This window comes from Erwinia rhapontici (assembly GCF_012271765.1).
Lineage (GTDB): Bacteria > Pseudomonadota > Gammaproteobacteria > Enterobacterales > Enterobacteriaceae > Erwinia > Erwinia rhapontici.
In genome coordinates, this window is record NZ_VRKO01000004.1 from 113,676 (window position 1) to 229,018 (window position 115,343).

The window sequence follows — 115,343 nt, forward strand, 5'->3', positions numbered from 1 at the left end:
CAGGTAACGGTGCGGGCTGACGCATACAGGAAAAATCAAAAAAAAGCCCGCACCTCAACAGTGCGGGCTTTTTTTTCGGCAAAAATTCAGGAGAGCTTGAACATGCGAGTGCTGAAATTCGGTGGAACCTCGGTAGCCAATGCGGAACGTTTTCTGCGTGTGGCTGACATTCTGGAAAGTAATGCAAAGCAGGGACAGGTTGCTACCGTATTGTCCGCGCCAGCGAAGATTACCAATCACCTGGTGGCGATGATTGAAAAAACCATCAGCGGGCAGGATGCATTGCCTAACATCAGTGACGCTGAGCGAATCTTCGCCGAGCTGTTGCAGGGGCTGGCTGAAGCACAGCCTGGCTTTGCTTTTGACAAGCTTAAAGGCGTCGTTGATGAGGAGTTCGCTCAACTGAAGCAGGTATTGCACGGTATTGCACTACTGGGGCAGTGCCCGGATAGCGTCAATGCCGCCATCATTTGCCGGGGGGAAAAGCTCTCTATCGCCATTATGGAAGGGCTGCTCCAGGCACGCGGCTATGGCGTCAGCGTGATCAACCCGGTGGAACAGCTACTGGCCGTAGGTCATTATCTCGAATCCACTGTCGATATTCCTGAGTCTACTCGCCGCATTGCCGCCAGCCAGATTCCCGCAGACAACATGGTGCTGATGGCAGGCTTCACCGCCGGCAACGAACGGGGTGAGCTGGTGGTGTTGGGCCGTAATGGTTCCGACTACTCAGCGGCCGTGCTGGCTGCCTGCCTGCGCGCTGATTGTTGTGAAATCTGGACTGACGTCGATGGCGTATATACCTGCGACCCGCGCCAGGTGCCGGACGCGCGACTGCTGAAGTCGATGTCCTATCAGGAAGCGATGGAGCTTTCTTACTTCGGCGCCAAAGTGCTTCATCCGCGTACCATTGCCCCGATTGCCCAGTTCCAAATCCCTTGCCTGATTAAAAATACCGCCAACCCGCAAGCACCCGGCACCCTGATTGGTGGCGATGGCAGCGATGAGGACAACCCGGTGAAAGGCATCACCAACCTGAATAATATGGCGATGTTTAACGTCTCTGGCCCGGGAATGAAAGGCATGGTGGGCATGGCCGCCCGCGTGTTTGCGGCCATGTCACGCAGCGGTATCTCTGTCGTGCTGATCACCCAGTCCTCTTCGGAATACAGCATCAGCTTCTGTGTGTCACAGAACGATCTGGCCCGTGCGCGCCGCGTGCTGGAAGATGAATTCCATCTGGAATTGAAAGACGGCCTGCTGGAGCCGCTGGACGTGATGGAGCATCTGGCTGTGATCTCCGTCGTGGGTGACGGCATGCGCACATTGCGTGGTATCTCTGCGAAATTCTTCTCTGCACTGGCGCGCGCTAACATCAATATTGTGGCGATTGCCCAAGGGTCGTCCGAACGTTCGATCTCTGTGGTGGTGGATAACGATGAAGCGACCACCGGCGTGCGCGTGGTACATCAGATGCTGTTTGCCACTGACCAGGTGATCGAAGTTTTTGTCATCGGTGTTGGTGGCGTGGGGGCGGCATTGATCGAGCAGTTGCATCGTCAGCAAACCTGGCTGAAGAACAAACATATTGATCTGCGGGTATGCGGCATTGCCAACTCGCGCGCATTGCTGACCAACGTCCACGGCATTCCGCTGGGCAACTGGCAGGATCAGCTAAAAGCTGCGAAAGAGCCGTTTGATCTGGGTCGTCTGAATCGTCTGGTGAAAGAGTATCATCTGCTGAACCCGGTGATCGTTGACTGTACGTCAAGCCAGCAGGTCGCCGATCAATATGCCGATTTCCTGGCTGACGGTTTCCACGTTGTGACGCCGAACAAAAAGGCCAATACCTCGTCGTACAACTATTACCAGCAAATGCGTGCCGCCGCGGCGAAATCGCGTCGTAAGTTCCTCTACGATACCAACGTTGGGGCCGGTTTACCGGTGATCGAGAACTTGCAAAATCTGCTTAACGCCGGCGATGAGCTGATTAGCTTCTCCGGTATTCTGTCCGGTTCACTGTCGTTTATCTTCGGCAAACTGGATGAGGGGGTGTCACTGTCCGATGCCACCCACATGGCGCGTGAGATGGGCTTTACCGAGCCGGATCCGCGTGAAGACCTTTCCGGGCTGGACGTGGCACGTAAGCTGCTGATCCTGGCGCGTGAAGCGGGCTATCAGCTGGAGCTGAGCGATATTGACATCGAAGCCGTATTGCCACCAGAGCTGACGGCGATTGCGGATGTGGAAACGTTTATGGCACGCCTGCCGGAACTGGATGCGGAGTTTGCCGCGCGTGTTGCCAGCGCCCGTGAGGCGGGTAAAGTATTACGCTTCGTGGGAGCGATTGAAGAGGGCGGGGCGTGTAAAGTGAAAATCGATGCCGTTGACGGTAACGATCCGCTGTATAAAGTGAAAAATGGTGAGAATGCGCTGGCGTTCTACAGCCGCTATTACCAGCCGATTCCGCTGGTGTTGCGCGGTTACGGTGCCGGTAATGATGTGACCGCGGCGGGCGTGTTTGCCGATCTGTTACGTACTCTGTCGTGGAAGTTGGGAGTTTAATCATGGTTAAAATTCATGCCCCTGCCTCAATTGGCAACGTCAGCGTTGGCTTTGACGTCCTGGGGGCTGCGGTGTCGCCGGTTGATGGCACCCTGCTGGGCGACTGCGTGACCGTGGAAGCCGCCGACGAATTTAGTCTGCACAATGAAGGCAGTTTTGTTAGCAAGTTGCCGGCAAACCCACAGGATAATATCGTTTATCAGTGCTGGGACCGTTTCTGCGAAGCGATTGGCAAGCGCGTGCCGGTGAAGATGACACTGGAAAAAAATATGCCGATTGGCTCCGGCCTCGGTTCCAGCGCTTGCTCGGTGGTGGCTGGTTTGATGGCGATGAACGAACACTGCGGTAAACCGCTGAATGATACGCAGCTGCTGGCGTTGATGGGCGAGTTGGAAGGGCGGATTTCCGGCAGCGTACATTATGACAATGTGGCCCCTTGCTTCCTGGGCGGCATGCAGTTGATGCTGGAAGAGAACGGCATTATCAGCCAGGAAGTGCCAGGCTTTGATGACTGGTTATGGGTGATGGCTTACCCGGGAATTAAAGTGTCCACCGCCGAAGCCCGTGCGATCCTGCCTGCGCAGTATCGTAAAGAGGACATTATCCGGCACGGTCGCTATCTCGGCGGCTTTATTCACGCCTGCCACACGCAGCAGCCCTTGCTGGCCGCCAAACTGATGCAGGATGTGATTGCGGAACCGTACCGCACCAAATTGTTACCGGGCTTCAGTGAAGCCCGTCAGGCCGCTGCGGATATCGGCGCACTGGCCTGCGGTATTTCTGGCTCTGGCCCAACGCTGTTTGCAGTGTGCAATCAGCTGGATACCGCACAACGTATGGCAGACTGGCTCCGCCAGCACTATCTGCAAAATGATGAAGGCTTCGTCCATATTTGCCGTTTAGACACGGCAGGCGCACGCAAACTGGGATAACGCATGAAACTCTATAATCTTAAGGATCACAATGAGCAGGTCAGCTTCGCCCAGGCGGTGAAGCAGGGGCTGGGTAAACAGCAAGGCCTGTTCTTTCCACTGGAATTACCTGAATTCGAACTGACTGACATCGATGCGATGTTGGAAATGGATTTCGTGACCCGCAGCAGCAAAATCCTGTCGGCTTTTATCGGCGATGAGATCGACGCTCATCAGCTGCATGAGCGCCTGAAAACGGCATTCACCTTCCCGGCACCGGTCGTAGACGTCACTGACGATATTGCCGCGCTGGAGCTGTTCCACGGCCCGACGCTGGCGTTCAAAGACTTCGGCGGTCGTTTTATGGCGCAGATGCTCTCTTATGTCAGCGGTGCGGATGAGAAAATCACCATTCTGACGGCAACCTCGGGTGATACCGGCGCTGCTGTGGCTCATGCCTTCTACGGTATGGAAAACGTGCGTGTGGTGATCCTCTATCCTCAAGGCAAAATCAGCCCGTTACAGGAAAAGCTGTTCTGCACCCTGGGCGGCAATATTCAGACCATCGCGATTGACGGCGATTTCGATGCCTGTCAGTCACTGGTTAAGCAGGCATTTGACGATGAAGAGCTGAAGAAGGCCATTGGCCTCAACTCCGCAAACTCCATCAACATTAGCCGTCTGCTGGCGCAGATTTGTTACTACTTTGAAGCCGTGGCGCAACTGCCTCAGGAAAAACGTAATCAGCTGGTGATCTCTGTGCCAAGCGGTAACTTTGGCGACCTGACAGCTGGTCTGCTGGCGAAGTCACTTGGCCTGCCAGTGAAACGTTTTATTGCTGCCACTAATGCCAATGACACCGTGCCGCGCTTCCTCGTCAATGGTGAATGGGCGCCGAACGTGACCGTTGCCACCTTGTCGAATGCGATGGATGTCAGCCAGCCCAATAACTGGCCGCGAGTGGAAGAGATCTTCCGTCGCAAAATCTGGCGCTTGCAGGATCTGGGTTACGGTGCCGTTGATGACGAAACCACCAAAGCCACTATGCGCGAGCTGGCCGACCTTGGCTATCTGTCTGAGCCTCATGCGGCGATTGCTTATCGCCTGCTGCGCGATCAGCTTCAGGACGGCGAGTTTGGTCTGTTCCTGGGGACGGCGCATCCAGCGAAATTTAAAGAGAGCGTGGAAGCGATCCTTGATCAGAAGCTGCCTTTACCGGAAGCGCTGGCCGAGCGCGCGGATCTGCCGCTGTTGTCGCACAACATGAAAGGTGAGTTTGCGGATCTGCGTGAGTTCTTACTGAAGAAATAATTCGATACGCAGGGGCGAGGCATGCCTCGCCCTGGGTCAGGCGTGCCTGACCCTACTCGTGACGTTTAAACACCAGCTCATTCCCTTTGCTCGCATCCGCGTCAAAGGCATATCCGTCCACATCAAACTTCTTCAGCTGTTCAGGCTGGGTCAGCTCATTTTCAATGATGTAACGGCTCATCAGTCCTCGTGCCTTTTTGGCATAGAAGCTGATCACTTTAAACTTGCCGTTCTTCTCATCGAGGAACACGGGTTTGACGATCTCAGCGTTCAGCAGCTTCGGCTTCACGGCTTTGAAGTATTCATCGGATGCGAGGTTAATCAGCACCGAATCCCCTTGCTCTGCCAGTGCGGCATTCAGCGCATGAGTCAGCTTATCGCCCCAGAAGCTGTAGAGGTCTTTGCCTAGCGGGTTGGCCAGTTTAATCCCCATTTCCAGACGATAAGCCTGCATCAGGTCCAGCGGGCGCAACAGGCCATACAGGCCGGAGAGCATACGCAGATGCTGCTGGGCAAAATCAAATGCGGCTTCGCTAAAGGTTTCTGCCTGTAATCCGGTATACACGTCACCTTTGAAGGCAAGGATCGCCTGGCGGGCATTGTCCGGGGTGAAGTCAGGCTGCCAGTCATTAAAGCGTTCAGCGTTCAGTACGGCCAGTTTGTCACTGATATGCATCAGCGAGCTGATCTCAGCCGGAGAGAGTTGACGCGCCACGGCGATCAGCTTCTGCGACTCGTCCAACAGCATGGGCTGGGTATAACGTTTTGTCGCCAGCGGGCTTTCAAAGTCCAGCGTCTTCGCCGGAGAAATTACCATTAACATGCTCGCGTCCTTGTATTTCATTATCGGAAAAAGAATCTGCGCCTACTGTAGCAAAAAAGTGAGGTCGGGTGACGAATCGCTGCCATTGGTGACTGATGACGACCGGACAATCCCTAGAGAAAAAAGGGCTTTATGACGGCAGTTTTATCCGGTTGTGGCGTGATGATTTACGCCCCTTGCATGGTGAGGTACGCGTGCTATCATCCGGGGCAGACATTTTCAACACCCTGACAAATCAACTTTGATGAGAATGACAACTATGACGGACAAATTATCCTCCCTGCGTCAAGTCACTACCGTTGTTGCTGATACTGGCGACATCGCAGCGATGAAACTCTACAAACCGCAAGATGCAACCACCAACCCTTCTCTGATCCTTAGCGCTGCACAGATTCCTGAATACCGTAAGCTGATCGACGAAGCGGTGGTATGGGCGCGTGAGCAGACCAGCAACAAAGAAGAGCAGGTGTCTTACGCTGCCGATAAGTTGGCTGTGAACATCGGCCTGGAAATTCTGAAACTGGTCCCTGGCCGTATCTCTACCGAAGTGGATGCCCGCCTGTCTTACGACACCGAAGGCAGCATCGCGAAAGCACGTAGCCTGATCAAACTGTATAACGATGCCGGTATCAGCAACGACCGCATCCTGATCAAACTGGCCTCCACCTGGCAGGGTATCCGTGCTGCAGAACAGCTGGAAAAAGAAGGCATCAACTGTAACCTGACGCTGCTGTTCTCCTTCGCGCAGGCGCGTTCTTGTGCAGAAGCGGGTGTGTTCCTGATTTCTCCGTTTGTAGGCCGTATCCTCGACTGGTACAAAGCCAACACCGATAAGAAAGAATATGCGCCTAACGAAGATCCAGGCGTGGTGTCGGTGACCGAGATTTACGAATACTACAAACAGCACGGTTATGAGACTGTGGTGATGGGTGCGAGCTTCCGTAACGTTGGCGAGATCATTGAGCTGGCGGGTTGCGATCGTCTGACCATCTCTCCAGGCCTGCTGAAAGAGCTGGCTGAGACTGAAGGCAGCGTTGAGCGTAAGCTGGCCTACAGCGGTGAAGTTAAAGCCCGTCCGGCTAAAATGACCGAATCTGAGTTCCTGTGGCAGCACAACCAGGATCCAATGGCAGTACAGAAACTGGCTGAAGGCATCCGTAACTTTGCCATCGACCAGGGCAAACTCGATAAGATGATTGCCGATCTGCTGTAATTGATCGCGTGGCCGGGAAACCGGCCACTGTTTTTGTTTTTGCTATACAGGGTTCTTTATTCAGCTAATGGTTCCAGCTTGAGAAGATGATTTTTTGCTTTTTCAACAAGATGTAAAAACTCACCATAGTTGAACTCAAGAATATCATTATTATTGGGGTAGATAATAATATTTACGGATTTCTTGTCCTCAGATAATGAGATTTCTCCCCACTGAATGCTATTGAATGATAATTCAGCATACAGATCATCCCTATCCATAGAACTACCTACACTGTACTCTAAGATTGTCTTTTCCTCGTTTTCAGATTGTTATCTCTCTAACTCACTTAGAAGTTCCGCCATTTTATCACTTAACGTCTTCATTTCTTTTGATAGATGATAACGTTATCCGATGCGGAGCCTGACGCCGTAAACCATTTTTCCCTGTGCTTTCAATTAGTCACAGCTCATTTTTCCTGATGCCCTTCCGGGGCGACAACTTTTTTCCCGGACGCGCCTTTTTCTCCCGTACACGCTACCGCCCTGGTTAATATCACCGCGAACAGCAACCTGCACAGCGCTTTTCTTAACATTATCTTCGCGCTTTCCCTGCGCCAGCTCTGCCCGAAGCTCTCGGCGCGTAAGCAGCGCGAACTGCTGGGGGGATTCAGGTGATGGCGAAGCCGCAGAAGCGAACTGCGGGTTGACCGTTAAAGTAAAAATCCCAGCCACTGAGGGCTGGGACTTTCTTTTAATTATTAATATAGTTAGTTATTATTTTATTTATTTCATGTCGAAGTTGATCTTCATTAAATTCGTACTCTTCACGATCATTATCTGGGTTATACATATCAGTGATGCAAAATACGCTGGATAATAATTCGCTTAAGTTATCATCATCTTGCACAAGTAAATTAGTATCACGTTCTATCTTCCACTTAGTCATATAAGAGTCTGCAAAGACATCAGCAGTTATATCCATAGAGATAAAACTATCAATGTAGTTCTTAAGTAATTGGCTCATCTTAACGTCCCGTTATTCATGAAGTTTTCATACTGTTTTGTTTGGGGAGCAAGTTTCCACCCGCTTACAAAATTACCTGTTTTATCAACCACGACTACGTTATTAGTTTTCGGATTAAAGAACACTTTCGATCCTGGAACTAACAAGTATGTTCCGTGTTCATAAGTTTTTGTATTATCTAAGTGTAACTTGATAGCTGTTTGATATTCAATGATGGTATCACCGTTTTTCTTCGTAGTTACCACGCCGAAATCAGAGGCATGTTTAAACTTCTTATCTAACTGTTTGGCACTAAAAGCGACACTATCAGAGACAATAACGGTTTCAATATTTGGAATTTTCTTACCCGGAATAAGGATGCCAGCCTTGCGGGCTTTGTCACCACTCAGGGAGTTATTCTCAACTAAAGAGCTGCTTAATTCCCCTCGTGTTAGTGGGTTACGGGCCGTTTTAGCGAAAAGGACCGCCGCAGCTGCAATCATTGAACCTGACGTTTTTTCGTTCAGTATCTGGTCATATCCCTTAACCGCATCGCCCCCCAGCTGCTCTGCGGTTTTCCTGAATCCTGCGACATTTCCATTATACACACCACCGGCGGCCAGCAGTCGCCCGGCTGCTTTGCTGTTGAGCATTTTCCCCGGTGGGGATTGCTGGCCGGAGTCACCGATATAATGCTTTTTCAGGGTGGGGGCGGGTTTTGTGCCGTGATGACGTTTCAGACATTCTTCATAGGCTCTCCTGACTGCCTGCTCGAACGGTGAGTCGCGGAGATCCCTGGAACCGCCATAAACCAGATTGCTGTCTGCATCGAAATAAAATGGATGGTGAAAAGGATCCCAGCGTTCTGAAGTATCAATGCCGATAATCCGACCCCTTTCGAGGCTCTGCTCAGTGGCATCATAAATGGGATATACCCGTCATACTTCAAGTTGCAGGTGCGTTGGCTGCACTCAGTCACCCGAATCACTTACTCGAGTAAGCTCATCGGGATTCCTTCCCTTGCCGCCTTCCTGCAACTCGAATTATTTTGGGTATAGTAGCGACTATTGCCTGAGTACTTATTGGATGGGTTAAAGCGATCGTTATTGGCGGATTTTCGTTGCGGGAGATCGCCTGATACGTCTTGCCTCGCATAGCGCCGATAATCCATTTCATAATAAATCCGGGCATTGTCGAATGCTACACGGGGCGTCTGAACGAACTGAAAATCCCGTGGAGAAAGTCGCCTTCCGGCATCCTGTGCCTGATATAAACAGAACATGCATCCTCGCTTGTTTATCCATAAACAATGCAGGAATGTTCATCTATTTTGTGTACGAAAAGCAATCGCCTTTTATCCATAACGTTGCTATCTAATCATAAACAAAATTCACTACCGCACTTGTCCTGACGATCCCACAGGAGAGTGCGCTTCGGTTATAGATGTAGTACCAGGCATTCATCGGAATCGACAGTTTCTGATCTAATGGCTGATAGACTGGTAAGAAAACAGCGGGGTGGCAGTGCCCTGAGCGGTGGGTCAAAGGCTAAAAGCGTGAAGTTAGTTCCTGTGTCGGCAAACAATTTACTGTAGGCCAGACGGTAGCTCTGGCCACTATTTAAGGATTTTGCAATGTAATTTTACGATGTGGAATCGGATTTATTATACTCATCGCCGACAAGTTTTTGTTCAGCCTTTGATATTGCATCTCGAACCCATTCGACGTCCAGGACCTTTATCGTTGGAGAGAACTCAATTTTGAGCTTATCCTTCCCCTCTTCTTGTTGGACAAGAGCAATATATTCATCATCGCAATATATCTCAGCAATCAGATGCTCGTAGTCAACATCACTGGCAATAATGATTTTCAATCTACTGTTGTTTTCCATGATCATGGCTCCAAAAAACCTCTAAAACTTCCGTTTGAATCGAAGCGGCTTCCCTTCCCATCGGCTGATATAATATCAAAGCCACCAAAGCGATTACCTTCTTTTACAGTTGTACTAGGTGATTTTATGATTGAGTCTAGTATTTTCTTTCCCTGCTCATTCATTTTAGCGGGAGCGCCCCGGGCTACAGGAAATGCGCTATCTGGACGACTTCCGTGCTTCTGAAGTGCTCTACCTGCTACCGTCAGGTTACCCGACTTAACTGATGGATCAATTCGGCTTCCTGATTGAGATAATGCTTCAATAGCGAACTCTTTCCCATTGACCAAATATGCGAGTTTAGACGAGTAATTTTCTGTTTTAACAGCTTTTTCAGTTTTTACTGTTCCTTTTAAAGAATTTAATCTCGCTTTACCCAAGCCCCCTGCAATCGAAGCAACAGCAATCGCAGCGCCTTTGGTCGTCTCGTTCAGTACCTGGTCATATCCCTTAACCGCATCGCCCCCCAGCTGCTCTGCCGTTTTCCTGAATCCTGCGACATTTCCATTATACACACCACCGGCGGCCAGCAGTCGCCCGGCTGCTTTGCTGTTGAGCATTTTCCCCGGTGGGGATTGCTGGCCGGAGTCACCGATATAATGCTTTTTCAGGGTGGGAGCGGGTTTTTTGCCGTGATGACGTTTCAGACACTGTTCATAGGCTCTCCTGACTGCCTGCTCGAACGGTGAGTCGCGGAGATCCCTGGAACCGCCATAAACCAGATTGCTCTCTGCATCGAAATAGAATGGATGGTAAAAAGCATCCCAGCGTTCTGAAGTATCAATGCCGATAATACGACCCCTATTGAGGTCGCACTCTGTGGCATTATAAATAGGATCGTAGCCACTTATGCCTGAGTATTTGTCGGAAGGGTTAAAGCGATCGTTATTGGCGGATTTTCGTTGCGGGAGATCGCCTGATACGTCTTGCCTCGCATAGCGCCGATAATCCATTTCATAATAAATCCGGGCATTGTCGAATGCTACACGGGGCGTCTGAACGAACTGAAAATCCCGTGGAGAAAGCCGCCTTCCGGCATCCTGCGTCTGATATAAACAGAACATACATCCTCGCGTGTTTATCCATAAACAACACAGGGATATTTATCTATTTAGTGTACGAAAAGCAATCGCCTTTTATCCATTAGTCATAGACAAAATTCACCACGGCCGTGGTTCTGACGGAACCGCTGGAGAGCATCTGCTTGTTGTAGACGTAGTACCACGCATTCATCGGTAGCGATAGTTGCGAAGGTAATGCCTGGCTGGCGGTGTATGAGAACAGCGTGGTGGCATTTCCCTGCGTGGTTTCCGACGAACTAAAGGTGAGCGGGATATTATCGCTGGCTTTTGCCACCCGGATACCCACCCCTTTTGCACCGCCGGTGACGGGGGAGGTCAGCGTGGTACTATCGGATGCAAGAAGGTTATTGCTGCTCATAAATGCCCGAAGATTACGCCCGGCGATACCATTTTTCATGCCGTCACAGCTGAAATTAAGGGTAAACGCCTTTTTCCCATTCATTGCCCCGCTGGCGAGTGAGGCGATATCGATATTGTTTAGCACCACGGTTTTATTATCATCATCGAAGCTGCAGGTGGTCACGCGCTTCACGAACCTTATCTGCAGGGCTTTGTAGTAAATATCGTAATTATGTTTTGGCCAACTCCAGTGGAAAATAAAATAGGCGAAGTCGCTGAGCATCCGGGCAATATTCTGCAGGAAAGTCAGCCCGGTACTGTCCTGAGCAAGTACAATCGGATTGATAGTGGCGATGTCACCATTAATGACCATCACGTTTTTGGTGGGAATATTGGCCAACAGCTTCAGGTTAACGGTAAAGGTGGAATCAATAGCTGAACCGTTGTTGGTACCCACTTTGGGATGAAACTCTTGCGGTGTGGGCTGCGTGACATTGACGCTGACATAAGCATCGCCGGGAAATTTTAAGTAGAGCGTGTTCTGGGAGTATGGCGTTGAGTTATCAACCGTGTTCTTGCCACCAATAATCCCCCATGCCGGCATGCTACAGCTAAAAGTACCCGGATAAGCCGTTGTGGATGAAAACGATGCCCTGCCCGAGAGGTTTAACGCGCTGGTAGCATCGTAATACAAAAAGGGAGCATCCACGGGGGCATTCTGTATACAGTTAGCTCCTGCCCAGGAGGATAAGAACAGTATCAAACTCAGGGTAACCACCTTGCCCGCTCTCTTGATACATCGGATGTGCGGTAGCATTTTCATTATTCTCTTCCCTGATTAGTGACAGTGATTCACATCACTGCCCAGATTGGTTTTCGGCTGGGTAATGCTGCATGTACTATTGTCTTCCCCGGAAAAATGAACGATTACCCTGTCGGGTAGTTTTTCACTGTGGACAAACACCACGCTGCCCTGGCCGACATAACCAATTTCATTATTTTTGCTATCAGTGACCAGAGCCCCAAAGGGTAGGGGGGCGCTGTTACGATCTACCGCATGGAAAATGAAGCTTTTGCGCTGATCTGTTTCAAATTTCAAATAGCTGATGGACCCGGCGTAAGGCACAACATCTTTACGGTTGCCCAGCAGCTGCACGTTATCACCGAGATTGGTGGTATCCAGCGTCATCGCATTCTTACGATAAGGTGACATGTAGGGAACCAGTGCTTTCCCCTGACGGTTAGTGATGATGGTCGCATCGCTATTAACCGCTGCATTGGCCACACCAGGAGCATCAATAATGGCAAAGGTGCTACCAACTTGATTGGCAAACAGCACGCCGCCCTGGTATGCCACCAGACTTCCCGTCATCCCCAGCCCTTCCTGGCTAAAGTTCGACGACTGGCTCCATGAAGCATTCATGGTAGTGGCCGAGGCACGATAGCCGACATTGGCATTGGTTGTGGTATTGCCGCCCCGACTGTTAGCCACGTCAACGTTATAGTTCCACTGGTTGGCCTTACCTGCGGTTCCACTCAACCCGATATCACTGTTGCTATAGTGATTCTGTGTGAAGGATGAGTTAGTCGACAGATAGATAGGGGAGTCGAATACGCTGAAGGGGACGGAGAAACCAAGGTAGTAACGCATCTCTTCACGGTTATCATTATTTCGGGTACGGCTGGCGGAAACGTTGAAGGTGACGTTAGAGAGGGTATTCGAATAGCCTACTTGATACTCCTTGTTGCTGTTTGCCTCTCCCCAATAGTTCCTTAATGTACCAGATAGGAACAGCGATCCTGCCGAGCCACCGAGGTTCTGATTCACATTGAAGTTAAAGCTGTTTTTCTGATTAATGGTACCGCTATTGGTAATCGTGTTTTTCCCGCCGTTACTTTCCCTCTGCGCCGAATCTTCCATAGTCAAAAAGCCGCTGGTTGAGTAACGGTAAGCTGCCAGCGCAAAGTTGGTTCCGGTATCGGTGAAAAATTTGCTATAAGCAAGCCGATAACTCTGCCCGCTACTGCTATCCACGTGTCTGTATGAAGCCTGACGTGCCTGAGTAACATCAAAGGACAGTGCCCCTACAGGCAGGTTCAGCCCGGTCCCTACCAGTACTGAACCGTAGTGGCTGCTCCAGATCCCTCCTGCATAGGCAGTAAAGAGATTTGTCATCCCCCTGCGCCAGGTCCCCTGTATAAAGTCGGGGTGAACGCTGATCTGAGGTATCCGCACCTGGCCCATCGCCAGGTTATAGACGTTAACGCCAGGTTTTAGCATGCCGGGAACGGAGGAATAAGGTACGGTAAAGCGTTGAATGCGCCCATCGGCCTCGTCAACTTCAACGTTAAGATCGCCCCCGGAGCCGGTTGGTAAAATATCATTAATCGCAAAGGGTCCCGGGGAGACGTTTTGCTGATAAATCGTCACGCCATTCTGAATGATTTTAACCAGGGCGTTGGTCTGCGCCACGCCGTGTACGATGGGGGCGAATCCCTGCATCGCGTCAGGAAACATCCGGATATCTGTCCCCATGCTCACGCCACGAAAGCGATAAGAGTCAAAGAGGTCAGAAGGGGTATAGCTGTCGCCGATACGTAACTGGGAGTTGATGGTGCTGATATTTCGTTGCAAATAGCGGGTGTTATTTTGCCAGTCAGACTTACCCGTTCGTGAATAGTTATAGGAGCTGTTATCACGCAGCTGCCAGTTGAGCAGATTCAGTCCGGTATTTAATGAAATATAACCATTATCTTCATTCTGATGATTGTTAGAGGCCGAATGATAGTAGTTTGCCTGATAGGAGAGTGTCAGGCCTGGGATGCCTTCACTCCAGAATTTAGGATCGATATACCCCTGCCATTTTGTGTCCATCTCCTGCTGTGGAACACTCAAATCCAGTCTCATCTGACTGGCATCAAAACTGCTTTTTATTCCCGTTGAAAGAGCATAAACGTTAAGGAATTCATTCTTTACATTTTTCGGGTTATCAATAACTTTTCTTAATCCCATTCGAGTGAATTCCTTAACGTTTATACGGATGTCTGTTAGGCTGCTAACTACTTTTGCATCATACTTCCCCTTCCAGTCGCCATTGACGTAAATGTCAATGTCATAGTTGCCTGACGGTAAATCACTGTTTGTATAAAATCGTGACAAATCAGCATGGCTGGATTTCCCTGCCAAAAAATCAGTGTTAAACGTGAGTGCATAAGAGATGTGTTGCTTTAACAGGAGGGAGCACATTAACATCAAGTGTAATGTGACCCGGTTTATTTTAAATTTAGGCATTTTTACTGAATTTTTTCCGCGATTCAATGCTGGCGCCATAATCATTGATATAGACGATGGAGACGGAGTTTTCGCTGGAAATAGGTGCGTTTGCTTTCAGTGATTTCTGAGAAAAGGGTTCCATCATCAGACCTTTTTTTAATATATTTCCTCCCTGGTTAACTCGTACGCCTGATAATGTTAAGTAATAGGGGCTGGCATTATGAAGCGTGATGCTATCCTTCTCATGAGTAAATGTCAGTTTATCTATTATGTTTTTAGGCTTTACTTTCAGTCCGGTGGGCCGGAAAAAAAGCTTAATACGGGACCGTATTGCCAGTTGCATTACGCTTTTTCCCTTAAGGTTCTCAGGGACGGGGGGAATATCCAGTATATTAAGATAAAAAACCGACTCGCGATCGACTGGCAAATTCCCACCCATATAGCGCACCTTTAGCTGTTGCCCGCTATGCGCGGACACCTTTACCACCGGTGGCATTAACAGAAACGGTACTTTTGCTGTCTCAGGGGTTGAGTCAGGATCGCCATTATCAATCCATGCCTGTACCAGTGAGGGGTCAGAACCGTTATTGAGCAATTGAACTGAGATCTCTTTCCTGTCGGAAGGGTAGATCTCACGCGTCGCACTGATAATGACATTCGCGTGACACAAAAAAGGTAATAATGCAGTTAACAGTAAAATTATTCTCATGAAACAATCGCTCAATAATAGGACTTATTGAAAATTAAAGATAAGTGACGCTATACGTTACCATCGTTCTGACCGTGCCGGCCTCCGCAGGCTGAGTTCCTACTTTGTAATATTTAGCATAGAAGTTCAGCGTTTCTGGTGATGATGATGTGCCTCCCAGTTTGGTATCCAGTATCTGATTAAGTGGGATAGGCTGCGTTTCCGTATTTTGTAAAACAATAGCGACACCCACATTTCGAGGATTACCCTGAGGATCATTTTCCTGGTTGATCAGGTATTTCCCATCATTAGATATGGTGTTAGGTGATGAGAACTGCATTTGAAGATTGGGCGTCGTTGGTGTTTCCCCATTGCCCGTATTCACTATATTTGCTGATGAACAGTTGGAGAAGTCCAGTGAAAATGCTTTCTTACCAACATCAATTAACCCTTCTGACGTTCCTGCCTGTTCGGTACTTATCGGATTGAGCACGACGGAAAGGTCGGCAGAATTATTACCATTGATAGTACAGGTTGCATCTGTCACTGCACCTGTAAAATTAATGGTTCCGCCTGAAACGCTGGTTTCGGAATAGCACATTGAACTGAATATTAACGTGGGTAGTACAGTGCCAATAATGACCTTTTTCATTTTTTCCTCTGTAAGTTTTCTATTGATAAATAATCGGGTTTTTTAATTGCACAGGCCGTCCATCCTCGATTTTTCTCGTGGCTGTCGGTTGGCGATAGTTAATGTAGGGGGCGTTTATAGCAGGTGTTTAACGATAATTACTTCCTTGTGCCTGATGAGATTTCGCGAATTCTAGTGGTTTTTACTAGTTATAAATTCACAAAAAAAGCGAAATAAAATGAGTCCTGTTTTTTCTTAAATATGATGAGCCTGTGATTTTTAATCTATAGTGTGTGATTGTTCTGTTTTATTTTTCATTCTATTTCCGTTGTCATCATTAGCAAAATGTCTGTTTGCCTCTTTGCCAATATTCCTGAATTCAGTGTATTCTTGTGAAAACACGCTTACCCCCACCGGCCGTACTGATGTTGCCGGGTATGAATGGCGAGAACATGATGAATACATTACGCATAGGTTTGATTTCCGTTTCGGATCGCGCCGCAAATGGCATCTATCAGGATCAGGGATTACCGGCCCTTGAGGCGTGGCTGTCTGAGGCGTTAACTACGCCATTTGAAATTGAAAAACGTCTGGTGCCTGATGAGCAGCCGATGATTGAGCAGGCGATCTGTGAACTGGTCGATGAGTTGTTCTGCCATTTGGTGCTTACCACCGGGGGAACCGGCCCGGCCCGGCGCGATGTCACACCGGATGCGACGCTGGCGATTGCTGACCGGGAAATGCCGGGGTTTGGTGAACAGATGCGACAGATTAGCCTTAACTTTGTACCCACCGCGATCCTTTCACGCCAGACGGCAGTAATCCGTAAACAGTCGCTGGTGATCAACCTGCCGGGACAACCTAAGTCGATTCAGGAGACGCTGGAAGGTCTGAAAGACAGCGAGGGTAATACGCAGGTACATGGCATCTTTGCCAGTGTCCCGTACTGTATTCAGCTGCTGGAGGGGCCCTACATGGAGACTGATCCGAAGGTCGTAGCAGCATTTCGTCCTAAAAGCGCACGGCGCGAAACAAACAACTAAAAAATCGTTTTTTCAGGCATAAGATCCAGCGTCCACTGCTGTGGCAGAAAATTGACGGTATAGTCATCTCAGCTTTACAAACGTTAACTATACGGCTTTCTTCTGACTCTGGATTTTCGTGAATAATTATGTCCCATGATCATGCGCGTCACCTCAACCGGCACGACTACAAGACGTTAACTCTGGCTGCGCTGGGTGGCGCACTCGAATTTTACGACTTTATTATCTTCATTTTTTTCGCCAGCGTGATCGGCGACCTGTTTTTCCCTTTAGGTCTCCCTGACTGGTTGCGTCAGTTTCAGGCCTATGCGATTTTTGCTGCCGGTTATCTTGCCCGCCCGCTGGGCGGCCTGATTATGGCGCACTTCGGGGATAGCCAGGGACGCAAGAAAATGTTCAGCCTGAGCATCTTGATGATGGCATTGCCCACGCTGGCGATGGGGCTGCTGCCCACCTACGCCTCCATCGGTATTGCTGCGCCGATACTCCTGCTACTGCTGCGTGTGTTGCAGGGGGCTGCCATTGGCGGTGAAGTACCGGGTGCCTGGGTGTTTGTCGCCGAACACGTGCCGGAGAAACGGATTGGTTTTGCCTGCGGAACGCTGACCGCCGGCCTGACCTTCGGTATTCTGTTGGGGTCGCTGGTGGCAACATTGATTACCACCACCATGAGTGCGCAGGCTGTCGCTGAAACCGGCTGGCGTATTCCCTTCCTGCTGGGCGGCGGCTTTGGCCTGCTGGCGATGTACCTGCGCCGCTGGCTGCATGAAACGCCGGTCTTTCTCCAGATGAAGCAGCGTAAAACGCTTTCAGCCGAGCTGCCGTTGATCACGGTGTTATTCCGTCATAGCCATGGCGTGGTGGTGTCGATGCTGCTGACCTGGCTATTGTCGGCCTGTATTGTCGTGGTCTTGCTGATGGCACCCGCATTACTGCAAAAGTTACATGGCCTGCCCGCCGCGTTGACGCTTCAGGCGAACAGCCTGGCAACGGTGATGCTGATTTTTGGCTGTATTATTGCCGGGGCCTTGGTGGACCGTATCGGTGCTGCCACTACCCTGATAGTGGGAAGCCTGTTAATGGCCGCTTCCAGTTGGGCGTTTTTCCATGTGGCTGCGCAGTCGCCGGAATATCTCTTTATTGCCTATGCGGTCGCCGGGTTGTGTGTCGGTGTGGTGGGCGTGGTGCCGTTCGTGATGGTGAGTGCGTTCCCGGCAAAAGTGCGTTTTACCGGTATCTCCTTTTCTTATAATTTCGCCTACGCCTTTTTCGGCGGCCTGACGCCGATGGCGCTGACGCTGATGCTGAAGCTGTCACCAATGTCACCCGCTTACTATGTGCTGGCACTGGCGGGGATAGGCGTTCTGGTCGGCTGCTGGCTGCGAGGTGAAGCCGGGCAACAGGCGCTATTAAAGCAGATCAGCGCACAATAACGCGCAATCATAGCGTTTTACGGGTCAGCTCAGGCTGGCCCGTTGTCTTTTTAGGGCAAAGTGAAAATTTTTTTCTCTCTCCCCCTTGATGCCGCGTTGCCCGGCCCCATCTTAGTTGGCATCCGAAGCTACGGACCTGGAAAAAAAAGCGTAGGGCGAGCAGTTGAAACTGTAAAAAATGCCCGCATTAATGGTTCATAAGCTGATTTGAATTGAATTTAAGTGGGAGATGTTTAAATGGGTAAGATTATTGGTATTGACCTGGGCACAACGAACTCTTGTGTAGCTATCATGGATGGCGGCAAAGCGCGTGTACTGGAGAATGCAGAAGGCGATCGTACAACACCTTCGATTATTGCTTACACCCAGGATGGTGAAACGCTGGTAGGTCAGCCTGCTAAACGTCAGGCCGTGACTAACCCGCAGAATACTCTGTTTGCGATTAAGCGCCTGATTGGCCGTCGCTTCCAGGATGAAGAAGTGCAGCGTGACCTGAAAATCATGCCATTCAAAATCGTGGGTTCTGAAAACGGTGATGCATGGCTGGACGTGAAAGGCCAGCGCGTGGCTCCGCCACAGATCTCAGCAGAAGTGCTGAAAAAAATGAAGAAAACGGCTGAAGACTATCTGGGTGAACCAGTGACTGAAGCGGTTATCACTGTACCGGCATACTTCAACGATGCACAGCGTCAGGCAACTAAAGATGCCGGTCGTATCGCTGGTCTGGAAGTAAAACGTATCATCAACGAACCAACCGCAGCGGCTCTGGCCTACGGTCTGGATAAAGGTCAGGGTAACCGCACTATCGCGGTATATGACCTGGGTGGTGGTACTTTCGATATCTCTATCATCGAAATCGATGAAGTTGATGGCGAAAAAACCTTCGAAGTTCTGGCAACCAACGGTGATACCCACCTGGGTGGTGAAGACTTCGACAGCCGTATGATCAACTACCTGGTGGCTGAGTTTAAGAAAGATCAGGGCATCGATCTGCACAACGATCCACTGGCGATGCAGCGTCTGAAAGAAGCGGCAGAAAAAGCGAAGATCGAGCTGTCTTCTGCCCAGCAAACTGACGTAAACCTGCCGTACATCACTGCTGATGCGACAGGTCCTAAACACCTGAACATCAAAGTGACCCGTGCGAAGCTGGAATCACTGGTAGAAGATCTGGTTGCTCGTTCTATCGAGCCGTTGAAAGTGGCTCTGCAAGATGCAGGTCTGTCCGTCTCTGAGATCAACGATGTGATCCTCGTTGGTGGCCAGACACGTATGCCAATGGTTCAGGCGAAAGTGACCGAGTTCTTCGGTAAAGAGCCGCGTAAAGACGTGAACCCGGACGAAGCTGTTGCTGTTGGTGCAGCGGTTCAGGGTGGCGTATTGGCGGGTGAAGTAAAAGACGTTCTGCTGCTGGATGTTACCCCGCTGTCGCTGGGTATCGAAACCATGGGCGGTGTGATGACGTCGCTGATCACTAAGAACACCACTATCCCAACCAAGCACAGCCAGGTGTTCTCAACCGCTGAAGACAACCAGTCTGCCGTGACCATCCATGTTGTGCAGGGTGAGCGTAAACGTGCAGCGGATAACAAATCTTTGGGTCAGTTCAACCTGGACGGTATCCAGAGCGCACCACGTGGTATGCCTCAGATCGAAGTGACTTTCGACATCGATGCCGATGGTATCCTGCATGTGTCAGCGAAAGACAAGAACAGCGGTAAAGAGCAGAAAATCACCATCAAGGCCTCTTCCGGTCTGAACGACGAAGAGATCGAAAAAATGGTGCGTGATGCGGAAGCAAATGCTGAATCTGACCGTAAGTTCGAAGAACTGGTTCAGGTACGCAACCAGGGCGATCAGCTGTCACACAGCACACGTAAGCAGCTGGACGAAGCGGGCGACAAACTGCCAGCGGATGACAAAGCGCCTATCGAAGCCGCATTGACCGAACTGAACGCGGCGCTGAAAGGCGAAGATAAAGCGGATATCGAAGCCAAGATCCAGGCTCTGATGGAAGTGTCCAGCAAGCTGATGGAGTTTGCTCAACAGCAGCAGGCCGCTGGCGGCGCAGCAGATGCGACCGATGGTGCGAAGAAAGACGATGATGTTGTCGACGCTGAATTTGAAGAAGTGAAAGACAACAAAAAATAATCGCCCTTGAGCGGGCAAGGTGGCGCGTCATGCGCCATTGATTACCAGCACGGGCGTCGGAGAAATCCTACGCCCGTGCATGCATGTTAAGGGCAGGATCAATAACAATGGCGAAGAGAGACTATTACGAGGTTTTAGGCGTTTCCAAATCAGCGGAAGAGCGTGAAATCAAAAAGGCTTATAAACGCCTGGCAATGAAGTTTCACCCCGATCGTAACCAGGGTGAAGGTGCCGAAGAACAATTTAAAGAGGTCAAAGAAGCCTACGAAATTCTGACCGATGCGCAGAAACGTGCGGCTTACGATCAGTACGGCCATGCAGCCTTTGAACAGGGCGGTATGGGCGGTGGCGGTCATGGCGGCTTCGGCGGCGGTGGCGGTGCTGACTTCAGTGATATCTTTGGCGACGTATTCGGCGATATCTTTGGCGGAGGCCGCCGTCAACAGCGTGCTGCACGCGGCGCAGATTTACGCTACAACATGGAGCTGTCGCTGGAAGAAGCGGTACGCGGCGTGACCAAAGAGATCCGCATTCCAACGCTGGAAGAGTGTGATGTTTGCCACGGTAGTGGCGCGAAAGTCGGTACCAAACCGCAAACCTGTTCAACCTGTCACGGTGCTGGCCAGGTACAGATGCGTCAGGGCTTCTTCACCGTACAGCAAGCTTGTCCGACCTGTCATGGTCGTGGCTCGGTGATTAAAGATCCGTGTAACGCCTGCCGCGGTCATGGCCGGGTTGAGCGTTCGAAAACCCTGTCGGTGAAAATTCCGGCGGGTGTGGATACCGGTGACCGCATTCGTCTGACCGGCGAAGGGGAGGCGGGTGAGCACGGCGCGCCATCAGGCGATTTGTATGTTCAGGTTCAGGTGCGTAAGCACAATATCTTTGAGCGTGAAGAGAACAATCTGTACTGCGAAGTCCCGATCAACTTTGTGATGGCTGCGCTGGGTGGAGAGATTGAAGTACCGACGCTGGACGGCCGCGTGAAGTTGAAAGTCCCTGCGGAAACGCAGACGGGCAAACTGTTCCGTATGCGCGGTAAGGGTGTGAAATCAGTACGTGGTGGTGCGCAGGGTGACCTGTTATGCCGCGTGGTGGTGGAAACGCCAGTCAGCCTGAGTGAGAAGCAGAAATCGCTGTTACGCGAACTGGAAGAGAGCTTCGGCGGCCCATCCGGTGAGAAGAACAGCCCGCGTTCTAAAAGCTTCTTCGATGGCGTGAAGAAGTTCTTTGACGATCTGACCCGTTAATCGCAACGGCTCCCTGGTCATTCAGGGAGCCGAAACATCAATAAATCCCCTGTATTTTTCCACTTTTCAGCTCTTTTATCTCTCTTTCAGGAAAATTTTTGGTGGAATCTCTTTGAAAGTATCAATGTTGTTTCTTAATATTGCATTGAGTATCTGATTGTTATTAGATGTCGCTTCAATTTATCTAATGGAATTGGGTTCATGAAAAAGATTCTGGCAATTGCCGCCTTCGCTGTTCTGCTTTCTGGTTGTGCTCAACAAACTTTCCAACTGAAACATAATCAGGTTGCTGCGCCTAAGCAGGTGACCACTCACCACTTCTTCGTGTCGGGTATCGGTCAGAAAAAAACGCTGGATGCTGCGGCAATTTGTGGCGGTGAGGATAAAGTCGATCGCGTTGAAGTTCAGCAGACTTTCGTCAACGGCCTGCTGGCTGTAGTGACTTTCGGTATTTATACCCCACGTGAAGCACGCGTTTACTGCGCACTGTAAGTTGTTATCAATGTGCCAAGAAAGCCGCTTCGTGCGGCTTTTTTTACGTCCTTAGCCTGCCTGATATTCGCATTTTCCTGCTCCTTATTTTTCATTTCATCTCAATAATTCTTCAATATCGAGGTGTCGGGAGGGCATAAACTGTTTTTTTCCAGCGGTTTAAACACGTATGCTATCGGTCATCTGAAGCTTATTCACTGAGATTAACAGCGGAGTCTGTCATGAACCTCTTTTTCAAAAAACTCTTAAAAAACGATGCCACGGGCGGTGTGGTGCTGATTATCGCCGCTGCCGTCGCTATGTTCCTCGCCAATAATGCCAGTACTCAGCAGGCTTATCAGGCCGTTCTGGCAATGCCGGTGCAGTTCCGTTTCGGTGCCCTGGATATCAATAAAGATCTGCTGTTATGGATCAATGATGCATTAATGGCACTGTTTTTCCTGATGATTGGCCTGGAAGTGAAACGCGAACTGATGATGGGGTCGCTGAAGGGCCGGGAGCGCGCGATGTTCCCGTTGATTGCCGCCTTAGGCGGTATGTTGGCCCCGGGACTGATCTATGCGGCTCTGAATCATAATGACGCGCTGGCGATCCACGGCTGGGCGATACCTGCTGCCACCGATATTGCTTTTGCGCTGGGTATTCTGGCGCTACTGGGTAGCCGCGTGCCACCGGCGTTGAAAATGTTCCTGATGGCATTGGCCGTCATCGATGATTTGGGTGCCATTGTCATTATCGCTTTCTTCTACACCAGCGATCTGTCATTGGTCTCACTGGGGGTTGCTGCAGCGTCTATCGTTGCTCTGGCCCTGTTGAACCTGTGTGGTGTGCGTAAAACCTCAGTCTATCTGCTGGTCGGAATGGTGCTGTGGGTGGCAGTGCTGAAGTCGGGCGTGCATGCCACGTTGGCGGGGGTGATTGTCGGTCTGTTTATTCCGCTGAAAAAACAGGATGGACACTCGCCGTCGATTGAACTGGCGCATGGTCTGCACCCCTGGGTGAGCTGGCTTATCCTGCCGCTGTTTGCCTTTGCCAATGCCGGTGTTTCCCTGACGGGTGTCTCAGTTGAAGGATTGTTCTCGATGGTACCGCTGGGGATTATTCTGGGTCTGCTGGTGGGTAAACCGTTGGGGATCACGCTGATTTGCTGGCTGTCGGTGAAGCTGAAGATTGCCGTGTTGCCGGAAAACACCAAGATGGTGGATATTGCCGCTGTGGGTGTGCTGTGTGGCATCGGCTTTACCATGTCTATCTTTATCGCTTCACTGGCATTTGACGCCGCGCATGAGGAGATGGTCACGCTGGCCAAGCTGGGGATTCTCACCGGATCTGTACTGTCTGCTGTGGTGGGATATAGTCTTCTGCGGGTTAAATTGCCTGCACAATCATCGCATTAATGACGTAGTGATTGATGGAAAGGTAGGGGCGGCCTTTTTCAGGTCGCACCTGCTTGCGGGGTGTACCCTCAAAAAAAAGACATAAAAAAACCGCCGGAGCGGTTTCTTTATCAAAGCTCGATTAACACGCTGACATTAAGCCAGTTTGCTGATCTGTGCAGCCAGATTTGCTTTATGACGTGCAGCTTTGTTTTTGTGGATCAGGCCTTTAGCTGCCTGACGGTCCACAATTGGTTGCATGTCATTAAATGCATTCTGCGCAGCTGCTTTATCGCCAGTAGCGATAGCCGCGTAAACTTTCTTGATGAAAGTACGCAACATTGAGCGACGGCTAGCGTTGTGCTTGCGACGGTTCTCAGATGTTACGGCGCGTTTCTTAGCTGATTTGATATTAGCCAAGGTCCAACTCCCAAATAGTTCTATGAGGACAATTCAAAGGCCGAGGAATATGCCCTTTTCGCCTTCGGTTGTCAATGGATTTGTGCAAATAAGCGCCGGTCAAACAGTGGCACTTGATTACGTTTCGATGGCGCAAGATTCTACCAGCTTCATCCAGGCGAATACAGCTTATTCACAAGAAAAATATCATACCACGCTGGATCAGCACCCTACAGAGCGAAATGGGGAGAAGAAAGCATGAAAGCCCGAATTCGTGGGTTAACCTTCACGGCTGTACAAGGTATAATCCGCCGATTTCCACAAATTTGAGCCAGCCATGAAGTTTATCCGCGGCATACATAACCTTAGAGAGCAGCATCGCGGCTGCGTACTGACTATCGGGAATTTCGATGGCGTACATCGCGGTCATCAGGCGCTGCTGGCGCAACTGTGCAAAGAAGGGCGTCAGCGCAATTTGCCAGTGATGGTCATGCTGTTTGAACCTCAGCCGCTGGAACTGTTTGCGGCGGAAAAAGCCCCTGCGCGGCTGACACGCCTGCGGGAGAAAGTGCGTTACCTCGAACAGGCCGGCGTCGATGCCGTGCTGTGCGTGCGTTTTGATCGCCGTTTTGCGGCCAGGACGGCACAGAGTTTTGTCGCCGATCTTCTGGTTGATAAGCTGGGCGTTGAGTTCCTGGCTGTTGGGGATGATTTCCGCTTTGGCGCTGGTCGCCAGGGCGATTTCCTGTTATTACAGAATGCGGGTGTCGAATATGGCTTTGATGTCATCAGTACCCAGACATTCTGCGATGACGGAAAACGCATCAGCAGCACGGCGATTCGCCAGGCGCTGGCAGAAGATAACCTGTCGATGGCCAATGCCCTGCTGGGGCGTCCTTTCAGCATTTCTGGCCGTGTAGTGCATGGCGATGCGCTGGGCCGCACCATTGGTTTCCCTACGGCTAACCTGCCGCTGCGGCGCACCGTCTCCCCGGTCAAAGGGGTGTATGCCGTGGAGGTTTTGGGGCTGGGTTCACATCCGTTAGCCGGTGTGGCAAATATCGGCACCCGACCTACCGTTGCAGGGCTGCGTCAGCAGCTGGAAGTACATCTGCTGGATGTCTCTATCGACCTTTACGGGCGCCATATTGAAGTGGTACTGCGTGATAAAATACGTAACGAGCAGCGCTTTGCCTCGCTCGACGCACTGAAAGAACAAATTGCAAACGATGTGGTGACTGCCCGAACTTTTTTTGGGCTGAAGACATCGGTTTAAGTTTACATAGAACCGACATACGGAACCGAGAATCTGATGAGTGACTATAAATCTACCCTGAATTTGCCGGAAACGGGGTTCCCGATGCGTGGCGATCTGGCCAAACGCGAACCGGGCATGCTGCAACGTTGGTATGATGACAAGCTGTACGGCATCATTCGCGAAGCCAAGAAAGGGAAAAAAACCTTTATTCTGCATGATGGCCCTCCCTACGCGAACGGCAGCATTCATATTGGTCACTCCGTTAACAAGATTCTGAAAGACATTATCGTTAAGTCGAAAGGCATGGCGGGCTATGATTCGCCGTACGTTCCAGGCTGGGACTGTCACGGTCTGCCTATCGAGCATAAAGTTGAGCAGATGATCGGTAAGCCGGGCGAGAAAGTCAGCGCATCCGAATTCCGTGCTGCCTGCCGTAAATATGCCGCCGAGCAGGTGGAAGGGCAGAAAGCCGACTTTATCCGCCTCGGAGTGCTGGGTGACTGGGATCGTCCGTATCTGACGATGAACTTCCAAACCGAAGCCAACATCATCCGTGCCCTGGGTAAGATCATCGGCAACGGTCACCTGCACAAGGGCGCAAAGCCGGTGCACTGGTGCCTGGACTGCCGCTCTGCGCTGGCTGAAGCGGAAGTGGAGTATTACGACAAAACCTCCCCGTCTATCGATGTGATGTTCAATGCCGTCGATAAAGACGCGGTGCAGGCGAAATTTGGCGCAGGCCACGTTGATGGCCCGATTGCCCTGGTGATCTGGACTACCACGCCGTGGACGATGCCGGCTAACCGCGCCATCTCTCTGCATCCTGAATTTGACTACCAGCTAGTGCAGATTGAGGGCCGTGCCCTGATCCTCGCTAAAGACATGGTCGAGAGTGTGATGAAGCGTGTTGGCATGGCTGCATGGACCGTGCTGGGTGAAGCGAAAGGCGCTGACCTCGAACTGATGGGCTTCCAGCATCCTTTCCTCAGCCACACCTCTCCGGTGGTGCTGGGTGAGCACGTGACGCTGGAAGCCGGTACCGGTGCCGTTCACACTGCGCCTGGCCACGGCCCGGACGACTATGTGATTGGCCAGAAGTACGGTATTGAAGTCGCTAACCCGGTCGGCCCGGACGGCAGCTTCCTGCCAGGCACATACCCGACGCTGGACGGCGTTAACGTATTTAAAGCCAACGATATGATCGTTGAGTTGCTGCGCGAGAAGGGCGCTCTGCTGCATGTTGAGAAACTGCATCACAGCTACCCACACTGCTGGCGTCACAAAACGCCGATCATCTTCCGTGCAACTCCGCAGTGGTTTATCAGCATGGATCAGAAAGGCCTTCGTGCGCAGTCGCTAAAAGAGATCAAAGGCGTGCAGTGGATCCCGGACTGGGGCCAGGCGCGTATTGAGTCGATGGTGGCTAACCGCCCTGACTGGTGTATCTCCCGTCAGCGTACCTGGGGCGTGCCGATGGCGCTGTTCGTCCACAAAGACACTGAGCAGCTGCACCCGGATTCTCTGGAACTGATGGAGAAGGTAGCGAAGCGGGTTGAGCAGGACGGTATCCAGGCATGGTGGGATCTCGATGCCCACGATCTGATGGGTGCTGATGCTGACAACTACGTTAAAGTGCCGGATACCCTGGACGTATGGTTCGATTCAGGATCGACCAGTTACTCGGTGGTTGATGCGCGCCCTGAGTTTGGCGGTAACGAACCTGATTTATATCTGGAAGGTTCGGATCAGCACCGTGGCTGGTTTATGTCCTCGCTGATGATCTCCACTGCGATGAAAGGCAAAGCGCCATACCGCCAGGTACTGACGCACGGCTTCACCGTCGATGGTCAGGGCCGCAAGATGTCCAAATCCTTGGGCAACACCGTCAGCCCACAGGACGTGATGAACAAGTTGGGTGCCGATATCCTGCGTCTGTGGGTGGCATCGACCGATTACTCCGGTGAAATTGCTGTCTCTGACGAAATCCTTAAGCGTTCTGCCGACAGCTATCGTCGCATCCGTAACACCGCGCGTTTCCTGCTGGCGAACCTCGCCGGTTTCAACCCGGAAACCGATCTGGTGAAACCGGAAGAGATGGTCATCGTTGACCGTTGGGCTGTGGGCCGCGCACTGGCCGCACAGAATGATATCGTCGCTTCTTACGAAGCCTACGATTTCCATGAAGTGGTACAGCGTCTGATGCAGTTCTGCTCGGTTGAGATGGGTTCATTCTATCTGGATATCATCAAAGATCGTCAGTACACCGCGAAGTCAGATGGCCTGGCGCGTCGTAGCTGCCAGACCGCGCTGTGGTACATCGTGGAAGCGCTGGTGCGTTGGATGGCACCAATCATGTCCTTTACCGCCGATGAAATCTGGGGCTATCTGCCGGGCAAACGCAGCCAGTACGTGTTTACCGAGGAGTGGTTCGACGGGTTGTTCAGCCTGGAAGACAACCAGCCAATGAATGACAGCTACTGGGCTGAACTGCTGAAAGTACGCGGTGAAGTCAATAAGGTGATCGAGCAGGCGCGTGCTGATAAGCGTATCGGTGGTTCTCTGGAAGCCAGCGTAACGCTGTACGCTGATGCTGACCTGGCAACCAAGCTGACCAGCCTGGGTGAGGAACTGCGCTTTGTGCTGCTGACCTCTGGGGCTAAGGTCGCTGACTATGCACAGGCAACCGACGATGCGCAGCAGAGTGATGTGGTGAAAGGTCTGAAAATTGCTCTGCAGAAAGCAGAAGGTGAGAAATGCCCACGCTGCTGGCATTACACTAGCGATATCGGCCAGAACGCCGAACACGCTGATGTCTGCGGTCGTTGTGTCTCTAACGTCGCGGGCAGCGGCGAACAGCGTAAGTTTGCATGATGAGCAGACCTGTTCTCTCAACCGGATTGCGCTGGCTGTGGCTGGTGCTGGTGGTGATTGTCATTGATTTCGGCAGCAAGCAGTGGATTATGAATAATCTGATGCTGCACGAATCGATGCCAGTGATGCCGTACTTTAACTTCTTTTATGCTCACAACTACGGCGCGGCGTTCAGCTTCCTCGCCGATAAAGGTGGCTGGCAGCGCTGGTTCTTTGCCGGTATTGCCATTGCCATTGTCGTGGTGCTGCTGGTGATGATGTACCGCACCAGCGCGAGCAATAAACTGAATAACATCGCCTATGCGCTGATTGTGGGTGGCGCAGTGGGCAACCTGTTTGACCGGTCATATCATGGCTTTGTGGTGGACTTCATCGATTTCTATGTCGGTGACTGGCACTTTGCCACGTTTAATATTGCCGACTGCGGTATCTGTATTGGTGCCGCGCTGATCGTGCTGGAAGGGTTCCTGAGCCCGAACGGCAAACAGGCTAAGAATAAAGGGTAAGGCATGACCGATTCTGTACAGCGTGACAGCGAAGTGCTGGTGCATTTCACCTTAAAACTGGCGGATGGTTCCACAGCGGAATCCACGCGCAGTCACGGTAAACCGGCGTTGTTTTGCCTCGGCGATGGTAGCCTGTCAGAAGGGCTGGAAAGTCATCTTCTCGGACTAAAAACGGGTGAAGCGTGTGCTTTTTCGCTGGACGCAGACGATGCGTTCGGCGGTATCAGCCCGGACCTGATCCAGTATTTTTCGCGCCGTGACTTTGTGCAGGCAGGAGAACCGGAAATTGGTGCCATCATGCTGTTCAGCGGCATGGATGGTAACGAGATGCCTGGTGTGATCCGTGAAATCTCTGGTGATTCGATCACCGTTGATTTCAATCACCCACTGGCCGGGCAGACCATTCACTTTGACGTAGAAGTGCTGGAGATTGATCCGGTACGGGAGACGAGCAATGCAGATCCTGTTGGCTAACCCGCGCGGTTTCTGCGCAGGCGTTGATCGCGCTATCAGCATTGTGGAGCGTGCGCTGGAGATGTATGGCGCACCTATCTACGTGCGGCATGAAGTGGTGCATAACCGTTATGTGGTCAACAGCCTGCGCGAGCGCGGGGCGATCTTTATTGAAGAGATTGCTGAAGTGCCGGATGGTTCTATCCTGATCTTCTCTGCACATGGCGTGTCTCAGGCCGTTCGTGCTGAAGCCAAAGCGCGCGAGCTGACCATGCTGTTTGATGCCACCTGTCCGCTGGTCACCAAGGTGCATATGGAAGTGGCGCGTGCCAGTCGAAAAGGAACGGAAGCGATCCTGATTGGTCATGCGGGCCACCCGGAAGTGGAAGGGACAATGGGCCAGTACAACAACCCGAAAGGGGGGATGTATCTGGTGGAAGCGCCAGCAGATGTGTGGAAACTTCAGGTTAAAGATGAAGACAATCTGTGCTTTATGACGCAAACCACGCTGTCCGTCGATGACACCTATGAAGTGATCGATGCGCTGCGTGCCCGTTTCCCCAAAATTGTTGGTCCGCGTAAAGACGACATCTGTTACGCCACCACTAACCGGCAGGAAGCGGTGCGTACGCTGGCCCGTGACGCTGATGTAGTGCTGGTGGTCGGTTCGAAAAACTCTTCGAACTCAAACCGTCTGGCAGAGCTTGCACAGCGTGCCGGCAAGCTGGCACGTCTGATCGACTCCGCTGATGATATTCAGGAAGAGTGGGTCAGAGGTGTGGGATGTGTTGGCGTCACCGCAGGTGCTTCGGCACCGGATATCCTGGTGCAACAGGTGATCGAACGGCTGAACTCACTGGGTGGCGTCGATGCCATCGAGCTGATTGGTCGCGAAGAGAACATTGTGTTTGAAGTACCGAAAGAGCTGCGCGTGGAAGTTCGTCAGGTCGAGTAGGGCGCATTTTCTCCTGTCTTGGGCGACCTTTTTTCCGGTCGCCTTATTCCCTTAAGTTGTGCAATTTCAGTTATTTCAATTACTTATCATCATATCCGCCCTCATTCGGATCGTACCATGTGTTGTGTTCATAAAAGAGGTTAACTGAGTTTTCATCGTTCAGAACCAAAGTCGCAATCCCACTTGAATATAACATCCATTTTCCAGGTAGCTGGTCGCCATATTTGATGTCGCCTTGTGCGTAGCAGGATGAGTAGCGGGTATCTATAGCGAAATGATTATCAACCGGATAGGCGTGATTAAAGAAGTTGATCACCTGCTCTGTGGTTGGTGTGAACTTTTTACAGGCCTTAATTTCACTGGGATTGGTGACTGCTTTCAGCGTCTGCCCACTACTGACGATGCTGACGGATGTGACCGGATTGGCGTAGCTGGAGCCGATAAGAAACAATGAGACCAGCAAGATGCCAGTATTTAAGCAAAAGGGTTTGATTACCATTTGGCTGAACTCGCTTCAGTGATATTTTTTCTGGCAATTTCAGGATGCCTGAAGATTTCACTCGTACTAATCTTCAACGTGCTTTTTAATTCTCTGACTAGCCACTCAAGTGATTCTGACTGGTGCTGATTTACGGCCTCAAAAATTCTACCATCAGGATATTCCTTTAAATCCTCTGTCTTGAAAGCCTCTCCAACAATCTCAATACCAATTGCATCCGTGTTTGCCGGAAAGCGGTCGGGCCAGGGTTTTTGCCTCTCCCTGTCTGATATTTCTTTGGTGCGCCAGGCGTTTTCCAGTTGAGTGGCTTTTTTGAGTTCAGCGGGTTCACATTTTTGCGTGATCAGGCAGCGCGATTTCATCCTGCCAACATGGTAAGTCATTTTGAACAGCGAGGCCGTCTGATAAATGGTGCCATCTTTATCAATGATAAAATGGGCCCCGTTGGCATTGGCGTGCTGGTAGCTGTTAAAGGTACTTTGTAACGTTGCGGCCCCGGTCTGATGAACGACAATGCCGTTAACATGGCCCATGTTACCGTGATGAAGGGAGTGAAAAATCTTTTTGGTAATCCTGACCGCATCGATATAGCCATTGGCATCGATATACAGCATGGTTCATCCTTGGTTTGATTAACAATCAGCTTTTGTAGGTTATATAGCCAGTTCTGCTTGAGCAAGGATGCCTGCCAATTTTCGTAGTTTATCCACTCAACGGCCATCCCATTTCCCTTCCCCAATCCTTACAAAATCTGTTTTACTGATAATCCTCACGCGCTGGCGTAAAATTCTTATTATCTGGTTTTAATTGTGGCGCAGACGTTAACCGCTGGTTAATCTGTATGCGGCTTGAATGAATAGAAATCTGTCAGGAATGAATAAATATGAGTAATACAGAAATCCGTATCGCCATTGTGGGAGCCGCAGGGCGTATGGGGCGTCAGCTAATTCAGGCAACGGTTCAGTCTGAAGGTGCGCGTTTGGGCGCCGCGCTGGTGCGTTCAGGTTCGTCGCTGACGGGCGCAGATGCCGGAGAGCTGGCTGGTTGTGGCGCACTGGGCATTAAAGTGACGGATAACCTTGATGCGGTGGTGAATGATTTCGATGTGTTGATCGATTTCACCCGCCCGGAAGGCACGCTGCATTATCTGGAATTTTGTCGTCAGCATAAAAAAGCGATGGTTATTGGTACCACCGGATTCGATGAGGACGGTAAAGCCGCCATCAAAGCCGCTTCTGCTGATATCGGCATCGTGTTTGCCGCCAACTTTAGTGTGGGCGTTAACCTGGTGCTGAAACTGCTGGAGAAAGCCGCCAAAGTGATGGGTGACTACGCGGATATCGAGATCATCGAAGCGCATCACCGTCATAAAGTTGATGCACCATCGGGTACCGCGCTGGCGATGGGGGAAGCGATTGCTGATGCGATGAACTGGAACCTGAATGAGCATGCGGTCTATAGCCGTGAAGGTTACACCGGTGAGCGTGAAGCACAGACCATCGGTTTTGCCACTGTACGTGCCGGAGATATCGTCGGTGAGCATACAGCGATGTTTGCAGATGTTGGCGAGCGGGTAGAGATAACCCACAAGGCTTCAAGCCGTATGACCTTCGCTAATGGCGCAGTTCGTGCAGCAATATGGTTGAAAGCGCATAAAACAGGGCTTCATGATATGCGCAGTGTCCTGAATCTTGATGATTTATAAGTGTTGTGTACCATCGTGATGTGGTTATTTCAATCATAACTTTTTGATTGGATGGGCAATAATTTTATTGCCCTTTTTATTTTGTATAAATAGCCATTTAAGTTATTTTTTTATAGGTTCCACTTATAAGTTGATCTTATCTCTGTTTTTCACCCTCCGTAAGCGCTATTTTTGACCATTTGGTCCACTTTTTTACTCCCCACCCCCTGAAATTATGCACAAGCGCTCAGGCAACCGATTTTATGACCAGGATGTGTCATGCTTTCAGGGTAAATCTTCCGGATTTACGCTCAGTTAGTTAAAAAACGCAGAAAAACATCCTCGCAGGGTAGACAATAGAGAGGGCGATCATTAGAATGCGCCCAATTTGCCAAAAACTGAGCAGTCAGGCAGTTTTTGCATTGATTTTGGGGTCATTCCTGAATTAATATGCATATATTGTGACTGTTTATTCCCTGGAGGATGTTTTGATTAAGTCAGCGCTATTGGTTCTGGAAGACGGAACCCAATTCCACGGTCGGGCCATCGGGGCAACCGGGTCGGCAGTGGGAGAAGTTGTTTTCAACACGTCAATGACCGGTTATCAAGAAATCCTCACTGATCCTTCCTATTCCCGCCAGATCGTCACTCTTACTTATCCCCATATCGGCAATGTCGGCACCAACTCCGCTGACGCAGAATCTTCTCAGGTACATGCATCGGGCCTGGTTATCCGTGATTTACCGCTGATTGCCAGCAACTACCGTAATGAAGAAGGCCTGTCTGATTACCTGACTCGCCACAACATTGTCGCTATTGCCGATATCGATACGCGTAAGCTGACCCGTCTGCTTCGCGAAAAAGGGGCACAGAATGGCTGTATCATCGCGGGCGATGCGCTGGATGCCGCTGTAGCACTGGAAAAAGCCAAAGCGTTCCCGGGCCTGAAAGGCATGGACCTGGCGAAAGAAGTGACCACTAAGGATGCGTATCAGTGGCTGCAGGGGAGCTGGACGCTGGAAGGTGAGCTGCCTGCGCCGAAGACTGATGCAGACCTGCCGTTCCATGTTGTCGCGTATGATTACGGCGTGAAGCGTAACATCTTGCGTATGCTGGTGGATCGCGGCTGCCGTCTGACCGTTGTTCCGGCGCAGACTTCCGCGGAAGACGTGCTGAAGCTGAATCCGGACGGGGTGTTCCTCTCTAACGGTCCTGGCGACCCGGAGCCGTGTGACTACGCGATTACGGCGATCAAACGCCTACTGGAAACCGACATTCCGGTGTTCGGTATCTGCCTCGGCCACCAGTTACTGGCGCTGGCCAGCGGTGCCAAGACCGTGAAGATGAAACTGGGCCACCACGGTGGTAACCACCCGGTGAAAGATCACGATAACAATACCGTGATGATTACCGCCCAGAACCACGGTTTTGCCGTTGACGACAGCCAGCTGCCTTCTAATCTGCGTGTGACCCATACTTCACTGTTTGACCATACGGTACAGGGTATTCACCGCACCGATAAAGCCGCTTTCAGCTTCCAGGGGCACCCGGAAGCCAGCCCAGGCCCGCACGATGCTGCGCCCTTGTTCGATCATTTTATCGAACTGATTAAAAAAGCTATTTAAGGTCGGGAGAGAAAGACAATGCCAAAACGTACAGACATAAAAAGTATCCTGATCCTCGGTGCTGGCCCGATTGTTATCGGCCAGGCCTGCGAATTTGACTACTCGGGTGCGCAGGCGTGTAAAGCGCTGCGTGAAGAGGGTTACCGCGTTATCCTGGTGAACTCCAACCCGGCCACCATCATGACCGACCCGGATATGGCCGATGCGACCTATATCGAACCTATCCACTGGGAAGTGGTGCGCAAAATCATTGAGAAAGAGCGCCCGGATGCCGTGCTGCCAACCATGGGCGGCCAGACTGCGCTGAACTGTGCGCTGGAGCTGGAACGTCAGGGCGTGCTGGCTGAATTTGGTGTCACGATGATCGGCGCCACCGCTGATGCGATCGATAAAGCGGAAGACCGTCGTCGTTTCGACGTTGCGATGAAGAAAATCGGCCTCGATACCGCACGTTCCGGTATCGCACACACGATGGAAGAAGCGCTGGCGGTTGCCGCTGACGTGGGCTTCCCGTGCATTATCCGTCCGTCATTCACCATGGGTGGCACAGGTGGCGGTATCGCTTACAACCGCGAAGAGTTTGAAGAGATTTGCGAGCGCGGCCTCGACCTGTCGCCGACCAATGAGCTGCTGATTGATGAGTCACTGATTGGCTGGAAAGAGTACGAGATGGAAGTGGTGCGTGATAAAAACGACAACTGCATCATCGTCTGTTCGATTGAAAACTTCGATGCCATGGGTATTCACACCGGTGACTCCATCACCGTTGCGCCAGCACAGACGCTAACCGACAAAGAGTACCAGATTATGCGTAACGCCTCGCTGGCGGTACTGCGTGAGATCGGTGTGGAAACCGGCGGTTCAAACGTACAATTCTCGGTAAATCCGGAAAATGGTCGCCTGATTGTCATTGAGATGAACCCGCGCGTATCACGTTCTTCAGCGCTGGCATCCAAAGCGACCGGTTTCCCGATTGCGAAAATCGCCGCCAAGCTGGCCGTCGGTTTTACGCTGGATGAGCTGACCAACGACATCACCGGTGGCCTGACTCCGGCCTCCTTCGAGCCGTCCATCGACTACGTTGTGACGAAGATCCCTCGCTTTAACTTCGAGAAATTTGCCGGTGCCAATGATCGTCTGACCACACAGATGAAATCTGTGGGTGAAGTGATGGCAATTGGTCGCACCTTCCAGGAATCGATGCAGAAAGCCCTGCGCGGTCTGGAAGTGGGCGCCCATGGTTTTGACCCGAAAGTGGGCCTTGACGACCCGGAAGCGCTGACGACCATTCGTCGCGAGTTGAAAGATGCTGGCTGCGACCGCATCTGGTACATCGCTGATGCCTTCCGTGCTGCGATGAGCGTGGAAGATGTCTTCGCGCTCACCAACGTTGACCGCTGGTTCCTGGTGCAGATTGAAGAGCTGGTGAAGCTGGAACAGCAGGTAGCAGACCAGGGCATTAACGGCCTGAACTATGACTTCCTGCGTGCCCTGAAGCGTAAAGGTTTTGCCGATGCACGCCTGGCCGATGTGGCCGGTGTCTCTGAAGCCGAAATCCGTGCGCTGCGTGAGCAGCATAACCTGCACCCGGTCTACAAACGTGTTGATACCTGTGCGGCAGAGTTCTCCACCAATACCGCCTACATGTACTCCACTTATGAAGAGGAGTGCGAAGCGAACCCTAACCAGGACCGTGACAAAATCATGGTGCTGGGCGGTGGTCCAAACCGTATCGGCCAGGGCATTGAGTTCGACTACTGCTGCGTACACGCCTCACTGGCGCTGCGCGAAGACGGGTTCGAAACCATTATGGTCAACTGTAACCCGGAAACCGTCTCTACCGATTACGACACCTCCGACCGTCTGTACTTCGAACCGGTGACCCTGGAAGATGTGCTGGAAATCGTGCGCATCGAGAAGCCTAAGGGTGTGATCGTACAGTACGGTGGCCAGACGCCACTGAAACTGGCGCGTGCGCTGGAAGCCGCAGGCGTGCCGGTTATCGGTACCAGCCCGGATGCCATTGACCGTGCAGAAGATCGTGAGCGTTTCCAGCAGGCAGTTGATCGCCTCGGCCTGAAACAGCCGGCTAACGCCACCGTGACCGCCATTGAAATGGCCGTCGAAAAAGCAGCACTGATTGGCTACCCACTGGTGGTGCGTCCGTCTTACGTGCTGGGCGGCCGTGCGATGGAAATCGTATACGACGAAATCGACCTGAAGCGTTACTTCAACACGGCGGTTTCCGTCTCTAATGATGCGCCGGTTCTGCTGGACCGTTTCCTGGATGACGCCGTCGAAGTTGACGTAGATGCCATCTGTGACGGTGAGCAGGTGCTGATTGGCGGCATTATGGAACACATTGAGCAGGCGGGCGTTCACTCCGGTGACTCAGCCTGTTCACTGCCAGCGTATACGCTGAGCCAGGAAATCCAGGATGTGATGCGCGACCAGGTGAAAAAGTTGGCCTTTGAACTGGGCGTACGCGGTCTGATGAACGTGCAGTTTGCAGTGAAAGACAACGAGGTTTACCTGATTGAGGTGAACCCACGTGCTGCACGTACCGTACCGTTTGTTTCTAAAGCGACCGGGATGCCGCTGGCGAAGGTTGCCGCACGCGTGATGGCGGGCAAAACGCTGGCTGCTCAGGGTGTGACGAAAGAGATCATCCCACCGTATTACTCCGTGAAAGAAGTCGTGCTGCCGTTTAACAAGTTCCAGGGCGTTGACCCTATCCTTGGCCCGGAAATGCGCTCCACCGGGGAAGTGATGGGTGTGGGCCGTACCTTCGCAGAAGCTTTCTGCAAAGCGATGCTGGGCGCACAGAGCAACATGAAGAAGAGCGGTCGTGCGCTGCTGTCAGTGCGCGAAGGCGATAAGAAACGCATCGTTGAGCTGGCTCGTCGCCTGCAGGATTCTGGTTTTGAACTGGATGCTACTGCGGGTACTGCTGAGGTGTTGAAAACTGCCGGGATTGAGGTGCGCCAGGTGAATAAGGTGCATGAAGGTCGTCCGCATATTCAGGATCGGGTGAAAAACGGCGAGTACGCCTATATCGTTAACACCACCGCAGGCCGCCAGGCGATTGAGGATTCCAAACTCATCCGCCGCAGTGCGTTGCAGTACAAGGTGCACTACGACACCACACTGAATGGTGCTTTCGCCACCACCACGTCACTGAATGCCAGCGCCACTGAGCAGGTGATCTCCGTGCAGGAAATGCACGCGCAGATCAACGCTTAACGCCGGTCATCGTGACAGCAACAAACCCCGCCTCGGCGGGGTTTTTTTTGGGGCGCGATTCGGCAAAAGTCGTTTCTGATTATCGGTTTTGTGATCGCACAGGTTGCAGCATTGTCAGGGTTCGTTAGGATGACTGGCGCTGGGTTTTACATTATGTATTGAAAAACAGCCACTTTTTACACCAATGATTATAGGGAAATTAACCATGAAAAGAATTGTTCTGGCGATGCTGGTTGGAGCGGTAATGGCTCAATCTGCGTATGCGGCCAAAGATGTCACCACGCAACCTGACGTTTACTTTCTGAAAGAATCACAGTCCATCGACAGCCTGGCGTTGCTGCCACCCCCTCCGGCGATGGACAGCATCGAGTTTTTGAATGATAAAACCCAGTATGACGTGGGTAAAATGCTGCGTGACACGCCAAGAGGCAAGCAGGCCTGGAAAGATGCTAACGTTGAGGGCGATGGCGTAGCAGAGGCATTCTCCGAGGCTTACGGCATGGAAATTACGCTGGAGAAAACGCCGGAACAGTATCGACTGGTGAAGAAAATGCGCGAAGATGCGGGCGACCTGGCCACACGCAGCGCCAAGCAACACTACATGCGCATCCGTCCTTTTGCTTTCTATCATGAAGCCACCTGCCGTTCCGATGACGAAGGCAAGCTCTCAACCAATGGCTCCTATCCTTCAGGCCACACCACCATTGGCTGGGCCACTGCGCTGGTGCTGGCTGAGATCAATACCGACCGCCAGGGGCAAATTCTGCAACGTGGCTATGAGATGGGCCAGAGCCGGGTGATTTGCGGTTATCACTGGCAGAGTGACGTCACCGCGGCTCGCGTGGTGGCCTCGGCGATTGTGGCACGTCTGCACGCTGAACCGACCTTTGTCAGCCAGCTGCAAAAAGCCAAAGATGAATTCAAGCGTCTGAAAGGCAGCGCGCTTTAAACGAATAGCCCCCCGTAGTGGGCGACCTTTTTTACGGTCGCCCTTTGAGAGATTCTTTTCCGGTTACACTTTTCTTAAGCCAGTTTTGCCAGTATTTCCAGCGTAGTAGACTCATTTTCAATTAAGCGGATCAGCAAAATGGCCTGTTTATTCGGCTTTGCCCGCCCCTGCTCCCAGTTCTGATAGGTGGTTAATCCGGTCTGTAAGTACTGTGCGAAGACCGCCTGAGAAAGCTGTAAGTTTTCACGGATAGTGCGCAATTCCTCCGGGGCAAGTACCACCTCAGCTTTTGCCGCCAGGCGATGCGTCTTCAGCGTTTTCTTGCCCTGGTGATGTTCAGCCAGCGCGGTAAACCCCTCGACCAGTTCATGGTAAAGATCGCGTTTTTCCATAAAATCACCCTCCTTTAGTCAGGTTTGCCAGCAGCGAACGTAAGCTGTCGCGCTGTGCCGGGGAGAGATCGCTTGCCTCTCCTTTGCTGTAAACAGTGAACAGCAGAAAGTGTGCCTGTTCCTGCCACCAGTAATAAATCACCCGTGAACCTCCGCGTTTTCCCTTATGGCGATGGGCATCGCCTACTCTGAGTTTACGCAGCCCTCCGGTGTGCTGGATAACATCACCGCAGGTGGGACAGAGCATTAACAGATTCTGCAAACTGCGAAATGCATCGTCAGAAAAATAATCGACACGGTGACGTGCGAAAGGCGGAAGTTCAATAAAGATAGCATCCACTGCTGTATCTCCTGATGGGCTTAAACTATCCCCAATAATGAGTTAGTTCAAGTGAATTTTGTTTGTTTTTTGAACCTGATGATTTTGCCTCCTTCCTGCTGATATGTCCCATGACTTGCTCATTCCCTGCGCAACGCCTCGCAAATCTGCACTGTTAACGCTCAGAAGATTTGCTTATTTCTCAGTTAAAATCATTTGAATCAATAGCTTGATTTTTTGGCATCAAAATTGCGTTACCTGAAAGAGGTTGAGTTGTTGGGCCAATTTATCAGGGGGCAGGATGTCATCATTAAACGCCAGTTTGTCGCCGATTGCGGTACAGCACAGCGATGTGTTGGTGCTGGACGCGTTGACGCGCTATGTGGCGCAGTCCGGGACTCAGATTGGTGAACGTTTGCCGCCAGAGCGTGTACTGGCAGAGCAACTGGGGGTGAGCCGTAACACGGTACGTGAAGCGCTGAAACGCTGGGAGGCACTGGGCATTATTGTGCGCCGCAAAGGCAGCGGCACCTTCCTGCATGCCGAAGTCACCAGCAATGACAGTTTCCTCTCCCTGCGCTTTAAGAACGACTCACAGAACATGCTGCATGCGCTGGAGGTGCGACGCATCATCGAGGCCGAATCCTGTGGCCTGGCGGCGATCCGCGCCAGCCGTGAAGACCTGCTGCTGATAGAACAGCGGCTGGTGGAGATGGAGCGGGTACATCTGTCCATAGGTTCTGCCGGGGCCGAAGACTGGGCGTTTCACGCCAGCATCTATCAGGCCGCCCATAACCCGTTACTGCTACATATGGTGGTCGGTTTATACGACACCCTGCACGCGTTCTTCGAATCTCCCCCCGAACAGGCACTGTTCAGCGACTCCTTTCCGCTGCACCGCACGCTGTTCGAAGCCATTGCACGCCGTGATGCCATTGAGGCGAGGCGCGTCAGCCATTTAATTCTCGATATCACCGAACGTGACATGAAGGACGTGATCCATGCAGCCAGAAAAATATAAAGACCAGACCCAGCTAACGCACGATGTCCGCCATGATAAAGGCGCGGTATCGCCACCGATTTACCAGTCGTCGTTGTTCAGCTTCAGCGACTACGACAGCATGATCGCCCGTTTTCGCGGTGACAGTGACCAGCCGCTCTATTCACGCGTGGACAACCCAACGGTCAAAGCGTTGCAGGACAAAGTGGCCTTGCTGGAACAGGGGGAAGCCTGTCTGGCCTTCAGTAGCGGGATGGCGGCCATCAGCAACGCCATTCTCAGCGTGGTGTCACCGGGCGATAAAGTGGTGTGTATCAACCACGTTTATCCGGATACCTACCGCTTTCTACGTGGCTTCTGCCAGCGTTTTAACATCAACAGCGAGTTTGTAGACGGTGATTCTCTCGCGGCGGTAGAAGCCGCGCTGCCGGGGGCAACGCTGCTCTATCTTGAAAGCCCGAGCAGCTGGGTGATGGGTGAGCAGGATCTGCGTGCGCTGGTCGCTCTGGCCAAACGTTATGGCGTGACCACGATGATTGATAACAGTTGGGCATCGCCGCTGTTCCAAAAACCGCTGACCCTGGGCGTGGATATTGTGGTGCATTCTGCCTCGAAATATATCAGTGGCCACAGCGATGTGGTGGCCGGGCTGGTGATTGCCAGCCGTGAGCACATCATGGCCATTACCCGCGGCGTCAGCCCTTTCCTCGGCGGTAAGCTCTCTGCCAACGAAGCCTGGCTGCTGATCCGCGGCCTGCGCACGTTGCCACTGCGTATGCGCCAGCACCATCACAGCGCCCTGACGATTGCGCAGCAACTGCGGGATCATCCACAGGTCATCCGGGTTTATCACCCAGGGCTGGACCCGCAGCCCTTCTCAACACTGAGTGGTTACAGCGGCCTGTTCTCCTTCGAACTCGATGACTCGGTGGATATCCCGCGTTTCTGTAATGCCCTGAATCTTTTCCATATGGGCGTCAGTTGGGGCGGCTTCGAGAGCCTGGTGATGCCGGCTATTTCGGTGCTGAATCAGGCCGGAGAGTTTAACTCAGCGCGCGATTTTGGCGTGTCTCCGCGCGTTGTCCGTATTTCTATCGGCCTGGAAGAGACCGATGACCTGTGGCTCGACTTGCAGCAGGCGATCGCTGCTGCCCGCTAACTTCACCCGACAAGAGGACAGTATGATGCAACATCCTTTGCGCTCTGCATTATTCAAAAGCGTGGTATTGACCCTGGGAATGACCACCGCCTTCGGCAGTATCGCCGCCACTAAGCTGACGCTGGTGGAAGTGATCACCAGCCCGGCGCGGACAGCCGTGCTGCAAACCATGCTGACGGAGTATAAAAAACAGCATCCGGATACGGAAATTGAAGTGATCTCGCTGCCGTGGGGCCAGGCGTTTGAAAAACTGGGCACCATGCTGCAAAGCGGGCAGGTGCCGGATGTGGTGGAGATGCCGGATACCTGGCAGGGATTGTATGCCAGTAACAATATGCTGGAGGATCTTGAGCCACGCCTGAAAAGCTGGCAAAGCACGCCAGAGCTGACGGATAAAGCGCTGACGATGGCGCGTGCCGCCAACGGTAAAGCCACGATGGTGCCGTACGGTTTCTATCTGCGCGCCATGTTCTGGAACAAGAAGCTGTTCCAGCAGGCCGGGCTGAGCGAAGCACCGAAAACCATGGATGAGTTCGTCGCGGACGCGAAGAAAATTACCGCACTGGGTAATGGCATCAGCGGCTACTGCATGCGTGGTGGCGTTGGAGGCACCAATGCCTGGATGATGTTTATGGCAGCGATGAACGGCTCTCCAGACTTCTTCGATAAGCAGGGTAACAGTACGCTCACCCAGCCTGGTGCACTGAAGGGCGCACAGCCGCTGGTGGATTTGTACAAAAGCGGCGGCGCACCGAAAGACAGTGTGAACTGGGGCTTTAACGAGATCGTATCCGGGTTCTACTCGGGTAAATGCGCGATGCTTGACCAGGATCCGGATGCGCTGATCGCAATTAAAAACAGCATGCCAGCGGACGATTTCGCGGTAGCACCGATGCCGGTAGGGCCATCGGGTAAAGCCTTCCCGACGATAGGTTATACCGGCTGGTCGGTGTTTAAGCAGGCGAAACAGAAGGATCAATCCTGGCAGTTGATCCAGTTCCTCAGTAACAAAGAGAACAACCTCACCTGGTCGAAGTTCGTCGGTACGCTGCCCATCTATAAAGGCGCAGAAAGCGACCCTTACTACCATTCACCGCAGTTCGCAGGCTGGTTCGCCGAACTGAATGACCCGAAATATGTGCCGCTGACCATGCCGACCCATCTGAAAGGCTGGGGCTACTTTAACTCGGTGATCGTCAAAGAGAGCAGCCAGGAAACATTACTCGACCAGAACGATACCGAATCGATGGTTCAGGACTGGGCGAAGTATCTGACAAAAGAGCAGAAAGCCTGGCTGGCTGCGCAATAACCTGGTGATCGGGCCGATCGGAACAGACGATCGGCCCCCCGCCAACCTCATACCGGAGACGCCCTATGATGCTTGACGCCACCACCGAACCCGCCGATCGAGCGCCACGCTTTTTGCGCCTGCGTATGCTGGCGGAACCCTGGCTTTACCTCACCCCAACGCTGGTGTTGATAGGGCTGTTTATTTTTGTACCGATGATGATTGGCATCTCGTATGCCTTCCAGAATATCCAACTGCTGAACCCGATGGACAGTGGCTGGGTCGGTCTGGATAATTTCCGCACTATGTTCGATGACCGACGTTTCTTTAAGGCGCTGGGCCATACGGTGAACTGGACGCTGACCTCGCTGACGTTGCAATTCTTCCTTGGTCTGGGGTTGGCGCTGCTGCTAAACCGCGAATTCCCGTTACGGCGCTGGGCACAGGCACTGGTATTCCTGCCGTGGGCGGTGCCTGCGTTTCTCTCCGGTCTGACGTGGTCATGGTTGCTGAATCCGGTGATCGGTATTCTGCCGCACTGGATGGTGGATCTGCATCTGATCAGCGAACCGTACAACATCCTGTCCGATCCCACCCTCGCGTTATACGGCCCCGTGATTGCTAACGTCTGGTTTGGTATTCCGTTTTTTGCCATCACCCTGCTGGCAGCGTTGCAATCCATTCCAAAAGATCTCTACGAGGCGGCATCCATGGACGGTGCCAGCGGCTGGCAGCAGTTTAAGCGCGTCACGCTGCCATTTCTTGCGCCGATGATTGCGATTACCGTCATGCTGCGCACCATCTGGATTGCCAACTTTGCCGACCTGATCGTGGTGATGACCGACGGTGGCCCTGCGGGATCCACCTCAATTCTCTCCAGCTACATCTTTACCACTGCCTACCGCAAGCTCGACTTTGGTTACGCCTCAGCGATGGCGGTGTTCCTGCTGGTACTGATGACCTGTTATGCATTGGTGTTACTGCGTATTCGCCATCAGTTGTTGAAATAAGGAGAGGTCGATGAACGCACTGTTACGTTTGATTGGGCACCGCGCCGGTATCCTGTTCTACCTGCTGTTTGCGCTGTTCCCGCTCTACTGGGTGATTAAAATTGCCTTTACGCCCGACGCGTTGTTGTTCAGCGAAGGGGTGACAATGTGGCCGGCTGCGCTGACTCTTGACCATTTTAAACGCGTGCTGGTGGAGAGCGATTTCCCGACCTTTTTTACCAACAGTCTGATTGTGTCGTTTGGCACCGCCGGTTTGTCGACGGTGGTGGCAGCGGCTGCGGGCTACGCGTTTTCACGCTTTGGTTTCCGTGGAAAAACGGTGATGGCGGCGCTGCTGCTGTTTACGCAGATGTTCCCGCTGGTGATGATCCTGGCCCCAATCTACAAAGTGATGGCACCGCTCGGGCTGACCAACAGCCTGCTGGGCCTGATCCTGGTCTACAGCGCATTTAACGTGCCGTTTGCCACTTTTTTGATGCAGTCATTTTTCGATGCAATCCCGAAAGATCTGGAAGAGTCCGCCATGCTGGAAGGCTGCACACGTTTTCAGGCGCTGTACCGCGTACTGGTGCCACTGACACTGCCGGGCATGGCCGCCACGCTGGGATTTGTGTTCACTGCCGCGTGGAGTGAGCTGCTGTTCTCACTGATGCTGATCAACCAAAACGATGTGATGACCTTCCCGGTAGGATTGCTGAGCTTCGTGTCGAAATTCGCCGTTTCCTGGGGAGATATGATGGCTGCCGCCGTGCTGGCACTGATCCCCGCGTGTCTGTTTTTCGCCTTCATTCAGCGCTACCTGATCCAGGGGCTGACGGCTGGCGCAGTAAAAGGATAATCCTGATGGCTCAAATTTCTCTGCGACAAATCCAGAAGCAGTACGGCAATGTTGAAGTGCTGCGTGATATTAACCTGACCATCGCCGATGGTGAGTTTGTGGTGCTGGTGGGGCCTTCGGGCTGCGGGAAGTCGACGCTGCTGCGTACCATCGCCGGACTGGAACTGGCGAGCAGCGGTGACATCCGTATTGGCACGCGGCTGATGAATGAGGTGGCACCGAAAGATCGTGATATTTCCATGGTGTTTCAGAGCTATGCGCTCTATCCGCACCTGACCGTGGCGCGCAATATGGGCTTCAGCCTGGAAGTGCAAAAGCGGCCCAAAGCAGAAATTGAGGCCGCGGTGCAGCGTGCGGCGGAGATCCTCAGCCTGACGCATTTACTCGACCGGCGGCCAAAAGAGTTATCCGGTGGCCAGCGCCAGCGCGTGGCGATGGGGCGGGCGATTGTGCGGCAGCCGCAGGTCTTTTTGTTCGATGAGCCGCTGTCGAACCTTGATGCCCAGCTGCGCGGTCAGATGCGCGTGGAGATCAAAAAGCTGCATCAGCAGATGAATAATACCATTGTTTATGTGACCCACGATCAGGTCGAGGCCATGACGCTGGCGGATCGCATTGTGGTGCTCAATCACGGTGTGATCCAGCAGGTAGGCAGTCCGCTGGAGCTGTATGACACACCGGCGAATAAATTCGTCGCCAGCTTTATCGGTTCACCGCCGATGAACTTTATCAGCGGTACCGTGCGTGCCGGGGATCGTGGTCCTTGCGTCGAGGTTAGCGCACCGCTGGTGCTGCCCTTGAGCGATCGCGGCTTGCTGCCACAGGGGAAGGCGGTGACGTACGGCATCCGCCCGGAAAATATCACGTTATGCGATCTGGCGGATGAAGGGGCGTTGCCGTTGCAGGTGTCGCTGATCGAACCGACAGGGCTATCCGAGCTGATCCACGGAACCCTGTACGGTGAGCCGGTGATGATCTACAGCACGTTGCGTTCGGATTGCCGGGCGGGGGAGACGGTGGGCATGAAGATCGATGTGGATCGCGTGCTGCTGTTTGATGCGGACAGTCAGGTGCGGCTTTAGGTGCGGGCTATATATAGCCCGCACCGGGTCAGGCGTGCCTGACCCCTACGACAGCGCGACTTTAATCCCCAGTGCAATCAGTACGCCACCCAGCAGTTTGTCAACGATGCGCTGGGCTTTGGCCAGGCCACGACGCACCGGGGCGCTCTGGATCAGCACCACTAATAGCGGCCACCATAGCGTCGACAGGCCGAGGATAATGCCCGCATACAACAGCTTTTCATGCACGCTGGAATTAACGCTCAGTACCTGGGTAAAGATCGACAGGAAAAACAGCGTGGCTTTGGGGTTCAGCAGGTTGCACAGATAACCCTGCATAAAGGCTTTCTTCAGCGAGGTGTGCTCAGGGGCCACGTTACTGAGATCCATTTTACTGCTGCCACGGGAACGCAGTGCCTGGATACCGATATAAATCAGGTAACCGGCACCGGCATATTTCAGCAGCATAAACAGCCACGGTGTGGTGGTGATCACCACGGCCAGCCCGGCAACGCAGTAAGCCATATGCGTGGCAACGGCGCAGTTCACGCCCATCGCGGTCATCATGGCCGCGCTGCGGCGGTAGCGGGCAGCATTTTTGATAATCAGGAAAAAATCAGGGCCGGGAGAAAGCATCCCGAGCGCCGCAATGGTGGCGACAAATAAACTGGTTTCTAACATAACGAAGGTCTGTAGCTGAACGAGCCGAGAATTCTATCATGCCTCTGGGGTTAATGTGGGGGAAAAACAGGCAGAAGGTGACGCAACCGATACCCTGTAAACCTTTACTGAATATCCTCCGGTTAGCTATCGACGAAAGTTTCGCCTTTCCGTATGATGGCGCCAATTTTACCCCCCTGCTGAGTTTTATATGATGATTAGCCTGATTGCGGCCCTTGCGGCCGACCGTGTGATTGGGATGGAAAATGCCATGCCATGGCATCTGCCGGCCGACCTTGCATGGTTTAAGAAGCATACTCTGAATAAACCCGTGATCATGGGCCGCCGTACCTGGGAGTCCATTGGACGCCCGTTGCCAGGTCGCCTGAATATTGTGATCAGCAGCCGTAAAGGGGATGCCGACGGTGTGACCTGGGTGACTTCTATTGATGAGGCGTTAAAAACCGCAGGTGATGTGGAAGAGCTGATGGTGATTGGCGGCGGGCGCATTTATGAGCAGATGCTGGCACGTGCTGACCGTTTGTATCTGACGCATATTGATGCCGAAGTGGAAGGGGATACGCATTTCCCGGACTACGAGCCGGATGAGTGGCAGTCAACCTTCAGCGAGTTCCATGATGCTGATGAGAAAAACTCGCACAGTTTCTGCTTTGAGATTTTAGACCGTCGTTAAAATAATACGGGTCGGGCATGCCCGACCCGAACAACGGTGTCTTTTACAATATTTCGCTTTTCCGGTTCGATACCTGCACAAACACCCGCTTGTCTTCCCAGCGTAGCATTGTCAATGTTCCTCCCCAGCAACAACCGGTATCCAGGGCGAGAATCCCTTCCGGCGTTCCTTTTCCTTCCAGCGATGCCCAGTGACCAAACGCAATGGTGTAATCATTCGATACCGGTCCGGGAATGGTGAACCAGGGTTTTAGCGGTGGGGGAGCGCTGTCCGGGGCTTCTTTCGCGATCATATCCAGCTGACCATTTGGAAAGCAGTAACGCATTCGCGTCAGGGCATTGGTACTGAAGCGTAAACGCGCCAGACCGCTGAGCTCCGGTGTCCAGTTATTGGGCATATCGCCATACATCGCATCCAGAAACAGCGGATACGTATCGCTGCTGAGGACCGATTCCACTTCACGCGCGCAGCTTTTCGCTGTCTCGATATCCCACTGCGGAGTGATCCCGGCGTGGGCCATCACCAGCTTTTTTTCTTCATCAACCTGTAACAGCGGCTGGCGGCGTAGCCAGTTGATCAGCAGGTCAGCATCAGGGGCTTCCAGCAGCGGTGTAATGCGATCTTTAGGTTTATTGCGACTGATACCGGCGTAGACCGCCAGCAGATGCAGGTCATGATTGCCCAGCACCATTTTTACGCAGTCCCCGAGGTAACGAACATAACGCAGAACTTCAAGCGAAGCTGGCCCACGCGCGACCAGATCGCCGGTCAGCCAGAGCTGATCAACCTGAGGATCGAAGGCGACCTGGTTAAGAAGCGATCGCAATTCTTCGTAGCAACCGTGGACATCACCGATTAAATAAGTGCTCATGCAAAAAGGCCGGATTAGTGAATATGGGTGGCAATCGCCAGGCGGAAGACCGGGATATCAACGGTGAACGGTTCGCCGTTGGCATCGATCATCTGATAGTGACCCTGCATGGTGCCCATCGGGGTTTCAAGAACGGCCCCGCTGGTGTACTGAAACTCGCCGCCAGGCTCGATGTGCGGCTGTTCGCCAACCACACCTTCGCCCTGAACTTCGGTTTCACGGCCGTTACCGTTAGTGATGAGCCAGTAACGGCCAATGAGCTGAGCCGGGATACGCCCCAGATTACGTATCGTGATGGTGTAAGCAAACACATAACGTTCTTCTTCAGGTGCAGACTGTGACGCAATATAGGCACTTTGTACCTGAACACAGACTTTGGGCGTATCGTTCATACTCAGTTCTCCTGCGGCTGAGGATGCGCAGTCAACCAGTTCGCCATACGGCAATATTGTGCAACGCTGATATTCTCTGCACGCAACGTCGGGTCAATCTCCATTTCTGCCAGTGCTTCCGCAGAGAAAAGATGGCCGAGGCTGTTGCGCAGGGTTTTACGGCGTTTACCGAAGGCTTCCGTGGTGATGCGGCTCAGGGCACGAATGTCGTCAACCGGGTGTGGGATCTGTGCATAAGGCATCAGACGCACCACGGCAGAGTCGACTTTCGGTGCCGGGGTAAAGGATTCGGGTGGCACTTCCAGCACCGGGATCACCTGGCAGTAATACTGTGCCATGACGGTCAGACGACCGTAGGCTTTGCTGCCAGGCCCGGCAACCAGGCGGTTAACCACTTCTTTTTGCAACATAAAGTGCATGTCCTGAATGGCACCGGTATAGCTAAACAGATGGAACATCAGGGGAGTGGAGATGTTATACGGCAGATTACCGAACACACGCAGCTTTTGACCTTTTTCCTGCGCATAGGCGGCGAAGTCAAAGGCCATCGCATCCTGCTGGAAAATGGTCAGTTTTGGGCCAAGGAACGGATGAGTTTGCAGACGCGCGGCAAGATCGCGGTCAATCTCAATCACTGTCATGGCGTCCAGACGCTCGCCTACCGGCTCGGTAAGTGCAGCAAGGCCTGGGCCGATTTCGACAACCGCCTCGCCCTTTTGTGGGTGGATGGCATTGACGATGCTTTCGATAATGTACGGATCGTTAAGGAAGTTCTGTCCAAAACGTTTGCGGGCGAAGTGGCCCTGGTGAACGCGACTATTCATTACTGCTCTTAATCATGGTAATGGCGAGGTTAAGCGCCGTCTTAAAGCTGCCCGCATCAGCCTGGCCGCTTCCAGCCAGCTCGAGAGCTGTGCCGTGGTCAACAGACGTACGGATAAATGGCAGACCGAGGGTGATATTCACCGCCCGACCAAACCCCTGATATTTTAGCACTGGAAGCCCCTGATCGTGATACATCGCCAGCACCGCATCAGCATGTTGCAGATATTTGGGCTGGAACAGGGTATCCGCTGGCAGAGGTCCAGTCAGTTGTATACCGCGCTGGCGGAGTTCATCCAGCGCCGGGATAATCACATCGATCTCTTCACGGCCCATATGGCCGCCTTCGCCTGCGTGGGGGTTCAGACCGCAAACAAAGATATGCGGTGAAGCCAGACCAAACTTGCTTTGCAGGTCGGCGTGGAGGATGGTGATCACTTCATGCAGGCTGTTGCGGGTAATGGCGGCCGCCACATCTTTCAGCGGCAAATGGGTGGTCGCCAGCGCAACACGCAGCTCCTCCGTTGCCAGCATCATCACCACGCGCTCACAGTCAGCGCGCTCGGCGAAGAACTCGGTATGCCCGCTAAACGGGATGCCGGCATCGTTGATGACACCCTTGTGCACCGGTCCGGTGATCAGGGCGGCGAATTCGCCGCTCAGACAGCCGTCACAGGCGCGTGCAAGGGTTGCCAGTACATAGTGACCATTATCCACGCAAAGCTCGCCTGCAACCGCTGGCTGGGCCAGTGGCACGGGCAGAACGGTGAGCGTTCCTGCCTGCTGGGATTGCACCGGGCTTCCCGGTAGATACTCGCGCAGGGTCAGGGGTAAATGCAAAGCTGCCGCGCGGGTGCGCAGCAGCTCGGGGTCAGCACAGACAACCAGTTCAACCGGCCAGGCAAGCTGTGCCAGTTGAACGATTAAATCGGGACCAATCCCGGCGGGTTCGCCGGGGGTGATCACCACACGTTGATTACTGAGCATTCGCATCCAGAATTTTCACGTAGGCAGCAGCACGTTGTTCCTGCATCCAGGTTTGTGCTTCTTCCGAGAATTTACGGTTGAACAGCAGGCGGTAAGCACGCTCTTTTTTCGCCGCATCAGTTTTATCCACCTTGCGGGTATCCAGCAACTGGATCAGATGCCAGCCGAAGGAAGAGTGAACCGGGCCGCTCACCTGGCCTTTTTGCAGACGCAGCAGGGCATCACGGAAAGCAGGATCGTACACTTCCGGTGAGCTCCAACCCAGATCGCCGCCCTGGTTCGCTGAACCCGGATCCTGCGACAGTTGTTTAGCAGCGTCGGCAAAGGTCAGCTTGCCACTTTTGATCTCAGCGGCCACTTCTTGCAACTTCTGACGGGCCTGATCGTCAGTCATGATCGGGGATGGTTTGAGCAAGATATGGCGTGCATGTACTTCAGTGACTGAAATGCTCTGGTTATCACCGCGCATATCGTTCACTTTCAGAATATGGAAACCCACACCGGAGCGGATCGGACCAATGATATCGCCTTTTTTCGCTGTCACCAGCGCCTGAGCAAACAGGGATGGCAGCTCCTGAATACGGCCCCACCCCATGTTGCCGCCCTTCAGCGCCTGTGGGTCAGCAGAGTAGGTGATAGCCAGTTTACCGAAATCCGAACCGGATTTGGCTTCACCTGCCAGCTGTTTTGCCAGGCTTTCCTGATCGTCAACCTGCTGCTGGGTCGGGTTTTCCGGCAGTGGCAACAGGATGTGGCTGAGGTTCAACTCAGTGCCAGCATCATTCTGCGATGCCATCTGCGTTGCCAGCTGATCCACTTCCTGAGGCAGGATCGTGACACGACGACGCACTTCGTTGTTACGGACTTCTGAGGTGATCATCTCTTTGCGGATCTGCTCGCGGTAGGTGGCATAGTTCATGCCATCGTACGCCAGACGGCTACGCAACTGATCAACACTCATTTTGTTCTGCGCGGCGATGTTACCAATCGCCTGATCCAGCTGCGCATCACTCACCTGAATTCCGGCCTGTTTGGCCATCTGTAGCAGGATATTATCCATCACCAGACGTTCAACGATCTGGTGACGCAGGGTTTTATCATCCGGTAACTGCTGGCCGGCTTGCTGCGACTGGCCTTTCACGGACTGCATCATGCCGTCCACGTCACTTTCTAACACTACGCCGTTATTCACGATGGCGGCAACTTTATCAACAACTTGCGGGGCTGCGAACGCAGTGTTGGCTGTCAGGGCTGCACCGAGGATCAGCATTCTCCAGTTCTTCATACTTTTTCCATTCTTCTATCCGCACTGCGGGTTTGCATACCAAACATTACAACATCAGAAAGCGCGTTGATAAGGCAGGATGCCCTGACGCAGCATTTGACCGGTGCCTAAGCCATAGCTTGGGCTGAGGCCACGCAGTTCAATGTTGAACGAGATTTTATTGTCATATTTACTGCTGTCGTTTTCCCAACTGGTGATTTTACGTTCATAGCCCAGGCGGAGTGCATAACAACAGGAGCTGTACTGTACACCGAGCAGTTGATCGGCCGCCTGGTTTGCATTGGTATCGTAATACCATGCACCGACCACTGACCATGCATCAGCGATAGGCCAGCTTGCTGTTGCACCCACTTGTGAAATCCCTTTCTGGTACAACGCATTGTTGTACTGGGTCAGCGTTTGCTGAACATACTCCTCGCTGGTATAGCGGTAGTTCAACTGCACCATACGGTCAGCATCACGACGCCATTCCAGCACGGCGTTACCCTGAGAAACGTTATTCAGGCGGGTGTCGTATTGCAGTCCACCGCGCGCTGACCAGTTGTCACTCACCTTCCAGTAAGTGTCGCCAGCCCACACCAGGCTGCCGCGGTCGTCGTCATCCGTGTTGTTCAACCCGGTACGAGCAGGGGTGAACGAGTAGATTTGACCAATGGAAGCATTAAAACGTTCAACCAGATCGTTATCAAAAATTCGCGAGGTTACACCGGTAGTGACCTGGTTGGCTGAAGCGATGCGATCCAGGCCGCTGTAGGTCCGGTCACGGAACAGGCCAGTGTAGTCACTTTGCAGCAGGGTGGAGTCGTAAGCGCGGATATCGCTCTGATCACGATAAGGCGTGTAGAGGTACTGCACGCGCGGTTCCAGCGTCTGCGTGTAACCCGGTGACCAGTTCATATCCCGGTCAAATACCATCTTGCCGTCGACTTTAAACTGCGGCATGACGCGATTCACCGAGTCTTTCAGCTGATTATTGCTATTGGTGCTGAGCGAGTTGTAATAATCAACGTCGTTCTGCTCGTAATGCGTGGCCAGCAGTTTGGCTTCGGTATTGATGCTGCCCCAGCCGTTGGAGAGCGGCAGGTCAATGGTCGGTTCAAGATGCAGACGCGTGGCGTCTGGCAAGCGCTCATTCACGTTAGTGAATTTTACTGCCTGTGCATAGACGTGCGTATCGAACGGTCCGATATCGTTACTGTAATAATTGAAGTCGAACTGCGGTTCGGCGCGATACACATCGTTATTGGCGTTGGTGGAGAAAATTTGGAACTGTTTGGTCGACAGCGTGGCATCCCAGTTTTGTTCCGCATACCCAATGCTGAACTTCTGCGTAACGTAGCCATCAGTGGTTGAACCATACACCGAGTCGAGATCGGTGAAATAGTAAGGATCGCTGACTTTGGTGTAATCGGCGTTGAACCGCCAGTGCTGATCGTAAACGCCAGAATGACGCCAGTAGAACAGCCAGCGATTGGCGTCTTTATCATCCGGATGATCGCTGTTATAGACGCGGTCTGAATTCAGATAGTCGAACTCCACCAGACCTGTACCTGCGCCAGTCAGATAACGGAATTCATTCTGCCACTGCATGCCACGGCGGCTGATATAGTGCGGTGTCAGCGTGGCATCGGCCTGCGGTGCAATGTTCCAGTAGTACGGCAGCATAAACTCGAAGCCGCTGTTACTGCCGTATTTTGCATTCGGGATCAGGAAGCCGGAACGGCGCTTATCGCCCACCGGGAGCTGTAAATAAGGGCTGTAGAATATCGGCACCGAGCCCAGTTTGAAGCGGGCGTTCCAGATTTCAGCCAGCTGTTCATCGCGGTCATGAATAATTTCAGAGCCGACCACGCTCCAGCTATTCTGACCCGGCAGACAGGAGGTAAACGTGCCGTTTTCCAGAATGGTGTAGCGGTTATCATCACGCAGTTTCATCTGGTCAGCATCACCGCGCCCCTGGCGGCCTACCATCTGGTAGTTACCATTCCACACGTTGGTGTCTTTGGTATTCAGGTTTGACCAGGCTTTCGGACCTTTCAGGATGACCTGGTTGTCATCGTAGTGCACATTACCCAGTGCATCGATGGTACGCGTTGGCGTTGTCTGCCCACTGAGCATTTTTTGATGCAACTGAACTTCGTCGGATTGCAGACGGCTATTGCCCTGACGAATATCCACATTACCGGTAAAGACTGCATCATCGGGATAATTGCCTTTGGCACTATCGGCATCAATCGTTACGGGTAATTGGTTGGTTGCCTTTCCCTGTACCAGCGGACGGTCGTAACTGGGCACCCCGAGCATACATTGGGATGCGAGGTCATCAGCCAGCCCTTGATGGCTGTAGAGTGCTGAACCAATCAAGGTGGCCAGCAACGTAGGTAGTCTTTTATTCATACGCGGTATCGAGAATTCCGTAATCACTGGCATCATGCCGACAAACGGTCAGAGACTAACGTACTCAACTGCATTGCGCTAGTCATACCCTGCATCTTTTATGACAGGTATACTTCTGGTTGTCTGGCCGCGTACCAATAGGCTGTGAGAGAAATGACAGGTATGATAATGCAATTTTTAGCCTTCAGCATGGCGAATTGAGGAGTATATGCGCTATTGGGGAAAAGTATTGGGTCTTGTGCTGGGTTTCTTATCGGGTGCGGGCTTCTGGGGTGTGCTTTTTGGCCTTGTGGCCGGGCATCTGATAGATAAAGCACGTTCGCCGGCACGGCAGGGCTATTTTGCGAATCAACAGACGCGTCAGGCGCTGTTTTTCCGCACCACCTTCCAAGTGATGGGGCATCTGACAAAGTCAAAAGGCCGGGTGACGGATGCCGACATTCAGATGGCATCGCTGCTGATGGATCGTATGCAGTTGGACAGTAACGGCCGTATTGCCGCGCAGCAGGCTTTCCGCGAAGGCAAGGAGGGCGATTATCCTCTGCGGGACAAGCTGCGTGAGTTGCGTAGCGCCTGTTTTGGCCGTTTCGATCTGATCCGTATGTTCCTGGAAATTCAGATTCAGGCTGCGTTTGCCGACGGTTCACTGCATCCCAATGAGCGCCAAGTGCTGTATGTGATTGCCGAGGAGCTGGGCATTTCGCGCGCGCAGTTCGATCAGTTCTTACGGATGATGGAGAGCGGTCAGCAGTTTGGCGGTGGTTCGCACTATAGTGGATCGTCTCAGGGCGGATTTACGGGGGCGCAGCGTGGACCCACGCTGGAAGATGCCTGTAGCGTGCTGGGGGTGAAAAGCACTGACGATGGCACCACCATCAAACGCGCTTATCGCAAGCTGATGGGGGAGCATCACCCGGATAAGCTGGTGGCGAAAGGCTTACCGCCAGAGATGATGGAGATGGCGAAGCAGAAAGCGCAGGAGATTCAGGGCGCGTACGATCTCATCAAACGCGAGAAAGGGTTTAAATAGTTATCAGGCTGGCTGGCCGGGCATGCCCGGCCACTACGAAACACACATTGTAGGGGGCGGGCATGCCCGCCCCGTGCAGATGAATGGCAATAAATCAGAAATCCGCCGGTTGCCTGAACGTCATCGGCGTACCGAACTGTGGATGGGTAATGCTCAGGCTCTCGGCGTGCAGCTGCAGGCGAGGAGCCATCGCTTTTGCCTCGTCGTGCGCATAGAAGTTATCACCGAGGATCGGATGGCCAAGCGCCAGCATATGCACGCGTAGCTGGTGCGAGCGCCCGGTAATCGGTTTTAACTGTACGCGGGAACTGTTATCACTGGCGTAATCCAGCACCTGATATTCCGTTTGTGCAGACTTACCGGTTTCAAAACAAACTTTCTGCTTCGGCCGGTTCGGCCAGTCACAAATTAACGGTAGATCGACCAACCCTTTTTCTGGCTGCGGATGTCCCCAGACGCGCGCCACATAGGTTTTCTGCGGTTCACGTTCGCGGAACTGCCGCTTCAGCTCACGCTCGGCGGCTTTTGTCAGTGCCACCACAATCACACCGCTGGTGGCCATATCCAGGCGATGGACCGATTCCGCAGCTGGATAATCACGCTGTACGCGCGTCATTACGCTGTCTTTGTGCTCTTCCAGACGACCGGGAACGGAAAGGAGTCCACTGGGCTTATTCACCACCATGATGTGGTCATCCTGATAGAGAATATGCAGCCAGGGTTCTTGTGGTGGGTTGTAGGGTTCCATAACTCTCTCGTAAGGGCCGGCGTGCGCCGGCCCTGTCTCGTTACTGATGTGTGACAACGATCAGGCGCAGCGCGTCCAGGCGCCAGCCCGCTTCGTCCAGATTCGCCAGCACCTGCTCACGGTTGTTTTCCAGCGCATCCATTTCATCCTGGCGGATGTTTGGGTTGACGGCGCTTAATGCTTGCAGACGTGACAGTTCGGCACTCAGTTTCTCATTCGCTTCTGCGCGTGCTGCATCGATCAGCTTGCGGGCTTCGACGGCCGCCTCATCTTCCGACAGTTTGATGATCTCATGGACATCCTGCTGTACGGCATTGACCAGCTTGCTGCCGGTGTGGCGGTTGACCGCGTTAAGCTGACGGTTGAAGCTTTCGAATTCCACCTTCGCGGCCAGATTGGTGCCCTTGCGGTCAACCAGCATGCGCACCGGCGTAGGCGGCAGGAAGCGCGTCAGTTGCAGATGCTTCGGCGCCTGAGCTTCCACCACGTAGATCAGCTCCAGCAGCAGGGTACCAACCGGCAGCGCTTTGTTTTTCAGCAGTGAAATCGCGCAGCTGCCGGTATCACCGGAGAGGATCAGATCCAGACCGTTACGGATGATCGGGTGCTCCCAACTGACATACTGGGCATCTTCACGTGACAGCGCCTGATTACGGTCGAAGGTGATAGTACAGCCATCTTCTGGCAGGCCAGGGAAGTCTGGCACCAGCATATGATCGCCTGGGGTCAGGATAATCAGGTTATCGCTGCGATCTTCCTGATTAATGCCCACGATATCGAACAGGTTGAGTGCGAAGTTCACCAGCTCAATATCGTTATCCTGTTCGGCGATCAGGTTCGCCAGCGCCTGAGCTTTTTCGCCGCCGTTGGAGTTCAGTTCCAGCAGGCGATCGCGGCCATGCTCCAGCTGTATTTTCAGGGCATCATGCTGTTTACGGCACTGATGGATAAAGTCATCCAGCCCTTCGGTATTTTCCGGCGCGGCAAGGTACTCAATCAGGGGCGCATAAACGCTGTCGTAAACGGTACGGCCGGTCGGGCAGGTATGCTCAAACGCATCCAGCCCTTCGTGATACCACTGTACCAGCACCGACTGCGCGGTTTTTTCCAGATAAGGGACGTGGATCTGGATATCGTGTGCCTGACCAATACGGTCAAGACGGCCGATACGCTGCTCCAGCAGGTCCGGGTTAAAGGGCAGGTCGAACATCACCATCTGGCTGGCGAACTGGAAGTTACGGCCTTCTGAACCGATTTCCGAACACAGCAGCACCTGAGCGCCATCTTCTTCCGAGGCAAACCATGCCGCTGCGCGGTCACGTTCGATGATCGACAAACCTTCGTGGAACACGGCGGCACGAATACCTTCGCGCTCACGCAGTACCTGCTCCAGTTGCAGGGCGGTGGCTGCCTTGGCGCAAATCACCAGCACTTTTTTGTCGCGGTTGCTGGTCAGGAAGCCCATCAGCCACTCTACACGCGGGTCGAAGTTCCACCAGGTGCCGCTGTCGCCTTCAAATTCCTGATAAATCTGCTCCGGGTAGAGCATATCGCGTGCGCGCTCATCCGCTGATTTACGGGCGCTCATAATGCCGGAGACTTTGATTGCCGTCTGATACTGCGTCGGCAGTGGCAGACGGATCTGATGCAGTTCGCGTTTCGGGAAGCCTTTCACACCGTTACGGGTGTTACGGAACAGCACGCGGCTGGTGCCGTGGCGGTCCATCAACATGCTGATCAGCTCCTGACGAGCTTCCAGCTTGCCTTCACGGTCGCTGTTGGCGGTTTGCAGCAGCGGCTCAATATCCTGTTCACCCATCAGATCATTGAGCAGATTCAGCTCATCGTTACCGATGGTTTTGTCGGCCAGCAGCATCGCGACGGCATCAGCAATCGGACGGAAGTGCTTCTGCTCTTCAACAAACTGTGCGAAGTCGTGGAAACGATTGGGATCCAGCAGACGCAGACGCGCAAAGTGGCTTTCCATCCCCAGCTGTTCCGGGGTAGCGGTCAGCAGCAGGATGCCCGGGATCTGCTCGGCCAGTTGCTCAATCACCTGATACTCACGGCTTGGTGCTTCTTCAGACCAGACGAGGTGATGGGCTTCATCCACAACCATCAGGTCCCACTCGGCATCGGCCAGTTTTTCCAGACGCTGCTTATTGCGGCGGACAAAGTCGAGCGAACAGATAATCATCTGCTCGGTTTCAAACGGGTTGTCGCTGTCGTGCTGGGCTTCGGCGTAGCGGTCATCATCAAACAGGGCAAAGCGCAGGTTGAAGCGACGCAGCATCTCAACCAGCCACTGATGCTGCAACGTTTCTGGCACAACAATCAGAATACGTTCGGCGCGGCCCGCCAGCAGTTGCTGGTGGATGATCATCCCGGCTTCGATGGTTTTCCCTAAGCCCACTTCATCGGCCAGCAGCACGCGCGGCGCATGACGGCGGCCGACATCGTGAGCGATATGCAACTGGTGGGGGATCAGGCTGGTACGCATACCGCGCAGGCCGCTGGTGGCCAGGCGGTACTGCTCACTCTGATATTTACGCGCGCGAAAACGCAGCGCGAAACGGTCCATACGATCCAGTTGTCCGGCAAACAGGCGATCCTGTGGTTTACCAAACACCAGTTTGCTGTCGAGCATCACCTCACGCAGGACGACGTTTGCTTCTTCGGTATCAAGCCGGGTTCCGACATAGCTGACAACGGCATTGTCGGTTTTTACCTCGTCAACGACCATTTGCCAACCTTCATGGCTGGTAATGGTGTCGCCAGGATTGAACACCACACGAGTGATGGGAGAATCATTTCTGGCGTAGAGACGGTTTTCGCCCGTGGCAGGAAAGAGCAGGGTGACCATACGTGTATCTACGGCAACCACAGTTCCCAATCCCAGTTCGCTTTCCGTATCGCTTATCCAGCGTTGACCAAGTGTAAAAGGCATAAATATTCGGCTCGATTCTCGTCTAGTTTGTTTCAGGCAATAGCACTGCTGCCCGGTAAAAAAGTACCTGGCGGTGAATTCAGAACGATTGATACTTAGGAGGAGCGCTATGGTACTGGAAGGTCGCCCATTCGTCACCTGTCAAAAAAGCCCCAGCTGTCCTGTTACCAGTGTAGCAAAGTCATCCTGCATAAACGGCAGGATACCCTCGGCCACCGGTTGTAACTGGCGCGTCAGATAGTGATCGTAGTCCAGTGGCGTGATCCTCGCTTCCAGCGGTTCCGGGCCAGAGGTGGCCATCACATAGCGGATTTTCCCGCCTTTCTGGTAGAGCAGTGGCCGGCCAAGCTTCTGGTTTTGTTCATCAGCGATACGTGCGGCACGCACGTGCGGGGGCACATTTCGTTGGTATTCACCCAGCGGGCGACGCAGCCTTTTACTGTAAGTGAGCTGATCGTCCAGTTCCCCCTCCAGCAGCTGGCGCACGGTTTCCCGGATATAGTCCTGATAGGGTTGCCCGGTAAAAATGCGCAGATAGAGCTCCTGTTGAAATTTTTGTGCCAGCGGCGTCCAGTCGGTACGCACCGTTTCTAATCCTTTAAAGACCATACGCGGCTTCTCACCGCTGCGTATCAGCCCCGCATAGCGCTTCTTGCTGCCTTGTTCGGCACCCCGGATGGTTGGCATCAGAAAACGGCTGAAGTGGGTTTCATACTCCAACTCCAGTGCGCTTTCTACGTTGAATTCTGCGCGCAGATGCTGTTGCCACCATTGATTGACGGTGTCCACCAGACGGCGGCCAATCTCCGCTGCGCGCGCTTCGTCGTGAGCCGATTTTAGCCAGACGAAGGTGGAGTCGGTATCGCCGTAAATCACATCAAAACCCTCGGCTTCAATCAGTTCCCGGGTCTGACGCATAATATCGTGACCGCGCATGGTGATGGAGGAGGCAAGACGCGGATCGAAGAAACGACAGGCGCTGGTGCCCAGTACGCCATAAAAGGCATTCATAATGATTTTCAGCGCCTGCGACAGCGGCTTATTGCCCTGCTTTTTGGCTTCTTCCCGTCCCTGCCAGATCTGATTCACAATGGCGGGCAGGCAGTGGTTGGTGCGGGAAAAACGTGCACCGCGATAGCCTGCGACAGAATGGGCCTCATCCGGCTGTGCCATGCCTTCAACCAACCCGACCGGGTCAATTAAAAAGGTGCGGATAATCGACGGATACAGGCTTTTGTAATCAAGCACCAGCACTGAGTCATACAGGCCGGGCTGTGAGTCCATCACATAGCCACCAGGGCTGGCCTCTGGCGCGACATCCCCCAGATTTGGGGCCACAAAACCGGCACGATGCATACGCGGCAGGTAGAGGTGACCAAATGCGGCCACCGAACCGCCGTGGCGATCGACGGCCAGGCCATTTACCGATGCGCGTTCCAGCAGGAACGGCATCAGTTCAGTGTGCTGGAAAATACGCGTCACCAGTTCGCAGTCTTTCAGGTTGTAGTGGGCCAGGGCGGGCTTATCTTCCGCAAAGCGTTGATCAATCTCTTCCATACGCTGCCAGGGATTATTGATGGCTTTCCCTTCCCCCAGCAGTTCGCGTGAAACCGCTTCAAGGCTGAAGGATTCAAAGTTCCAGAAGGCAGATTTCAGGGCTTCAATGCCGTCAATAATCAGCCGTCCGCTGGCCTGGGCGAAGAAAACACCCGGCTTAAACCCGTGCTCGCGCCACTCCAGCGCCGGGCTGTAACCCCGCCCCAGATTCAGTGGAATGCCGTAGCGTTCGGCATGTTTTTGCAGCACACGCAGGTCGAACTGCACTACGTTCCAGCCGATCAGCACATCGGGGTCATGACGGGCAAACCAGGCGTTGAGTTTTTCCAGCAGCAGCGGGCGGCTGGCGACATATTCCAGATTAAAATCGAGGTGGCTGGCATCGCCGTTCTCCGGGCCAAGCATGTAGACATCCCGCTGGCCGCACCCTTCCAGGCCTATGCAGTACAGCTCGCCGTGACGCGTTGTTTCGATGTCCAGCGATACCCATTTCAGCGGCGGGCGATAATCCGGGTGTGGTTTCAGACGGGTTTGTATCAGTCGGTCCCCGGAGGGCTGACCGCTGAACCAGACCGGGGCAGTGATAAACCGCTCCATCAGGAAGCGCTCTGGCGGGCGTACATCTGTTTCATACAGCGTGATGCCATTCTCACGCAGCAGCTTATCCAGCTTTTGTAGCTGGCGTTGCTGTCGGCAATACAGGCCAACCACCGGACGCTGGCGAAAATCTTTCAACTCAAGCGGGGCAAAACGCCAGTCGCGCTCACCCGCTAACAGCCGCGTGGCTGCTGCCTGCTGTTCAGCTGGAATAAACGCCACGGACTCCTGCGGCGGCAGCACCACCATCTGCGGGCCAGCATCCGTCGCCAGCCAGAGTGTGATTTCACTGCCAGCGGGTGTATCCCGCCAGTGGCGTGTGAGTAGAAAGCCTGCCTGTGCGTCGTTCACACTGTCTCCCGGGGGTGATGAAGTGTTAATATTAGCATGTTTATTTATACAGTGTTCATCTCCTGAATCCAGACCTTTACTCCGTTGCTACGTTCCCATACAAAACAGACCTTGACGCTTTCCTGCCGCCTCTGGACAATCCGGGGTTCTGCTCATTTTTTTGGAATGTTATGGAAGCCTGGCTGCAACATTTAATCACCCAATCTTTGGCCTGGTCACTGCTGGCCGTTGGGCTGGTGACTTTTTTTGAATCGCTGGCGCTGGTCGGGTTGCTGTTACCGGGTACGGTATTGATGGCGTCATTTGGCGCACTGATCGGCAGCGGGCAGATTGGGCTGTATCCTGCCTGGGCCGTTGGCACATTGGGTTGTCTGCTGGGCGACTGGATTTCCTATTTTATTGGCTGGCAGTTCAAAGGGCCGCTGCACCGCTGGTCGTTTATTAAAAAACACCAGAAGCTGATGGATAAAACGGAGCACGCGCTGCATGAGCACAGCATGTTTACCATCATCGTTGGCCGCTTTGTGGGGCCAACACGCCCGCTCATCCCGCTGGTCGCCGGAATGCTTGAACTGCCAGTCCGCAAGTTTATTCCCCCGAATATCATCGGCTGCATTCTGTGGCCGCCGCTTTACTTATTGCCGGGGATCCTCGCCGGGGTGGCGATTGATGTGCCAAAGGATGCCAGCAGCGGCCTCTTTAAGTGGCTGCTGTTAGGCGTTGCGATACTGGTATGGCTGGGCTGCTGGCTGGGTTGGCGCTGGCTGCGTTCCAGGAAGCAGAACGACTGGGCTACGTCGTATCTGCCCCTGACGCGTCTGCGCTGGCTGGCGCCGCTGATGATAGTGCTGGCGGTGGTGAGCTTTACGGCGATCCAGTTCCATCCAATGATGCCGATTTTCCGTCACTTATTGTGGGATGTGTTCTTCTAAGGCGATGCCCAATATCGCCGCTTCTGGCACTGCACCGCGCTGTAACTGCGCGGTGCTGCCATCCCAGTAAACCCGCCCATCAACAATCAGCAGGCTACGCGGCGCAATGTGCGCGGCGTCTTCAATACTGTGCGACACCATCAGCAGGGTGATATTGCGTTCGGTACAGACGTCATCCACCAGGCCTAACATCTCTTTACGCAGCGCCGGATCCAGCGCTGAGAAGGGTTCGTCCAGCAGCAGGATCGGCTGCTGACGCACCAGACAACGGGCGAGCGCCGCACGCTGGCGCTGACCGCCTGAAAGCTGATGGGGCAGACGCTGTAAGTGGTCCGTCAGACCGACGCGCTGGGCGATATTCTGTAACTCATGCTTCTGCTGGTGGTTAAGCTTCAGGCCAGGGTGCAGCCCCAGCCCAATGTTTTGCGCCACGGTCAGGTGTGGGAACAGGTTATTCTCCTGAAACAGCATCGATACCGGGCGTTGGGCTGGCGCGCTGTCGCGATGTTCGCTGCCGTTCAGCTGTAATTCACCACTTTTCACCGGTAAAAATCCGGCGACCAGGCTCAGTAAGGTGCTTTTTCCCGCCCCGCTTGGGCCGAGGATCGCCAGGCGTTCACCCGCCTGTACGCTGAAGGTAAAGCGCATTGGCAGGTGGTGATACAGATAAGTCAGATTAGTCAGGTTTAACATGGCGCCCCGGCAGTTTTTCAATCAGGGTAAACAGCAGGAAACAGAGCAACAGCAGCAACAGGGCGGTGACCGCACCGTCGCTGCTGCGATACGAGCCTATCTGCTGATAAAGGTAAAAGGGCAGTGTGCGAAAGTTTTCATTACCGAACAGCGCCACTACGCCAAAATCACCAATCGACAACACGCAGGCAAAGGCCAGCGCCTGTGCCAGTGGGCGTTTCAGCGCGCGCAGTTCAATCAGCCGCAGGCGGTTCCAACCGCGAATATCCAGCGACAGACACAGCAGGCTATAGCGCCCGGCAATATCGCGCAGCGGGTTTTCCAGCACTTTCATCGCGTAGGGAACGGCCATCAGTGCGTTGGTAGCGATCACCATCCCTTCCGCTGACTCGGGCAGCCCGATGGTCTGGTTGAGCAACAGGAAAAAGCCCGTTGCCAGCACAATCCCAGGCATCGCGAGGATCAGCATACCGCTCATTTCCAGCGTTTGTCCCCATAACGGGCGCTGACGCAGGCGCAGCTCACGACTGCTCCACAGCAGCATCATCGTCAGAACCACGCTGAGTATTCCCGCTCCCAGTGCAATGCGCACAGAGGTTAACATTGCCTGCCACAGCGCAGACTGATGCAGTACCGTGCTGAACCCCTGATTCAATCCGTCGATCACCACGGCCAGCAGCGGTGGCAGGATCAGCAGTAATACGGCGGCAATCAGCAACAAATCCAGTATGCGAGCACGGCAGCTATCCTGCGGATTGCGCCAGCCGCCCAGGCTGTCGCTGCCCGCTGGGATCGCTTTACTCAGACGCTGGCTGAGCATAACCAACCCCAGGCAGCACAGCATCTGTAACAGCGCCAGCAGGGCTGCGCGCCCGGGATCGTAGTCGAAACTCAATGCCTGGAAGATCGCCAGCTCAATGGTGGTCGCCTGCGGACCGCCGCCCAGCGACAGTACGGTGGCAAAGCTGGCAAAGCACAGCATAAAGATCAGCGCTGCGGCGGGCAGGATCTGGCGCCGTAGCCATGGCCATTCGACAATACGAAAATGTGCCCAGCCACTCAGGCCTAGCTGTGCAGCGATCTGCCGCTGTTCGCCGGGGATCTGCTGCAGTGCCTGCAGCAGCAGGCGGGTGGCCAGTGGCAGGTTGAAAAAGACGTGGGCCAGCAGGATACCTTGCAGGCCGTAAGGCGAGAAGGTGTAGTCAACGCCAAGCAGGGCGCACAGCTGCGCCAGCCAGCCGCTGCGACCATATACGCTGAGAATACCAAATACCGCCACCAGTACCGGTAACACCAGCGTCATGGCACACAGCCGCAGCAGCGTGCTGCGGCCAGGGAAGCGGCGGCGGTAAAGGGCCCGGGCCAGAGGAATGGCGGGCAACACCGAGAGCAGCGCGGACAGCAGTGCCTGCCAGAAGGAGAAGCGCAGCACGTGCCACAGATAGCTATCCTGCCAGAGGCCGCGCCAGTCGGTGGTGGGCGCATTCTGCCAAAGGGCAAAAAACGCCAACGAGGCCACGCTGACCAGCAGCATCGCAGCCAGCACGCCGGGCACTAACCAGCCGGGAATTAGCGGCTGACGGCGCGTTGCCATGCACTAATCCAGTTGCTGCGCTGTGTTGCCACGTCCTGTGGGCTGTATTGCAGTGAGGTCGTTGGAACAGTCAGGGTATTGAAGCCCGCTGGTAGCGTCGTGCTGATTGCCGGGTACATCCAGTTGCCGGTGGCGATGGTGTCCTGGAACGCTGGAGTCATCACAAACTGCATAAACTGCTGCGCCAGCTTCGGTTGCTTGCTGGACTTCAACTGACCGGCGACTTCCACCTGTAAATAGTGCCCTTCGCTGAAGTTGGCGGCGGCGTACTGATCTTTCTTCTCTTCAATCAGATGATAAGCGGGAGAGGTGGTGTAGCTGAGCACCATATCGCTTTCGCCCTTGAGGAACAGGCCATACGCCTCGCTCCAGCCTTTAGTGACGGTCACCGTTTTCTTTGCCAGCTTCTGCCAGGCTTCCGGGCTTTTATCGCCAAACACCTGCTGCATCCACAACAGCAGGCCAAGGCCCGGGGTGCTGGTGCGCGGATCTTCGTAGATCACCTTCAGGGGACGATCGCTCTCGACCAATTCTTTCAGGCTTTTCGGCGGGTTCTGTAGCTTGGTTTTGTCATAGACAAAAGCAAACCAGCCGTAGTCATAAGGGACAAACGTCGTGTTCTTCCAGCCGCCGGGGACGGTACTGTGGGACGTATCGGTGTTTGAGGCGGCGAACAGCCCGGTTTTTTCTGCGGCATCCAGCAGGTTGTTATCCAGGCCCAGCACTACATCCGCTTTGCTGTTTTTGCCTTCCATGCGCAGCCGGTTTAACAGCGAGACGCCATCTTCAAGGGCCACGAATGTCAGTTCACAGTGACACTGTGCTTCAAAGGCTTTCTTGATGGCTGGACCCGGTCCCCATTCGGCAGAGAAGGAGTCGTAGGTGTAAACCGTCAGGGTTTCTTTGGCCGCGAGGGCAGGCAGGGAAAACAGCACCAGCAGAGGTAAATATTTTTTCAACACTTTGCGTTCCTTGAAGGTATGCGCAAAGGATCTGAGTCAGTGACACTCTCAAATCCCTACGCCGGTATGATCCGGGTCAGGTTCGACGGGTTTTATCTCAGCGAAAACGTGCTGCGCAGGCATTGATCCGGCGTCGGGCAGTGCGCGCCATCCTCACATACTGATGTATGCTGCGGTGGCTGTGCGCTGGCCTTCACCGGCTGAATGCTTGCTCGCAGCGTTTTAACGTGCTGCGCAGGCAGTGATCCGGCGTCGGGCAGTGCGCGCCATCCTCACATACTGATGTATGCTGCGGTGGCTGTGCGCTGGCCTTCACCGGCTGAATGCTTGCTCGCAGCGTTTTAAAGTGCTGCGCAGGCAGTGATCCGGCGTCAGCAGATGTCTTCGCACCCCGTTGAGAACGGCTCATTCTAGTGGTTTCGTCTTTGTTACGAAAGCGTCATGATTCGGGGGGAGCGAACCAGGCAGATTTAAAGTCGAACCAGCCCAGCGTGTTCATGCGTACACCGCGCATACTGCGCTGTCCATGCAGCAGGAGCCAGTGGTGGAACAGCGGATGGAGGAAGTTGCTGTCGATCAACTGCTTGCTCCAGTCGGCCAGCGAGAGTTTCTGCTCGCGCCAGAGTCGGGCATCGCTTTCCCAGTCAGTCGGCACACAGTGGTGCATCAGCGGGATCTCATACAGCAGGGCAAACAGAGAGAACTCCAGCGGCAGGGTAAAGTTGGCGCTGCCCAGCCAGATATCGCTTTTAGCCTCGCCGCGATACCAGCTTTCATAATCAATTTCCTGAGTGATCAGCTCAACGCCGTGTGCGGCAAGGATCGGTCCGAGCGCGTTGGCAATGCCCTGGTGTTCAATATGATCGCTGTACCAGGTGATGGTCAGTGAGGTTAGCCCGGCGGGTTTCTCTGCAATGGCCATATCGCGGCGATGATGCCAGCGTGGCAGCAGGCCGTAGGCCGGGAACCAGTAGCGCTGGTAGGCAATACCGCTGTGGTTCAGCAGGGCGATAGGGTTGAAAATGGTGCTGATCCAGCGGCGCAGCTGTTCGTTACATCCGTGCTCAGAACGCTGATCAAACATCAGGAAATAGCAGCCCTCTTCCAGTCGGCTCTCTTCGGATTTTTCATCAGTGTTTTCGCTTTGCAGTTTGACACCGGAGTAGACCAGTTCGTCGCTGATCTCCGGCAGCACCCAGATATTGACCTCATCAATCAATGCGCGATAACCAAAGTAGTCATCAAAGGCGGCAATGCGCAGCTGGCTGTGTTGGTTGCGTTCCACCTCGTAGGCGCCGGTGCCCACCGGCTGACGGGCAAAATTACGCATATGCGGCCACTCTTTCGGCAGGATCATGGCGCTGACACTGCCCAGCAGCCAGGGTAGCCAGTTATCCTGCTGGCTGAGATGAATATCCAGCGTCCAGGGCGTGTGGCATTCAATACGTTCGAGGTGGCTGAAAAGCGGTTGCTCTTGTAAGCGTACGAGCGTGGCAATGACGTCCTCAACCTCCAGTTCACGGCCATGATGGAAGTGGATGGCCGGGCGCAGAAAGAAGCGCCAGTGCAGCGGGGCGATCTGTTGCCAGTGATGGGCAATATCCGGCTCGATTTCCCCGTTTTCCTCATTTATCCGTGCCAGCCCGTTGAAGATTTGCCGCGCAAGATGCGTTTCCGAGCGGCGCAGCGGCGTCCCGGGCAGCAGATTCAGTAACGGACGGTAGTAGAGCACGCGCAGAATATGTTTACCCTGGCGGAAACTGCGGCCTAAATGGGAGAGCAGCATCTGACGTACGCGGTTTTTATCCCCCACCAGTTGCACCAGTTGGTCGATGCGGTCCTGTTCCAGTAAGTCCTCTGCCCGTTGTTGCTGTAACGCCAGCCCGGTATAACGGAAAGTGAGGCGTGAACGCTTGCCGCGTCCTGCCTCAGCCTGCCACTCCAGCCAGCCCTGATCCTGCATGGCATTCAGCAGGTTACGCATATGACGCCGGGAACAGCTAAGCTGTACCGCCAGATCGCTGAGCGTGGTTTCCTGTGGCTGGCCGTCGCAACATTGCCAGAGCCGGATAAATTGCTGCTGTAAACGGGGTGAGGACATAAAAGAGGAACCCTGTGTTAAAAGCTGTCTGTTTTTCCTGCCTTATATTACGGCGATAATGGCAACAGATGAAAGAGCGGGAGGCATTCTTCGGAATGGCGTTCAATCATTCACAGTGGCGTAAGCCCTGATTCTGAGTATGGTGCTTTTCACCAGCCAGCGGTAAGCCGCTGGCTTTTTTCGTCGGTTTTCTTCTAAGCTCTGAGTCTGTTCACTCTTATTTCAGCCAGTCGAGGCATCCGTCATGACATCGCTCCAACGCCGTCGTATTCATCCGGTCTATCTGGCTTTTATGGCGGTTTCTTTCATGGTTGGGATTGCCGGTGCGTTGCAGGCCCCCACTCTTAGCCTGTTTCTGAGCCGTGAAGTGGCGGTGCGCCCCTTCTGGGTTGGGCTGTTTTATACGGTGAATGCGGTGGCGGGGATCGTGGTCAGTCTGCTGCTGGCAAAACGCTCGGACAGTCGTGGTGACCGACGTATGCTGATCCTGTTTTGCTGCGTGATGGCGATAGGTAACGCGTTGTTATTCGCCTTCAATCGTCATTATCTGACGTTAATTACCGCCGGGGTCTTCTTGTCTGCGGTCGCCAGCGTGGCGATGCCGCAAATTTTTGCGTTGGCACGCGAATATGCTGACAGCTCTGCCCGTGAAGCGGTGATGTTTAGTTCAGTGATGCGCGCCCAGTTATCACTGGCGTGGGTAATTGGCCCGCCGCTCTCTTTTGCTATTGCGCTGAACTACGGTTTTACCACCATGTTTCTCGTCGCTGCGCTGCTGTTCGTGGTTTGTGTGGCATTAATCTGGTTTACCCTGCCGTCGGTGCCGCGCGTGCAGGCTGCGACAGCAGATGTGCCCATCACCGACGTCAGCGGCTGGAAGAGCCGCGATGTGCGTATGCTGTTTATCGGATCGGTCCTGATGTGGACCTGTAACACGATGTATATCATTGATATGCCGTTGTATATCAGTAGCGTGCTGGGAATGCCGGATACGCTGGCCGGTCTGTTGATGGGGACGGCGGCAGGGCTGGAGATCCCGGTGATGCTGCTGGCAGGGCACTACGTGAAACGCTTTGGTAAGCGTAATATGATGTTGCTGGCGGTGGCCTGCGGGGCGTTGTTTTATCTTGGTCTGGTGCTGTTCCAGAGTCGCACCGCACTGATGATATTGCAGCTGTTTAATGCGGTGTATATCGGCATTATTGCCGGGATTGGCATGATCTGGTTCCAGGACTTGATGCCGTCGCGGCCTGGTGCGGCCACCACGCTGTTTACCAACAGTATCTCAACCGGGGTGATCCTGGCGGGTGTGGTGCAGGGGGCGCTGGCGGAGACGTTCGGCCATCACTCGGTGTACTGGGTGGCGTTACTGCTGGCGCTGGTGGCGTTTGCGCTGTCGTGGCGGGTCAGAGAACAGCGCGTGGTATAAATACGGGCCGCGCATGCCTGGCTCGTACAGAGGTTCCAGGGGCTGACCTTCTTTTTCGGTCAGCCCGCAATATCAACGCAAAAACGCGTGCTGTTTTTGCTCGTACGCGGTGATATCGGCGTCGTGTTGTAAGGTCAGGCCAATCGCATCAAGCCCGTTAATCAGGCAGTGACGGCGGAAGCTGTCGATCTCAAACGGGTAGGTTTTATCCCCGGCCCGCACTTGCTGATTTTCCAGATCAACCGTGAAGCGAATGCCCGGTTCCGCTGCCACTAACTGGAACATCTCGTCGACTTCCGCTTCGCTCAGCGTCACCAGTAGCAGCTGGTTATTGAATGAGTTGTTAGCAAAGATATCGGCAAAACCGGAACCGACAATGGCCTGAATTCCGTAATCCGTCAGCGCCCAGGGGGCGTGTTCGCGTGAGGAACCACAGCCAAAATTTTCCCGCGTCAGCATGATGCTGGCCCCGCTAAACTCAGGCTTATTCAGCACGAATTCCGGGTTGGAAATTTGCCCTTCGGGGTCGGTATAACGCCAGTCATAAAAAAGGTTCCGGCCGAAACCGGTGCGCGTCACCATCTGCAAAAACTGCTTAGGGATAATCGCATCGGTATCAACGTTAGCCGCATCCAGCGGCACCACGATACCGCTGTGCTGCGTGAATTTTTTCGCCATAACAGTTCCTTAAATCAGCTCGCGGATATCAGCAAAGTGACCAGCGACCGCCGCTGCGGCGGCCATGGCCGGGCTGACCAGATGGGTACGTCCGCCACGGCCCTGACGACCTTCAAAGTTGCGGTTGCTGGTGGAGGCACAGCGTTCTCCGGGGCTGAGGCGATCGTTATTCATCGCCAGGCACATAGAACAGCCCGGTAAACGCCATTCAAAGCCCGCATCGATAAAGATCTTATCCAGACCTTCTTCTTCTGCCTGCGCTTTCACCGGGCCAGAACCCGGCACCACGTAGCCCTGCACACCCTGAGCAATCTTATGCCCTTTCACCACGGCTGCGGCCGCGCGTAAATCTTCAATGCGCGAGTTAGTGCAGGAGCCGATAAACACTTTATCCACCGGCACGTCGGTCAGACGGATACCGGGTTTCAGGTCCATATAGGCCAGCGCTTTTTCTGCCGAGGCACGTTCCACTGGATCGCTGAACGAAGCCGGATCGGGAATCGGGTCACTGACGGCAATCACCTGACCGGGGTTGGTTCCCCAGGTGACCTGCGGCGCTATATCTGCTGCATCCAGCGTGACCACTTTGTCGAAGTGCGCGCCTTCATCAGTTTTCAGCGTACGCCAGTAGTCGACGGCCTGCTGCCAGGCGGCATCTTTAGGGGCAAAACGGCGGCCATTGACGTAGTTAAAGGTGGTGTCATCGGGCGCAATCAGCCCGGCTTTGGCACCCAGTTCAATCGCCATATTGCACAGGGTCATACGCCCTTCCATGCTCAGCGCTTCGACAGCTGCACCGCAGAACTCCACAACGTGACCGTTGCCGCCACCGCTGCCGGTTTTACCGATAATGGCCAGCGCGATATCTTTTGCAGTAATCCCTGGCGCAGTCTGACCGCGAACCTCCACCTTCATGGTTTTCGCCCGTGACTGTTTCAGCGTTTGCGTTGCCAGTACGTGCTCCACTTCGGAGGTGCCGATGCCAAAGGCCAGCGCACCGAGTGCACCGTGGGTTGAGGTGTGGGAATCACCGCAAACAATGGTCATGCCAGGCAGTGATAATCCCTGCTCTGGCCCCATCACATGCACAATGCCCTGGAATTGATGGCGGAGGTCAAACAGCTGGACGCCAAAGGCCTCACAGTTTTTGATCAACATCGACATCTGAATCCGTGCCATCTCGCCGCTGGCATTGATGTCACGCGACTGAGTGGAGACGTTGTGATCCATCGTGGCAAAGGTTTTTGACGGCTGGCGCACCGGGCGACCGTGTGCGCGCAGACCGTCAAAGGCCTGCGCTGACGTCACCTCATGGACAAGGTGACGGTCGATATAGATCAGCGGCGTTTCATTGGGTGCTTCGTGCACGACATGCGCATCAAACAGCTTCTCGTACAGTGTTTTCATATTTTTATGCTTCGCGAATAAACCGGGCAATCACGCTGCCCATTTCATCGGTGCCGATCGCCTTGCCGCTGCCTGCCAGATCGCCGGTGCGGAAACCTTCTTCCAGCGCACGGTTAATGGCCTGCTCAATCGCATCAGCGGCATCGGCCGCATTCAGGCTGTAGCGCAGCAGCAGGGCCAGCGACAGGATCTGCGCCACCGGGTTAGCAATATTTTTACCGGCAATATCCGGGGCGGAGCCACCGGCCGGTTCAAACAGACCAAAGCCTTTTTCGTTCAGGCTGGCTGACGGCAGCATGCCCATCGAGCCGGTGATCATGGCACATTCATCGGACAGGATGTCACCGAACAGGTTAGAACACAGCATCACGTCAAACTGTGACGGCGCCTTGATCAGCTGCATGGTGGCATTGTCGATATACATATGGCTTAACTCGACGTCCGGGTAATCCTGCGCCACTTCATTCACAATCTGACGCCAGAGAATCGAGGATTGCAGCACATTGGCTTTATCAATCGAGGTGACTTTGTTACGGCGTTTACGCGCGGATTCAAAGGCGATACGCGCAATGCGTTCGATTTCGAAACGGTGATACACCTCGGTGTCGAAAGCGCGTTCATGCATACCGCTGCCTTCGCGGCCTTTCGGCTGGCCGAAGTAAATCCCACCGGTCAGTTCACGGACCACCAGGATATCAAACCCCTGATCGGCAATATCACGGCGCAACGGGCAGAAATCTTCCAGCCCCTGATACAGGCTGGCCGGGCGCAGGTTACTGAACAGCTGGAAATGTTTGCGCAGTGGCAACAGGGCGCCGCGCTCAGGCTGCTCGGTCGGTGGAAGGTGTTCCCATTTTGGGCCACCAACAGAACCGAACAGAATAGCGTCAGCCTGCTCACAGCCTTTGACGGTGCCCTCAGGCAAGGGTACGCCGTGGCGGTCAATGGCGATACCGCCAACGTCATACTCGCTGGTGGAGATACGCAGATCAAAACGCTGGCGAATAGCGTCCAGGACTTTACTGGCCTGTGCCATCACTTCCGGGCCGATGCCATCACCGGGTAACACTGCGATATGGTAAGTGCGGGACATGTTATACGGCTTCCTTTTGGTCTTTGATCTGAGACTTACGCTGTAATTCCTGTTCAACCTGACGTGCGCGCCAGATAGTGTTCAGTGCGTTGACCATCGCTTTAGCCGAGGATTCGACGATATCCGTCGCCAGGCCCACGCCGTGGAATTTGCGGCCGTTGTACTGCACCACGATATCCACCTGACCCAGGGCATCTTTACCGTGACCTTGAGCGGTCAGCTGATAGTTGATCAGCTCGGTATCGAAGCTGGTAATGCGGTTAATCGCCTGATACACCGCATCCACCGGGCCGTTTCCGGTCGCCGCTTCAGTCTTCTGTTCTTCACCGCAGCCCAGTTGCACGGTAGCGGTCGCAATCACGCTGGAGCCGGACTGCACGTTGAAGGTATCCAGCGTGAAGTATTCTGGCTCTTCAGACTGTTTGTTGATAAATGCCAGCGCTTCCAGGTCATAATCGAACACCTGGCCTTTTTTATCGGCCAGCGCCTTAAATGCGTCGTACAGCGTATCCATATTGTATTCGCTGTCGGTGTAGCCCATCTCTTCCATGCGGTGCTTCACGGCAGCACGGCCGGAACGTGAGGTCAGGTTTAACTGCACCTGTTTCAGACCGATGGATTCTGGTGTCAGGATTTCGTAGTTTTCGCGATTTTTCAGCACGCCATCCTGGTGGATACCGGAAGAGTGAGCGAAAGCATTGGAGCCGATAATCGCTTTGTGGGCAGGGATAGGCATGTTGCAGATTTTGCTGACGGTCTGGCAGGTACGGTAGATCTCCTGATGATTAATCCGCGTCTGAACGTTCATCAATTGTCCGCGGGTTTTAATCGCCATAATCACTTCTTCCAGCGCACAGTTACCTGCGCGCTCACCCAGGCCATTCATCGCCCCTTCAATCTGACGGGCGCCCGCGTTAACGGCGGCCAGCGCATTACCTACCGCCATCCCCAGGTCGTCGTGGGTATGAACAGACAGAATGGCTTTATCAATATTCGGCACACGATCGCGTAATGCGCTAAAGATGTTGGCATATTCGTACGGCAGCGTGTAACCCACGGTATCAGGGATGTTGATGGTGGTGGCACCGGCATTAATTGCCGCTTCCACTACGCGGCACAGGTCATCAATGGGGGTGCGTCCGCCATCCTCGCACGAGAACTCCACGTCGTCCGTATAGTTACGTGCGCGTTTCACCATTTTGACTGCACGCTCAATCACTTCTGGCAGCGTGCTGCGCAGCTTGGTGGCGATATGCATCGGCGAGGTGGCGAGGAAGGTGTGAATACGGTAGGCATCTGCAACACGCAGCGCTTCATAGGCCGCGTCGATATCTTTTTCTACACAGCGTGCCAGGCCACAGACCCTGCTATTTTTAATCTGGCGGGCGATGGTCTGGACGGATTCAAAATCACCAGGAGACGACACCGGGAAACCGACCTCCATCACGTCAACGCCCATACGTTCGAGTGCCAGGGCAATTTGCAGTTTTTCTTTCACACTCAGGCTGGCCTGTAATGCCTGTTCGCCATCGCGCAGAGTGGTATCGAAAATAATGACTTGGTCGCTCATGGAATAGTTCCTTGTCTGGTTTACGTCGCCTGCTGCTGCGAGCATAAAAAAACCCGCGCATCGGCGCGGGTTTCTTAGGTTTTACAGGCCTGAATCAGTGATTGATTCCGCCCACCAGTCTACCGCGCAAAGAGGATGCGTTTAGTAGTAGACCGAGTAGGCGGTGAGTGCGGATCATTGATTCAAACCTCATTAAATTCTGGCAGTGACTTTATTGATACCTGATAAAGACCGGGGCTGTCAACCTTCAATAACAATCCTCAAAGCGTGGGAATTATTTGGCGCGCCGGGCATTAAAGGCCACAAAGTTTTAATAACAAAACGATCACAATGCATATTTCTTCGTCGCAGAATAATCCGCTTTTAGAACGGGAAATCGTCAGTGTAATTGTCGATGGCAGGGGCAGGCGGGCAGAGCCTTAATTATCACTTTCCGCACATGTCGTAAGGTTTGCCGTTTGCCTGCCAACTTTTCTACGGTTATGGTATTTGCCATAACCTCAAAAAACTGGGGCTTCGCCCTGTACCTGGATTTTGGAAATGACTTCCACTATCTGAGCATAAAAAAAACAGGTTTTGACCTTATCTGCCGTCCGGTGACGTTATGCTGTCCGTGCAAGATAAATCAGCACCTTAAGCCTGGAGGCAAAAATGGAGATGTTGTCAGGAGCCGAGATGGTGGTCCGATCGTTAATCGATCAGGGCGTAAAACATGTATTCGGCTATCCCGGCGGAGCGGTCCTCGATATCTATGACGCTCTGCAAACCGTTGGTGGCGTGGATCATATCCTTGTCCGTCACGAGCAGGGTGCTGTGCATATGGCCGACGGCTACGCACGTGCAACCGGTGATGTGGGTGTGGTGCTGGTGACCTCAGGACCGGGTGCAACCAATGCGATTACCGGTATTGCTACCGCTTATATGGACTCCATCCCGATGGTCGTGCTATCCGGCCAGGTCATGTCTTCCCTGATCGGCTACGACGCCTTCCAGGAGTGCGACATGGTGGGTATTTCCCGCCCGGTGGTCAAACACAGCTTTATGGTGAAACGGGTAGAAGATATCCCGACCATTATGAAGAAAGCATTCTGGCTGGCGGCCAGCGGTCGTCCCGGACCGGTGGTGGTTGACCTGCCTAAAGATATGATGAGCCCGGCGAATAAGCTGCCGTATGTCTGGCCTGATGAAGTCAGCATGCGTTCGTACAATCCGACGACTCAGGGCCACAAAGGCCAGATTAAACGCGCGCTGCAAACTCTGCTGGCCGCGAAAAAGCCGGTAATCTATGCCGGCGGTGGCGTGATTAATGCCGTTTGTCATGACGAACTACGCCAGCTGGCTGAAACGCTGAATATCCCGGTGACCACTTCACTGATGGGCCTGGGTGCATTCCCTGGCACGCACCGCCAGTGTGTGGGCATGCTCGGTATGCATGGCACCTATGAAGCCAATATGACGATGCACAACGCCGATGTGATCTTCGCAGTCGGTGTGCGTTTTGATGACCGTACCACCAACAATCTGGCGAAATATTGCCCGAATGCCACGGTGCTGCATATCGATATCGATCCGACGTCGATATCGAAAACGGTTGCCGCGGATGTGCCAATCGTGGGTGATGCCAAACTGGTTCTACAACAGATGCTGGAACTGCTGGCACAGAGCGATGTGCAGCAGAATTACGACAGCGTACGCGACTGGTGGCAGAGCATCGATCAATGGCGTTCACGTCAGTGCCTCGAGTTTGACCGTACCAGCGATAAGATCAAGCCGCAGGCGGTGATCGAAACCATCTATCGCCTGACAAATGGCGATGCTTACGTCACTTCCGACGTGGGTCAGCACCAGATGTTTGCTGCGCTCTATTATCAGTTTGATAAACCACGCCGCTGGATCAACTCCGGTGGCCTGGGAACGATGGGCTTTGGCCTGCCGGCTGCACTGGGCGTGAAGCTGGCTCTGCCGCAGGAAACCGTCGTGTGTGTCACTGGCGATGGCAGTATTCAGATGAATATCCAGGAGCTGTCTACCGCGTTGCAGTACGGCATTCCGGTACTGGTGCTGAATCTGAACAACCGTGTCCTGGGCATGGTGAAGCAGTGGCAGGACATGATTTATTCCGGTCGCCATTCGCAGTCGTATATGGAATCGCTCCCTGATTTTGTCCGCCTGGCAGAGGCTTATGGTCACGTAGGTATCTCCATCAGCCATCCTGATGAACTGGAATCGAAGCTGGCAGAAGCGCTCGAACATCTGGGCCGCGAGCGCCTGGTGTTTGTTGATGTTAACGTTGACGGCACGGAACACGTTTACCCGATGCATATTCGCGGTGGCGGTATGGACGAAATGTGGTTGAGCAAAACGGAGAGGACGTAACTATGCGTCGTGTATTATCGGTTCTGCTGGAAAACGAATCCGGCGCATTGTCCCGCGTGGTAGGCCTGTTCTCCCAGCGCGGCTATAACATTGAAAGCCTGACCGTGGCACCCACGGACGATCCGACGCTGTCGCGTATGACGATTCAGACCGTGGGTGACCAAAAGGTTCTGGAGCAGATCGAGAAGCAGCTGCACAAGCTGGTTGATGTGCTGCGTGTCAGCGAACTCGGGCAGGGCGCTTTCGTCGAGCGTGAGATCATGCTGGTGAAGATCCAGGCCAGCGGCTATGGGCGTGAAGAGGTCAAACGCTGTGCTGAAATTTTCCGTGGTCAGATTGTGGATGTAACGCCATCGCTTTACACGGTTCAGCTTGCGGGCACCAGTGACAAGCTGGATGCCTTCCTCAGCGCCGTACGTGAAGTCGCGGAAATCGTTGAAGTTGCGCGTTCAGGTATTGTTGGTGTGGCGCGCGGCGAACGCATTATGCGTTGATAGCTTCCCACCCGAATCCCGAATGTTTGTTAACCCGGCGTAATGCCGGGTTTTTTTATTTTGTCACAAAGCCCCTGTCGCAGATGAAAAGCGGTTGCTCGCTAAACTATTCTGCGGTTAGATGTTACAAATACTAATCCATAGCGAATTGTGGGGTTATTGTGAAACTGGATGAAATTGCGCGCCTCGCGGGTGTTTCGCGTACGACGGCCAGCTACGTGATTAATGGCAAGGCCAAGCAGTATCGTGTCAGCGATAAAACCGTCGAGAAGGTTATGGCGGTGGTGCGTGAGCATAATTACCATCCGAATGCAGTGGCTGCGGGGTTACGCGCCGGACGCACGCGTTCGATAGGACTGGTTATTCCTGACCTGGAAAATACCAGCTACACAAGGATTGCGAACTATCTGGAGCGCCAGGCCCGCCAGCGAGGCTACCAGTTACTGATCGCCTGTTCGGAAGATCAGCCTGATAACGAAATGCGCTGTGTGGAACACCTGCTGCAACGCCAGGTGGATGCCATTATTGTCTCTACCTCCTTGCCGCCGGAGCACCCGTTCTATCAGCGCTGGATTAACGATCCACTGCCTATCATTGCTCTGGACCGTGCGCTGGATCGTGAGCACTTTACCAGCGTGGTGGGTGCCGATCAGGATGATGCCGAAGCATTGGGTGCTGAATTGCGTAAGTTGCCCGCAAAATCAGTGCTTTTCCTGGGGGCGTTACCGGAACTGTCCGTCAGCTTCCTTCGTGAGTTGGGCTTTCGGGATGCATGGAAAGGGGACGAACGGCCGATCGACTACATTTATGCCAACAGTTTTGAGCGCAGTGCCGCAGCAACATTATTTGAAAAATATCTGGAAACCCATGACATGCCTGAGGCGCTGTTTACCACATCTTTCGGCCTGTTGCAGGGCGTAATGGATGTGACGTTGCGTCGGGAAGGGCGGCTGCCGCAGGATTTGGCCATCGCCACATTTGGCGACCATGAGTTACTGGACTTCCTCGATTGCCCGGTGCTGGCCGTGGGGCAGCGACACCGCGATGTTGCGGAGCGTGTCCTTGAGTTGGTGCTTGCCAGCCTTGATGAGCCCCGTAAACCTAAACCGGGTCTGACACGAATCCGTCGTAATCTTTATCGACGGGGTCGTTTAAACCGTAAAACAAACTGAAAACTCAGGGCAGCGAAAGCTGCCTTTTTCTTATCTGTCCAACAGGGTGGGCACAATTTAGCCATGATGGTGGAGAGAGGTCGGGTAAATAAAAGTAAAAAGATAGGCTGAATGTCAGCATCTGATTATAAAGCCTGACGTTTATAAATACTCTGTAACTTGCCAGTCACAGTACCCTGCGCTGTCACTGGGGTTGTGCTGGGAAAATTTTAAGAAATAACTTAAAATGCCGCCCACGTCGCAAAGCGGGCAGCTTATTTTTTGCGATGAATAGGTGGTAAGTTTTTGAGCAATTGACAGGCTTGTGAGAATTTCCTGCCATTATTCATTAGTTTATTTTTAAATTTCCTCTTAAGGTCGTTTGTTTTTAACTTCCCCCTATTTTACCTCACGAAGAAATAGTGCCATTCAGTCATTGCTGCGGCTTGACAATGTTTTCCTCTGCTCCGTACACTCTTTTGGTGGGAATTTGTGGAGTTAAGTGGTGATCTTGGGTAACTGGGGGGTGAGACTGGCATGTTCCGAGGGGCAACGTTAGTCAATCTCGACAGCAAAGGGCGGCTTGCCGTGCCAACGCGCTATCGCGAAACGCTGATCGGGGAATCACAAGGGCAAATGGTTTGTACCATTGACCTCCACCAGCCATGCCTGTTGCTCTATACCCTGCCCGAATGGGAAATTATTGAACAAAAGCTGTCTCGTTTATCCAGCATGAACCCAGCAGAGCGCCGTGTACAACGCCTGTTACTGGGGCACGCCAGTGAATGCCAGATGGATAATGCAGGCCGTTTGTTGCTGGCGAATACCCTTCGTCAACATGCGAGTCTGACAAAAGAAGTGATGCTGGTTGGACAGTTCAACAAGTTTGAGCTGTGGGATGAACAGACCTGGTATCAACAAGTCAAGGAAGATATTGACGCAGAGCAGTCCTCTCAGGCGCCTTTGTCTGACCGGCTGCAGGATTTGTCGTTATAGCTATGCAGGATACTTTTAAACACACCACAGTGCTTTTAGATGAGGCGGTAAACGGCCTCAATATTCATTCTGACGGCATCTACATTGATGGCACCTTTGGGCGCGGTGGACATTCACGCCTGATCCTTTCCCAACTGGGAGAGCAGGGACGTTTGTATGCCATCGACCGCGATCCGCAGGCTATTGCCGCCGCTGCTGAGATCACCGATCCGCGCTTCAACATCATTCATGGCCCTTTTTCCGCACTGGCGGAGTATGTCGAAGAGCGTGGGCTCACCGGAAAAATCGACGGGATCCTGCTGGATCTGGGTGTTTCTTCACCCCAGCTTGATGATGCCGAACGTGGTTTCTCCTTCATGCGCGATGGGCCGCTGGATATGCGTATGGACCCCACGCGCGGTCAGTCGGCGGCCGAGTGGCTGCTGAAAGCAGAAGAAACAGACATTGTCTTTGTGCTGAAAACCTTTGGTGAAGAGCGCTTTGCTAAACGTATCGCACGCGCCATTGTTGAGCGCAACCGCGAACAGCCAATGACCCGAACCAAAGAGCTGGCCGACGTGATCTATGCGGCAACGCCAGTCAAAGACAAGTTTAAACACCCTGCTACGCGTAGTTTCCAGGCAATCCGTATCTGGGTAAACAGTGAGTTGGAAGAAATTGAGCAGGCGCTGAAAGGTGCACTGAGTGCATTGTCTCCGGGTGGACGTCTCTCGGTGATCAGCTTCCACTCGCTGGAAGACCGCATTGTGAAGCGTTTTATGCGTGAACAGAGTCGCGGTCCTCAGGTGCCTCATGGTATCCCGATGACCGAAGCACAGCTGAACAGCCTGGGCGGACGTCGTCTGAAAGCCTTGGGGAAAATGATGCCTGGCGACACTGAAGTTGGTGATAACCCGCGCGCGCGCAGTTCCGTACTGCGTATTGCGGAGCGCACGGCGTCATGATCGGCAACGAACGTCACAGCCTGCCGGGAGTGATCGGCGGGGACCTGCTGCGCCATGGCAAGATCCCTCTGATCCTGCTGGTTGCCTCGCTGGTTTCAGCCGTGCTGGTGGTGACGACGGCACACAAAACTCGCCTGCTGACCGCTCAGCGCGAGCAGCTTGTGCTGGAACGCGACGCCCTCGATATCGAGTGGCGTAACCTGATCCTTGAAGAGAATGCACTGGGCGATCACAGCCGGGTGGAACGCACAGCAACGGAGAAACTTCAGATGCAACACGTTGATCCTTCTCAGGAAAATATTGTGGTACAGCAATAAGGACATACGGACTCAATGAGAGCCGCAACCAAAACGCAGAAGTCGAAACGCACGGAAGATCAGGCCAGCTTTGTAAGCTGGCGTTTTGCGTTGCTGTGTGGCTGTATTTTTCTGGCGCTGGCAGGCCTGCTGTTGCGGGTTGCGTATCTTCAGGTCATTAACCCTGACCGACTGGTGCGAGAAGGGGATATGCGCTCACTGCGCGTTCAGGCCATCCCAACCTCGCGCGGGATGATCAGCGACCGTGCGGGCCGACCACTGGCGGTCAGTGTGCCGGTCAATGCGATCTGGGCCGATCCGAAAGAACTGCACGACAAAGGCGGTATTACGCTAGACAGCCGCTGGAAAGCCTTATCCGATGCGCTTTCTATCCCCCTTGACCAGTTGGCGGCACGTGTTAATGCCAATCCGAATGGCCGCTTTGTTTATCTGGCGCGTCAGGTGAATCCAGCCATTGGCGATTACATCAAGAAACTCAAACTGCCGGGTATCTTCCTGCGTGAAGAGTCACGCCGCTATTACCCTGCCGGGCAGGTGACCTCCCATCTGATTGGTTTCACCAACATCGATGGACAGGGCATTGAAGGCGTTGAGAAAAGTTTTGATAAGTGGCTGACAGGTCAACCGGGCGAACGTACGGTGCGTAAAGACCGTTTCGGCCGCGTGATTGAAGATATTTCCACGGTAGACAGCCAGGCAGCGCATAACCTGGCGTTGAGCATCGACGAACGCCTTCAGGCACAGGTCTATCGCGAATTGAATAACGCCGTGGCGTTTAACAAGGCGGAATCAGGTACGGCGGTGCTGGTGGATGTGAACACGGGCGAAGTGCTGGCGATGGCGAACAGTCCGGCCTATAACCCGAATAACCTGTCTGGTACCACCAAAGATGTGATGCGTAACCGTGCTATCACCGATATTTTCGAACCGGGTTCCACCGTCAAACCGATGGTGGTGATGACGGCGCTGCAACGTGGCGTGGTTCGTGAAGGTAGCGTACTCAACACGGTGCCTTACCGGATTAACGGCCATGAGATTAAAGACGTGGCGCGTTACAGCGAATTGACGCTGACCGGGGTACTACAGAAGTCGTCTAACGTCGGTGTTTCACGACTGGCGTTAGCGATGCCGTCCAATGCGTTAGTGGATACTTACTCTCGTTTTGGGTTCGGCAAAGCGACCAATTTGGGGTTGGTCGGAGAAAGCAGTGGCTTATATCCTCAAAAACAACGGTGGTCTGACATAGAGAGGGCCACCTTCTCTTTCGGCTATGGGCTAATGGTAACGCCGTTACAGTTAGCGCGAGTCTACGCAACAATGGGCAGCTACGGCATCTATCGCCCATTGTCGATTACCAAAGTTGACCCGCCGGTGGCGGGTCAACGCGTTTTCCCTGAAGCGCAGGTGCGCACCGTGTTGCACATGATGGAAAGCGTTGCTTTGCCCGGTGGCGGTGGCGTGAAAGCTGCGATCAAGGGTTACCGTATTGCGATTAAAACCGGTACGGCGAAGAAAGTCGGTCCGGACGGCAAGTACGTGAACAAATACATTGCTTATACCGCGGGTGTTGCACCCGCCAGCAACCCTCGTTTTGCACTGGTGGTGGTGATTAACGATCCCCAGGCAGGAAAATATTACGGCGGTGCGGTATCTGCGCCCGTGTTTGGCGCCATCATGGGCGGTGTATTGCGCACCATGAATGTTGAACCGGATGCGCTACCCACCAGTGACAAGAACGAGATGGTAACTAACAAGAATGAGGGATCGAGTGACCGATCGTAATCTGCGCGACTTACTGGCCCCCTGGGTGCCTGGCGCACCGGAGCTCCCACTGCGTGAAATGACGCTGGACAGCCGTATTGCGGCATCCGGCGATCTGTTTGTGGCGATAAAAGGCCACGCGGCCGACGGGCGCCGTTTTATTCCTCAGGCGATTGCCCAAGGCGTGGCGGCAGTGATTGCCGAAGCCGAAGGTGAAGCAGAAGACGGACAGATCGTGCAGATGCACGGTGTGCCGGTGATCTTCCTCGCACAGCTTTCTCAGCGTTTGTCTGCGCTGGCCGGGCGTTTTTATCAGCAGCCAGGTGAGAAACTGAAGCTGATTGGCGTCACGGGTACTAATGGAAAAACCACCATCACCCAGCTGCTGGCTCAGTGGGCGCAGTTGTTGGGCGAAACCGGTGCGGTGATGGGCACGGTGGGTAACGGTGTCTACGGACAACTGGCACCTGCGGAAAATACGACAGGCTCGGCGGTGGATGTGCAGCACCTGCTGGCCTCGCTGGTGAACAAAGGCGCTACGCTGGCAGCGATGGAAGTCTCCTCACACGGCCTCGTGCAGCATCGCGTGGCTGCTTTGCCGTTTGCGGCAGCTGCGTTCACCAACCTGAGCCGTGATCACCTTGACTATCATGGTGATATGACGCGTTACGAAGCGGCTAAATGGCTGCTGTTCTCCGAGCATCAGGTGGGCCAGGCGATCATTAATGCGGATGACGATGTGGGTCGCCGCTGGCTGGAAAAATTGCCCGATGCCGTCGCGGTCACGATGGAAAATAATTTACAGCCCGGCTGCCGTGGGCGCTGGCTGAAAGCAACAGACGTTAACTACCACGATGGTGGGGCCTCTGTGCGTTTTGAATCCAGTTGGGGGAACGGTGAAATTGAAAGCCGCCTGATGGGGGCATTTAACGTCAGCAATCTGCTGGTGGCACTGGCTACGCTGCTGTCTCTGGATTATCCGCTGGCTGCACTGACCTCTACCGGCCAGCAACTGCTGCCAGTGACCGGGCGTATGGAAGTGTTCAGCGCACCGGGCAAACCAACGGTGGTGGTGGATTATGCCCACACGCCGGATGCTCTGGAGAAAGCGCTGGCAGCCGCGCGACTGCACTGTAAAGGTCAGCTGTGGTGCCTGTTCGGCTGCGGTGGCGATCGTGACAAAGGTAAACGTCCGCTGATGGGGGCCATTGCCGAGCAGTTTGCCGATGTCGTGGTGATTACTGACGACAACCCACGCAGCGAAGATCCGGCGGCGATTGTTGCCGATGTACTGAGTGGACTGCTGGATGCGGGCCGTGCACGCGTGGTGATGGGACGTGCGCAAGCGGTCACTAACGCGGTAATGCAGGCGCAGGAAGGCGACATTGTTCTGGTGGCGGGTAAAGGCCATGAAGATTATCAGATCATCGGTAACCAGCGCTTTGATTACTCTGACCGTGTGACCGTCGCACGTCTGCTGGGGGTTCTCGCATGATTGCTTTTACGCTACGGCAACTGGCAGACATCACCGGCGGCACGCTGTATGGCAGCGACCTGACGATGGATGCGGTCACCACGGATACCCGTAAGGTCACCGCAGGCTGTCTGTTTATCGCCTTGAAAGGCGAACGCTTTGATGCACATGACTTTGTTGCTGATGCACTCACCTCGGGTGCGCTTGCGTTATTAGTGAGTAAGCACTTACCTGTCGCCGTGCCGCAGGTGGTGGTGGCGGATACCCGTATTGCACTGGGCCAGCTGGCAGGTTGGGTCCGTCAACAATCGGGTGCCCGCGTTGTGGCGCTGACTGGCTCCTCTGGCAAGACCTCCGTGAAAGAGATGACGGCCGCTATCCTGCGCGAATGTGGTGAGACGCTGTATACCGCCGGAAACCTGAATAACGACATCGGTGTGCCACTGACGCTGCTTCGTCTGACAACCGATCATCAGTATGCGGTGATTGAACTGGGGGCTAACCACCAGGGCGAGATCGCATACACCACTGAACTGACCCGGCCGGAAACGGCGCTGGTGAATAATCTTGCTGCCGCGCACCTGGAAGGGTTCGGGTCGCTGGCGGGCGTGGCGAAAGCCAAAGGTGAGATTTTTAACGGCCTGCCGCTGCATGGCACTGCGATTATCAACAACGACAGCAACGACTGGCCGCACTGGCAGCAGGCGCTGCATGCCAAAACGGTCTGGCGTTTTTCGCCCGAGCAGCAGGCTGACAGTGATTTTTATGCCACGGACGTGACATTTAGCACTCAGGGCACGCAGTTCACCTTACATACGCCGAAAGGCGATGTGGCGGTGATGCTGCCGCTGCCGGGGCGTCACAATATTGCCAACGCGCTGGCCGCCAGTGCACTGGCGTTATCGGTTGACGCGCCGCTGAGTGCAGTAAAACAAGGGCTGAGTTCGCTGCAAGCCGTTCCGGGGCGTCTGTTCCCGGTGATCTTGGGTGCGGACCAGTTGCTGCTGGACGACAGCTACAACGCCAACGTGGGTTCGATGACCGCCGCCGCACAGGTACTGGCTGAGATGCCGGGTTATCGCGTGATGATCGTCGGCGATATGGGCGAACTGGGGGCTGAGGCCGCCGAGTGCCACCGTCAGGTGGGTGCAGCCATACAGGCCGCCGGTATCGACAAAGTATTAAGTGTAGGTTCACTCAGCCAGGACATCTCTGATGCCAGCGGTGTGGGCGAGCACTTCCGTGATAAGGCAGCACTCAGCGCGCGTGCGCGTGAGCTACTGTCACAACATCAACAGATTACCGTATTGGTTAAAGGTTCACGCAGTGCTGCGATGGAGCAGGTTGTGCAAACCTTACAGGAGAAAGGCGCATGTTAGTCTGGCTGGCCGAGCATCTGGTCACATTTTATTCCGGCTTTAACGTCTTTTCGTATCTGACGTTTCGCGCCATTGTCAGCCTGCTGACCGCGCTGTTTATCTCCTTGTGGATGGGGCCGCGAATGATTGCCCGCCTGCAGGAAATGTCTTTTGGTCAGGTTGTACGTAACGACGGCCCGGAATCGCATTTCAGCAAGCGCGGCACGCCGACGATGGGCGGGATTATGATCCTCACTGCCATCACGATTTCAGTGCTGCTGTGGGCCTATCCTTCCAATCCGTATGTCTGGTGCGTACTGTTCGTGCTGTTAGGCTATGGCGCCGTTGGCTTTGTGGATGACTATCGTAAAGTCGTGCGCAAAGACACCAAAGGCTTGATTGCCCGCTGGAAATACTTCTGGCAGTCGGTGATTGCGCTGGCTGCGGCTTTCGTGATGTACATGATCGGCAAAGATACCCCGGCGACCGAACTGGTTGTGCCGTTCTTTAAAGACGTGATGCCGCAACTGGGGCTGCTGTATCTGCTGCTGGCTTACTTTGTGATTGTCGGCACCAGCAATGCGGTCAATCTGACGGATGGCCTTGATGGCCTGGCGATTATGCCCACCGTTTTTGTTGCTGCGGGCTTTGCCCTGGTGGCCTGGGCAACGGGTAACGTGAAGTTTGCTGAGTATCTGCATATTCCGTATCTGCGCCATGCCGGTGAACTGGTGATTGTCTGTACCGCGATTGTCGGTGCGGGCTTAGGGTTCCTGTGGTTCAACACTTACCCGGCACAGGTCTTTATGGGTGATGTGGGTTCACTGGCGCTGGGCGGCGCGCTGGGAACCATCGCCGTGCTGCTGCGCCAGGAGTTCCTGCTGGTGATCATGGGCGGTGTGTTTGTGGTGGAAACGCTGTCGGTGATCCTGCAGGTCGGGTCGTTCAAACTGCGCGGGCAACGTATTTTCCGCATGGCGCCGATCCACCATCACTATGAATTGAAAGGCTGGCCAGAACCTCGCGTCATCGTGCGTTTCTGGATCATTTCACTGATGCTGGTGCTGATTGGCCTGGCAACACTGAAGGTGCGTTAATTATGGCTGACTATCAGGGTAAAAAAGTGGTCATTATCGGGTTGGGTCTGACGGGCCTCTCCTGTGTTGATTTCTTTGTCTCACGCGGCGTAACGCCACGCGTGATGGATACCCGTGTCGTGCCACCGGGGTTGGAAAAGCTGCCGGAAAACGTCGAGCGCTGGTTGGGTTCGTTAAATGATGACTGGCTGCAAAGTGCCGATCTGATTGTTGCCAGCCCGGGTATGGCGCTGAGCCATCCTTCGCTGATGGATGCCGCCGATGCGGGGGTGGAAATCGTTGGCGATATCGAGCTGTTCTGCCGTGAAGCGCAGGCACCGATTGTGGCTATCACCGGTTCCAATGGGAAAAGCACCGTCACCACGCTGGTGGGAGAAATGGCGAAAGCGGCTGGCTGGCAGGTGGGTGTCGGCGGCAATATTGGTTTGCCAGCGCTGATGCTGCTGGACAACCCCGCGCAGCTGTATGTGCTTGAGCTCTCCAGCTTCCAGCTGGAGACCACCGTCAGCCTTCGGGCGGCAGCGGCCACGATCCTCAACGTCACTGAAGATCATATGGATCGCTATCCGCTGGGAATGCAGCAGTATCGCGCCGCTAAGCTACGTATTTATGAAAATGCCGCCGTCTGCGTGGTGAACGCTGACGATGCGATGACCATGCCAGTCCGCGGAGCGGATAAACGCTGTGTCAGCTTTGGTGCTGATGTGGGCGATTATCATCTTAATCGCCAGCAGGGCAGTGTCTGGCTGCGCGTGAAAGGCGAGAAAGTCTTAAACACCGACGAAATGCACCTCGTCGGTCAGCACAATTATACCAATGCCCTGGCGGCACTGGCGCTGGCCGATGCCGTGGGCCTGCCGCGAGCCACCAGCCTGAAAGCATTAACCACCTTTGGAGGCCTGCCACACCGCTTCCAGCTGGTGCATGAACACAATGGCGTACGCTGGATTAATGACTCCAAGGCCACCAATGTCGGCAGCACAGAAGCTGCGCTGAATGGTTTACAGGTGAAGGGAACGTTGTGGTTGCTGCTGGGCGGTGATGGCAAATCGGCGGATTTCAGCTCGCTGAGCCGCTATTTGCAGGGCGACCGTATCCGTACTTACTGCTTTGGCCGTGATGGTGCGGCGCTGGCCGCCTTGCGTCCGGAGATTTCAGTGCAGAAGGAAACGATGGCTGAAGCGATGCAACAGATTGCCGACCAGGTTCAGCCGGGTGATCTGGTGCTGCTCTCTCCCGCCTGCGCCAGCCTGGACCAGTTTAAGAACTTTGAGCAGCGTGGTGACGTCTTTGCTCAACTGGCGCGGGAGGCAAACTGATGCGTGTACCGGGTCTGAGCCTGGCCGGTGGCCTCTCCGAACGCCTGAAATCCTGGGTGATGGGATCGCGTGAAAGCGATACCAACTCTATCGTGTTGTATGACCGTACCCTGCTGTGGCTGACCTTCGGCCTGGCGATTATTGGTTTCGTGATGGTGACGTCCGCGTCGATGCCGGTAGGGCAGCGTTTGTCTGACGACCCATTTTATTTTGCCAAGCGTGATGCCTTCTACATTGCGCTGGCGCTGGGGATGTCGCTGGTCACCCTGCGCATCCCGATGGATTTCTGGCAGCGTTACAGCAACATCATGCTGCTGGCCTCCGTGCTGATGCTGCTGATCGTGCTGGTGGTGGGTAGCTCGGTCAACGGGGCTTCGCGCTGGATCGCTCTTGGGCCACTGCGTATTCAGCCTGCAGAATTATCGAAGCTGACGCTGTTCTGTTACCTCGCCAGCTACCTGGTGCGCAAGGTAGAAGAAGTACGTAATAACTTCTGGGGCTTCTGTAAGCCAATGGGTGTGATGGTGGTGCTGGCTGTGTTACTGCTGGCCCAGCCTGACCTTGGCACGGTGGTCGTGCTGTTTGTTACTACGCTGGCCATGTTATTCCTGGCGGGGGCGAAACTGTGGCAATTCCTGGCGATTATCGGCTCCGGCATTTTTGCTGTGTGTTTGCTGATTGTTGCTGAACCTTACCGAATGCGTCGTGTGACCTCCTTCTGGAATCCCTGGGAAGATCCCTTTGGCAGTGGTTACCAGTTAACCCAATCGTTGATGGCCTTTGGCCGAGGCGAATTCTGGGGGCAGGGATTAGGTAATTCTGTGCAAAAACTGGAGTATTTACCTGAAGCACACACCGATTTTATCTTCTCGATTATCGGTGAAGAACTGGGTTATATCGGTGTGGTTTTAGCCCTGTTAATGGTATTCTTCGTCGCTTTTCGCGCGATGTCCATCGGACGTCGTGCTTTAGAGCTCGATCAGCGTTTTTCGGGCTTTCTGGCGTGTTCTATCGGTGTCTGGTTTAGCTTCCAGGCGTTGGTAAACGTTGGGGCCGCAGCGGGCATGTTACCGACCAAAGGTCTGACGTTGCCGCTGATCAGTTACGGTGGATCGAGTCTGATTATTATGTCGACCGCTATCGTATTTTTATTACGCATAGATTATGAAACGCGCCTGGCGAAAGCGCAGGCGTTTAGCAGAGGGTAGTCGATGAGTGGAAAGCGACTGATGGTGATGGCAGGCGGTACTGGCGGGCATGTTTTTCCCGGGCTGGCGGTCGCACACCATCTGATGGCGCAGGGCTGGCAGGTGCGCTGGCTGGGTACCGCTGACCGGATGGAAGCGGACTTAGTGCCGAAGCATGGTATCGACATTGATTTTATCCGCATTAGTGGACTGCGTGGCAAAGGGATTAAAGCGTTGCTGGCTGCGCCATTGCGTATCTTCAATGCCTGGCGCCAGGCGCGGGCAATTATGAAAGCCTGGAAGCCCGATGTTGTGTTGGGTATGGGCGGTTATGTGTCCGGTCCAGGTGGCCTTGCGGCATGGAGCTGTGGGATTCCGGTGGTGCTGCACGAACAGAACGGGATTGCCGGATTAACCAACAAATGGCTGGCAAAGATTGCGACCACCGTAATGCAAGCCTTTCCCGGCGCGTTTCCCAAAGCGGAAGTGGTGGGTAACCCGGTGCGGACCGATGTACTGGCTCTGCCGTTACCGGCGGTACGTTTAGCCGGACGCGAAGGCCCAACCCGTATACTGGTCATTGGCGGCAGTCAGGGCGCGCGCGTGCTCAACCAGACGATGCCTCAGGTGGCAGAGTTGCTGGGTGATGACATCAGTTTGTGGCATCAGGTGGGTAAGGGCGCGCTCGACGCGGTCAATCAACATTATGCTCGTGTGAACCAGACGCAACATCGGGTGTCGGAATTTATCGACGATATGGCCAGTGCTTATGCCTGGGCCGATGTGGTGGTGTGTCGTTCCGGTGCGTTGACCGTCAGTGAAGTGGCGGCAGCAGGCTTACCGGCGATCTTCGTGCCATTCCAGCACAAAGATCGTCAGCAGTACTGGAATGCCCTGCCGCTTGAGCAGGCCGGAGCCGCCAAAATTTATGAGCAGCCGGAATTTACCGCCGAGATAGTGGCTGCCACTCTGGCTCGTTGGGATCGTGCAACGTTATTGCAGATGGCTGAAAAAGCGCGTGCGGTGGCGATCCCGGATGCAACTGAGCGTGTCGCAGCTGAAGTCAGCAAAGCGGCAAAATAATTTCCAGGGGTCGGGCATACCCGACCTGATTGAGAATAGTAGGGGCCAGGCATGCCTGGCCCGCAGCAACACAGGTAAGAGATGAATACACAGCAACTGGCAAAACTGCGTTCGATCGTGCCCGAGATGCGTCGCGTCCGGCACATTCACTTTGTTGGCATCGGTGGTGCTGGCATGGGTGGTATTGCCGAAGTGTTAGCGAACGAAGGATATGAAATCAGTGGGTCAGACCTGGCACCGAATGCGGTGACGCAGCATCTGAGCGCGCTGGGGGCGACCATTTACTTTAACCATCGCCCGGAAAACGTCAGTGATGCCAGCGTCGTGGTGGTGTCTACCGCGGTATCGCAGGACAACCCGGAAGTGGTGGCCGCACGTGAAGCCCGTATCCCGGTGATCCGCCGTGCGGAAATGCTGGCTGAACTGATGCGCTTCCGTCATGGCATTGCGATTGCGGGTACGCATGGCAAAACGACCACCACCGCGATGGTGTCGAGCATTTACGCTGAAGGCGGCCTCGACCCGACGTTTGTTAACGGTGGGCTGGTGAAAGCCGCAGGGACGCATGCGCGCCTTGGCAGCAGCCGCTACCTGATTGCAGAAGCCGATGAGAGTGATGCATCGTTCCTGCATTTGCAGCCGATGGTGGCAATTGTGACGAATATCGAAGCCGATCATATGGATACTTACCAGGGCGACTTCGAAAATTTAAAGCAGACGTTTATAAACTTTCTGCATAACTTACCGTTTTACGGGCGTGCAGTGCTGTGTGTCGATGATGCGGTGATCCGCGATTTGATCCCACGCGTTGGCCGCCAGATCACCACCTACGGCTTCAGCGATGACGCTGATGTGCGCGTTGAGAACTACGAACAGCGCGGTGCACGTGGGCACTTTACGCTGGTGCGCCATGATAAGCCGCTGATGCACGTTACGCTCAATGCGCCAGGCCGCCACAATGCGCTGAATGCAGCGGCTGCAGTGGCAGTAGCGACCGAAGAGAACATTGAGGATGAAGATATCCTCAGTGCGCTGGAGAGCTTCCAGGGCACCGGACGTCGCTTTGACTTCCTTGGTGAGTATCCGGTGACGGATGCGAAGGGGCAGAGCGGTACTGCGATGCTGGTGGATGATTATGGCCACCATCCAACGGAAGTGGACGTAACGATTAAAGCAGCACGTGCAGGATGGCCGGATAAAAATCTGGTGATGATCTTCCAGCCGCACCGTTATACCCGTACCCGCGATTTATATGATGATTTTGCTAATGTTTTGTCGCAGGTTGATGTGTTATTGATGCTGGATGTCTATGCTGCTGGTGAGTCACCGATTCCCGGGGCAGACAGTCGCTCCCTGTGCCGTACTATTCGTGGTCGTGGCAAGGTTGACCCTATCCTGGTCTCTGATCACGATGCGGTATTGGAAATGCTGTTGCCAAAACTGTCCGGCAACGATCTGATTCTGGTTCAGGGTGCCGGTAACGTTGGGCGTATTGCCCGCACCTTGTCCGAGCAAAAGTTACAACTGCAGACGATTAATGAGGAACATCATGGCTGAGAAAGTAGCGGTATTGCTGGGTGGAACCTCCGCAGAACGTGACGTATCGCTGTTATCTGGCGCTGCGGTACTGAAAGGTTTGCAGGAAGCGGGTATTGATGCACATCCGGTAGATATCCGCGATGTGCCTGTTTTACAACTGAAAGAACAGGGCTTTGATAAAGCCTTTATCGCCCTGCATGGTCGTGGTGGTGAAGATGGGACATTGCAGGGCGTGCTGGAATTTCTCAACATTCCTTACACCGGCAGCGGTGTGATGGCGTCCGCAATCACCATGGACAAACTGCGCAGTAAGTATCTGTGGCAGGGGTGCGGTTTACCGGTTTCGCCGTTTGTCGCCCTGACGCGTAAACAGATGGATGACGGCCTGACGCCTGAGGAACTGGCAAGCATCGATGCGCTTGGCCTGCCGCTGTTCGTTAAACCGAGCCGTGAAGGGTCGAGCGTAGGTATTTCGCGGGTGAATGAAGCCTGGCAATTCCCTGCGGCACTGGATGAAGCTTTCCGTCATGACGATGAAGTGCTGGTTGAAGCATTTCTTAGCGGGCCGGAGTATACGGTGGGCGTGATTGGTGAAGAAATCTTACCTTCTATCCGTATTCAGACCGCCAGTGAGTTCTATGACTATGAAGCAAAATACATTTCTGACGATACTCAGTACTTCTGCCCATCTGGGCTGAGTGCGGAGCAGGAAGCGGAATTAAGTGAACTGGTGATCGCGGCATGGCGTGCACTGGGTTGCAGCGGCTGGGGCCGTGTTGATGTGATGATGGGTGGCGACGGGCGTTTCTATCTGCTCGAAGTCAATACTTCCCCGGGAATGACCAGCCACAGTCTGGTTCCGATGGCGGCCAAACAGGCTGGCATGAGCTTTTCACAGCTGGTGACGCGCATTCTGGAACTGGCCGACTGATATGTCTCAGGCTGCTCTGAATGTCCGCAACCGTGAAGCGCAAGAAAAAGCACGCCCCGGTACCGGGCGCAGCAACGGTTCGCGCCTTGCTGGGATCGTTTTCCTGCTGATGGTCATGGGTGTGATGCTGGCTGGCGGTTTTGTGGTGTTGAAGTGGATGAACGATGCCTCCAGGCTTCCGTTGTCGAAGCTGGTGGTCACCGGTCAGACGCATTACACCACGAACGATGACATCCGCCAGGCGATTTTGTCGCTGGGTGAACCCGGCACATTTATGTCGCAGGATGTGGATGTTATTCAGCAACAGATTGAACGCTTGCCGTGGATTCAGCAGGTGAGCGTACGTAAGCAGTGGCCGGACGAATTAAAAATTCATCTGGTTGAGTATGTCCCGGTTGCACGCTGGAATGATGTGCATATGGTTGATGCAGAGGGTAAATCGTTTAGCGTTCCAGCCAGTCATCTCGGCAAAGAAGTGATGCCAATGTTGTATGGCCCTGAAGGCAGCGAGTCCGAAGTTTTAACCGGCTTCCACCAGATGAGTGATGTTCTGGCGGCCAGTAAATTGAAATTGAAAGCGGCATCCATGACCGCACGGCGTTCATGGCAGTTGGTGCTAGAGAATGATATCCGGCTTGAGCTGGGGCGAAACGAAGACATGAAGCGGCTGCAACGCTTTATCGAGTTATACCCCACCCTGCAACAGCAGGCCCAGTTGGATAACAAGCTTATTACCTACGTTGATCTGCGTTACGACTCTGGCGCAGCAGTAGGATGGGCACCAGCACCTATCGTGGCCGCTGACAGTAATCAGCAACAGCAACAAACTCAGGCACAGGCACAGGCTAAACAACAATGATCAAGTCGACGGACAGAAAACTGGTAGTTGGACTCGAGATAGGCACCGCGAAGGTGGCCGCCCTGGTAGGGGAAGTTCTGCCTGATGGCATGGTGAATATTATCGGGGTGGGCAGCTGCCCGTCTCGTGGGATGGATAAAGGTGGGGTCAATGACCTGGAATCGGTAGTCAAATGCGTTCAGCGTGCTATCGACCAAGCCGAACTGATGGCTGATTGCCAGATTTCGTCTGTTTACCTTGCATTATCGGGCAAACATATCAGTTGTCAGAACGAAATAGGGATGGTTCCTATTTCCGAAGAGGAAGTGACACAGGAAGATGTGGAGAATGTGGTACACACCGCAAAATCCGTCCGTGTTCGTGATGAACACCGCATCCTCCATGTTATTCCGCAAGAATATGCGATCGACTATCAGGAAGGGATCAAAAACCCGGTCGGATTATCCGGGGTGCGCATGCAGGCGAAAGTGCATCTGATCACCTGTCACAATGATATGGCGAAGAACATCGTCAAAGCGGTAGAACGCTGTGGCCTGAAAGTGGATCAGTTAATTTTCGCCGGGCTGGCCTCCAGCTTTGCCGTATTGACTGAAGATGAACGCGAGCTGGGCGTCTGCGTGGTTGACGTGGGTGGCGGCACAATGGATATCGCTGTGTATACCGGTGGCGCGCTGCGCCATACCAAAGTGATCCCGTACGCGGGTAACGTGGTCACCAGCGATATCGCCTACGCCTTCGGCACGCCGCCGACAGATGCTGAAGCGATTAAAGTTCGCCACGGCTGTGCACTGGGTTCCATTGTCGGCAAAGACGAAAATGTGGAAGTCCCCAGTGTGGGTGGCCGTCCTCCACGCAGCCTGCAACGTCAGACGCTGGCAGAGGTTATTGAACCGCGTTACACCGAGCTGCTGAATCTGGTGAACGACGAAATCCTGCAATTGCAGGAGCAGTTACGCCAGCAGGGCGTTAAACATCACCTCGCGGCCGGTATCGTACTGACGGGTGGCGCAGCACAGATTGAAGGATTGGCGGCTTGCGCCCAGCGTGTATTCCACACGCAGGTGCGCATCGGACAGCCGTTGAATATCACGGGATTAACGGATTACGCGCAGGAGCCGTACTACTCAACAGCGGTTGGCTTACTGCACTACGGAAAAGAATCTCACCTTAACGGTGAGGCAGAAGTAGAAAAAAGAGCCTCAGTGGGTAATTGGTTCAAGAAAATCAACAGCTGGCTGAGAAAAGAGTTTTAATTTTTACCAAAGGGGATCATGCTGTACCTAAGCAATTTTTACGTTGCAGGTATAGACTTATTGGTGATCTCCAGGCGAACAGGCACATAACGGAGAGAAATTATGTTTGAACCTATGGAATTAACCAACGACGCGGTGATTAAAGTCATCGGCGTCGGCGGCGGCGGCGGTAACGCTGTTGAGCATATGGTGCGTGAGCGTATTGAAGGCGTTGAGTTCTTCGCGGTAAATACCGATGCACAGGCACTGCGCAAAACGGCAGTAGGCCAGACCATTCAGATTGGTAATGGCATTACTAAAGGCCTGGGTGCGGGTGCAAACCCGGAAGTGGGCCGTAACTCTGCAGAAGAAGATCGTGAAGCACTGCGTCAGGCACTGGAAGGTGCAGACATGGTGTTCATCGCCGCAGGTATGGGTGGTGGTACCGGTACAGGTGCTGCGCCGGTTGTGGCGGAAGTGGCTAAAGAACTCGGCATTCTGACCGTTGCTGTAGTGACTAAACCCTTCAATTTTGAAGGGAAGAAGCGCATGGCGTTTGCCGAGCAGGGGATTGCCGAGCTGTCGAAGCACGTCGACTCACTGATCACCATTCCAAACGACAAGCTGCTGAAAGTACTGGGTCGTGGTATCTCTCTGCTGGACGCATTCGGTGCGGCTAACGACGTGCTGAAAGGTGCAGTGCAGGGTATCGCAGAACTGATTACCCGTCCGGGCCTGATGAACGTCGACTTTGCTGACGTGCGCACCGTGATGTCCGAAATGGGCTACGCGATGATGGGTTCAGGCGTGGCGTGTGGCGAAGACCGTGCTGAAGAAGCCGCTGAAATGGCGATCTCAAGCCCACTGCTGGAAGATATCGACCTGTCAGGCGCACGTGGTGTGCTGGTTAACATCACTGCAGGCTTTGACCTGCGTCTGGATGAGTTCGAAACCGTGGGTAACACTATCCGTGCTTTCGCTTCTGATAATGCCACCGTTGTTATCGGTACATCGCTCGATCCAGAAATGAATGACGAACTGCGCGTCACCGTGGTGGCAACCGGTATCGGCATGGACAAACGTCCAGAAATTACCCTGGTGACCAGCAAACAGCCGACTCAGCCGCTGATGGACAACCGTTATCAGCAGCACGGAATGGCCCCGCTGCCGCAGGAACAAAAACCTGCTGCGAAAGTGGTTAATGATCCGGGGGCACAGACGAACAAAGAGCCTGATTATCTGGATATTCCGGCCTTCCTGCGTAAGCAGGCAGACTAAGAATAACCTGAGAAATTGGGATTCTTCGCTCTTTGTGTTAAAGTGTTTGCCCGTCAGTGAAGTAAACTGACGGTCGGATGACTAATTTTTGCGAGATAATACGATGATCAAACAACGGACATTAAAACGTATTGTTCAGACGACTGGCGTCGGTTTACACACCGGCAAGAAAGTCACGCTGACGTTACGCCCTGCGCCGGCTAATACCGGGGTCATCTATCGTCGCACTGACTTGAATCCACCGGTTGATTTCCCGGCTGATGCCAAATCCGTGCGTGATACCATGCTCTGTACTTGCCTGGTTAATGAGCATGACGTACGTATTTCAACGGTCGAACATCTGAATGCAGCCCTTGCGGGACTTGGCATTGATAATATCGTGGTGGAAGTGAACGCGCCTGAAATTCCTATTATGGATGGCAGCGCCGCACCCTTTATCTATCTGCTGATGGACGCGGGTATTGAAGAACTGAACAGCGCCAAGAAATTTGTTCGCATCAAGCAGCCTGTCCGGGTTGAAGATGGCGACAAGTGGGCTGAGCTTTCGCCGCACAACGGTTTCTCACTGGATTTCACCATTGATTTTAACCACCCGGCAATTGACTCCAGTTCACAGCGCTACCGCATGGACTTCTCTGCAGAAGCCTTTGCGCGTCAGATCAGCCGTGCTCGTACGTTTGGCTTTATGCGCGACATCGAAGCATTACAGTCCCGTGGCCTGTGCCTTGGCGGCAGTTTTGACTGTGCAATCGTGGTGGATGATTACCGCGTATTGAACGAAGATGGTCTGCGCTTTGAAGACGAATTCGTCCGTCACAAAATGCTGGATGCGATCGGTGACCTGTACATGTGTGGCCATAACATTATTGGTGCGTTTACCGCATTCAAGTCTGGCCATGCGCTAAACAACAAGCTGTTACAGGCTGTTCTGGCGAAACAGGAAGCCTGGGAATGGGCAACGTTTGAAGACGAAGCTGCACTCCCGGTGAAATTCAAGGCACCAAATCTGGTTCTGGCGTAAGCCTGAACTTACTTATTACGACTGGTTGAGCTGGTACCCTCTCCGGCCAGCGAGGCCAGTCGTTCTAATATTCTCTTCAGTTTTTCCGGGCTCTGGCTCGCGACACTTCGCAACATTTCTGCACTGTGCTCACTAATCTGTCGTAACGGCGGTTTTTCTGCGTCCTTTGCCTGATTGCTTCTTTCTTGTACAGATTCCTGACCTTTTGCCGCCAGCGAAGGATTTATCCTGATGTCGATTGACGTCAATGATGGTAATATTTGCGCACGTAAAGCTGACAGCAGACTGGATTGTTCATAGCGTAAGCGCATCAACCAGCTGGCATTAGCCGTTTCGATGACCAGAATCCCCTGACGGAAGTTTGCCACACGGCACCAGGGATGCAGTTGAGCGGGGATGACACCCTGCACTGCGCGATTCAATTTGTTCAGGGCAATGGCACGTTGCTGCACGTTTTGCAGCACGCTCTGGTCCTGGGCCATATCGAAAAAACTTTCAATTGATTGTGGGCGACTATCTCGCATAGCAAGCTCCGGCGGAACACAGTGATCGGTATTCTTAATCGTTGGCGACAATTTGGCAGACGCTATTTCTGGCCGCATCTCCTTTTGGGGATGGTCGCGGCGAGTCTTGGGCTGCCTCAAGCGTCAGCGCACGAGCGTACTACCTTAGCAGAAACCTCGTCACGAAGCCTGAATATTGGCACCGCCGCACGCTTTGACAGCCTGGCATTGCTCGAAAGTGCTCGACGCCCATCATTCAGCGTAGACTACTGGCATCAGCATGCTATCCGCACGGTCATCCGCCATCTGTCGTTTACGCTGACACCATCGGTGTCACCCGCAGCGGTTGCCGAACAGCCCCACGAAGCGCATAAACTGGCGCTGCTGGATACGCTCAACGCGCTGCTGACTCACGAAGCCAAACCGCCGGTCATTATTCGCTATACAGCCCAACGTCAGGTCGAAGCTGCACCCCGTCATCAAACCGGCCTCTGGCTGGCTCAGGTTCAGGGCATTCGTGCCGGACCCGTTCTCATCTCTTAATTCATAAAAAACAGTCTGTTTAAAATCAAACGTTAAGTGCCCATCATGAACAATGATGGCTGAGAGAAATTATTTATTATGTTAATCAAATTATTAACCAAAGTTTTTGGTAGCAGCAACGACCGTACACTGCGCCGTATGCGTAAATCTGTAGAACAGATCAACAAGATGGAACCGGATTTCGAGAAGCTGTCTGACGACGAGCTGAAAGCGAAAACCGTCGAGTTCCGTGCGCGTCTGGAAAAAGGCGAAGAGCTGGATAGCCTGATCCCTGAAGCCTTTGCAACCGTACGTGAAGCCAGTAAGCGTGTGTTTGCCATGCGTCACTTCGACGTACAGCTGCTTGGCGGTATGGTGCTGAACGATCGCTGCATCGCGGAAATGCGTACCGGTGAAGGTAAAACCCTGACCGCAACGCTGCCAGCCTACCTTAACGCGTTGAGCGGTAAGGGTGTTCACGTGGTGACCGTCAACGACTACCTTGCCCAGCGTGATGCGGAAAACAACCGTCCTCTGTTTGAGTTCCTCGGTCTGAGCATCGGCATCAACTTGCCAGGTATGCCCGCTCCAGCAAAACGTGCCGCTTATGCTGCTGATATTACCTACGGCACTAACAACGAATACGGTTTTGACTACCTGCGCGACAACATGGCATTCAGCCCGGAAGACCGTGTACAGCGTAAGCTGAACTATGCGCTGGTGGATGAAGTTGACTCCATCCTGATTGATGAAGCACGTACACCGTTGATTATCTCCGGCCCTGCTGAAGACAGCTCTGAGCTGTATATCAAGGTCAATAAAATCATTCCTAACCTGATCCGTCAGGAAAAAGAAGATTCTGACAGCTTCCAGGGGGAAGGCCATTTCTCTGTTGATGAAAAATCGCGTCAGGTTCACCTGACCGAACGCGGCCTGGTGGCCGTTGAAGAATTGATGGTCAGTGAAGGGATTATGGCTGAGGGAGAGTCTCTCTACTCGCCAGGTAACATCATGATGATGCACCACGTGACCGCTGCACTGCGCGCCCACGTGCTGTTTACCCGTGACGTTGACTACATCGTTAAAGATGGCGAAGTGATCATCGTCGATGAACACACCGGCCGTACCATGCAGGGCCGTCGCTGGTCTGATGGTTTGCATCAGGCCGTTGAAGCTAAAGAAGGCGTGGAAATCCAGAACGAAAACCAGACGCTGGCTTCAATTACCTTCCAGAACTATTTCCGTCTGTATAACAAACTGGCCGGAATGACCGGTACTGCCGACACTGAAGCGTTTGAGTTCAGCTCTATCTACAAGCTGGATACCATTGTGGTGCCAACCAACCGCCCAATGGTTCGTAAGGATCTGCCGGATCTGGTCTATATGACTGAAATGGAGAAGATCGGCGCGATCATCGAAGACATCCGCGAGCGCACCGCTAACGGCCAGCCAGTGCTGGTCGGGACCATTTCGATTGAGAAATCGGAAGTGGTGTCTAATGAGCTGACCAAAGCGGGCATCAAGCACGAAGTGCTGAACGCCAAGTTCCACGCACGCGAAGCGGATATCGTCTCTCAGGCGGGCCAGCCAGCAGCGGTTACCATTGCAACCAACATGGCGGGTCGTGGTACTGACATCGTGCTGGGCGGTAGCTGGCAGTCAGAGATTGCTGCCATCGAAGAACCAACGGCTGAACAAATTGAGGCAATCAAAAGCGCGTGGAAAATTCGCCATGATGCTGTGCTGGCCTCCGGCGGTCTGCATATCATCGGTACTGAGCGTCATGAATCACGCCGTATTGATAACCAGCTGCGCGGCCGTTCAGGCCGTCAGGGTGACCAGGGTTCTTCCCGCTTCTACCTGTCAATGGAAGATGCCCTGATGCGTATCTTCGCCTCAGACCGCGTCACCAATATGATGCGTAAACTGGGTATGAAGCCTGGCGAAGCGATTGAGCACCCATGGGTGACCAAAGCCATTGCCAACGCTCAGCGTAAAGTAGAAAGCCGTAACTTCGATATCCGTAAGCAGCTGCTGGAATACGATGACGTTGCCAGCGATCAGCGCCGTGCTATCTATACACAGCGTAATGAACTGCTTGATGTGTCTGACGTGTCAGAAACCATTGCCAGCATTCGTGAGGATGTGTTTAAAAGCACCATTGATAGCTACATACCGCCGCAGTCTCTGGAAGAGATGTGGGATGTTGCTGGTTTGCAGGAGCGCCTGAGCAACGATTTCGACCTCAATCTGCCGATTCAGGAATGGCTGGATAAAGAGCCAGAGTTGCATGAAGAGACGTTGCGTGACCGCATCATGGAGCAGGCGAAAGAACAGTATCAGCGTAAAGAAGAAGTGGTTGGCGTTGAAATGATGCGCAACTTCGAGAAAGGCGTGATGCTGCAAACGCTGGATTCCCTGTGGAAAGAACACCTGGCAGCAATGGACTACCTGCGTCAGGGCATCCATCTGCGCGGCTACGCGCAGAAAGATCCGAAGCAGGAATATAAGCGTGAGTCCTTCGCAATGTTTGCGGCAATGCTGGAATCACTGAAGTATGAAGTGATCAGCACCCTGAGCAAGGTTCAGGTGCGTATGCCGGAAGAAGTTGAACAGATGGAAGAACAGCGTCGCCTGGAATCTGAGCGCCTGGCACAGCAACAGCAGTTAAGCCATGTGGATGCCGATACCGAAGCGGCACAGTCTCTGTCTGAACAGACCGGCGAACGCAAAGTGGGGCGCAATGACCTGTGCCCGTGCGGCTCAGGTAAAAAATACAAGCAGTGTCACGGTCGCCTGGCGTAGTCAGCCGCGAACGATAACACCAGGGGCCGGAAATTTTCCGGCCCTTTTTTTATGTGTTTTGCCAAAGGAACAGTATCCAGATCGCCGCTGCCAGCGCCGGGCCAAAGGGCAGTCGTGCCGACAGTGAGCGCTTAACCACCAGACGCGCCAGCATGAAAACAGTGATACCCAGAGATGAAGCCAGTAGTAGTAATGGCGGAAGGGTTTGCCAGCCCAACCATGCCCCTCCGGCAGCCAGTAATTTCGCATCCCCCCTTCCCAGACCCTCTTCACCACGCACGATCTGATAACACCACGCGAGTAGCCAAAATAACCCATAACCTAGCACGGCGCCGGCAATCCCCTGTTCCAGAGACACTGATGGCATCACTCCGGCAAGATGGCACAGCAGACCTACCCATAACAAAGCAAGCGTCAGGCTGTCCGGTAATAAAAAATGCATACTGTCGATGATCGCCAGCGCCAGTAATAGCCAACTCAGCAGCAGAGCGGCCAACAGCAGCAGTCCTGCAGGCAGGAGGCAGGCGACCAGTAATGTGATCAGCAGTGACAGACTTTCGATGGCGGGGTAACGCCAGGAAATGGTTTCCTGGCATCCTCTACAGCGCCCGCGCAGCCACAGCCAGCTAAACAGAGGAATGTTATCGCCCATCGTCAGTGTTATCTGACAGTGTGGGCAATAAGAGCGTGGAAATCCCAGGTTGAACCGGTGAGGGTCGTTTCGCTGTATCATCAGCGGAAGCCTGAAAACCACCACATTCAGCAGACTGCCTGCACACAGTCCAGACATCACCAGCAATGCCCAGTAAATCCATACTGATTCCGTCGCAAATTGCAGCATTATTTTCTCCCTCTCTCATCCATGATGCTGCGCACTATAGCGCCGGATACCGGGTGAAGGCAGGGCTGAATGCATTTGCACCATGTTACATTTCAGCCATGCGGCGAGGCTCGATCTTTCCGATCTTACCCGCATAACAACTTGTCATTGGGGGGCAACGCTGGAATAGTGGCGGGAAAAATAAGTCAGCCAGTGAAGTGAGGAAAACATGAAGCACCTGCAAGTGGCCGTTGGCATTATTCGTAAAGATGGAGAAATTTTTTTAGCGCAACGCTCCGCAGACTCCTATATGGCCAACCGCTGGGAGTTTCCTGGGGGGAAAATGGAAGAGGGTGAAAGCCCCGAACAGGCGCTGAAACGTGAGTTGCTGGAGGAAACCGGCATCGAGGTGGTGAATGCCACGGCGTACGATACTGTCGATCACACCTATGACGATTTGCGCGTTACGCTGCACTTTTTCATTGTCGATCGCTGGAATGGCGAGCCGTGGGGGCGTGAAGGGCAGCCACAGCGCTGGGTCAGGCAGAGCGAACTGGATGCGGAGGCATTCCCCCCCGCAAACGTTGAGATTGTTGCGCGACTGAAAGCCAGCGCTTAATCATTAATCGCGATCAAATGGCTGCTCACTCCAGTCATCGCTGTCAGTCTGGTCACCGCTGCTGGGAATACGTTTCTCTTCAGCGGCCCATTCACCCAGGTCAATTAACTGACAGCGCTTGCTGCAGAATGGCCTCCAGGTACTGAGTTCATCCCAGATAACCTGTTTACTACAGGTCGGGCAGTTCACTACGGTTACATCATTCATTACACTTACCTTAACAACAGGCCAGCTCGAAATCGAAGCGGGCAGGAACTTCACCACGTTCGCTGTCCAGTGGCAGAAAACGGATGGCATAACGGCTTTTATGGCCAGAAATCTGAGGATATAACGCATCATCCAACCGGAGTTGCATACGCAACAGGTCAGCTCCTTCCGCATTATCCTGGAAGAAACCATTCAGGCTGGTGTGATTACGGAATATCCCTGACTGGCGAATCAGATCGAGGATCATTGTCAGCGCCTGTTGTATCGGTACGAGCGATGCCATCCAGGTGGTCACCTGCTGGTCACGCAGGTGCTGTTCAATATGAAGCCAGATATGTAGCGTAGGCAGATCAAAGCTACAGCAGCCTCCTGGAATGCTCAGGCGCTGACGCACCAGGGCTATCAGCCGTTCTTCGCGTAAAATCTGGCCCATGCGGGGGGCGGACATCAACGTAGCACCGAAACTTTTAAGATCGCTGCGCAGTGAGTTAATACGCGCCATATCTACGCCAGGCACTTCCGCCCAGCCCAGCAGTTTCTGCTGCTGACGTTCAAGTTCTTTCAGGATATCTGTACGAAGCTCGCCGCGCTCAAAGACGTCCAGGAGTTCGGCAGCATTACGGAAAAAGGTCAGGGCACCCAAATGGTCGGTGATTTTCTGGCTGGCAGTCAGCTGTTTTAGTAAAAATTCGATACGCAGCCAGGTGCGCATTTTCTCATTCAGAGGGTGCTCAAATAGAACCATTGTACTCATACTGTTAATCCCGATAGCGTGTCGCAGCCAGCGCCAGATAACGCTGGTTGAGTTCGGCAACGTGCGCTGTCACCGTCTCAAGCGACCCGCAGTTATCAATAATATCATCCGCTACTGCCAGACGCGCTTCGCGTGTTGCCTGTGCAGCAAGAATATTCTCAGCCTGTTCACGGCTAATGTTATCACGGCTCATGGTCCGGGCCAGTTGCGTTTCACGGTCTACATCGACCACCAGTACCCGGTCAGCCAGATGCTGCAAATTATTCTCCACCAGTAGAGGAACCACCCACAGACACCATAGTGACTGGGTTAATGCTAGCTGCTGTCGGGTTTCTGCATGGATAAGAGGATGTAACAAATTATCAATCCAGCGTTTTTCCGCTGGAGAGCTGAAAATTTTCTGGCGTAATGCCGGCCGGTTTAACGAGCCATCCGGGTGCAGCACATCGTCGCCAAATCGGGCGTGAATAGCGGCTAGCGCGGGCTGGCCCTTTTCCACCACCTGACGTGCGATAATATCCGCATCGACAATATCAACGCCCAGTGAGGCAAAGGCATTCGCAATGGTACTTTTTCCGCTGCCGATACCACCGGTCAGCGCTACGGTATAGCGCATAGGTCTTGATTCTCTCTGCCTTGTCGTACTGGAATTTGCGCGTTGAAGGCAAATTTGAGGCACAGATCACAAGACAAATTCACAGGTAAATTTCTCGAATTGTAGCCTAAATAAATCAAATTTCGCAGTCTTGTCGGCGCGTTTTTAGCGCGTATGATAGCGTCACTGGAGCGGGCAATTTGCTTATGACCAAAAGTGTTGCCCGCAGAGTGCGTTATTGCACCAACGCCATCAACCAGGAAATCTGTTATGCGTATCGAAGAAGATATTAAGTTAGGCTTCAAAGATGTTCTTATCCGGCCAAAGCGTTCAACGCTGCAAAGCCGTTCTCAGGTTGAGCTGGAGCGTCAGTTTACCTTCAAGCATTCAGGTATTGCCTGGTCAGGCGTACCGATCATTGCCGCGAATATGGATACCGTCGGTACTTTCAGCATGGCACAAGCACTGGCCTCATTCGATATCCTCACCGCAGTGCATAAGCATTACAGCGTTGAGCAGTGGCGGGCATTTGTTGAGCGTTCCACGCCTGCGGTGCTTCAGCATGTCATGGTGTCGACCGGCACGTCTGAGGCAGATTTCCTGAAGTTACAACAAATCCTGGCGTTATCACCGGCACTCAATTTTATCTGTATCGATGTGGCTAATGGCTACTCTGAGCACTTTGTGGCTTTCCTGCGGCGGGCACGCGAAGCCTGTCCGGGGAAAACCATCTGCGCCGGCAACGTCGTGACGGGCGAAATGGTCGAGGAACTGATCCTTTCCGGGGCAGATATTGTGAAAGTCGGTATCGGCCCGGGTTCTGTTTGTACTACCCGAGTGAAAACGGGGGTTGGCTACCCGCAGCTGTCTGCCGTTATTGAGTGTGCCGATGCGGCGCATGGATTGGGCGGCCAAATCGTGAGTGATGGTGGTTGTTCGGTGCCTGGCGATGTTGCAAAAGCTTTCGGTGGCGGAGCCGATTTTGTCATGCTTGGCGGTATGCTGGCGGCCCATGATGAATGTGAAGGGACGCTGGTCGAAGAGAACGGCGAACAGTTTATGCTGTTCTACGGCATGAGTTCAGAGTCGGCCATGAAGCGTCATGTAGGCGGTGTTGCGCAATACCGTGCAGCTGAAGGAAAAACCGTTAAATTGCCGCTTCGTGGGCCTGTTGAGTTTACCGCACGCGATATTCTCGGCGGCCTGCGTTCAGCTTGTACTTATGTGGGCGCTGAGCGCTTGAAAGAACTGACCAAGCGCACGACGTTTATTCGTGTTAATGAGCAGGAAAACCGCATTTTTAACCGATAAGAATAGCCTTTAACGCCACAAGTGCTCCCGCCCAACCGGGCGGGGACATGGTTTTTAGCCGAGCGCATCCCCTAACCGGAACACGGGCAGATACATCGCCACCACCAGCGTGCCCACAATTCCCCCAATGACCACCATCATTAATGGCTCTAGTGCGGCGGCCAACTGGTCTGCCAACTGATGGGTCTGTTGTTCATGCCAGCTTGCCAGTCTTTCCAGTAACGTATCCAGTGACCCTGACTCTTCGCCCACCTTGACCAACTGATAACACAGTGGGGTGAACAACGTATGCGACTTCAGCGCCTGATGCAGCGGATTACCGGCAGCGATATGTTGCTGTAACTGCATGATGGCCTCACGCCAGAGTAGGGGCGAAAGCGTTTTCTCAACCGCCTGAAGGCTTTGCAGCAGAGTCAGCCCGGCACGCTGAGTCATGGAGAGCGTGGTAAATATCTGGGTCAACAGACTGCCCTGATACAGCGTGGCAATCAGCGGCAATCTGAGTAACAGACGCTGTTCTCGCCGCTGCCAGGCTTGGGATGTCCTGCGCTGAACGTTCCAAAAAACACCGATACTCACAATAAACACCATAAATATCAGTGCCTGTTGCTGTAGTAGCTTAGAAAATGCAATGACCGCGGAGGTAAAGGCGGGGAGTGGCGCGTTGAAGGTGTGGTAAATTTCGACGAACTCCGGTAACACAAATACCAGCATACCGATGCTGACCAGCAGGGCGACCGCCAGAATAAAGAGTGGATAGCGTAGTGCTTTTTTCACTTTCAGCTGTAGCTGTTGCTGCCGTTCTTGCTGGCTTGCCAGTTGCTGGCAGCACTCATCCAGCTCCCCTGTCAGTTCGCCAATGTGCACCAGTGCCGGAAACAGCGGTGGGAAAACATCCGGCCATGCAGCCAGCGCCTGCGAGAAAGGTTCTCCGGCGGAAATGCTCTGCTGAAGCCGCAACAACAGCGCCTGCCAGCCGGGTTCAGGGTGATCTTCGCCCAGCAGCTGTAAACTGCCCGTCAGGGGAATTCCCGCTTTCAGTAACGTTGCCAACTGGCGGACAAATGCGTTCTTCTGTTGCCACTGCCAGTGACGCGGAGCATAGCTGCGGCCACGGGCGATCTTTAACGGGAGCTGATGAACAGCCGCAAGATCCTCAATAATCTGCCCGGCGCTGGTGGCAAAACTGCTTCCCTGATGTAACTGCCCGTCGTCGTCAATCGACTGCCAGCGGAAAAGTGTTCGTTTATTCATCACTACCACCCGCTACACGGGTTAACTCTTCCAGAGTGGTATCGCCACGATTCACGCAGTGAAGCCCCTCAACAAACAGTGAGTTCAGTCCTTGTTGACGTGCAATATCTGCCAGCTCTTCCGGGCGTGCCGATTTTGCCAGCGCATTTTGCAGCCGCGCAGTGATGGGTAGTAGCTCAAACAGTGGCAGACGCCCATAGAAACCAGAAAAACAGTGTTCACAACCCACCGCACGCCAGTTCTGCACGGTACCCGGCCAGATATGAGGCGGAAAATGGGCCGTTGCTTCTGCGGGCTGGCGGCAGTGTTTGCACAGCCTGCGAACCAGACGTTGAGCAATCACCAGTTTGAGCGCAGAGGCCAGCAGATAGCCTGGCACCCCCATTTGCCCCAAACGTACCAGCGTTTCAGTGGTGGAGTTAGTATGCAGAGTCGATAGCACCAGATGTCCAGTTTGAGCGGCTTTAACGGCGATCTCAGCGGTTTCTCCATCGCGGATCTCACCGATCATAATGACATCGGGATCCTGGCGCAGCAGGGCGCGTAATACGCGATGAAAATCGAGCCCGGATCGGGCATGAATCTGGGTTTGGTTCACGCCTGCCAGGGGGATCTCCACCGGATCTTCCACGCTGCAAAGATTACGTGTGGCGACATTTAGCCAACTGAGGCCACTGTAAAGCGTGAACGTTTTTCCACTTCCAGTGGGGCCGGTGACCAGAATCATTCCCTGAGGGCGGGATAATGCATCACGGTAGCGCTTGAGAAGCGGGCCAGGCATACCGATATTCTCCAGTGCAATTGCCCGCGTATCGCTTTGCAACAGGCGCACCACCGCCTTTTCACCAAAGCGGGTGGGCAGCGTCGACAGGCGAAATGATTCCGTCGTATTGTTCAGCGCCAGTGAAAACTGCCCGTCCTGTGGGACGCGGCGTTCCGCAATATCGAGGCCCGCAAGAATTTTAAGTCGTGCGATGAGTGCTGCGCTATTTTCACAGCCTGTTGCCGGCAGCAGTTGCATGACGCCATCGACGCGCAAGCGCAGACGTAACCCATTTTCCTGTGGTTCGATATGCAGGTCAGAGGCACGTTTTTGCAGTGCCTGGGCCAGCAGATAATCCACTTTTTCTACCGCTGTACCGCTATGCTCTTCCGGGGCAGGTTCTTGCGCGGCTGTTGTCATTGTCTGTCGGGAAAACTGCTCCAGCCTTGCCTGTGGCCAGCATTCGACATTAATTGCGCTATGCGTAGCGAAGCGTAATTCAGTCATCATTTCATGACTGGGTGAGTCTGCCAGCGCAATGTGAAGCCGTTGCGGATTGCATTCAATAATTACGGCTTGGTAACGGTGGCAGATAGCCTCCAGCGCCCGCTGTGTCTCTACTGTCATGGCGTCTCATCCTCATCAAAACGGAATACATCCTGACAGGCGTCCTTCAGTCCGCTATTGGTGCTGCTACAACTGCGCTGCCAGCTTAACTGGCCATCATTGCTATTCCACTGGGGGCTCAGTTTCACACTCAGCCCTTTGAGGCTCTCCTGGCCGGTAAGCGTGATGACTCCTGCATTGGTGGTCAGTGCCGAAACATAGCGTGAGGTCCGTTCAGCCGGAACCCCGTTACTCCCCGCGCTACAGTTTCCACTGCTACCGCGTTCAATGGCGCACAGCTCTACGGCGGTTTTATACGGCATCGCCGTTTGCAGCATATCGGTGAGTGCGGCTTTTTGCAGATAGCCCTGGTAAGCGGGCAGGCCGATGGCGCTGAGAATGGCAATAATCGCGATGACAATCATCAGTTCGATCAGGGTAAAGCCCTCTTGGTAGTTCATGGTAAACCTCCTTGTGTATTGAGGCTGGCAACATAAACCCGGGATGTGCGGTCAGCCAGCGGCAAACGGCAGCTTTCAGAGGAGGGACGTAAAGAGTTTTGGGCGTTACAGAGAGTTGCGGGTAACCAGGAAGCCATCTCGCAAAACCGAAACGCAGGCAGAAAAAAGGCCAGCATGTATGGCTGGCCTGGGGTACAACGAGGACATTGTCTGACGCGATATCTCTTAAGCGTCGTTACCTTTTAGCGAAAGCGCATCGACAGGTCGAGGGCACGCACATGTTTGGTCAGAGCACCTACGGAAATATAGTCCACGCCAGTTTCGGCAAAGGTCCGCAGGGTTTTATCCGTCACATTACCCGACACTTCCAGCAGTGCACGGCCATCGCTCAACGTGACGGCTGCACGCATCTGTTCAACGGTAAAGTTGTCCAGCATCACGATGTCAGCACCGGCCTGCAACGCCTGTTCCAGCTCGTCCAGCGATTCAACTTCCACTTCTACCGGTACATCAGGGCGCAGCCAGGAGGCTTTCTCGACCGCCTTGGCAATCGAGCCGCAGGCAATAATGTGGTTCTCTTTGATCAGAAACGCATCGGACAAACCCAGGCGATGGTTCGCTCCACCGCCGCACAGAACGGCATACTTCAGCGCAGTGCGCAGCCCCGGCAGGGTTTTACGCGTGTCGAGCAACTGTGTGCGTGTGCCTTCCAGCAGGGCAACATAGCGGCTGACTTCTGTCGCCACGCCCGAGAGCGTCTGCACAAAGTTCAGCGCGGTGCGTTCAGCCGTGAGGATCAACGGCGCCGGGCCGGTGACTTCAAACAGGATTTGATCGGCGGTGATCGCATCACCATCTTCAACGTGCCAGGTCACTTGCGCGTTGTCGCCCAACTGGATAAACACCTCTTCTACCCAGCGTTTACCACAAAAAACACCGGGTTCACGCGTGATGACTACCGCATGAGACAGGGTGTCGGCAGACAGCAGGCTGGCGGTGATGTCTTTACAGGGATCGATTTCCCCGCCCAGATCTTCACGCAGCGCCTGGGCAACGCCAGGGGGAATATCATCTTCAATACGGCCCATCAATTCAGCTCGGCGGCTGTCCGGATCGTAACGGCGGGAGGTCATGATCAAACTCCGAAAGGTCGGATAACAGAGGCTGACATGCTAGCGCGTTTACTGCACCCATACCAGCCAGCGCCACGTGATCATCCGTCATTCTCCACCGGCCAGTGAAAGGCGTTACCGCTGGCAAAAGACCAGTCCTCTGGCTGCGTAAAGCTCAGGGTGACCATCACATCCTCCGGGCGCACCGACAGTTCAGAGGCCAATCGGTGTGCCAGATGATGATAGAACTGATGTTTTTGCTGTGTCGAGCGGGGCCGGCCGGCAGTGATATGGAACCAGATAAATCCCTCCGAGCGTGGGCCGCCAAGATAGTGGCGCGGGAACACGCGCTGGCCTGGCGCATATTCATCCAGTAGCTGAAAACAGTCGTCGGTGGGGACGTCGAAGAAGTCCACCAGGGTGCGGTGCAGAATCTCAGACAACGCCTGACGGAAAACAGGCGTTGTGCCTGCGGGCAGGGCAATACGGCTGAAAGGCATGTCGGTTACTCCTGAGGTTGATGACCGGGCTGGGTTAAATGGCCGAGGGCTGAGACGGCAGCGGGCCAGCCGCAGTAGAACGCCAGGTGCGTCATCACTTCGGCCAGTTCGGCGTTACTCAGGCCATGTTGCCGGGCAAAATCCAGGTGCCAGGGTAACTGCTGGTCTCGGCCGAGGGCGATTAACGCCGCCACCGTGATCAGGCTGCGCTCGCGCTTACTCAGTTCGGGTCTCTGCCAGATCGTGCCGAACAGTGTCTGCTCAGTTATCGCTGCCAGCGTGGGCGCGACGCTGGCCAGGCTGTGACGGTCAAGAGGGGTGGTCATGTTGCTGTTCCTGTAGTGAGGAAGAAGTCAGCAGCATAGAACGCGAAAATAGTTTATAAAATCGCATAGATTGGTATCAATAATCCCGAAAAACAGGATGATTAATGCAACCGTTTAAACGTATGACTTTCGATCTGGATGCGTTACGCACGTTTGTTCTCGGTATTGAACTGGGAAGTTTTGCGCAGGCGGCCGATCGCCTGAACCGCTCGACATCTGCCGTCAGCGCACAGCTTAAAAAACTGGAACAGCAAACGGGGTTACTCCTGTTGCAGAAAAGCGGGCGACGCCTGATGCTCACCGATGATGGAGAGTTACTGATGGCTTACGGGCGGCGCCTGCTGGCGCTCAATGATGAAGCGTTTAGCGCATTGTCCGGGCGGGATATTGCTGGCAACGTGCGCATTGGGTTACAGGAAGATTTTGGCGAGACGTTGCTGCCAGCGCTGCTGGGGCAGTTTTCTCGGGCACACCCTCTGATACAGATCTCCGCGCGCATCGGGCGTAACAGCGAACTACTTCAGGGGATTCGTCAGGGAGAGCTGGATCTGGCACTGTGCTGGCAGGGTGAGGAAACCTCACGTTTTATGCAGCCACTACCCGCTGCACCGCTGTGCTGGATAGGATGTGATGAGTCGCCGTTTACGCAATGGATGGAACAAGGTGATGTTTTACCGCTGCTGCTGTTTGATGCACCTTGTGTGATGCGGACCCGTGCTATTGATGCACTGGACCATGCTGCAATTCCGTGGCGGGTGGCATTTACCAGCCGGAGTCTGAGTGGCATCTGGGCCGCCGCTGCCGCCGGGTTGGGCGTGACGCTACGTAGCGGGTTTGGCCTGCCAGTCGGACTACAGCGACTGCAGCATCCGCTGTTGCCGCAAGTGGCCGATTTAGGCCTGGTGCTGCATCTAGGGCAGGAGATTTTACCTCCTGCCGCCGCTCGTTTACGCGAAATACTGCTTGCGCAGCTGGCCCCGGTGTTGCCGCAGGCCAGCCTCGCTACAGCGGGATAACTTTACCGCTGTACAGTACGGGGCCGGTCGGCTGCCCGGTTGGGGAGCCACCGCGCGGTTCAAGACTGATAGCAAGCGTTGGCAGGCTGGCCAGCTGAATTTCCTTCACGGCCACCTGCTGAAGAGCTGAATGATCAATCAGCCCAAGCGATTGCGGTTTTTCCCCTGGCGGGATCAGCCACAGCTGCAAGCTGCGATCGGACTGCACGGCAGAGGCATTGATGGCCTGGACTGTGAGCTGCGTTTTATCCGGGCTGAGGCTGACCACCCAGGATCCTTGCTGGCTGTCACCGTTAAGGACCGCCACGGTCTGCGGTGCCGGAGGCACAGTAAACTGGTTATACAGCAATGCCCCGGCAAACGAGGCGGCCAGCGCCCAGCCGAGCCATGGCCAGCGCACACTGCTCTTACGCATTTTATCGGCAGGAAGCCCACGGGCGATGCGTTGCCACACCGCTTCCGGCGGGATAACAGGCGTAACCCGCTGATCCAGTTCAGAGAGTGAATTCTGCCAACGGCTGACTTCTGCCGCCAGCTCAGGTTCCTGCGTCAGGCGACGGGAAAAACGCTGGCGTGCTGCACCACGCAGGGTGCCAAGGGCATATTCTGCGGCCAGTGCTGAGTCAAAATCGCGTCTGCTTTTCATATGCCCACACACTCTTTTAGTTGAGTTAATGCACGGCGGATCCAGCTTTTAATGGTTCCGGCAGGCTGCTCCAGGTGCAGGGCAATTTCACTGTGCGACAGCCCCTGGTAATACGCCAGCGTGATGCTTTGCCGCTGTTCAGACGTCAACTGCGTCATACAGTCTGCCAGCCTGCGCGACTCCGAGCCTGAAGGTAACTCTGCTGGTGAACGGTCAACATCGAAAAGGGTGTCATCCTCTTCCAGTTCTTCAACGCGGTTGTCCTGCAGGCGCAGATAATCAATAGCGCGATTGCGCACAATATTGGTGAGCCAGGTCTTGGGGGCACTGAGCGCCGGGTCGAAGCTGCCAGCACGCTGCCAGACAGTAAGGAAACTGTCGTGCAGAACCTCTTCTGCCCAGTCGCGTCGGCGTAACATCCGCAATGCGATGGCAAAAAGGTAGGGTGAATAACGGTGGTAGGTCGCTTCAAAAGCCCGTTTATCGCCGGCCGCAATGGCCTTCATTAACAAAATCTGGCTATCTGTTACGTCGTCCGTCATGAAACGTCCTGAAAAAAAAGAGGTGCAGAAGGAGTATGAAAAAAACCTGCTGCACCAATTATATACCCTTTATTTTTACATCAGCGGGTATATTTAATTTTTCCCTTGGTGTTGGCACACGATGGATTAAGGCATCAGTACCGTATCAATTACATCAATCACGCCATTTTTTTGTTGCACGTCATAGGTGCTGATATTGGCAACATTGCCTTTATCATCTTTTACCTGAATATTGTGTGGGCCATTCATCATCAGCCACAACGGGGCGCCATTCACGGTTTTCAGCTCAGTGCTGCCGTTGCCTTGTTTGATTTTTTTCACCAGCGTCTTCATATCATACTTTCCGGCCACCACATGGTAGGTCAGCACGCTGGTCAGCGTTGCTTTGTTTTCCGGCTTCAACAGGTTATCCACCGTGCCAGCGGGCAGCTTGGCGAAAGCGGCATTGGTGGGGGCGAAGACGGTGAAGGGGCCAGGGCCTTGCAGTGTATCCGCGAGGCCTGCCGCTTTTACAGCAGCGACCAGCGTGGTGTGATCTTTCGAGTTCAGGGCATTCTCAACGATATTATGGGAAGGGAGCATAGCGGCCCCACCCACCATCACGGTATTCTTGGACATCTCAGCCATTGATGCGGCACTGAACAACACTGAGAGACACAGAGCGGTACGGATGAACGTTTTCATGATGAATTCCTTTGGGTAAGAGAAGGCATTTTTGCCTTACATAGTCCCGTCATGTTTGAAGCGGCAACGGCATGAGCATCATCGGATGCTGGCCTGCTGTAACCCCAACTATGCTGGTTATATCTATCTACGGTTGAGAGTGGAAATCGGATGCAAAAAGATGAAAATATTTTTTGCCACAGTAAAAAGGCCGACAGATAAGTTTGATTAAGCTGAAAAAAACCATGTTAATCTGCGAGAGTCTGAACACAGGAGATCGGTATGCAGTTGCAAGATGGGTGGATCGCTGGCGTGCGGCATGTTCCGTCGCCGCATGTTAATCAGCGACCTGACGATGAAGCACCTTCACTGCTGGTGGTGCACAATATCAGTTTGCCGCCCGGTGAGTTTGGTGGCCCCTGGATCGATGCGCTGTTTACCGGTCAGCTTGATCCTGGCATTCATCCCTATTTCGCTGATATCTGTCATTTACAGGTGTCTGCGCACTGTCTGATCCGTCGCGACGGCGAGATCGTGCAGTATGTGCCTTTTCATCTGCGGGCATGGCACGCCGGGGTTTCTCGCTATCAGGGGCGTGAAGTCTGTAATGATTTCTCCGTAGGTATCGAGCTGGAAGGCACGGATACGCTGCCCTATACCGATGCGCAATATCAGGCGTTGCAGGCCGTGACGCAGCTGTTAATTGAACACTACCCGATGATGGCGCAGCACATCACCGGGCACAGCGATATTGCACCTGAACGTAAGACGGACCCTGGACCCTCTTTCGACTGGGCGCGTTTTCGCGCCGACCTTGGGCATAACACCCTGACCACACTCAATGGGAGTTAAGGCATGACGTTATTCAGCCTGTTGCTGGTTCTCGGATGGGAACGATTATTTAAAATGGGTGAACACTGGCAACTGGATCATCATCTGGTGCCACTGTTCCGCGCTCGTCAGCGTTTTTCTCTGGTGCGTACGCTGTTGATGGTTGTGATGATCATGGCTATCGTCGCTCTGTGCTTACTGGCGCTAAAAGGGCTGTTTTTTGGAGTGCCTAAGCTGCTGTTCTGGATACTGATCGGTCTGCTCTGTATTGGCGCCGGGTCGGTGCGTCTGCACTATCACGCTTATCTGAAGGCGGCCAGCCATAACGACACTGATGCTCATAACGCCATGATTGAGGAATTGACGTTGATCCACGGCGTACCCGGCGAGTGTAGCGAACGTGAGTTTTTGTCTGAACTGCAAAATGCGCTGCTGTGGATTAACTACCGTTTCTATCTGGCACCGCTATTCTGGTTCGTGGTGGGGGGGCCTTGGGGGCCGGTGCTGCTGGTGGGCTATGCGTTCCTGCGTGCCTGGCAGAGCTGGCTGGCGCGGCAGCAGAATCCGCTGGCGCGCGCACAGTCCGGTGTTGATGCCATTCTGCACTGGGTTGACTGGATCCCGGTACGGTTGGTGGGCGTAGCTTATGCCTTGCTGGGGCACGGTGAGCGTGCATTACCCGCGTGGTTTGCGTCTCTGGGCGATCGCCACACACCGCAGTATCAGGTGCTGACACGTCTGGCCCAGTTCTCACTGGCGCGCGATCCCCACCTGGATAAGGTGGAGACCCCGCGTGTGGCAGTGATGCTGGCGAAAAAAGTGTCGCTGGTCCTCGTGGTGGTGGTGGCGTTACTGACTATTTACGGCACGCTGGTGTAACACGCTGTCTGCAGGTGGTGTGCCGAACTGCGGCATGCCATCGGCACTCCAGCTGAATGTTTTCACCCGGGTATGGCGGTTAGGGTCGTATAGCGGGTCACCTTCAATTTCGGTGTAATTGCGTGCGTGATACACCAACACGTCTTCGCCGTTCTCCCCGACCGTAAAACTGTTGTGGCCCGGACCATATTGATGGTTCTCCCAGTCGGTGGTAAACACGGGCGCAGCAGATTTGTGCCAGTTTTCTGGCTGTAGCGGATCCGCATCGACATCAATCCACAACAACCCCATACAGTAATTCTCATCGGTGGCGCTGGCCGAGTAGCTGACAAACAGGCGCCTGCCGTGATGTATTGCCGCCGGGCCTTCATTGACGCTAAATCCTGCACACTCCCATTCATACTGCGGGCGGCTGAGCATCACCGGCTCGCCTTTTATCTGCCAGGGGGTAGCCAGCTCTGCCAGGTAGAGGTTGGAATTACCGGGGATGGCCGGATCTTTCTGCGCCCACAGATACCAGTTTTTCCCCTGATGGACGAAGTGTGTGGCATCCAGCGCGAAGCTGTCGATGGGGGTCAGGATCTGTCCGCGTTCGACCCATTCTCCTTTCAGTGGATCGATATCATCGCAGGTGAGGGCAAACATGCGGTGCTGGAACAGACCTTGTTTAATCTCCTGTGATGGCGCTGCCGCAAAATAGATCACCCACTGGCCGTCAATCAGATGCAGTTCCGGTGCCCAAATCAGGGCGCTCATGGGGCCATGCTCAGGTTTGCGCCAGACGACGACGGCATCGGCCTGCGCCAGTTCTGCCAGGGTAGCGGCGCGGCGGATCTCCAGCCTGTCGTACTCCGGTACCGACGCGATAAAATAGTAGCTCCCCTGATGGCGCAGAATAAAGGGATCGGCGCGCTGTTCAATCAACGGGTTAGGCCAGTGGTTCATCGTGCGGCTCCTTGTGGTTTGGTTTTCAGTTCTTTGTGTTCGTGATAGTCGTTCAGCTCCTGATAGTTTGTACGGCGCTGTTCAAGGTCACTCTGGATTTGCAGCATCAGCGTGCGGTCCACTTTCAGCAGGCGAACCACGCCAGCCGTAATCAGGTATCCCACCGCAGGGATAACGGTAAACAGCAGCACGATACCGTTCAGCGCAGCGGGGCTTTGTTGTTTCGCGCCAGCATTGTAACCGTACCAGGAGAGCAGGAAACCGACCATGGCACCGGCCACCGCCAGCCCGACTTTTAGGAAGAACAGGTTGCCGGAGAAGCTGATACCGGTAATGCGTTTACCGGTTTTCCACTCACCGTAGTCATCAACGTCGGCCATCAACGACCAGTGCAGTGGTGACGGGATTTGATGCAGGATGTTCAGCAGGAAGTACATCACCAGCACCAGCATCGTTGCCTGCGGGTCAAGGAAGTAAAAGCCACCGGAGAATGCTGCCAGCACGATGTTGGTCCAGAAGAACACTTTCAGCTTGCACCAGCGGTCGGTCAGGATCTTCGCCAGCGTACTGCCGATCATCATGCCTACCACGCCAAGGCTGATAAACAGCGTGGCGAAGTGAGTCGATTGCTGCATCACCCAGGTGACGTAATACATGGTGGCAGCCATACGAATAAAGCCAGGGCAGACGTTGCAGAAGGTCAGCAGCAATATGCGTACCCACTGATCGTTCTTCCACACGTCGCGCAGGTCAGCTTTCAGGTCGTCATTGCTGGGCACTGCCGGACGAATACGCTCGCGTACCGTGGCAAAGCTGAACAGGAACATCAGCAGTGCCACCAGCGCCATCACACCCATAGCCATCTGGTAGCCGCGCGCCTTGTTGTCACCGCCAAACCACTCTGCCAGCGGCAGCAGCGTCAGTGACAGGATCAGCGTGGCAATCCCGACCATCACAAACCGGTACGACTGGCAGGAGACGCGTTCGCCGGGATCGTTGGTGATCACGCCACCCAGGGAACAGTAGGGGATATTGATCGCGGTATAGGTCAGCGACATCAGGAAGTAGGTCGCAAACGCCCATATGACTTTGCTGTTATAGCTCCAGTCTGGAGTGGTGAACATCAGCACACTGAACAGCACATAGGGTACGGAGACCCACAGTAACCAGGGGCGGAAACGACCCCAGCGACTCTGAGTCCGGTCGGCAATCGCACCCATAATCGGGTCCGTGACTGCATCCAGCACCCTGACAGATAACAGGAGAACGCCCACCAATGCAGGCGCCAGTCCGAAGACATCCGTATAAAAATAGTTAAGAAAGAGCATGATGGCGCCGCCGATCATATTGCATCCGGCATCGCCCATTCCGTAACCAATTTTCTCTCTGACTGAGAGTTTTGAGCCCTTCATGGATAATTCTCCCGCGTGTCTTTAGTGCTTGAG

At 53.9% G+C, this 115,343-nt stretch carries 107 protein-coding genes, 2 pseudogenes and 1 other annotated feature (2 of these 110 cut by a window edge); of the genes and pseudogenes, 56 read left to right on the forward strand and 53 right to left on the reverse strand.

Annotated elements, in window-relative coordinates; genetic code table 11:
- The 4 genes from thrL to thrC form a co-directional block, all read left to right on the forward strand.
- Window positions 1-20 carry the 3' portion of a thr operon leader peptide gene (thrL, locus tag FVB43_RS02550; RefSeq protein WP_105594825.1) on the forward strand. Its footprint begins 52 nt before the window's first position, so 20 of the gene's 72 nt are visible here — the last part of the coding sequence; its start codon lies off the left edge, out of view; it ends in the stop codon at window positions 18-20.
- Window positions 1-77, forward strand: a sequence feature (Thr leader region); it begins 45 nt to the left of the window's first position. It overlaps the preceding gene by 65 nt.
- Window positions 78-102: 25 nt before the next feature.
- Complete coding sequence (thrA, locus tag FVB43_RS02555) at window positions 103-2,565, forward strand: bifunctional aspartate kinase/homoserine dehydrogenase I (protein WP_167863349.1); 2,463 nt, start codon at window positions 103-105, stop codon at window positions 2,563-2,565.
- Between the two features lie 2 nt (window positions 2,566-2,567).
- A complete protein-coding gene (gene thrB, locus FVB43_RS02560; protein ID WP_133842371.1) occupies window positions 2,568-3,497 on the forward strand; it encodes a homoserine kinase in 930 nt (309 codons plus the stop codon).
- A 3-nt stretch (window positions 3,498-3,500) separates the two neighbouring features.
- Window positions 3,501-4,787: a threonine synthase gene (gene thrC, locus FVB43_RS02565; RefSeq protein WP_133842370.1), complete on the forward strand. Its 1,287-nt coding sequence runs from the start codon at window positions 3,501-3,503 to the stop codon at window positions 4,785-4,787.
- 52 nt (window positions 4,788-4,839) lie between these two features.
- Here the strand turns inward: thrC and yaaA are convergent, their stop codons facing one another.
- A complete protein-coding gene (gene yaaA, locus FVB43_RS02570; protein ID WP_167863350.1) occupies window positions 4,840-5,610 on the reverse strand; it encodes a peroxide stress protein YaaA in 771 nt (256 codons plus the stop codon).
- A gap of 259 nt (window positions 5,611-5,869) precedes the next feature.
- On the opposite strand from yaaA, the gene tal reads away from it, so the two are divergent.
- The gene (gene tal / locus FVB43_RS02575) at window positions 5,870-6,823 is read left to right on the forward strand and encodes a transaldolase (protein WP_133842368.1); all 954 of its coding nucleotides are present in this window, start codon (window positions 5,870-5,872) and stop codon (window positions 6,821-6,823) included.
- A 56-nt stretch (window positions 6,824-6,879) separates the two neighbouring features.
- On the opposite strand, the gene FVB43_RS02580 is transcribed toward tal, so the two are convergent.
- The 11 genes and pseudogenes from FVB43_RS02580 to FVB43_RS02620 form a co-directional block, all read right to left on the reverse strand.
- Window positions 6,880-7,083: a hypothetical protein gene (locus tag FVB43_RS02580; protein ID WP_205945497.1), complete on the reverse strand. Its 204-nt coding sequence runs from the start codon at window positions 7,081-7,083 to the stop codon at window positions 6,880-6,882.
- Between the two features lie 472 nt (window positions 7,084-7,555).
- On the reverse strand, window positions 7,556-7,828 hold the full coding sequence (locus FVB43_RS02585; protein ID WP_133842366.1) for a colicin immunity domain-containing protein: 273 nt from the start codon (window positions 7,826-7,828) through the stop codon (window positions 7,556-7,558).
- Window positions 7,825-8,217 carry a colicin D domain-containing protein gene (locus FVB43_RS24715; RefSeq protein ID WP_241008288.1) on the reverse strand — a complete coding sequence of 131 codons (393 nt, stop codon included), beginning with the start codon at window positions 8,215-8,217 and terminating at the stop codon, window positions 7,825-7,827. The genes FVB43_RS02585 and FVB43_RS24715 overlap by 4 nt, the downstream gene beginning before the upstream one ends.
- A gap of 15 nt (window positions 8,218-8,232) precedes the next feature.
- Window positions 8,233-8,463, reverse strand: a pseudogene (locus FVB43_RS24555) (HNH endonuclease signature motif containing protein); the annotation flags it as partial.
- Window positions 8,464-8,523: 60 nt separating this feature from the next.
- A pseudogene (locus FVB43_RS24935) lies at window positions 8,524-8,733 on the reverse strand (DUF8093 domain-containing protein); the annotation flags it as partial.
- Window positions 8,734-9,448: 715 nt separating this feature from the next.
- A complete protein-coding gene (locus tag FVB43_RS02595) occupies window positions 9,449-9,697 on the reverse strand; it encodes a hypothetical protein (RefSeq protein WP_133842365.1) in 249 nt (82 codons plus the stop codon).
- Between the two features lie 2 nt (window positions 9,698-9,699).
- Window positions 9,700-10,800, reverse strand: coding sequence for a DUF8093 domain-containing protein (locus FVB43_RS24560; RefSeq protein WP_242462101.1), 1,101 nt, complete (start codon window positions 10,798-10,800; stop codon window positions 9,700-9,702).
- Window positions 10,801-10,879: 79 nt separating this feature from the next.
- Window positions 10,880-11,866 (reverse strand): fimbrial protein, encoded by a 987-nt coding sequence (locus tag FVB43_RS02605; protein WP_159336871.1) that lies wholly within the window; start codon window positions 11,864-11,866, stop codon window positions 10,880-10,882.
- A gap of 129 nt (window positions 11,867-11,995) precedes the next feature.
- Entirely contained in the window at window positions 11,996-14,494 is a 2,499-nt protein-coding gene (locus FVB43_RS02610; RefSeq protein ID WP_340139001.1) for a fimbria/pilus outer membrane usher protein, read from the reverse strand.
- Window positions 14,442-15,140, reverse strand: coding sequence for a fimbrial biogenesis chaperone (locus FVB43_RS02615; RefSeq protein WP_167863352.1), 699 nt, complete (start codon window positions 15,138-15,140; stop codon window positions 14,442-14,444). The genes FVB43_RS02610 and FVB43_RS02615 overlap by 53 nt, the downstream gene beginning before the upstream one ends.
- 34 nt (window positions 15,141-15,174) lie before the next feature.
- Window positions 15,175-15,771, reverse strand: a complete 597-nt coding sequence (locus FVB43_RS02620) for a fimbrial protein (RefSeq protein WP_133842358.1) — start codon at window positions 15,769-15,771, stop codon at window positions 15,175-15,177.
- Window positions 15,772-16,205: 434 nt separating this feature from the next.
- Between FVB43_RS02620 and mog the strand changes: the two genes are divergently transcribed.
- From mog to nhaA, 6 genes are all read left to right on the forward strand, one after another.
- Window positions 16,206-16,793, forward strand: coding sequence for a molybdopterin adenylyltransferase (gene mog / locus FVB43_RS02625; RefSeq protein ID WP_133842723.1), 588 nt, complete (start codon window positions 16,206-16,208; stop codon window positions 16,791-16,793).
- Window positions 16,794-16,921: 128 nt separating this feature from the next.
- On the forward strand, window positions 16,922-18,226 hold the full coding sequence (locus FVB43_RS02630) for an MFS transporter (protein WP_133842357.1): 1,305 nt from the start codon (window positions 16,922-16,924) through the stop codon (window positions 18,224-18,226).
- A 237-nt stretch (window positions 18,227-18,463) separates the two neighbouring features.
- Complete coding sequence (gene dnaK, locus FVB43_RS02635; RefSeq protein ID WP_133842356.1) at window positions 18,464-20,377, forward strand: molecular chaperone DnaK; 1,914 nt, start codon at window positions 18,464-18,466, stop codon at window positions 20,375-20,377.
- Between the two features lie 107 nt (window positions 20,378-20,484).
- Window positions 20,485-21,627 (forward strand): molecular chaperone DnaJ, encoded by a 1,143-nt coding sequence (gene dnaJ, locus FVB43_RS02640; RefSeq protein ID WP_133842355.1) that lies wholly within the window; start codon window positions 20,485-20,487, stop codon window positions 21,625-21,627.
- Between the two features lie 201 nt (window positions 21,628-21,828).
- On the forward strand, window positions 21,829-22,119 hold the full coding sequence (locus tag FVB43_RS02645; RefSeq protein WP_133842354.1) for a Bor family protein: 291 nt from the start codon (window positions 21,829-21,831) through the stop codon (window positions 22,117-22,119).
- Window positions 22,120-22,340: 221 nt separating this feature from the next.
- Window positions 22,341-23,516: a Na+/H+ antiporter NhaA gene (gene nhaA, locus FVB43_RS02650; protein WP_159336873.1), complete on the forward strand. Its 1,176-nt coding sequence runs from the start codon at window positions 22,341-22,343 to the stop codon at window positions 23,514-23,516.
- A 135-nt stretch (window positions 23,517-23,651) separates the two neighbouring features.
- Here the strand turns inward: nhaA and rpsT are convergent, their stop codons facing one another.
- Entirely contained in the window at window positions 23,652-23,915 is a 264-nt protein-coding gene (rpsT, locus tag FVB43_RS02655; protein ID WP_133842352.1) for a 30S ribosomal protein S20, read from the reverse strand.
- A gap of 316 nt (window positions 23,916-24,231) precedes the next feature.
- Between rpsT and ribF the strand changes: the two genes are divergently transcribed.
- The 5 genes from ribF to ispH are packed head-to-tail and all read left to right on the forward strand — an operon-like array spanning window position 24,232 to window position 29,937.
- A complete protein-coding gene (gene ribF, locus FVB43_RS02665) occupies window positions 24,232-25,170 on the forward strand; it encodes a bifunctional riboflavin kinase/FAD synthetase (protein WP_133842351.1) in 939 nt (312 codons plus the stop codon).
- Between the two features lie 36 nt (window positions 25,171-25,206).
- On the forward strand, window positions 25,207-28,023 hold the full coding sequence (gene ileS, locus FVB43_RS02670) for an isoleucine--tRNA ligase (protein WP_167863353.1): 2,817 nt from the start codon (window positions 25,207-25,209) through the stop codon (window positions 28,021-28,023).
- A complete protein-coding gene (lspA, locus tag FVB43_RS02675; RefSeq protein WP_171149331.1) occupies window positions 28,023-28,529 on the forward strand; it encodes a signal peptidase II in 507 nt (168 codons plus the stop codon). The genes ileS and lspA overlap by 1 nt, the downstream gene beginning before the upstream one ends.
- Before the next feature lie 3 nt (window positions 28,530-28,532).
- The gene (gene fkpB, locus FVB43_RS02680) at window positions 28,533-29,003 is read left to right on the forward strand and encodes an FKBP-type peptidyl-prolyl cis-trans isomerase (protein WP_159336875.1); all 471 of its coding nucleotides are present in this window, start codon (window positions 28,533-28,535) and stop codon (window positions 29,001-29,003) included.
- The gene (ispH, locus tag FVB43_RS02685) at window positions 28,984-29,937 is read left to right on the forward strand and encodes a 4-hydroxy-3-methylbut-2-enyl diphosphate reductase (RefSeq protein WP_133842347.1); all 954 of its coding nucleotides are present in this window, start codon (window positions 28,984-28,986) and stop codon (window positions 29,935-29,937) included. The genes fkpB and ispH overlap by 20 nt, the downstream gene beginning before the upstream one ends.
- Window positions 29,938-30,016: 79 nt before the next feature.
- Here the strand turns inward: ispH and FVB43_RS02690 are convergent, their stop codons facing one another.
- Both FVB43_RS02690 and FVB43_RS02695 read right to left on the reverse strand, forming a co-directional pair.
- Complete coding sequence (locus FVB43_RS02690; RefSeq protein ID WP_133842346.1) at window positions 30,017-30,436, reverse strand: hypothetical protein; 420 nt, start codon at window positions 30,434-30,436, stop codon at window positions 30,017-30,019.
- Entirely contained in the window at window positions 30,430-31,050 is a 621-nt protein-coding gene (locus FVB43_RS02695; RefSeq protein WP_167863354.1) for a peptidoglycan recognition protein family protein, read from the reverse strand. Before FVB43_RS02695 ends, FVB43_RS02690 begins: the two co-directional genes overlap by 7 nt.
- Before the next feature lie 269 nt (window positions 31,051-31,319).
- On the opposite strand from FVB43_RS02695, the gene dapB reads away from it, so the two are divergent.
- The 4 genes from dapB to FVB43_RS02715 all read left to right on the forward strand — a co-directional run bounded on the left by dapB (window position 31,320) and on the right by FVB43_RS02715 (window position 37,937).
- Complete coding sequence (gene dapB, locus FVB43_RS02700; RefSeq protein ID WP_133842345.1) at window positions 31,320-32,141, forward strand: 4-hydroxy-tetrahydrodipicolinate reductase; 822 nt, start codon at window positions 31,320-31,322, stop codon at window positions 32,139-32,141.
- Window positions 32,142-32,608: 467 nt separating this feature from the next.
- On the forward strand, window positions 32,609-33,745 hold the full coding sequence (carA, locus tag FVB43_RS02705) for a glutamine-hydrolyzing carbamoyl-phosphate synthase small subunit (protein WP_133842344.1): 1,137 nt from the start codon (window positions 32,609-32,611) through the stop codon (window positions 33,743-33,745).
- An 18-nt stretch (window positions 33,746-33,763) separates the two neighbouring features.
- Window positions 33,764-36,988 (forward strand): carbamoyl-phosphate synthase large subunit, encoded by a 3,225-nt coding sequence (gene carB / locus FVB43_RS02710; RefSeq protein WP_167863355.1) that lies wholly within the window; start codon window positions 33,764-33,766, stop codon window positions 36,986-36,988.
- Between the two features lie 205 nt (window positions 36,989-37,193).
- A complete protein-coding gene (locus tag FVB43_RS02715; protein ID WP_133842342.1) occupies window positions 37,194-37,937 on the forward strand; it encodes an acid phosphatase in 744 nt (247 codons plus the stop codon).
- Between the two features lie 74 nt (window positions 37,938-38,011).
- Here FVB43_RS02715 and FVB43_RS02720 read toward each other — a convergent pair whose 3' ends face one another.
- Both FVB43_RS02720 and FVB43_RS02725 read right to left on the reverse strand, forming a co-directional pair.
- Window positions 38,012-38,329 (reverse strand): helix-turn-helix domain-containing protein, encoded by a 318-nt coding sequence (locus tag FVB43_RS02720; protein ID WP_159336876.1) that lies wholly within the window; start codon window positions 38,327-38,329, stop codon window positions 38,012-38,014.
- Between the two features lie 4 nt (window positions 38,330-38,333).
- A complete protein-coding gene (locus tag FVB43_RS02725; protein ID WP_133842340.1) occupies window positions 38,334-38,669 on the reverse strand; it encodes a type II toxin-antitoxin system RelE/ParE family toxin in 336 nt (111 codons plus the stop codon).
- Window positions 38,670-38,949: 280 nt separating this feature from the next.
- On the opposite strand from FVB43_RS02725, the gene FVB43_RS02730 reads away from it, so the two are divergent.
- The 6 genes from FVB43_RS02730 (at window position 38,950) to FVB43_RS02755 (ending at window position 45,025) form a co-directional block, all read left to right on the forward strand.
- Entirely contained in the window at window positions 38,950-39,669 is a 720-nt protein-coding gene (locus FVB43_RS02730) for a FadR/GntR family transcriptional regulator (protein WP_167863356.1), read from the forward strand.
- Entirely contained in the window at window positions 39,650-40,807 is a 1,158-nt protein-coding gene (locus tag FVB43_RS02735; protein WP_159336877.1) for a PLP-dependent transferase, read from the forward strand. The genes FVB43_RS02730 and FVB43_RS02735 overlap by 20 nt, the downstream gene beginning before the upstream one ends.
- A gap of 22 nt (window positions 40,808-40,829) precedes the next feature.
- A complete protein-coding gene (locus FVB43_RS02740; protein WP_242462102.1) occupies window positions 40,830-42,116 on the forward strand; it encodes an ABC transporter substrate-binding protein in 1,287 nt (428 codons plus the stop codon).
- 65 nt (window positions 42,117-42,181) lie between these two features.
- On the forward strand, window positions 42,182-43,105 hold the full coding sequence (locus tag FVB43_RS02745) for a carbohydrate ABC transporter permease (RefSeq protein WP_133842337.1): 924 nt from the start codon (window positions 42,182-42,184) through the stop codon (window positions 43,103-43,105).
- A gap of 10 nt (window positions 43,106-43,115) precedes the next feature.
- A complete protein-coding gene (locus tag FVB43_RS02750; protein WP_133842336.1) occupies window positions 43,116-43,943 on the forward strand; it encodes a carbohydrate ABC transporter permease in 828 nt (275 codons plus the stop codon).
- Window positions 43,944-43,948: 5 nt separating this feature from the next.
- Window positions 43,949-45,025 carry an ABC transporter ATP-binding protein gene (locus FVB43_RS02755; protein ID WP_133842335.1) on the forward strand — a complete coding sequence of 359 codons (1,077 nt, stop codon included), beginning with the start codon at window positions 43,949-43,951 and terminating at the stop codon, window positions 45,023-45,025.
- A gap of 45 nt (window positions 45,026-45,070) precedes the next feature.
- On the opposite strand, the gene FVB43_RS02760 is transcribed toward FVB43_RS02755, so the two are convergent.
- Window positions 45,071-45,685 (reverse strand): LysE family translocator, encoded by a 615-nt coding sequence (locus tag FVB43_RS02760; RefSeq protein WP_167863357.1) that lies wholly within the window; start codon window positions 45,683-45,685, stop codon window positions 45,071-45,073.
- 190 nt (window positions 45,686-45,875) lie between these two features.
- Between FVB43_RS02760 and folA the strand changes: the two genes are divergently transcribed.
- Window positions 45,876-46,358, forward strand: coding sequence for a type 3 dihydrofolate reductase (gene folA, locus FVB43_RS02765; protein WP_171149235.1), 483 nt, complete (start codon window positions 45,876-45,878; stop codon window positions 46,356-46,358).
- A gap of 43 nt (window positions 46,359-46,401) precedes the next feature.
- Here the strand turns inward: folA and apaH are convergent, their stop codons facing one another.
- Genes apaH through lptD form a run of 6 tightly spaced genes read right to left on the reverse strand, consistent with a single transcriptional unit; the run spans window position 46,402 to window position 53,148 of the window.
- Window positions 46,402-47,229 carry a bis(5'-nucleosyl)-tetraphosphatase (symmetrical) ApaH gene (apaH, locus tag FVB43_RS02770; protein ID WP_133842333.1) on the reverse strand — a complete coding sequence of 276 codons (828 nt, stop codon included), beginning with the start codon at window positions 47,227-47,229 and terminating at the stop codon, window positions 46,402-46,404.
- A gap of 14 nt (window positions 47,230-47,243) precedes the next feature.
- Window positions 47,244-47,621 carry a Co2+/Mg2+ efflux protein ApaG gene (apaG, locus tag FVB43_RS02775; protein ID WP_133842332.1) on the reverse strand — a complete coding sequence of 126 codons (378 nt, stop codon included), beginning with the start codon at window positions 47,619-47,621 and terminating at the stop codon, window positions 47,244-47,246.
- Between the two features lie 2 nt (window positions 47,622-47,623).
- On the reverse strand, window positions 47,624-48,445 hold the full coding sequence (gene rsmA / locus FVB43_RS02780) for a 16S rRNA (adenine(1518)-N(6)/adenine(1519)-N(6))-dimethyltransferase RsmA (RefSeq protein ID WP_133842331.1): 822 nt from the start codon (window positions 48,443-48,445) through the stop codon (window positions 47,624-47,626).
- Window positions 48,438-49,430, reverse strand: coding sequence for a 4-hydroxythreonine-4-phosphate dehydrogenase PdxA (pdxA, locus tag FVB43_RS02785; protein WP_167863358.1), 993 nt, complete (start codon window positions 49,428-49,430; stop codon window positions 48,438-48,440). Before pdxA ends, rsmA begins: the two co-directional genes overlap by 8 nt.
- Window positions 49,420-50,715 (reverse strand): peptidylprolyl isomerase SurA, encoded by a 1,296-nt coding sequence (gene surA / locus FVB43_RS02790; RefSeq protein WP_133842329.1) that lies wholly within the window; start codon window positions 50,713-50,715, stop codon window positions 49,420-49,422. The genes pdxA and surA overlap by 11 nt, the downstream gene beginning before the upstream one ends.
- Window positions 50,716-50,769: 54 nt before the next feature.
- The gene (lptD, locus tag FVB43_RS02795; protein WP_167863359.1) at window positions 50,770-53,148 is read right to left on the reverse strand and encodes an LPS assembly protein LptD; all 2,379 of its coding nucleotides are present in this window, start codon (window positions 53,146-53,148) and stop codon (window positions 50,770-50,772) included.
- Between the two features lie 172 nt (window positions 53,149-53,320).
- Here lptD and djlA point away from each other — a divergent pair, with 172 nt between their 5' ends.
- A complete protein-coding gene (gene djlA, locus FVB43_RS02800) occupies window positions 53,321-54,142 on the forward strand; it encodes a co-chaperone DjlA (RefSeq protein ID WP_133842327.1) in 822 nt (273 codons plus the stop codon).
- A gap of 94 nt (window positions 54,143-54,236) precedes the next feature.
- Here djlA and rluA read toward each other — a convergent pair whose 3' ends face one another.
- The 3 genes from rluA to polB form a co-directional block, all read right to left on the reverse strand.
- Window positions 54,237-54,890 (reverse strand): bifunctional tRNA pseudouridine(32) synthase/23S rRNA pseudouridine(746) synthase RluA, encoded by a 654-nt coding sequence (gene rluA, locus FVB43_RS02805; RefSeq protein WP_159336881.1) that lies wholly within the window; start codon window positions 54,888-54,890, stop codon window positions 54,237-54,239.
- Window positions 54,891-54,930: 40 nt separating this feature from the next.
- Window positions 54,931-57,837, reverse strand: coding sequence for an RNA polymerase-associated protein RapA (gene rapA, locus FVB43_RS02810; protein WP_167863360.1), 2,907 nt, complete (start codon window positions 57,835-57,837; stop codon window positions 54,931-54,933).
- A 141-nt stretch (window positions 57,838-57,978) separates the two neighbouring features.
- Window positions 57,979-60,342: a DNA polymerase II gene (gene polB, locus FVB43_RS02815; protein WP_133842324.1), complete on the reverse strand. Its 2,364-nt coding sequence runs from the start codon at window positions 60,340-60,342 to the stop codon at window positions 57,979-57,981.
- A 170-nt stretch (window positions 60,343-60,512) separates the two neighbouring features.
- Here polB and FVB43_RS02820 point away from each other — a divergent pair, with 170 nt between their 5' ends.
- The gene (locus FVB43_RS02820; RefSeq protein WP_133842323.1) at window positions 60,513-61,274 is read left to right on the forward strand and encodes a DedA family protein; all 762 of its coding nucleotides are present in this window, start codon (window positions 60,513-60,515) and stop codon (window positions 61,272-61,274) included.
- Here the strand turns inward: FVB43_RS02820 and thiQ are convergent.
- The 5 genes from thiQ to sgrR form a co-directional block, all read right to left on the reverse strand.
- Window positions 61,251-61,967: a thiamine ABC transporter ATP-binding protein ThiQ gene (thiQ, locus tag FVB43_RS02825; protein ID WP_133842322.1), complete on the reverse strand. Its 717-nt coding sequence runs from the start codon at window positions 61,965-61,967 to the stop codon at window positions 61,251-61,253. The two genes, FVB43_RS02820 and thiQ, sit on opposite strands and share 24 nt — an antisense overlap.
- On the reverse strand, window positions 61,951-63,561 hold the full coding sequence (thiP, locus tag FVB43_RS02830; RefSeq protein ID WP_159336883.1) for a thiamine/thiamine pyrophosphate ABC transporter permease ThiP: 1,611 nt from the start codon (window positions 63,559-63,561) through the stop codon (window positions 61,951-61,953). The genes thiQ and thiP overlap by 17 nt, the downstream gene beginning before the upstream one ends.
- On the reverse strand, window positions 63,537-64,523 hold the full coding sequence (thiB, locus tag FVB43_RS02835; RefSeq protein WP_133842320.1) for a thiamine ABC transporter substrate binding subunit: 987 nt from the start codon (window positions 64,521-64,523) through the stop codon (window positions 63,537-63,539). The genes thiP and thiB overlap by 25 nt, the downstream gene beginning before the upstream one ends.
- A gap of 193 nt (window positions 64,524-64,716) precedes the next feature.
- Window positions 64,717-64,932: a hypothetical protein gene (locus tag FVB43_RS02840; RefSeq protein WP_167863361.1), complete on the reverse strand. Its 216-nt coding sequence runs from the start codon at window positions 64,930-64,932 to the stop codon at window positions 64,717-64,719.
- A 30-nt stretch (window positions 64,933-64,962) separates the two neighbouring features.
- Window positions 64,963-66,624, reverse strand: coding sequence for an HTH-type transcriptional regulator SgrR (gene sgrR, locus FVB43_RS02845; protein ID WP_159336884.1), 1,662 nt, complete (start codon window positions 66,622-66,624; stop codon window positions 64,963-64,965).
- A 244-nt stretch (window positions 66,625-66,868) separates the two neighbouring features.
- On the opposite strand from sgrR, the gene FVB43_RS02850 reads away from it, so the two are divergent.
- Entirely contained in the window at window positions 66,869-68,053 is a 1,185-nt protein-coding gene (locus FVB43_RS02850) for an MFS transporter (protein ID WP_133842318.1), read from the forward strand.
- Between the two features lie 72 nt (window positions 68,054-68,125).
- Here FVB43_RS02850 and leuD read toward each other — a convergent pair whose 3' ends face one another.
- The 5 genes from leuD to leuL all read right to left on the reverse strand — a co-directional run bounded on the left by leuD (window position 68,126) and on the right by leuL (window position 72,994).
- Window positions 68,126-68,731 (reverse strand): 3-isopropylmalate dehydratase small subunit, encoded by a 606-nt coding sequence (gene leuD / locus FVB43_RS02855; protein ID WP_133842317.1) that lies wholly within the window; start codon window positions 68,729-68,731, stop codon window positions 68,126-68,128.
- Between the two features lie 9 nt (window positions 68,732-68,740).
- Entirely contained in the window at window positions 68,741-70,138 is a 1,398-nt protein-coding gene (leuC, locus tag FVB43_RS02860) for a 3-isopropylmalate dehydratase large subunit (protein WP_167863362.1), read from the reverse strand.
- Window positions 70,139-70,142: 4 nt separating this feature from the next.
- Window positions 70,143-71,231: a 3-isopropylmalate dehydrogenase gene (leuB, locus tag FVB43_RS02865; protein WP_133842315.1), complete on the reverse strand. Its 1,089-nt coding sequence runs from the start codon at window positions 71,229-71,231 to the stop codon at window positions 70,143-70,145.
- A gap of 1 nt (window position 71,232) precedes the next feature.
- Window positions 71,233-72,801, reverse strand: a complete 1,569-nt coding sequence (leuA, locus tag FVB43_RS02870) for a 2-isopropylmalate synthase (protein WP_133842314.1) — start codon at window positions 72,799-72,801, stop codon at window positions 71,233-71,235.
- Between the two features lie 94 nt (window positions 72,802-72,895).
- On the reverse strand, window positions 72,896-72,994 hold the full coding sequence (gene leuL, locus FVB43_RS24825) for a leu operon leader peptide (protein ID WP_197931253.1): 99 nt from the start codon (window positions 72,992-72,994) through the stop codon (window positions 72,896-72,898).
- Window positions 72,995-73,452: 458 nt separating this feature from the next.
- Here leuL and ilvI point away from each other — a divergent pair, with 458 nt between their 5' ends.
- The 19 genes from ilvI (at window position 73,453) to lpxC (ending at window position 95,218) form a co-directional block, all read left to right on the forward strand.
- On the forward strand, window positions 73,453-75,177 hold the full coding sequence (gene ilvI / locus FVB43_RS02880; RefSeq protein ID WP_133842313.1) for an acetolactate synthase 3 large subunit: 1,725 nt from the start codon (window positions 73,453-73,455) through the stop codon (window positions 75,175-75,177).
- Window positions 75,178-75,179: 2 nt separating this feature from the next.
- On the forward strand, window positions 75,180-75,671 hold the full coding sequence (gene ilvN / locus FVB43_RS02885; protein ID WP_133842312.1) for an acetolactate synthase small subunit: 492 nt from the start codon (window positions 75,180-75,182) through the stop codon (window positions 75,669-75,671).
- A gap of 161 nt (window positions 75,672-75,832) precedes the next feature.
- A complete protein-coding gene (gene cra, locus FVB43_RS02890) occupies window positions 75,833-76,843 on the forward strand; it encodes a catabolite repressor/activator (protein WP_133842311.1) in 1,011 nt (336 codons plus the stop codon).
- A gap of 516 nt (window positions 76,844-77,359) precedes the next feature.
- On the forward strand, window positions 77,360-77,818 hold the full coding sequence (mraZ, locus tag FVB43_RS02895; protein ID WP_133842310.1) for a division/cell wall cluster transcriptional repressor MraZ: 459 nt from the start codon (window positions 77,360-77,362) through the stop codon (window positions 77,816-77,818).
- Window positions 77,819-77,820: 2 nt separating this feature from the next.
- Window positions 77,821-78,762, forward strand: coding sequence for a 16S rRNA (cytosine(1402)-N(4))-methyltransferase RsmH (rsmH, locus tag FVB43_RS02900; protein ID WP_133842309.1), 942 nt, complete (start codon window positions 77,821-77,823; stop codon window positions 78,760-78,762).
- Window positions 78,759-79,079, forward strand: coding sequence for a cell division protein FtsL (ftsL, locus tag FVB43_RS02905; protein WP_133842308.1), 321 nt, complete (start codon window positions 78,759-78,761; stop codon window positions 79,077-79,079). The genes rsmH and ftsL overlap by 4 nt, the downstream gene beginning before the upstream one ends.
- A 15-nt stretch (window positions 79,080-79,094) precedes the next feature.
- Window positions 79,095-80,861, forward strand: coding sequence for a peptidoglycan glycosyltransferase FtsI (locus FVB43_RS02910; protein WP_133842307.1), 1,767 nt, complete (start codon window positions 79,095-79,097; stop codon window positions 80,859-80,861).
- On the forward strand, window positions 80,848-82,335 hold the full coding sequence (gene murE / locus FVB43_RS02915; RefSeq protein WP_133842306.1) for a UDP-N-acetylmuramoyl-L-alanyl-D-glutamate--2,6-diaminopimelate ligase: 1,488 nt from the start codon (window positions 80,848-80,850) through the stop codon (window positions 82,333-82,335). Before FVB43_RS02910 ends, murE begins: the two co-directional genes overlap by 14 nt.
- Entirely contained in the window at window positions 82,332-83,693 is a 1,362-nt protein-coding gene (murF, locus tag FVB43_RS02920; protein ID WP_167863363.1) for a UDP-N-acetylmuramoyl-tripeptide--D-alanyl-D-alanine ligase, read from the forward strand. Before murE ends, murF begins: the two co-directional genes overlap by 4 nt.
- Window positions 83,687-84,769 (forward strand): phospho-N-acetylmuramoyl-pentapeptide-transferase, encoded by a 1,083-nt coding sequence (gene mraY, locus FVB43_RS02925; protein ID WP_133842304.1) that lies wholly within the window; start codon window positions 83,687-83,689, stop codon window positions 84,767-84,769. Before murF ends, mraY begins: the two co-directional genes overlap by 7 nt.
- Before the next feature lie 2 nt (window positions 84,770-84,771).
- Window positions 84,772-86,088, forward strand: a complete 1,317-nt coding sequence (murD, locus tag FVB43_RS02930; protein WP_167863364.1) for a UDP-N-acetylmuramoyl-L-alanine--D-glutamate ligase — start codon at window positions 84,772-84,774, stop codon at window positions 86,086-86,088.
- Window positions 86,088-87,296 (forward strand): cell division protein FtsW, encoded by a 1,209-nt coding sequence (gene ftsW, locus FVB43_RS02935; protein ID WP_133842302.1) that lies wholly within the window; start codon window positions 86,088-86,090, stop codon window positions 87,294-87,296. Before murD ends, ftsW begins: the two co-directional genes overlap by 1 nt.
- Window positions 87,297-87,299: 3 nt before the next feature.
- Complete coding sequence (murG, locus tag FVB43_RS02940; protein ID WP_133842301.1) at window positions 87,300-88,358, forward strand: undecaprenyldiphospho-muramoylpentapeptide beta-N-acetylglucosaminyltransferase; 1,059 nt, start codon at window positions 87,300-87,302, stop codon at window positions 88,356-88,358.
- 81 nt (window positions 88,359-88,439) lie between these two features.
- Window positions 88,440-89,915, forward strand: a complete 1,476-nt coding sequence (murC, locus tag FVB43_RS02945; protein ID WP_133842300.1) for a UDP-N-acetylmuramate--L-alanine ligase — start codon at window positions 88,440-88,442, stop codon at window positions 89,913-89,915.
- Window positions 89,908-90,828 (forward strand): D-alanine--D-alanine ligase, encoded by a 921-nt coding sequence (locus tag FVB43_RS02950; protein WP_133842299.1) that lies wholly within the window; start codon window positions 89,908-89,910, stop codon window positions 90,826-90,828. Before murC ends, FVB43_RS02950 begins: the two co-directional genes overlap by 8 nt.
- A 1-nt stretch (window position 90,829) precedes the next feature.
- Window positions 90,830-91,687, forward strand: a complete 858-nt coding sequence (gene ftsQ, locus FVB43_RS02955) for a cell division protein FtsQ (protein ID WP_167863365.1) — start codon at window positions 90,830-90,832, stop codon at window positions 91,685-91,687.
- A complete protein-coding gene (gene ftsA, locus FVB43_RS02960) occupies window positions 91,684-92,940 on the forward strand; it encodes a cell division protein FtsA (RefSeq protein ID WP_048914885.1) in 1,257 nt (418 codons plus the stop codon). The genes ftsQ and ftsA overlap by 4 nt, the downstream gene beginning before the upstream one ends.
- Window positions 92,941-93,042: 102 nt before the next feature.
- Window positions 93,043-94,197 carry a cell division protein FtsZ gene (gene ftsZ / locus FVB43_RS02965; protein ID WP_133842297.1) on the forward strand — a complete coding sequence of 385 codons (1,155 nt, stop codon included), beginning with the start codon at window positions 93,043-93,045 and terminating at the stop codon, window positions 94,195-94,197.
- Window positions 94,198-94,300: 103 nt separating this feature from the next.
- Window positions 94,301-95,218, forward strand: coding sequence for a UDP-3-O-acyl-N-acetylglucosamine deacetylase (gene lpxC, locus FVB43_RS02970; RefSeq protein WP_133842296.1), 918 nt, complete (start codon window positions 94,301-94,303; stop codon window positions 95,216-95,218).
- Window positions 95,219-95,226: 8 nt separating this feature from the next.
- Here lpxC and FVB43_RS02975 read toward each other — a convergent pair whose 3' ends face one another.
- Complete coding sequence (locus tag FVB43_RS02975; RefSeq protein WP_133842295.1) at window positions 95,227-95,742, reverse strand: DUF721 domain-containing protein; 516 nt, start codon at window positions 95,740-95,742, stop codon at window positions 95,227-95,229.
- A 21-nt stretch (window positions 95,743-95,763) separates the two neighbouring features.
- Here FVB43_RS02975 and secM point away from each other — a divergent pair, with 21 nt between their 5' ends.
- Together secM and secA are read left to right on the forward strand one after the other, a co-directional pair.
- Window positions 95,764-96,264 carry a secA translation cis-regulator SecM gene (secM, locus tag FVB43_RS02980; protein WP_159336885.1) on the forward strand — a complete coding sequence of 167 codons (501 nt, stop codon included), beginning with the start codon at window positions 95,764-95,766 and terminating at the stop codon, window positions 96,262-96,264.
- A 78-nt stretch (window positions 96,265-96,342) separates the two neighbouring features.
- Complete coding sequence (gene secA, locus FVB43_RS02985; protein ID WP_167863366.1) at window positions 96,343-99,048, forward strand: preprotein translocase subunit SecA; 2,706 nt, start codon at window positions 96,343-96,345, stop codon at window positions 99,046-99,048.
- 49 nt (window positions 99,049-99,097) lie between these two features.
- Here the strand turns inward: secA and FVB43_RS02990 are convergent, their stop codons facing one another.
- The gene (locus FVB43_RS02990) at window positions 99,098-99,889 is read right to left on the reverse strand and encodes a prepilin peptidase (protein ID WP_133842292.1); all 792 of its coding nucleotides are present in this window, start codon (window positions 99,887-99,889) and stop codon (window positions 99,098-99,100) included.
- 208 nt (window positions 99,890-100,097) lie between these two features.
- Here FVB43_RS02990 and mutT point away from each other — a divergent pair, with 208 nt between their 5' ends.
- Window positions 100,098-100,487: an 8-oxo-dGTP diphosphatase MutT gene (mutT, locus tag FVB43_RS02995; RefSeq protein WP_133842291.1), complete on the forward strand. Its 390-nt coding sequence runs from the start codon at window positions 100,098-100,100 to the stop codon at window positions 100,485-100,487.
- 3 nt (window positions 100,488-100,490) lie between these two features.
- Here the strand turns inward: mutT and yacG are convergent, their stop codons facing one another.
- Genes yacG through coaE form a run of 3 tightly spaced genes read right to left on the reverse strand, consistent with a single transcriptional unit; the run spans window position 100,491 to window position 102,064 of the window.
- Window positions 100,491-100,694 carry a DNA gyrase inhibitor YacG gene (yacG, locus tag FVB43_RS03000; RefSeq protein WP_133842290.1) on the reverse strand — a complete coding sequence of 68 codons (204 nt, stop codon included), beginning with the start codon at window positions 100,692-100,694 and terminating at the stop codon, window positions 100,491-100,493.
- Window positions 100,695-100,704: 10 nt separating this feature from the next.
- On the reverse strand, window positions 100,705-101,448 hold the full coding sequence (gene zapD / locus FVB43_RS03005; protein ID WP_167863367.1) for a cell division protein ZapD: 744 nt from the start codon (window positions 101,446-101,448) through the stop codon (window positions 100,705-100,707).
- 4 nt (window positions 101,449-101,452) lie between these two features.
- A complete protein-coding gene (gene coaE, locus FVB43_RS03010; protein ID WP_133842288.1) occupies window positions 101,453-102,064 on the reverse strand; it encodes a dephospho-CoA kinase in 612 nt (203 codons plus the stop codon).
- A 249-nt stretch (window positions 102,065-102,313) separates the two neighbouring features.
- On the opposite strand from coaE, the gene FVB43_RS03015 reads away from it, so the two are divergent.
- The gene (locus tag FVB43_RS03015; RefSeq protein ID WP_133842287.1) at window positions 102,314-103,354 is read left to right on the forward strand and encodes a GMP reductase; all 1,041 of its coding nucleotides are present in this window, start codon (window positions 102,314-102,316) and stop codon (window positions 103,352-103,354) included.
- Between the two features lie 54 nt (window positions 103,355-103,408).
- Here FVB43_RS03015 and hofC read toward each other — a convergent pair whose 3' ends face one another.
- The 6 genes from hofC to FVB43_RS03045 form a co-directional block, all read right to left on the reverse strand.
- Window positions 103,409-104,608, reverse strand: coding sequence for a protein transport protein HofC (gene hofC, locus FVB43_RS03020; protein ID WP_167863368.1), 1,200 nt, complete (start codon window positions 104,606-104,608; stop codon window positions 103,409-103,411).
- Window positions 104,601-105,998 carry a type II secretion system protein GspE gene (gspE, locus tag FVB43_RS03025; RefSeq protein ID WP_159336887.1) on the reverse strand — a complete coding sequence of 466 codons (1,398 nt, stop codon included), beginning with the start codon at window positions 105,996-105,998 and terminating at the stop codon, window positions 104,601-104,603. Before gspE ends, hofC begins: the two co-directional genes overlap by 8 nt.
- Window positions 105,995-106,438 carry a prepilin peptidase-dependent pilin gene (gene ppdD / locus FVB43_RS03030; RefSeq protein ID WP_133842284.1) on the reverse strand — a complete coding sequence of 148 codons (444 nt, stop codon included), beginning with the start codon at window positions 106,436-106,438 and terminating at the stop codon, window positions 105,995-105,997. The genes gspE and ppdD overlap by 4 nt, the downstream gene beginning before the upstream one ends.
- Window positions 106,439-106,680: 242 nt before the next feature.
- Window positions 106,681-107,571 carry a carboxylating nicotinate-nucleotide diphosphorylase gene (gene nadC / locus FVB43_RS03035; protein WP_133842283.1) on the reverse strand — a complete coding sequence of 297 codons (891 nt, stop codon included), beginning with the start codon at window positions 107,569-107,571 and terminating at the stop codon, window positions 106,681-106,683.
- Between the two features lie 80 nt (window positions 107,572-107,651).
- A complete protein-coding gene (locus tag FVB43_RS03040) occupies window positions 107,652-108,050 on the reverse strand; it encodes a tautomerase family protein (RefSeq protein ID WP_133842282.1) in 399 nt (132 codons plus the stop codon).
- A gap of 5 nt (window positions 108,051-108,055) precedes the next feature.
- On the reverse strand, window positions 108,056-108,376 hold the full coding sequence (locus FVB43_RS03045) for a carboxymuconolactone decarboxylase family protein (protein ID WP_159336889.1): 321 nt from the start codon (window positions 108,374-108,376) through the stop codon (window positions 108,056-108,058).
- A 104-nt stretch (window positions 108,377-108,480) separates the two neighbouring features.
- Between FVB43_RS03045 and FVB43_RS03050 the strand changes: the two genes are divergently transcribed.
- The gene (locus tag FVB43_RS03050) at window positions 108,481-109,392 is read left to right on the forward strand and encodes a LysR substrate-binding domain-containing protein (protein WP_133842280.1); all 912 of its coding nucleotides are present in this window, start codon (window positions 108,481-108,483) and stop codon (window positions 109,390-109,392) included.
- Here the strand turns inward: FVB43_RS03050 and FVB43_RS03055 are convergent.
- The 3 genes from FVB43_RS03055 to FVB43_RS03065 all read right to left on the reverse strand — a co-directional run bounded on the left by FVB43_RS03055 (window position 109,379) and on the right by FVB43_RS03065 (window position 111,264).
- The gene (locus tag FVB43_RS03055) at window positions 109,379-110,038 is read right to left on the reverse strand and encodes an anti-sigma factor (protein WP_167863369.1); all 660 of its coding nucleotides are present in this window, start codon (window positions 110,036-110,038) and stop codon (window positions 109,379-109,381) included. The two genes, FVB43_RS03050 and FVB43_RS03055, sit on opposite strands and share 14 nt — an antisense overlap.
- Window positions 110,035-110,580 carry an RNA polymerase sigma factor gene (locus tag FVB43_RS03060; RefSeq protein WP_133842278.1) on the reverse strand — a complete coding sequence of 182 codons (546 nt, stop codon included), beginning with the start codon at window positions 110,578-110,580 and terminating at the stop codon, window positions 110,035-110,037. The genes FVB43_RS03055 and FVB43_RS03060 overlap by 4 nt, the downstream gene beginning before the upstream one ends.
- A gap of 126 nt (window positions 110,581-110,706) precedes the next feature.
- Window positions 110,707-111,264, reverse strand: a complete 558-nt coding sequence (locus tag FVB43_RS03065; protein ID WP_133842277.1) for a fasciclin domain-containing protein — start codon at window positions 111,262-111,264, stop codon at window positions 110,707-110,709.
- 261 nt (window positions 111,265-111,525) lie between these two features.
- Here FVB43_RS03065 and ampD point away from each other — a divergent pair, with 261 nt between their 5' ends.
- On the forward strand, window positions 111,526-112,095 hold the full coding sequence (gene ampD, locus FVB43_RS03070) for a 1,6-anhydro-N-acetylmuramyl-L-alanine amidase AmpD (protein WP_159336891.1): 570 nt from the start codon (window positions 111,526-111,528) through the stop codon (window positions 112,093-112,095).
- A gap of 3 nt (window positions 112,096-112,098) precedes the next feature.
- Window positions 112,099-112,953, forward strand: coding sequence for a beta-lactamase regulator AmpE (ampE, locus tag FVB43_RS03075; protein ID WP_133842275.1), 855 nt, complete (start codon window positions 112,099-112,101; stop codon window positions 112,951-112,953).
- Here the strand turns inward: ampE and FVB43_RS03080 are convergent.
- Together FVB43_RS03080 and FVB43_RS03085 are read right to left on the reverse strand one after the other, a co-directional pair.
- Complete coding sequence (locus tag FVB43_RS03080; RefSeq protein ID WP_167863370.1) at window positions 112,924-113,898, reverse strand: glycoside hydrolase family 43 protein; 975 nt, start codon at window positions 113,896-113,898, stop codon at window positions 112,924-112,926. The two genes, ampE and FVB43_RS03080, sit on opposite strands and share 30 nt — an antisense overlap.
- A complete protein-coding gene (locus FVB43_RS03085; protein ID WP_159336894.1) occupies window positions 113,895-115,310 on the reverse strand; it encodes a glycoside-pentoside-hexuronide (GPH):cation symporter in 1,416 nt (471 codons plus the stop codon). Before FVB43_RS03085 ends, FVB43_RS03080 begins: the two co-directional genes overlap by 4 nt.
- Window positions 115,311-115,343 lie beyond the last annotated feature (33 nt).

Coding starts and splice junctions, on each gene's coding strand:
- thrA (WP_167863349.1), top strand. CDS start 103: ATGCGAGTGCTGAAATTCGGTGGAACCTCGGTAGCCAATGCGGAACGT.
- thrB (WP_133842371.1), top strand. CDS start 2,568: ATGGTTAAAATTCATGCCCCTGCCTCAATTGGCAACGTCAGCGTTGGC.
- thrC (WP_133842370.1), top strand. CDS start 3,501: ATGAAACTCTATAATCTTAAGGATCACAATGAGCAGGTCAGCTTCGCC.
- yaaA (WP_167863350.1), bottom strand. CDS start 5,610: ATGTTAATGGTAATTTCTCCGGCGAAGACGCTGGACTTTGAAAGCCCG.
- tal (WP_133842368.1), top strand. CDS start 5,870: ATGACGGACAAATTATCCTCCCTGCGTCAAGTCACTACCGTTGTTGCT.
- FVB43_RS02580 (WP_205945497.1), bottom strand. CDS start 7,083: ATGGATAGGGATGATCTGTATGCTGAATTATCATTCAATAGCATTCAG.
- FVB43_RS02585 (WP_133842366.1), bottom strand. CDS start 7,828: ATGAGCCAATTACTTAAGAACTACATTGATAGTTTTATCTCTATGGAT.
- FVB43_RS02595 (WP_133842365.1), bottom strand. CDS start 9,697: ATGGAAAACAACAGTAGATTGAAAATCATTATTGCCAGTGATGTTGAC.
- FVB43_RS24560 (WP_242462101.1), bottom strand. CDS start 10,800: ATGTTCTGTTTATATCAGACGCAGGATGCCGGAAGGCGGCTTTCTCCA.
- FVB43_RS02610 (WP_340139001.1), bottom strand. CDS start 14,494: ATGATTATGGCGCCAGCATTGAATCGCGGAAAAAATTCAGTAAAAATG.
- FVB43_RS02615 (WP_167863352.1), bottom strand. CDS start 15,140: ATGAGAATAATTTTACTGTTAACTGCATTATTACCTTTTTTGTGTCAC.
- FVB43_RS02620 (WP_133842358.1), bottom strand. CDS start 15,771: ATGAAAAAGGTCATTATTGGCACTGTACTACCCACGTTAATATTCAGT.
- mog (WP_133842723.1), top strand. CDS start 16,206: ATGAATACATTACGCATAGGTTTGATTTCCGTTTCGGATCGCGCCGCA.
- FVB43_RS02630 (WP_133842357.1), top strand. CDS start 16,922: ATGTCCCATGATCATGCGCGTCACCTCAACCGGCACGACTACAAGACG.
- dnaK (WP_133842356.1), top strand. CDS start 18,464: ATGGGTAAGATTATTGGTATTGACCTGGGCACAACGAACTCTTGTGTA.
- dnaJ (WP_133842355.1), top strand. CDS start 20,485: ATGGCGAAGAGAGACTATTACGAGGTTTTAGGCGTTTCCAAATCAGCG.
- FVB43_RS02645 (WP_133842354.1), top strand. CDS start 21,829: ATGAAAAAGATTCTGGCAATTGCCGCCTTCGCTGTTCTGCTTTCTGGT.
- nhaA (WP_159336873.1), top strand. CDS start 22,341: ATGAACCTCTTTTTCAAAAAACTCTTAAAAAACGATGCCACGGGCGGT.
- ribF (WP_133842351.1), top strand. CDS start 24,232: ATGAAGTTTATCCGCGGCATACATAACCTTAGAGAGCAGCATCGCGGC.
- ileS (WP_167863353.1), top strand. CDS start 25,207: ATGAGTGACTATAAATCTACCCTGAATTTGCCGGAAACGGGGTTCCCG.
- lspA (WP_171149331.1), top strand. CDS start 28,023: ATGAGCAGACCTGTTCTCTCAACCGGATTGCGCTGGCTGTGGCTGGTG.
- fkpB (WP_159336875.1), top strand. CDS start 28,533: ATGACCGATTCTGTACAGCGTGACAGCGAAGTGCTGGTGCATTTCACC.
- ispH (WP_133842347.1), top strand. CDS start 28,984: ATGCAGATCCTGTTGGCTAACCCGCGCGGTTTCTGCGCAGGCGTTGAT.
- FVB43_RS02690 (WP_133842346.1), bottom strand. CDS start 30,436: ATGGTAATCAAACCCTTTTGCTTAAATACTGGCATCTTGCTGGTCTCA.
- FVB43_RS02695 (WP_167863354.1), bottom strand. CDS start 31,050: ATGCTGTATATCGATGCCAATGGCTATATCGATGCGGTCAGGATTACC.
- dapB (WP_133842345.1), top strand. CDS start 31,320: ATGAGTAATACAGAAATCCGTATCGCCATTGTGGGAGCCGCAGGGCGT.
- carB (WP_167863355.1), top strand. CDS start 33,764: ATGCCAAAACGTACAGACATAAAAAGTATCCTGATCCTCGGTGCTGGC.
- FVB43_RS02715 (WP_133842342.1), top strand. CDS start 37,194: ATGAAAAGAATTGTTCTGGCGATGCTGGTTGGAGCGGTAATGGCTCAA.
- FVB43_RS02720 (WP_159336876.1), bottom strand. CDS start 38,329: ATGGAAAAACGCGATCTTTACCATGAACTGGTCGAGGGGTTTACCGCG.
- FVB43_RS02730 (WP_167863356.1), top strand. CDS start 38,950: ATGTCATCATTAAACGCCAGTTTGTCGCCGATTGCGGTACAGCACAGC.
- FVB43_RS02735 (WP_159336877.1), top strand. CDS start 39,650: ATGCAGCCAGAAAAATATAAAGACCAGACCCAGCTAACGCACGATGTC.
- FVB43_RS02740 (WP_242462102.1), top strand. CDS start 40,830: ATGATGCAACATCCTTTGCGCTCTGCATTATTCAAAAGCGTGGTATTG.
- FVB43_RS02745 (WP_133842337.1), top strand. CDS start 42,182: ATGATGCTTGACGCCACCACCGAACCCGCCGATCGAGCGCCACGCTTT.
- FVB43_RS02750 (WP_133842336.1), top strand. CDS start 43,116: ATGAACGCACTGTTACGTTTGATTGGGCACCGCGCCGGTATCCTGTTC.
- FVB43_RS02755 (WP_133842335.1), top strand. CDS start 43,949: ATGGCTCAAATTTCTCTGCGACAAATCCAGAAGCAGTACGGCAATGTT.
- FVB43_RS02760 (WP_167863357.1), bottom strand. CDS start 45,685: ATGTTAGAAACCAGTTTATTTGTCGCCACCATTGCGGCGCTCGGGATG.
- folA (WP_171149235.1), top strand. CDS start 45,876: ATGATGATTAGCCTGATTGCGGCCCTTGCGGCCGACCGTGTGATTGGG.
- apaH (WP_133842333.1), bottom strand. CDS start 47,229: ATGAGCACTTATTTAATCGGTGATGTCCACGGTTGCTACGAAGAATTG.
- apaG (WP_133842332.1), bottom strand. CDS start 47,621: ATGAACGATACGCCCAAAGTCTGTGTTCAGGTACAAAGTGCCTATATT.
- rsmA (WP_133842331.1), bottom strand. CDS start 48,445: ATGAATAGTCGCGTTCACCAGGGCCACTTCGCCCGCAAACGTTTTGGA.
- pdxA (WP_167863358.1), bottom strand. CDS start 49,430: ATGCTCAGTAATCAACGTGTGGTGATCACCCCCGGCGAACCCGCCGGG.
- surA (WP_133842329.1), bottom strand. CDS start 50,715: ATGAAGAACTGGAGAATGCTGATCCTCGGTGCAGCCCTGACAGCCAAC.
- lptD (WP_167863359.1), bottom strand. CDS start 53,148: ATGATGCCAGTGATTACGGAATTCTCGATACCGCGTATGAATAAAAGA.
- djlA (WP_133842327.1), top strand. CDS start 53,321: ATGCGCTATTGGGGAAAAGTATTGGGTCTTGTGCTGGGTTTCTTATCG.
- rluA (WP_159336881.1), bottom strand. CDS start 54,890: ATGGAACCCTACAACCCACCACAAGAACCCTGGCTGCATATTCTCTAT.
- rapA (WP_167863360.1), bottom strand. CDS start 57,837: ATGCCTTTTACACTTGGTCAACGCTGGATAAGCGATACGGAAAGCGAA.
- FVB43_RS02820 (WP_133842323.1), top strand. CDS start 60,513: ATGGAAGCCTGGCTGCAACATTTAATCACCCAATCTTTGGCCTGGTCA.
- thiQ (WP_133842322.1), bottom strand. CDS start 61,967: ATGTTAAACCTGACTAATCTGACTTATCTGTATCACCACCTGCCAATG.
- thiP (WP_159336883.1), bottom strand. CDS start 63,561: ATGGCAACGCGCCGTCAGCCGCTAATTCCCGGCTGGTTAGTGCCCGGC.
- FVB43_RS02840 (WP_167863361.1), bottom strand. CDS start 64,932: ATGAGCCGTTCTCAACGGGGTGCGAAGACATCTGCTGACGCCGGATCA.
- sgrR (WP_159336884.1), bottom strand. CDS start 66,624: ATGTCCTCACCCCGTTTACAGCAGCAATTTATCCGGCTCTGGCAATGT.
- FVB43_RS02850 (WP_133842318.1), top strand. CDS start 66,869: ATGACATCGCTCCAACGCCGTCGTATTCATCCGGTCTATCTGGCTTTT.
- leuD (WP_133842317.1), bottom strand. CDS start 68,731: ATGGCGAAAAAATTCACGCAGCACAGCGGTATCGTGGTGCCGCTGGAT.
- leuC (WP_167863362.1), bottom strand. CDS start 70,138: ATGAAAACACTGTACGAGAAGCTGTTTGATGCGCATGTCGTGCACGAA.
- leuB (WP_133842315.1), bottom strand. CDS start 71,231: ATGTCCCGCACTTACCATATCGCAGTGTTACCCGGTGATGGCATCGGC.
- leuA (WP_133842314.1), bottom strand. CDS start 72,801: ATGAGCGACCAAGTCATTATTTTCGATACCACTCTGCGCGATGGCGAA.
- leuL (WP_197931253.1), bottom strand. CDS start 72,994: ATGAGGTTTGAATCAATGATCCGCACTCACCGCCTACTCGGTCTACTA.
- ilvI (WP_133842313.1), top strand. CDS start 73,453: ATGGAGATGTTGTCAGGAGCCGAGATGGTGGTCCGATCGTTAATCGAT.
- ilvN (WP_133842312.1), top strand. CDS start 75,180: ATGCGTCGTGTATTATCGGTTCTGCTGGAAAACGAATCCGGCGCATTG.
- mraZ (WP_133842310.1), top strand. CDS start 77,360: ATGTTCCGAGGGGCAACGTTAGTCAATCTCGACAGCAAAGGGCGGCTT.
- rsmH (WP_133842309.1), top strand. CDS start 77,821: ATGCAGGATACTTTTAAACACACCACAGTGCTTTTAGATGAGGCGGTA.
- ftsL (WP_133842308.1), top strand. CDS start 78,759: ATGATCGGCAACGAACGTCACAGCCTGCCGGGAGTGATCGGCGGGGAC.
- FVB43_RS02910 (WP_133842307.1), top strand. CDS start 79,095: ATGAGAGCCGCAACCAAAACGCAGAAGTCGAAACGCACGGAAGATCAG.
- murF (WP_167863363.1), top strand. CDS start 82,332: ATGATTGCTTTTACGCTACGGCAACTGGCAGACATCACCGGCGGCACG.
- mraY (WP_133842304.1), top strand. CDS start 83,687: ATGTTAGTCTGGCTGGCCGAGCATCTGGTCACATTTTATTCCGGCTTT.
- murD (WP_167863364.1), top strand. CDS start 84,772: ATGGCTGACTATCAGGGTAAAAAAGTGGTCATTATCGGGTTGGGTCTG.
- ftsW (WP_133842302.1), top strand. CDS start 86,088: ATGCGTGTACCGGGTCTGAGCCTGGCCGGTGGCCTCTCCGAACGCCTG.
- murG (WP_133842301.1), top strand. CDS start 87,300: ATGAGTGGAAAGCGACTGATGGTGATGGCAGGCGGTACTGGCGGGCAT.
- murC (WP_133842300.1), top strand. CDS start 88,440: ATGAATACACAGCAACTGGCAAAACTGCGTTCGATCGTGCCCGAGATG.
- FVB43_RS02950 (WP_133842299.1), top strand. CDS start 89,908: ATGGCTGAGAAAGTAGCGGTATTGCTGGGTGGAACCTCCGCAGAACGT.
- ftsQ (WP_167863365.1), top strand. CDS start 90,830: ATGTCTCAGGCTGCTCTGAATGTCCGCAACCGTGAAGCGCAAGAAAAA.
- ftsA (WP_048914885.1), top strand. CDS start 91,684: ATGATCAAGTCGACGGACAGAAAACTGGTAGTTGGACTCGAGATAGGC.
- ftsZ (WP_133842297.1), top strand. CDS start 93,043: ATGTTTGAACCTATGGAATTAACCAACGACGCGGTGATTAAAGTCATC.
- lpxC (WP_133842296.1), top strand. CDS start 94,301: ATGATCAAACAACGGACATTAAAACGTATTGTTCAGACGACTGGCGTC.
- FVB43_RS02975 (WP_133842295.1), bottom strand. CDS start 95,742: ATGCGAGATAGTCGCCCACAATCAATTGAAAGTTTTTTCGATATGGCC.
- secA (WP_167863366.1), top strand. CDS start 96,343: ATGTTAATCAAATTATTAACCAAAGTTTTTGGTAGCAGCAACGACCGT.
- FVB43_RS02990 (WP_133842292.1), bottom strand. CDS start 99,889: ATGCTGCAATTTGCGACGGAATCAGTATGGATTTACTGGGCATTGCTG.
- mutT (WP_133842291.1), top strand. CDS start 100,098: ATGAAGCACCTGCAAGTGGCCGTTGGCATTATTCGTAAAGATGGAGAA.
- yacG (WP_133842290.1), bottom strand. CDS start 100,694: ATGAATGATGTAACCGTAGTGAACTGCCCGACCTGTAGTAAACAGGTT.
- zapD (WP_167863367.1), bottom strand. CDS start 101,448: ATGAGTACAATGGTTCTATTTGAGCACCCTCTGAATGAGAAAATGCGC.
- coaE (WP_133842288.1), bottom strand. CDS start 102,064: ATGCGCTATACCGTAGCGCTGACCGGTGGTATCGGCAGCGGAAAAAGT.
- FVB43_RS03015 (WP_133842287.1), top strand. CDS start 102,314: ATGCGTATCGAAGAAGATATTAAGTTAGGCTTCAAAGATGTTCTTATC.
- hofC (WP_167863368.1), bottom strand. CDS start 104,608: ATGAATAAACGAACACTTTTCCGCTGGCAGTCGATTGACGACGACGGG.
- gspE (WP_159336887.1), bottom strand. CDS start 105,998: ATGACAGTAGAGACACAGCGGGCGCTGGAGGCTATCTGCCACCGTTAC.
- ppdD (WP_133842284.1), bottom strand. CDS start 106,438: ATGAACTACCAAGAGGGCTTTACCCTGATCGAACTGATGATTGTCATC.
- nadC (WP_133842283.1), bottom strand. CDS start 107,571: ATGACCTCCCGCCGTTACGATCCGGACAGCCGCCGAGCTGAATTGATG.
- FVB43_RS03040 (WP_133842282.1), bottom strand. CDS start 108,050: ATGCCTTTCAGCCGTATTGCCCTGCCCGCAGGCACAACGCCTGTTTTC.
- FVB43_RS03045 (WP_159336889.1), bottom strand. CDS start 108,376: ATGACCACCCCTCTTGACCGTCACAGCCTGGCCAGCGTCGCGCCCACG.
- FVB43_RS03050 (WP_133842280.1), top strand. CDS start 108,481: ATGCAACCGTTTAAACGTATGACTTTCGATCTGGATGCGTTACGCACG.
- FVB43_RS03055 (WP_167863369.1), bottom strand. CDS start 110,038: ATGAAAAGCAGACGCGATTTTGACTCAGCACTGGCCGCAGAATATGCC.
- FVB43_RS03060 (WP_133842278.1), bottom strand. CDS start 110,580: ATGACGGACGACGTAACAGATAGCCAGATTTTGTTAATGAAGGCCATT.
- FVB43_RS03065 (WP_133842277.1), bottom strand. CDS start 111,264: ATGAAAACGTTCATCCGTACCGCTCTGTGTCTCTCAGTGTTGTTCAGT.
- ampD (WP_159336891.1), top strand. CDS start 111,526: ATGCAGTTGCAAGATGGGTGGATCGCTGGCGTGCGGCATGTTCCGTCG.
- ampE (WP_133842275.1), top strand. CDS start 112,099: ATGACGTTATTCAGCCTGTTGCTGGTTCTCGGATGGGAACGATTATTT.
- FVB43_RS03080 (WP_167863370.1), bottom strand. CDS start 113,898: ATGAACCACTGGCCTAACCCGTTGATTGAACAGCGCGCCGATCCCTTT.
- FVB43_RS03085 (WP_159336894.1), bottom strand. CDS start 115,310: ATGAAGGGCTCAAAACTCTCAGTCAGAGAGAAAATTGGTTACGGAATG.